General features: G+C 70.2%; 104 protein-coding genes, 2 pseudogenes and 1 riboswitch (2 of these 107 cut by a window edge). Of the genes and pseudogenes, 80 read left to right on the top strand and 26 right to left on the bottom strand.

Features of this window, described 5'->3' with window-relative positions; genetic code table 11:
• The 6 genes from AB0I51_RS10465 to ftsH form a co-directional block, all read left to right on the top strand.
• Positions 1–932, top strand: the 3' portion of a protein-coding gene (locus AB0I51_RS10465) for a hypothetical protein (protein ID WP_362973404.1). It extends 553 nt beyond the left edge of the window; 932 of the gene's 1485 nt are visible here — the last part of the coding sequence; its start codon lies beyond the left edge, outside the window; its stop codon occupies positions 930–932.
• Positions 933–1505: 573 nt separating this feature from the next.
• Positions 1506–2837: an ammonium transporter gene (locus tag AB0I51_RS10460; protein WP_362973402.1), complete on the top strand. Its 1332-nt coding sequence runs from the start codon at positions 1506–1508 to the stop codon at positions 2835–2837.
• Positions 2834–3172 (top strand): P-II family nitrogen regulator, encoded by a 339-nt coding sequence (locus AB0I51_RS10455; protein ID WP_055725071.1) that lies wholly within the window; start codon positions 2834–2836, stop codon positions 3170–3172. Before AB0I51_RS10460 ends, AB0I51_RS10455 begins: the two co-directional genes overlap by 4 nt.
• A gap of 25 nt (positions 3173–3197) precedes the next feature.
• Positions 3198–5648 carry a [protein-PII] uridylyltransferase gene (locus AB0I51_RS10450; RefSeq protein ID WP_362973400.1) on the top strand — a complete coding sequence of 817 codons (2451 nt, stop codon included), beginning with the start codon at positions 3198–3200 and terminating at the stop codon, positions 5646–5648.
• A gap of 225 nt (positions 5649–5873) precedes the next feature.
• The gene (ffh, locus tag AB0I51_RS10445) at positions 5874–7427 is read left to right on the top strand and encodes a signal recognition particle protein (protein WP_362973398.1); all 1554 of its coding nucleotides are present in this window, start codon (positions 5874–5876) and stop codon (positions 7425–7427) included.
• A gap of 50 nt (positions 7428–7477) precedes the next feature.
• Positions 7478–9415: an ATP-dependent zinc metalloprotease FtsH gene (gene ftsH, locus AB0I51_RS10440; protein WP_362973396.1), complete on the top strand. Its 1938-nt coding sequence runs from the start codon at positions 7478–7480 to the stop codon at positions 9413–9415.
• 6 nt (positions 9416–9421) lie between these two features.
• Here the strand turns inward: ftsH and AB0I51_RS10435 are convergent, their stop codons facing one another.
• On the bottom strand, positions 9422–10279 hold the full coding sequence (locus AB0I51_RS10435; RefSeq protein WP_362973394.1) for an SAM-dependent methyltransferase: 858 nt from the start codon (positions 10277–10279) through the stop codon (positions 9422–9424).
• A 198-nt stretch (positions 10280–10477) separates the two neighbouring features.
• Between AB0I51_RS10435 and proS the strand changes: the two genes are divergently transcribed.
• From proS to AB0I51_RS10345, 18 genes are all read left to right on the top strand, one after another.
• The gene (gene proS / locus AB0I51_RS10430; protein WP_362973392.1) at positions 10478–11893 is read left to right on the top strand and encodes a proline--tRNA ligase; all 1416 of its coding nucleotides are present in this window, start codon (positions 10478–10480) and stop codon (positions 11891–11893) included.
• A gap of 260 nt (positions 11894–12153) precedes the next feature.
• A complete protein-coding gene (locus AB0I51_RS10425; RefSeq protein ID WP_019068763.1) occupies positions 12154–12750 on the top strand; it encodes a hypothetical protein in 597 nt (198 codons plus the stop codon).
• A gap of 286 nt (positions 12751–13036) precedes the next feature.
• The gene (gene rpsP, locus AB0I51_RS10420) at positions 13037–13456 is read left to right on the top strand and encodes a 30S ribosomal protein S16 (protein WP_362973389.1); all 420 of its coding nucleotides are present in this window, start codon (positions 13037–13039) and stop codon (positions 13454–13456) included.
• Positions 13457–13458: 2 nt separating this feature from the next.
• Positions 13459–13698 (top strand): RNA-binding protein, encoded by a 240-nt coding sequence (locus AB0I51_RS10415; RefSeq protein WP_005479813.1) that lies wholly within the window; start codon positions 13459–13461, stop codon positions 13696–13698.
• A gap of 115 nt (positions 13699–13813) precedes the next feature.
• The gene (rimM, locus tag AB0I51_RS10410; RefSeq protein ID WP_362973387.1) at positions 13814–14359 is read left to right on the top strand and encodes a ribosome maturation factor RimM; all 546 of its coding nucleotides are present in this window, start codon (positions 13814–13816) and stop codon (positions 14357–14359) included.
• Positions 14359–15192 carry a tRNA (guanosine(37)-N1)-methyltransferase TrmD gene (gene trmD, locus AB0I51_RS10405; protein ID WP_362973385.1) on the top strand — a complete coding sequence of 278 codons (834 nt, stop codon included), beginning with the start codon at positions 14359–14361 and terminating at the stop codon, positions 15190–15192. The genes rimM and trmD overlap by 1 nt, the downstream gene beginning before the upstream one ends.
• 133 nt (positions 15193–15325) lie before the next feature.
• Positions 15326–15676 (top strand): 50S ribosomal protein L19, encoded by a 351-nt coding sequence (gene rplS / locus AB0I51_RS10400; protein WP_362973383.1) that lies wholly within the window; start codon positions 15326–15328, stop codon positions 15674–15676.
• A gap of 46 nt (positions 15677–15722) precedes the next feature.
• Positions 15723–16439, top strand: coding sequence for a signal peptidase I (gene lepB, locus AB0I51_RS10395; protein WP_362973381.1), 717 nt, complete (start codon positions 15723–15725; stop codon positions 16437–16439).
• Positions 16432–17544 (top strand): signal peptidase I, encoded by a 1113-nt coding sequence (gene lepB, locus AB0I51_RS10390; protein WP_362973379.1) that lies wholly within the window; start codon positions 16432–16434, stop codon positions 17542–17544. The genes lepB (AB0I51_RS10395) and lepB (AB0I51_RS10390) overlap by 8 nt, the downstream gene beginning before the upstream one ends.
• On the top strand, positions 17432–18406 hold the full coding sequence (gene lepB / locus AB0I51_RS10385) for a signal peptidase I (protein WP_362973377.1): 975 nt from the start codon (positions 17432–17434) through the stop codon (positions 18404–18406). The genes lepB (AB0I51_RS10390) and lepB (AB0I51_RS10385) overlap by 113 nt, the downstream gene beginning before the upstream one ends.
• Positions 18407–18484: 78 nt before the next feature.
• On the top strand, positions 18485–19264 hold the full coding sequence (gene lepB, locus AB0I51_RS10380) for a signal peptidase I (RefSeq protein ID WP_362973375.1): 780 nt from the start codon (positions 18485–18487) through the stop codon (positions 19262–19264).
• Positions 19254–19793: an NUDIX hydrolase gene (locus tag AB0I51_RS10375; RefSeq protein WP_362973373.1), complete on the top strand. Its 540-nt coding sequence runs from the start codon at positions 19254–19256 to the stop codon at positions 19791–19793. Before lepB (AB0I51_RS10380) ends, AB0I51_RS10375 begins: the two co-directional genes overlap by 11 nt.
• Before the next feature lie 56 nt (positions 19794–19849).
• Complete coding sequence (locus AB0I51_RS10370) at positions 19850–20158, top strand: DUF2469 domain-containing protein (protein WP_003965949.1); 309 nt, start codon at positions 19850–19852, stop codon at positions 20156–20158.
• 128 nt (positions 20159–20286) lie between these two features.
• The gene (locus AB0I51_RS10365) at positions 20287–20649 is read left to right on the top strand and encodes a YraN family protein (protein WP_362973370.1); all 363 of its coding nucleotides are present in this window, start codon (positions 20287–20289) and stop codon (positions 20647–20649) included.
• A 1-nt stretch (position 20650) separates the two neighbouring features.
• Positions 20651–22279, top strand: a complete 1629-nt coding sequence (locus AB0I51_RS10360; protein ID WP_362973368.1) for a YifB family Mg chelatase-like AAA ATPase — start codon at positions 20651–20653, stop codon at positions 22277–22279.
• Positions 22276–23436, top strand: coding sequence for a DNA-processing protein DprA (dprA, locus tag AB0I51_RS10355; protein WP_362973366.1), 1161 nt, complete (start codon positions 22276–22278; stop codon positions 23434–23436). The genes AB0I51_RS10360 and dprA overlap by 4 nt, the downstream gene beginning before the upstream one ends.
• A 283-nt stretch (positions 23437–23719) precedes the next feature.
• Complete coding sequence (gene whiG / locus AB0I51_RS10350) at positions 23720–24562, top strand: RNA polymerase sigma factor WhiG (protein WP_043680536.1); 843 nt, start codon at positions 23720–23722, stop codon at positions 24560–24562.
• Positions 24563–24680: 118 nt separating this feature from the next.
• The gene (locus AB0I51_RS10345; protein WP_362973659.1) at positions 24681–25238 is read left to right on the top strand and encodes a helix-turn-helix domain-containing protein; all 558 of its coding nucleotides are present in this window, start codon (positions 24681–24683) and stop codon (positions 25236–25238) included.
• Between the two features lie 59 nt (positions 25239–25297).
• Here the strand turns inward: AB0I51_RS10345 and AB0I51_RS10340 are convergent.
• Positions 25298–25864, bottom strand: a pseudogene (locus AB0I51_RS10340) (M23 family metallopeptidase); the annotation flags it as partial.
• A 281-nt stretch (positions 25865–26145) separates the two neighbouring features.
• On the opposite strand from AB0I51_RS10340, the gene rpsB reads away from it, so the two are divergent.
• The 10 genes from rpsB (at position 26146) to AB0I51_RS10290 (ending at position 36732) form a co-directional block, all read left to right on the top strand.
• Entirely contained in the window at positions 26146–27090 is a 945-nt protein-coding gene (gene rpsB, locus AB0I51_RS10335; protein ID WP_362973364.1) for a 30S ribosomal protein S2, read from the top strand.
• A 215-nt stretch (positions 27091–27305) separates the two neighbouring features.
• Positions 27306–28142, top strand: a complete 837-nt coding sequence (gene tsf, locus AB0I51_RS10330) for a translation elongation factor Ts (RefSeq protein WP_362973362.1) — start codon at positions 27306–27308, stop codon at positions 28140–28142.
• A gap of 204 nt (positions 28143–28346) precedes the next feature.
• Positions 28347–29105: a UMP kinase gene (gene pyrH / locus AB0I51_RS10325; RefSeq protein WP_362973360.1), complete on the top strand. Its 759-nt coding sequence runs from the start codon at positions 28347–28349 to the stop codon at positions 29103–29105.
• A gap of 130 nt (positions 29106–29235) precedes the next feature.
• The gene (gene frr / locus AB0I51_RS10320) at positions 29236–29793 is read left to right on the top strand and encodes a ribosome recycling factor (RefSeq protein ID WP_019068782.1); all 558 of its coding nucleotides are present in this window, start codon (positions 29236–29238) and stop codon (positions 29791–29793) included.
• Positions 29793–30983, top strand: a complete 1191-nt coding sequence (locus tag AB0I51_RS10315; protein WP_362973358.1) for a phosphatidate cytidylyltransferase — start codon at positions 29793–29795, stop codon at positions 30981–30983. Before frr ends, AB0I51_RS10315 begins: the two co-directional genes overlap by 1 nt.
• Positions 30984–31230: 247 nt before the next feature.
• The gene (locus AB0I51_RS10310; RefSeq protein ID WP_362973356.1) at positions 31231–31677 is read left to right on the top strand and encodes an SRPBCC family protein; all 447 of its coding nucleotides are present in this window, start codon (positions 31231–31233) and stop codon (positions 31675–31677) included.
• Positions 31678–31730: 53 nt separating this feature from the next.
• On the top strand, positions 31731–32837 hold the full coding sequence (gene rlmN, locus AB0I51_RS10305) for a 23S rRNA (adenine(2503)-C(2))-methyltransferase RlmN (protein WP_362973354.1): 1107 nt from the start codon (positions 31731–31733) through the stop codon (positions 32835–32837).
• A 31-nt stretch (positions 32838–32868) separates the two neighbouring features.
• Positions 32869–32975, top strand: a riboswitch (TPP riboswitch).
• Entirely contained in the window at positions 32972–34048 is a 1077-nt protein-coding gene (locus AB0I51_RS10300) for a thiamine ABC transporter substrate-binding protein (protein ID WP_362973352.1), read from the top strand. (Overlaps the previous riboswitch by 4 nt.)
• A 59-nt stretch (positions 34049–34107) precedes the next feature.
• The gene (locus tag AB0I51_RS10295; protein ID WP_362973350.1) at positions 34108–35709 is read left to right on the top strand and encodes an iron ABC transporter permease; all 1602 of its coding nucleotides are present in this window, start codon (positions 34108–34110) and stop codon (positions 35707–35709) included.
• Complete coding sequence (locus AB0I51_RS10290; RefSeq protein ID WP_362973348.1) at positions 35710–36732, top strand: ABC transporter ATP-binding protein; 1023 nt, start codon at positions 35710–35712, stop codon at positions 36730–36732.
• A gap of 63 nt (positions 36733–36795) precedes the next feature.
• Here the strand turns inward: AB0I51_RS10290 and AB0I51_RS10285 are convergent, their stop codons facing one another.
• The 7 genes from AB0I51_RS10285 to AB0I51_RS10255 all read right to left on the bottom strand — a co-directional run bounded on the left by AB0I51_RS10285 (position 36796) and on the right by AB0I51_RS10255 (position 43448).
• Positions 36796–37479: an LAETG motif-containing sortase-dependent surface protein gene (locus tag AB0I51_RS10285; protein WP_362973346.1), complete on the bottom strand. Its 684-nt coding sequence runs from the start codon at positions 37477–37479 to the stop codon at positions 36796–36798.
• A gap of 160 nt (positions 37480–37639) precedes the next feature.
• On the bottom strand, positions 37640–38761 hold the full coding sequence (locus AB0I51_RS10280; RefSeq protein ID WP_362973344.1) for an LOG family protein: 1122 nt from the start codon (positions 38759–38761) through the stop codon (positions 37640–37642).
• Between the two features lie 25 nt (positions 38762–38786).
• On the bottom strand, positions 38787–39194 hold the full coding sequence (locus AB0I51_RS10275) for a VOC family protein (RefSeq protein WP_362973342.1): 408 nt from the start codon (positions 39192–39194) through the stop codon (positions 38787–38789).
• Between the two features lie 63 nt (positions 39195–39257).
• Positions 39258–40622 carry a hypothetical protein gene (locus AB0I51_RS10270; RefSeq protein ID WP_362973340.1) on the bottom strand — a complete coding sequence of 455 codons (1365 nt, stop codon included), beginning with the start codon at positions 40620–40622 and terminating at the stop codon, positions 39258–39260.
• On the bottom strand, positions 40604–41344 hold the full coding sequence (locus AB0I51_RS10265) for an ATP-binding cassette domain-containing protein (RefSeq protein WP_362973338.1): 741 nt from the start codon (positions 41342–41344) through the stop codon (positions 40604–40606). Before AB0I51_RS10265 ends, AB0I51_RS10270 begins: the two co-directional genes overlap by 19 nt.
• A 224-nt stretch (positions 41345–41568) precedes the next feature.
• Positions 41569–42948, bottom strand: coding sequence for an aspartate aminotransferase family protein (locus AB0I51_RS10260; protein ID WP_362973336.1), 1380 nt, complete (start codon positions 42946–42948; stop codon positions 41569–41571).
• Entirely contained in the window at positions 42933–43448 is a 516-nt protein-coding gene (locus AB0I51_RS10255) for an Lrp/AsnC family transcriptional regulator (protein WP_026178557.1), read from the bottom strand. Before AB0I51_RS10255 ends, AB0I51_RS10260 begins: the two co-directional genes overlap by 16 nt.
• 165 nt (positions 43449–43613) lie before the next feature.
• On the opposite strand from AB0I51_RS10255, the gene AB0I51_RS10250 reads away from it, so the two are divergent.
• From AB0I51_RS10250 to AB0I51_RS10235, 4 genes are all read left to right on the top strand, one after another.
• A complete protein-coding gene (locus AB0I51_RS10250) occupies positions 43614–45053 on the top strand; it encodes a gamma-aminobutyraldehyde dehydrogenase (RefSeq protein ID WP_362973334.1) in 1440 nt (479 codons plus the stop codon).
• Between the two features lie 323 nt (positions 45054–45376).
• Positions 45377–45706 (top strand): HAMP domain-containing protein, encoded by a 330-nt coding sequence (locus AB0I51_RS10245; RefSeq protein ID WP_362973332.1) that lies wholly within the window; start codon positions 45377–45379, stop codon positions 45704–45706.
• 11 nt (positions 45707–45717) lie between these two features.
• The gene (locus tag AB0I51_RS10240; RefSeq protein WP_362973330.1) at positions 45718–46203 is read left to right on the top strand and encodes a hypothetical protein; all 486 of its coding nucleotides are present in this window, start codon (positions 45718–45720) and stop codon (positions 46201–46203) included.
• A gap of 104 nt (positions 46204–46307) precedes the next feature.
• Positions 46308–47498 (top strand): spermidine/putrescine ABC transporter substrate-binding protein, encoded by a 1191-nt coding sequence (locus AB0I51_RS10235; RefSeq protein ID WP_362973328.1) that lies wholly within the window; start codon positions 46308–46310, stop codon positions 47496–47498.
• Here the strand turns inward: AB0I51_RS10235 and AB0I51_RS10230 are convergent.
• Positions 47440–47958: a MarR family winged helix-turn-helix transcriptional regulator gene (locus AB0I51_RS10230; protein ID WP_362973326.1), complete on the bottom strand. Its 519-nt coding sequence runs from the start codon at positions 47956–47958 to the stop codon at positions 47440–47442. The genes AB0I51_RS10235 and AB0I51_RS10230 overlap by 59 nt on opposite strands.
• Before the next feature lie 78 nt (positions 47959–48036).
• Between AB0I51_RS10230 and AB0I51_RS10225 the strand changes: the two genes are divergently transcribed.
• From AB0I51_RS10225 to AB0I51_RS10195, 7 genes are all read left to right on the top strand, one after another.
• Positions 48037–49080 (top strand): ABC transporter permease, encoded by a 1044-nt coding sequence (locus tag AB0I51_RS10225; RefSeq protein ID WP_362973324.1) that lies wholly within the window; start codon positions 48037–48039, stop codon positions 49078–49080.
• A gap of 102 nt (positions 49081–49182) precedes the next feature.
• The gene (locus AB0I51_RS10220) at positions 49183–49443 is read left to right on the top strand and encodes a hypothetical protein (protein WP_362973322.1); all 261 of its coding nucleotides are present in this window, start codon (positions 49183–49185) and stop codon (positions 49441–49443) included.
• 278 nt (positions 49444–49721) lie between these two features.
• Positions 49722–50096, top strand: a complete 375-nt coding sequence (locus AB0I51_RS10215) for a sortase-dependent protein (RefSeq protein ID WP_362973320.1) — start codon at positions 49722–49724, stop codon at positions 50094–50096.
• Positions 50093–50755: a class F sortase gene (locus AB0I51_RS10210; RefSeq protein ID WP_362973318.1), complete on the top strand. Its 663-nt coding sequence runs from the start codon at positions 50093–50095 to the stop codon at positions 50753–50755. The genes AB0I51_RS10215 and AB0I51_RS10210 overlap by 4 nt, the downstream gene beginning before the upstream one ends.
• A gap of 85 nt (positions 50756–50840) precedes the next feature.
• Positions 50841–51332, top strand: a complete 492-nt coding sequence (locus AB0I51_RS10205) for an RNA polymerase sigma factor (RefSeq protein ID WP_362973657.1) — start codon at positions 50841–50843, stop codon at positions 51330–51332.
• Complete coding sequence (locus AB0I51_RS10200; RefSeq protein WP_362973316.1) at positions 51316–51786, top strand: hypothetical protein; 471 nt, start codon at positions 51316–51318, stop codon at positions 51784–51786. The genes AB0I51_RS10205 and AB0I51_RS10200 overlap by 17 nt, the downstream gene beginning before the upstream one ends.
• Before the next feature lie 155 nt (positions 51787–51941).
• On the top strand, positions 51942–52466 hold the full coding sequence (locus AB0I51_RS10195; RefSeq protein WP_362973314.1) for a hypothetical protein: 525 nt from the start codon (positions 51942–51944) through the stop codon (positions 52464–52466).
• Here the strand turns inward: AB0I51_RS10195 and AB0I51_RS10190 are convergent.
• Entirely contained in the window at positions 52459–53616 is a 1158-nt protein-coding gene (locus AB0I51_RS10190) for a serine hydrolase domain-containing protein (protein ID WP_362973312.1), read from the bottom strand. The genes AB0I51_RS10195 and AB0I51_RS10190 overlap by 8 nt on opposite strands.
• A 246-nt stretch (positions 53617–53862) precedes the next feature.
• Here AB0I51_RS10190 and AB0I51_RS10185 point away from each other — a divergent pair, with 246 nt between their 5' ends.
• Positions 53863–55164, top strand: a complete 1302-nt coding sequence (locus AB0I51_RS10185) for an alginate lyase family protein (RefSeq protein ID WP_362973310.1) — start codon at positions 53863–53865, stop codon at positions 55162–55164.
• Between the two features lie 43 nt (positions 55165–55207).
• Complete coding sequence (locus tag AB0I51_RS10180; RefSeq protein WP_362973308.1) at positions 55208–57439, top strand: sigma-70 family RNA polymerase sigma factor; 2232 nt, start codon at positions 55208–55210, stop codon at positions 57437–57439.
• On the opposite strand, the gene AB0I51_RS10175 is transcribed toward AB0I51_RS10180, so the two are convergent.
• Positions 57406–57780: a helix-turn-helix domain-containing protein gene (locus tag AB0I51_RS10175; protein WP_362973306.1), complete on the bottom strand. Its 375-nt coding sequence runs from the start codon at positions 57778–57780 to the stop codon at positions 57406–57408. The genes AB0I51_RS10180 and AB0I51_RS10175 overlap by 34 nt on opposite strands.
• Before the next feature lie 39 nt (positions 57781–57819).
• Here AB0I51_RS10175 and AB0I51_RS10170 point away from each other — a divergent pair.
• Positions 57820–58490, top strand: a pseudogene (locus AB0I51_RS10170) (NAD(P)-binding domain-containing protein).
• Here AB0I51_RS10170 and AB0I51_RS10165 read toward each other — a convergent pair.
• Both AB0I51_RS10165 and AB0I51_RS10160 read right to left on the bottom strand, forming a co-directional pair.
• A complete protein-coding gene (locus AB0I51_RS10165) occupies positions 58474–59160 on the bottom strand; it encodes a glycerophosphodiester phosphodiesterase (protein ID WP_362973304.1) in 687 nt (228 codons plus the stop codon). The pseudogene AB0I51_RS10170 and the gene AB0I51_RS10165 sit on opposite strands and share 17 nt — an antisense overlap.
• Positions 59161–59197: 37 nt before the next feature.
• Positions 59198–60388: an adenosine deaminase gene (locus AB0I51_RS10160; RefSeq protein WP_362973655.1), complete on the bottom strand. Its 1191-nt coding sequence runs from the start codon at positions 60386–60388 to the stop codon at positions 59198–59200.
• 104 nt (positions 60389–60492) lie between these two features.
• Here AB0I51_RS10160 and AB0I51_RS10155 point away from each other — a divergent pair, with 104 nt between their 5' ends.
• The gene (locus AB0I51_RS10155) at positions 60493–61350 is read left to right on the top strand and encodes a DUF4190 domain-containing protein (RefSeq protein ID WP_362973302.1); all 858 of its coding nucleotides are present in this window, start codon (positions 60493–60495) and stop codon (positions 61348–61350) included.
• 37 nt (positions 61351–61387) lie between these two features.
• Here the strand turns inward: AB0I51_RS10155 and AB0I51_RS10150 are convergent, their stop codons facing one another.
• Positions 61388–61975 carry an NADAR family protein gene (locus tag AB0I51_RS10150; RefSeq protein WP_362973300.1) on the bottom strand — a complete coding sequence of 196 codons (588 nt, stop codon included), beginning with the start codon at positions 61973–61975 and terminating at the stop codon, positions 61388–61390.
• Positions 61976–62186: 211 nt separating this feature from the next.
• On the opposite strand from AB0I51_RS10150, the gene AB0I51_RS10145 reads away from it, so the two are divergent.
• From AB0I51_RS10145 to AB0I51_RS10110, 8 genes are all read left to right on the top strand, one after another.
• Positions 62187–63722, top strand: a complete 1536-nt coding sequence (locus AB0I51_RS10145; RefSeq protein ID WP_362973298.1) for a gamma-aminobutyraldehyde dehydrogenase — start codon at positions 62187–62189, stop codon at positions 63720–63722.
• Positions 63723–63778: 56 nt separating this feature from the next.
• Positions 63779–65026, top strand: a complete 1248-nt coding sequence (locus AB0I51_RS10140; protein ID WP_362973296.1) for a spermidine/putrescine ABC transporter substrate-binding protein — start codon at positions 63779–63781, stop codon at positions 65024–65026.
• Between the two features lie 5 nt (positions 65027–65031).
• Positions 65032–66186, top strand: coding sequence for an ABC transporter ATP-binding protein (locus AB0I51_RS10135; RefSeq protein WP_362973653.1), 1155 nt, complete (start codon positions 65032–65034; stop codon positions 66184–66186).
• Positions 66186–67109, top strand: coding sequence for an ABC transporter permease (locus AB0I51_RS10130; protein ID WP_362973294.1), 924 nt, complete (start codon positions 66186–66188; stop codon positions 67107–67109). Before AB0I51_RS10135 ends, AB0I51_RS10130 begins: the two co-directional genes overlap by 1 nt.
• Positions 67110–67910, top strand: a complete 801-nt coding sequence (locus tag AB0I51_RS10125) for an ABC transporter permease (RefSeq protein ID WP_362973292.1) — start codon at positions 67110–67112, stop codon at positions 67908–67910.
• Between the two features lie 29 nt (positions 67911–67939).
• Positions 67940–69367 (top strand): FAD-dependent oxidoreductase, encoded by a 1428-nt coding sequence (locus AB0I51_RS10120; protein ID WP_362973290.1) that lies wholly within the window; start codon positions 67940–67942, stop codon positions 69365–69367.
• A 125-nt stretch (positions 69368–69492) separates the two neighbouring features.
• Entirely contained in the window at positions 69493–69948 is a 456-nt protein-coding gene (locus AB0I51_RS10115) for a hypothetical protein (RefSeq protein WP_362973288.1), read from the top strand.
• Positions 69949–70088: 140 nt separating this feature from the next.
• Positions 70089–71924, top strand: a complete 1836-nt coding sequence (locus AB0I51_RS10110) for a glycoside hydrolase family 18 protein (protein WP_362973286.1) — start codon at positions 70089–70091, stop codon at positions 71922–71924.
• On the opposite strand, the gene AB0I51_RS10105 is transcribed toward AB0I51_RS10110, so the two are convergent.
• Positions 71863–72465 carry a phosphatase PAP2 family protein gene (locus AB0I51_RS10105; protein ID WP_362973284.1) on the bottom strand — a complete coding sequence of 201 codons (603 nt, stop codon included), beginning with the start codon at positions 72463–72465 and terminating at the stop codon, positions 71863–71865. The two genes, AB0I51_RS10110 and AB0I51_RS10105, sit on opposite strands and share 62 nt — an antisense overlap.
• A 479-nt stretch (positions 72466–72944) precedes the next feature.
• Positions 72945–74279 carry a 4-aminobutyrate--2-oxoglutarate transaminase gene (gene gabT, locus AB0I51_RS10100; RefSeq protein WP_362973282.1) on the bottom strand — a complete coding sequence of 445 codons (1335 nt, stop codon included), beginning with the start codon at positions 74277–74279 and terminating at the stop codon, positions 72945–72947.
• 259 nt (positions 74280–74538) lie between these two features.
• On the opposite strand from gabT, the gene AB0I51_RS10095 reads away from it, so the two are divergent.
• The 3 genes from AB0I51_RS10095 (at position 74539) to AB0I51_RS10085 (ending at position 80275) form a co-directional block, all read left to right on the top strand.
• Positions 74539–76935, top strand: a complete 2397-nt coding sequence (locus tag AB0I51_RS10095) for an ATP/GTP-binding protein (protein ID WP_362973280.1) — start codon at positions 74539–74541, stop codon at positions 76933–76935.
• A 151-nt stretch (positions 76936–77086) separates the two neighbouring features.
• Entirely contained in the window at positions 77087–78697 is a 1611-nt protein-coding gene (locus AB0I51_RS10090) for a PucR family transcriptional regulator (RefSeq protein ID WP_362973278.1), read from the top strand.
• Positions 78698–78829: 132 nt separating this feature from the next.
• Positions 78830–80275, top strand: coding sequence for an aldehyde dehydrogenase family protein (locus tag AB0I51_RS10085; protein WP_362973276.1), 1446 nt, complete (start codon positions 78830–78832; stop codon positions 80273–80275).
• Between the two features lie 122 nt (positions 80276–80397).
• Here AB0I51_RS10085 and AB0I51_RS10080 read toward each other — a convergent pair whose 3' ends face one another.
• Positions 80398–83235, bottom strand: coding sequence for a glycoside hydrolase family 3 C-terminal domain-containing protein (locus AB0I51_RS10080; RefSeq protein WP_362973274.1), 2838 nt, complete (start codon positions 83233–83235; stop codon positions 80398–80400).
• 291 nt (positions 83236–83526) lie between these two features.
• Between AB0I51_RS10080 and AB0I51_RS10075 the strand changes: the two genes are divergently transcribed.
• The 7 genes from AB0I51_RS10075 to AB0I51_RS10045 all read left to right on the top strand — a co-directional run bounded on the left by AB0I51_RS10075 (position 83527) and on the right by AB0I51_RS10045 (position 94471).
• On the top strand, positions 83527–85218 hold the full coding sequence (locus tag AB0I51_RS10075) for an extracellular solute-binding protein (protein WP_362973272.1): 1692 nt from the start codon (positions 83527–83529) through the stop codon (positions 85216–85218).
• Between the two features lie 27 nt (positions 85219–85245).
• Entirely contained in the window at positions 85246–86280 is a 1035-nt protein-coding gene (locus AB0I51_RS10070) for an ABC transporter permease subunit (RefSeq protein ID WP_362973270.1), read from the top strand.
• Entirely contained in the window at positions 86277–87230 is a 954-nt protein-coding gene (locus AB0I51_RS10065) for a carbohydrate ABC transporter permease (RefSeq protein ID WP_362973268.1), read from the top strand. Before AB0I51_RS10070 ends, AB0I51_RS10065 begins: the two co-directional genes overlap by 4 nt.
• Positions 87231–87333: 103 nt before the next feature.
• On the top strand, positions 87334–89529 hold the full coding sequence (locus AB0I51_RS10060; protein WP_362973266.1) for a 1,4-beta-glucanase: 2196 nt from the start codon (positions 87334–87336) through the stop codon (positions 89527–89529).
• Positions 89529–91499 (top strand): beta-galactosidase, encoded by a 1971-nt coding sequence (locus AB0I51_RS10055; protein ID WP_362973264.1) that lies wholly within the window; start codon positions 89529–89531, stop codon positions 91497–91499. Before AB0I51_RS10060 ends, AB0I51_RS10055 begins: the two co-directional genes overlap by 1 nt.
• Entirely contained in the window at positions 91496–93721 is a 2226-nt protein-coding gene (locus AB0I51_RS10050; RefSeq protein ID WP_362973262.1) for a glycoside hydrolase N-terminal domain-containing protein, read from the top strand. The genes AB0I51_RS10055 and AB0I51_RS10050 overlap by 4 nt, the downstream gene beginning before the upstream one ends.
• 36 nt (positions 93722–93757) lie before the next feature.
• Positions 93758–94471, top strand: a complete 714-nt coding sequence (locus AB0I51_RS10045) for a hypothetical protein (RefSeq protein WP_362973260.1) — start codon at positions 93758–93760, stop codon at positions 94469–94471.
• Between the two features lie 49 nt (positions 94472–94520).
• Here the strand turns inward: AB0I51_RS10045 and AB0I51_RS10040 are convergent, their stop codons facing one another.
• From AB0I51_RS10040 to AB0I51_RS10025, 4 genes are all read right to left on the bottom strand, one after another.
• Positions 94521–95708, bottom strand: a complete 1188-nt coding sequence (locus AB0I51_RS10040) for a sulfotransferase (RefSeq protein WP_362973258.1) — start codon at positions 95706–95708, stop codon at positions 94521–94523.
• Positions 95709–95812: 104 nt separating this feature from the next.
• On the bottom strand, positions 95813–96175 hold the full coding sequence (locus tag AB0I51_RS10035) for a hypothetical protein (RefSeq protein ID WP_362973256.1): 363 nt from the start codon (positions 96173–96175) through the stop codon (positions 95813–95815).
• Between the two features lie 105 nt (positions 96176–96280).
• Positions 96281–98329: a TIM-barrel domain-containing protein gene (locus AB0I51_RS10030; RefSeq protein ID WP_362973254.1), complete on the bottom strand. Its 2049-nt coding sequence runs from the start codon at positions 98327–98329 to the stop codon at positions 96281–96283.
• Positions 98330–98424: 95 nt separating this feature from the next.
• Complete coding sequence (locus tag AB0I51_RS10025) at positions 98425–99438, bottom strand: LacI family DNA-binding transcriptional regulator (RefSeq protein WP_362973252.1); 1014 nt, start codon at positions 99436–99438, stop codon at positions 98425–98427.
• A gap of 254 nt (positions 99439–99692) precedes the next feature.
• Here AB0I51_RS10025 and AB0I51_RS10020 point away from each other — a divergent pair, with 254 nt between their 5' ends.
• Complete coding sequence (locus tag AB0I51_RS10020; protein ID WP_362973250.1) at positions 99693–100502, top strand: endo-1,4-beta-glucanase; 810 nt, start codon at positions 99693–99695, stop codon at positions 100500–100502.
• 111 nt (positions 100503–100613) lie between these two features.
• Positions 100614–102545 carry an acyl-CoA dehydrogenase family protein gene (locus AB0I51_RS10015; protein WP_362973248.1) on the top strand — a complete coding sequence of 644 codons (1932 nt, stop codon included), beginning with the start codon at positions 100614–100616 and terminating at the stop codon, positions 102543–102545.
• A gap of 7 nt (positions 102546–102552) precedes the next feature.
• Here AB0I51_RS10015 and AB0I51_RS10010 read toward each other — a convergent pair whose 3' ends face one another.
• Positions 102553–103002 carry a lamin tail domain-containing protein gene (locus AB0I51_RS10010; RefSeq protein WP_362973246.1) on the bottom strand — a complete coding sequence of 150 codons (450 nt, stop codon included), beginning with the start codon at positions 103000–103002 and terminating at the stop codon, positions 102553–102555.
• A gap of 188 nt (positions 103003–103190) precedes the next feature.
• On the opposite strand from AB0I51_RS10010, the gene dxr reads away from it, so the two are divergent.
• The 6 genes from dxr to AB0I51_RS09980 all read left to right on the top strand — a co-directional run bounded on the left by dxr (position 103191) and on the right by AB0I51_RS09980 (position 110603).
• A complete protein-coding gene (gene dxr / locus AB0I51_RS10005) occupies positions 103191–104459 on the top strand; it encodes a 1-deoxy-D-xylulose-5-phosphate reductoisomerase (protein ID WP_362973244.1) in 1269 nt (422 codons plus the stop codon).
• Between the two features lie 8 nt (positions 104460–104467).
• Positions 104468–105760, top strand: a complete 1293-nt coding sequence (locus tag AB0I51_RS10000) for a site-2 protease family protein (protein ID WP_362973651.1) — start codon at positions 104468–104470, stop codon at positions 105758–105760.
• A gap of 168 nt (positions 105761–105928) precedes the next feature.
• Positions 105929–107086, top strand: a complete 1158-nt coding sequence (gene ispG / locus AB0I51_RS09995; RefSeq protein WP_362973242.1) for a flavodoxin-dependent (E)-4-hydroxy-3-methylbut-2-enyl-diphosphate synthase — start codon at positions 105929–105931, stop codon at positions 107084–107086.
• Positions 107087–107301: 215 nt separating this feature from the next.
• On the top strand, positions 107302–108150 hold the full coding sequence (locus AB0I51_RS09990) for a GNAT family N-acetyltransferase (RefSeq protein WP_362973240.1): 849 nt from the start codon (positions 107302–107304) through the stop codon (positions 108148–108150).
• A gap of 112 nt (positions 108151–108262) precedes the next feature.
• Entirely contained in the window at positions 108263–108826 is a 564-nt protein-coding gene (locus tag AB0I51_RS09985) for a GNAT family N-acetyltransferase (RefSeq protein WP_362973238.1), read from the top strand.
• 73 nt (positions 108827–108899) lie between these two features.
• Positions 108900–110603, top strand: coding sequence for a proline--tRNA ligase (locus tag AB0I51_RS09980; protein ID WP_362973236.1), 1704 nt, complete (start codon positions 108900–108902; stop codon positions 110601–110603).
• Between the two features lie 121 nt (positions 110604–110724).
• Here the strand turns inward: AB0I51_RS09980 and AB0I51_RS09975 are convergent, their stop codons facing one another.
• Positions 110725–111117, bottom strand: coding sequence for a hypothetical protein (locus AB0I51_RS09975; RefSeq protein ID WP_362973234.1), 393 nt, complete (start codon positions 111115–111117; stop codon positions 110725–110727).
• 15 nt (positions 111118–111132) lie between these two features.
• Between AB0I51_RS09975 and AB0I51_RS09970 the strand changes: the two genes are divergently transcribed.
• The 4 genes from AB0I51_RS09970 to AB0I51_RS09955 are packed head-to-tail and all read left to right on the top strand — an operon-like array spanning position 111133 to position 114095.
• Positions 111133–112092: an FAD:protein FMN transferase gene (locus AB0I51_RS09970; protein WP_362973232.1), complete on the top strand. Its 960-nt coding sequence runs from the start codon at positions 111133–111135 to the stop codon at positions 112090–112092.
• Positions 112089–112670, top strand: a complete 582-nt coding sequence (locus AB0I51_RS09965; RefSeq protein ID WP_362973230.1) for a ferric reductase-like transmembrane domain-containing protein — start codon at positions 112089–112091, stop codon at positions 112668–112670. The genes AB0I51_RS09970 and AB0I51_RS09965 overlap by 4 nt, the downstream gene beginning before the upstream one ends.
• Positions 112667–113884 carry an NADH-ubiquinone oxidoreductase-F iron-sulfur binding region domain-containing protein gene (locus AB0I51_RS09960; protein ID WP_362973228.1) on the top strand — a complete coding sequence of 406 codons (1218 nt, stop codon included), beginning with the start codon at positions 112667–112669 and terminating at the stop codon, positions 113882–113884. Before AB0I51_RS09965 ends, AB0I51_RS09960 begins: the two co-directional genes overlap by 4 nt.
• 1 nt (position 113885) lies before the next feature.
• Positions 113886–114095 carry a ferredoxin gene (locus AB0I51_RS09955; RefSeq protein ID WP_362973226.1) on the top strand — a complete coding sequence of 70 codons (210 nt, stop codon included), beginning with the start codon at positions 113886–113888 and terminating at the stop codon, positions 114093–114095.
• A gap of 139 nt (positions 114096–114234) precedes the next feature.
• Here the strand turns inward: AB0I51_RS09955 and AB0I51_RS09950 are convergent, their stop codons facing one another.
• Positions 114235–114387, bottom strand: a complete 153-nt coding sequence (locus AB0I51_RS09950) for a hypothetical protein (RefSeq protein ID WP_362973224.1) — start codon at positions 114385–114387, stop codon at positions 114235–114237.
• A gap of 190 nt (positions 114388–114577) precedes the next feature.
• On the bottom strand, positions 114578–115000 hold the full coding sequence (locus tag AB0I51_RS09945; protein ID WP_362973222.1) for a helix-turn-helix domain-containing protein: 423 nt from the start codon (positions 114998–115000) through the stop codon (positions 114578–114580).
• Between the two features lie 207 nt (positions 115001–115207).
• Here AB0I51_RS09945 and AB0I51_RS09940 point away from each other — a divergent pair, with 207 nt between their 5' ends.
• Positions 115208–115343, top strand: partial view of a BN159_2729 family protein gene (locus AB0I51_RS09940; protein WP_362973649.1) — the beginning only. The gene runs 140 nt beyond the window's last position; only the first 136 of its 276 coding nucleotides appear in the window; the start codon lies at positions 115208–115210; the stop codon falls past the right edge of the window.

Below are 115343 nucleotides of genomic sequence, written 5' to 3'. Positions count from 1 at the left end.
AGCTGCTGGAGTCCACCACGGCGATGTTCCGCAAGTGGGACGCCCAGTGCGGCGGCGGCCTGCGCCGCAAGGCGGTCGTGGGGCAGCTGCACGAGGTGACCGACCTCCTCCAGGAGCCCCAACCCGAGGCCACCAACCGCAAGTTGTTCAAGGTCGCCGCCGAACTCGCCGAGCTGGCCGGGTGGATGTCGTACGACGTGGGCCTGCAGCCCACCGCGCAGAAGTACTTCGTCCTCGCCCTGCACGCGGCGAAGGAGGCGGGCGACAAGCCGCTCGGGTCGTACGTGCTGTCCAGCATGAGCCGCCAGATGATCCACCTCGGCCGGCCCGACGACGCGCTGGAGCTGATCCACCTCGCGCAGTACGGCAGCCGGGACTGCGCGAGCCCGCGGACCCAGTCGATGCTGTATGCGATGGAGGCCCGCGCCTACGCCAACATGGGGCAGCCCGGAAAGTGCAAGCGGGCCGTCCGGATGGCCGAGGACACCTTCGCCGACGTACACGACTGGGACGACCCGGACCCGGACTGGATCCGCTTCTTCTCCGAGGCCGAGCTGTACGGAGAGAACTCGCACTCCTATCGCGACCTCGCCTACGTCGCCGGCCGCAGCCCCGCCTACGCCTCGCTGGCCGAGCCCGTCATGCAGCGGGCGGTGGACCTCTTCGCCAAGGACGACGACCACAAGCGCTCGTACGCGCTCAATCTCATCGGCATGGCCACCGTGCACCTTCTGCAGCGGGAACCGGAGCAGGGCACGGTGCTCGCGGCCGAGGCGATGACCGTCGCGAAGAAGGTGCGCTCCGAGCGCGTCAACACTCGTATCCGAAAGACCGTCGACACGGCGGTCCGCGATTTCGGGGAACTGGCCGAAGTCATCGACCTCACCGACCGTCTCGCCATCGAGCTCCCGGAGACCGCCGAGGCGGTCTGAGCACCCAGGACCCCGGCCGCGGCCGGCCTTCCCGAACCGCCCGACTCGGCTCCCCCATGCCAGGTCATCGGAAGGCCGACCGCGGCCGGTTTCATGCACGGCCGCCTACCGGGAGGCGTCGGTGCGGCAGGTGAGGGCCGGGTGGTCAAAGGACCGTCCGGCCCCTTGGGACTCGTATTCGAAAGACCGTCCGCGCGGTGGTGCGCGGTGCGGGTGGTCCGCCCGGAATCGCCGACCTCGCCGGCAGCCTTCCGACCGGGCCGCGGGAGAGCGCCGAAAGGGCCCGGACCCCATGCCCCGGCGCCCGCGCGCCGGGCCGCCGGAACTCCGGCCGCGGCCGGTTTCACGCCGTCGGGGAAGGTTGCGCGACGATAACGATCGCCCGGCCGGAGATCCGGCAGTTCATCGACGCGTAACACACACGGCGCCTTCGTCACTCCGGCGAAACAACGTGGGGCTTCGACCGAAACCGCGCTGCGCCAATCTCATGGCGCATAACCGGACCCCCCGCCTTGACCGGACCGCATCCAGGCTTCGCCCGCACGGGGCCGTACAACCGACGAGGAGACGCCGATGGCATCAGCCGCCATCACGCTTGCCGCGGAGGCACCCAAACTGTCCTCCGCGAACACAGGCTTCATGCTCATCAGTTCCGCACTGGTGTTGCTCATGACACCGGGACTCGCCTTCTTCTACGGAGGCATGGTCCGCGTCAAGAGCACCCTGAACATGCTGATGATGAGCTTCATCAGCATCGGGATCGTCACCATCCTGTGGGTTCTCTACGGCTTCTCGCTCGCCTTCGGTTCGAGTAACGGCTTCATCGGCTACGACTCCGACTGGCTGGGCATGAGCAAGGTCGGCCTGACGGACCTCTGGCCCGGCTACACCATCCCGATCTTCGTCTTCATGGTCTTCCAGATGATGTTCGCGGTCATCACGCCGGCCCTGATAAGCGGTGCCATCGCCGACCGCGTGAAGTTCTCGGCCTGGTCGCTCTTCGTCGCCCTGTGGCTGACCGTCGTCTACGTCCCCGTCGCCCACTGGGTGTGGGGCGCCGACGGCTGGGCCTACAAGCTCGGTGTGATCGACTTCGCCGGTGGTACCGCGGTCCACATCAACGCCGGTGCCGGCGCTCTCGGTGTCATCCTCGTCATCGGCAAGCGCGTCGGCTTCAAGCGTGACCCCATGCGTCCGCACAGCCTCCCGCTGGTCATGCTCGGCGCCGGTCTCCTGTGGTTCGGCTGGTTCGGCTTCAACGCCGGTTCGTGGCTCGGCAACGACGACGGCGTCGGCGCGCTGATGTTCGTCAACACCCAGGTCGCCACTGCCGCCGCCATGCTCGCCTGGCTCGCCTACGAGAAGATCCGCCACGGCGCGTTCACCACGCTCGGCGCCGCCTCCGGTGCCGTCGCCGGTCTGGTCGCCATCACCCCGTCCGGTGGTGCGGTCTCCCCGATGGGCGCGATCGCCGTCGGCGCCATCGCCGGTGTCGGCTGTGCCGCCGCCGTCGGCCTCAAGTACAAGTTCGGCTTCGACGACTCCCTCGACGTCGTCGGCGTCCACATGGTCGGCGGTATCCTCGGCTCCCTGCTGATCGGCCTCTTCGCCAGCGGCAAGGGCCAGTCCGCGGTCAAGGGCCTCTTCTACGGCGGAGGCATGCACCAGTTCTGGATCCAGTGCGCCGGTGTCTTCGCGGTCCTCTTCTACTCCCTGACCGTCTCCGCGGTCCTCGCCTTCCTCCTCGACAAGACCATCGGTATGCGGGTCACCGAGGACGAAGAGGTCTCCGGCATCGACCAGGCCGAGCACGCCGAGACCGCATACGACTTCAGCGGCGCCGGCGGCGGCCTCAGCGGCGGCACCCTCACCGCTGCCACGGAGACGAAGAAGGTGGACGCATGAAGCTCATCACCGCCGTCGTGAAGCCCCACCGGCTCGACGAGATCAAGGAAGCCCTCCAGGCCTTCGGGGTCCACGGTCTGACGGTCACCGAGGCGAGCGGCTACGGTCGTCAGCGGGGACACACCGAGGTCTACCGGGGTGCCGAGTACACGGTCGACCTGGTCCCCAAGATCCGCATCGAGGTGCTGGCCGAGGACGACGACGCCGAGCAGCTGATCGACGTCATCGTCAAGGCCGCCCGCACCGGCAAGATCGGTGACGGCAAGGTCTGGTCCCTCCCGGTCGACACGGCCGTCCGGGTCAGGACCGGCGAGCGCGGACCGGACGCGCTCTAAAAAGAAACAGAACAGGAGTCGCTGGGTGACGAGTACGGACGTGCGCAAGGATGCAGAGGACTCCGGACCCAGCGGCTACGCGGCGGCCCGGCTGCGCCTCCTCACTGAGGGGGCGCGGTCCGGGCCGCCGCGCCGTGCCGCCCTCGCCGAACTGACCGACGACTGGCTGACCGGCCTCTTCACCGCCGGCAACGAAGCACTCAAGGGCGTCTCCCTGGTCGCCGTCGGCGGCTACGGCCGCGGTGAACTCTCCCCGCGCAGCGACCTCGACCTGCTCCTCCTGCACGACGGCGGCGACTCCGGAGCCGTCGCCGCGCTCGCGGACCGCATCTGGTACCCGGTCTGGGACCTGGGCCTCGCCCTCGACCACTCCGTGCGCACCCCCGCCGAGGCCCGCAAGACAGCCGGCGAGGACCTCAAGGTCCAGCTCGGCCTCCTCGATGCCCGCCACATCGCCGGCGACCTCGGCCTGACCGCCTCACTGCGCACGGCCGTCCTCGCCGACTGGCGCAACCAGGCACCCAGACGCCTCCCCGAACTCCAGGAACTCTGCGCCGAACGCGCCGAACGCCAGGGCGAGTTGCAGTACCTCCTCGAACCCGACCTCAAGGAGGCCCGCGGCGGCCTCCGCGACGCCACCGCGCTGCGCGCCGTAGCGGCCTCCTGGCTCGCCGACGCCCCGCGCGAGGGCCTGGCCGACGCCCGCCGCCGCCTCCTCGACGTGCGCGACGCCCTGCACCTCACCACGGGCCGCGCCACCGACCGGCTCGCACTCCAGGAACAGGACCAGGTCGCCGCCGAGCTCGGCCTCCTCGACGCGGACACCCTGCTGCGCCAGGTCTACGAAGCGGCACGCGTCGTGTCGTACGCCAGTGATGTCACCTGGCGCGAAGTGGGGCGCGTGCTGCGGTCGCGGGCCGTGCGACCGAGGCTGCGCGCCATGCTCGGCGGGGGCGCCAAACCCGCCGCCGAACGCTCACCCCTCGCCGAGGGCGTCGTGGAGCAGGAAGGCGAGGTGGTGCTCGCCCGCGCCGCGCGCCCCGAACGCGACCCCGTCCTCCCGCTCCGCGCCGCCGCTGCCGCCGCGCAGGCCGGACTTCCGCTCTCCCTGCACGCCGTACGGCGCATGGCGACCACCGCGCGCCCGCTGCCCACGCCCTGGCCCGCCGAGGCGCGCGAACAGCTCGTGACGCTGCTCGGCTCCGGCCAGCCCACCGTCGACGTATGGGAGGCGCTGGAGGCCGAAGGCCTGATCACCCGCCTCCTCCCGGACTGGGAGCGGGTCCGCTGCCGTCCGCAGCGCAACGCCGTGCACATCTGGACCGTCGACCGGCACCTCATCGAAACCGCCGTCCGCGCCTCCGAGTTCGCCCGCCGCGTCAGCCGCCCCGACCTCCTGCTGGTCTCCGCGCTGCTGCACGACATCGGCAAGGGCTGGCCCGGCGACCACTCCGTGGCCGGCGAGATCATCGCCAAGGACGTGGCCGCCCGCATCGGCTTCGACCGGGCGGACGTCGCCGTACTCGCCACGCTCGTACGCCATCACCTGCTGCTCATCGACACGGCCACCCGGCGCGACCTGGAGGATCCGGCGACGGTCCGCGCGGTCGCGGAGGCGGTCGGTACGACGAGCACCCTGGAGCTGCTGCACGCCCTGACCGAGGCGGACGCGCTGGCCACCGGACCGGCCGCCTGGTCGTCCTGGCGGGCCTCACTCGTCACCGAGCTGGTGAAGCGGGTCGCCGCCGTCCTCTCCGGCGACGCCCCCCAGGAGCCCGAGGCGGGCGCGGCCACGGCGGAACAGGAACGCCTCGCGATCGAGGCGGTGGCAACGGGCGGCCCGGTCCTCGCGCTGCGCGCCCAGACCGAACCCCCGTCCGAGGACGAGCCCGCCGGCGACCCCGAACCCCTCGGCGTGGAACTCCTGATCGCCGTACCGGACCAGCCGGGCGTGCTCCCCGCGGTGGCGGGCGTGCTCGCGATGCACCGCCTGACGGTCCGTACGGCGGAGTTGCGCGCGCTCGACCTGCCGGACGGTGTCGAGGGCTCGGTGCTGCTGCTGAACTGGCGGGTCGCCGCCGAGTACGGCTCCCTGCCGCAGGCGGCCCGGCTGCGCGCCGATCTCGTACGGGCCCTGGACGGGTCGCTGGACATCGCGGGGCGCTTGGCGGAGCGGGACGCGGCGTACCCGCGCCGCCGGGGTGTAGTGGCACCGGCGGCCCGCGTGACGGTCGCCCCGGCCGCCTCCCGGCACGCCACGGTCATCGAGGTGCGCGCACATGACGCGCCTGGGCTGCTGCACCGGATCGGGCGGGCGCTGGACGACGCGGCGATGCGGGTGCGGAGCATGCACGTCAGCACGCTGGGTTCCAACGCCGTGGACGCGTTCTATGTGACACAGGCAACGGGTGCGCCCCTGGCCGGGGACGAGGCACTGGCCGTGGCCCGGAAGCTGGAGGAGAGGCTGAGGGAGTGACCTCCCGGTCGCTCTTGCCTCGGGCAGCGTGTGCTCCCCGCTGCCGCGGGGGTGATCCGGCGGTGGACGCGTGCTGCGTCACCCGGCGCGGAATTGTTCCCCGCCGGCGCGGGGTTTCTGTCAGTCCTCGCCCGCTGAACCCAGCAGGCGGGGACGATTGTCTTGCGCGGCCGGATACCCTGGAAGACGCCCACACTGCCCCCGACTCCGAGGACCGACTCCGCCGTGTTCGATACTCTCTCCGATCGCCTTTCAGCGACCTTCAAGAACTTGCGCGGCAAGGGGCGCTTGAGCGAAGCGGACATCGACGCCACGGCGCGCGAAATCCGCATCGCCCTCCTCGAAGCCGACGTTGCCCTGCCCGTCGTCCGTACGTTCATCAAGAACGTCAAGGAGCGTGCCCTCGGCGCCGACGTCAACAAGGCGCTGAACCCGGCCCAGCAGGTGCTGAAGATCGTCAACGAGGAACTCGTGACGATCCTCGGCGGCGAGACCCGGCGGCTGCGGTTCGCCAAGAACCCGCCGACCGTGATCATGCTCGCGGGTCTCCAGGGTGCCGGTAAGACGACCCTCGCGGGCAAGCTCGGCAAGTGGCTGGGGGACCAGGGACACTCGCCGCTGCTCGTCGCCGCCGACCTCCAGCGCCCCAACGCGGTGAACCAGCTGAGCGTCGTCGCCGAGCGCGCCGGCGTCGCGGTCTACGCGCCCGAGCCGGGCAACGGAGTCGGGGACCCGGTCAAGGTCGCCAAGGACTCCATCGAGTTCGCCAAGTCCAAGGTCCACGACATCGTGATCGTGGACACCGCCGGCCGCCTCGGCATCGACCAGGAACTGATGCAGCAGGCCGCAGACATCCGCGACGCGGTCAGCCCGGACGAGATCCTGTTCGTCGTCGACGCCATGATCGGTCAGGACGCGGTCAACACCGCCGAGTCCTTCCGCGACGGCGTCGGCTTCGACGGCGTGGTGCTCTCCAAGCTCGACGGCGACGCCCGCGGTGGTGCGGCCCTGTCGATCGCCTCGGTCACCGGCAAGCCGATCATGTTCGCGTCGAACGGCGAGAAGCTCGACGACTTCGACGCCTTCCACCCGGACCGGATGGCCTCCCGCATCCTCGACATGGGCGACCTGCTCACCCTGATCGAGCAGGCGGAGAAGACGTTCAGCCAAGAAGAGGCCGAGAAGATGGCCTCGAAGCTGGCGTCCAAGAAGGGCCAGGACTTCACCCTCGACGACTTCCTGTCCCAGATGGAACAGGTCAGGAAGATGGGCAGCATCAGCAAGCTGCTCGGCATGCTCCCCGGCATGGGCCAGATCAAGGACCAGATCAACAACCTGGACGAGCGCGACGTCGACCGTACGGCCGCGATCATCAAGTCGATGACCCCGGCCGAGCGCGCCGAGCCGACCATCATCAACGGCTCGCGTCGCGCCCGTATCGCCAAGGGCTCCGGCGTCGAGGTCAGCGCCGTGAAGGGTCTGGTCGAGCGGTTCTTCGAGGCCCGCAAGATGATGTCCCGCATGGCGCAGGGCGGTGGAATGCCCGGCATGCCGGGGATGCCGGGCATGGGCGGCGGCCCCGGCCGCACCAAGAAGCAGCCCAAGCAGGCCAAGGGCAAGCAGCGTTCCGGCAACCCGATGAAGCGCAAGCAGCAGGAGCTGGAAGAGGCCAGGCGCCGCGAGGCCGGCGCGGCCCAGGGCGGCAACGCGTTCGGACTGCCCGAGCAGGGCGGCAAGGACTTCGAGCTGCCGGACGAGTTCAAGAAGTTCATGGGCTGAGTTCACCCTCTGCACATGCCAAGGGTTGGTCCGTGTCGTAACGTCCCGATATGACCAACCCTGCGCCGCCGCGCAAGTCCCCCGATCAGCCCTGGCGTACCGAGGGCACCCCCGACGAGCCCCCGAAGCCGTCGCCGGGCGGGAAGAAGATGCGCGGCGGCTGGTGGAGTCTGATCCTCACCGCGCTGGTCGTGTACCTGGTCGCCAACCTGATCCTGTCGTTCTTCAACGAGGGCGACGAGCCGACGATCTCCTACACGGAGTTCAGCAAGCAGGTCGACGCGGGCAACGTCACCAAGATCTACGCCAAGGGCAACGCGATCCAGGGCCAGCTCAAGAAGGAGCAGGAGAACCCGGACGGCGACGGCAAGTACACCAAGTTCGACACCGAGCGGCCGACCTTCGCGGACGACCGGCTCTGGGAGGACCTGACCAAGCACAACGTCACGGTCACGGCGGAACCGGTCGTACAACACCGTAGTTTTCTGGCCAATCTGCTGATCTCGCTGGCCCCGATGCTGCTCCTGGTCGTCCTGTGGCTCTTCATCGCGCGGCGGATGAGCTCGGGGCTCGGCGGCGCGGGCGGCATGCTCGGCCGCAAGGCCCCGCCGAAACCGGTCGAGCTGGAGCCGGGCAAGCCGCGCACGACCTTCGAGGACGTGGCCGGCATCGACGAGGTCGAGGGCGAGCTCAACGACGTCGTCGACTTCCTCAAGAACCCCGACGCCTACCGCAAGATGGGCGCCAGGATGCCCCGGGGCGTGCTCCTCGCGGGGCCGCCCGGCACCGGCAAGACGCTGCTCGCGCGGGCGGTCGCAGGAGAGGCGGGGGTGCCGTTCTACTCGGCCTCGGCCTCCGAGTTCATCGAGATGATCGTCGGTGTCGGTGCCTCACGCGTGCGTGAACTCTTCGCGGAGGCCCGCAAGGTGGCCCCCTCGATCATCTTCATCGACGAGATCGACACCATCGGCCGGGCCCGCGGCGGCGGCAGCGGCATGGGCGGTCACGACGAGCGCGAGCAGACCCTGAACCAGATCCTCACCGAGATGGACGGCTTCTCCGGCTCCGAGGGCGTCATCGTCATCGCGGCGACCAACCGCGCCGACGTACTGGACCCGGCGCTGACCCGCCCCGGCCGCTTCGACCGGGTGGTCGTGGTCTCGCCGCCCGACCGCGGGGGCCGCGAGGCGATCCTGGAGATCCACACCCGTGAGATCCCGCTCGCGAAGGACGTCAACCTCGCCCAGGTCGCCCGGACGACCCCGGGAATGACCGGCGCCGAACTCGCCAACCTCGCCAACGAGGCCGCCCTCCTCGCCGTCAAGCGCAAGCAGAGCGAGGTCACCCAGTCCGACCTCTCGGAAGCCCTGGAGAAGGTCCAACTGGGCGCCGAACGCCCGCTGGTGATGCCCGAGGAGGAGCGCCGGCGCACCGCCTACCACGAGAGCGGCCACGCCCTCCTCGGCATGCTCCAGCCCGGTGCCGACCCGGTCCGCAAGATCACCATCGTCCCGCGCGGGAGGGCCCTCGGCGTGACGCTCTCCACGCCGGACTCCGACAAGTACGCGTACACCGAGGAGTACCTGCGCGGACGGATCATCGGCGCCCTCGGCGGCATGGCCGCGGAACAGGTCGTCTACGGCGTGATCACCACCGGTGCCGAGAACGACCTCGAACAGGTCACCAACATCGCGCGCGGGATGGTCGCCCGCTGGGGCATGAGCGAGCGCGTCGGCCGCCTCTCCGCCCTCCCCAGCGACGTCCAGCAGGCCTACGGCCTCTCGGCGGCACCGCAGACCCTGGACGTGATCGACCACGAGATGCGCCGCATCGTCGACGAGTGCTACGACGAGGCCGTCCGCAAACTCCGCGACCACCGCGGCCAGTTGGACTCGCTCGCCGAAGCCCTCCTGGAGAACGAGACGCTGGAGGAGACGGACGCGTACCGCATCGCGGGTGTCACACGCCTCTTCAAGGAAGAGCCGTAGTCATCCTCAGGTCGTACGCGCGATCACGTACCGGAAGACGTTCGGCATCCACACCGTGCCGTCCTGGCGTCGATACGGATGCAGCGCTTCCGCCAACTCCTTGTCCACCTGCACCTGGTCCGTGGCGGTGATCGCCGCGTCGAAGAGCCCCGTGGACAGCAGCCCTCGTACGGCACTGTCGACATCGGCGTACCCGAAGGGGCACGCCACCCGCCCGGAGCCGTCAGGCCGCAGACCGGCGCGCTGGGCGACCTCCTCCAGGTCGTCGCGCAGAGCCGGCCGCCAACTGCCCGCGCTGCGCAGCGGATCCGCCATCCTGGCGGCCACCCGCAGTACGGACGACGTGGCGCAGCGCTCCGGCGGACCCCAGCCGGCCAGCACCACGGGCGACCCGTGCTCGGTCAAGGGCGTGGCTGACGCGAGCAGTTCGCCGAGTCCCTCCGCGTCGCCCGCGAGACACCCGATGGGCTCGAAGGCGGTCACCAGGGTGTACGCGGGCGTCTCCGCGTCGGCCGCGCCCCTGGAGGAGCCGTAGACGAGCCGGGTGTGCGCACGCGCGCGTGGGGACCAGGGGTCCGGCAGCAGCCGCTCCCGGGCGAGGACCAGTCGTTCGGGGGAGGAGCGCTCGACACCGGTCACCGACGCGCCTCTGGAGGCCGCCATCAGCAGGGCGAGCCCGGAGCCGCAGCCGAGGCCGAGCAGCCGGGTGCCGGGCCCCACTTCGAGTCGCTCGTAGACGGCTTCGTAGAGCGGTACCAGCATCCGCTCCTGGATCTCGGACCAGTCACGCGCGCGTGCACCCAGGTCCACACGGGGCGCGGGCCCCGCATGAGGCAGGTAGTGCCGCACGAGCGTAGGTGTCATCGAAAGCGCCCCAATCCGCCGAGAGTTGTGGCCGTGCCCGTTTCCGAGGCCCCCGTGATGTGCGCTTGCACTTCCCCCGTATGCCAGCAAACTCCGCACTCGCTACGGCGTCCAGGGTTTGTGGGGCCCGGCTTGTGGCTTCTCTGTGGGAGTGGCGAGAATTCACATGACGGCAACGTGGGCCCGTACCATCGCGCCATGGCGAAGGCACCCGTACTCACTCCCCGGGCGGACGATTTCCCCCGCTGGTACCAGGATCTGATCAGCAAGGCCGAGCTGGCCGACAACGGCCCGGTGCGCGGCTCCATGGTCATCCGACCGTACGGGTACGGCATCTGGGAGCGGATGCAGGCCGAGATGGACGCCCGGATCAAGGAGACGGGCACCGAGAACGCGTACTTCCCGCTGCTGATCCCGCAGTCCTATCTCGCCCGCGAGGCCGACCACGTCGAGGGCTTCGCGCCCGAGCTGGCCGTGGTCACCCACGGCGGCGGCAAGGAACTGGAGGAGCCCGCGGTCGTCCGGCCCACCTCCGAGATGATCATCAACGAGTACTTCTCGAAGTGGGTGCAGAGCTACCGCGACCTGCCCCTGCTGATCAACCAGTGGGCGAACGTGGTCCGTTGGGAACTGCGCCCCCGGCTCTTCCTCCGTACGAGCGAGTTCCTGTGGCAGGAGGGCCACACGGCGCACGCGACCTACGAGGAGGCGCGCGACTTCGCCGCGCACATCCACCGCGAGGTCTACGAGGACTTCATGGTCAACGTCCTCGCGATGGACGTCGTACCGGGACGCAAGACGGTCAAGGAACGGTTCGCGGGCGCGATCAACACCCTCACCCTCGAAGGGATGATGGGCGACGGCAAGGCGCTGCAGATGGCGACCAGCCATGAGCTTGGCCAGAACTTCGCCAAGGCCTTCAACACCCAGTACCTGTCCAAGGAGGGCAGGCAGGAACTGGTCTGGCAGACCTCCTGGGGCTCCACCACGCGCATGATCGGCGCCCTGGTGATGATGCACGGCGACGACGACGGACTCCGGGTGCCGCCGCGGCTGGCGCACATCCAGGTCGTCGTTCTCGCGATCAAGGGTGACGAGGCGGTTCTGGCCAAGGTCCGCGAGCTCGGGGCCCGGCTCAAGGCGGCGGGCGTCCGGGTCCGTGTCGACGACCGTACGGACGTGCCCTTCGGGCGCCGGGCCGTCGACTGGGAGCTCAAGGGCGTACCCGTACGGATCGAGATCGGGCCCCGTGACCTGGAGAACGGCACCGCGATGCTGGCCCGCCGGATCCCGGGAGGCAAGGCGCCGGTGGCGATCGACTCCCTCGTGGAGCTGCTTCCCGTCATCCTTGAGGAGGACCAGGCGCTGCTGCTGAAGCAGTCCCGCGAGCGGCGCGAGTCCCGCACCTCCGAGGTGTCCACGATCGGGGAGGCCGTCGAGGCCGCCACCGCCGGCGGCTGGGCGCGCATCCCGTGGGGGACACTGGGTGAGGAGGGCGAGGCCGAGCTGGCCGAGCACGCGGTCACCGTACGGTGTCTGGTCGCCGAGGACGGGTCGGTACCGGACGCCGACAGGGCACCCGGTAACGTCGCGGTCGTCGCGCGCGCCTACTGAGGCGGCGGCCTCCGGCGGCAGAGCGGCCGAAAGGCCTCTTGCGCAACGGCGGACAACAGCTCCCCCGGCGCGCGGACACCGTCTACGCGCCGGGTCGTACGTAGGACTACGCACCAGCTTGGTATGAGCTGTGTGGCTTCTCCGCAGATCAGCGCACCCGCCCTCGTCAGGACGCATCAGCGGCAACTGACGGGTACGTGCAAATTATTTGGGATGCCCCGGAATCGGAACACAGGGGCACTCCGGCTCGTTGTCATTACGTGAGCACGACACAGACACCACCTGTTCTCGCCGCAGAGCTGGCAGAGGCGTGGGCCGACATTCAGCGGTACCACCCCGAACTGCCCGATCTGGCCGCGCCCGAGTCCCTGATCGGAGAGTCGTCGTCCGCTTGCGGACACGAGCTCTCCTTCGAGCGACTGCTCCATGAGGCAGTCCATGGCATCGCCGCCGCGCGCGGCGTGCGCGACACGTCCCGTGCCGGCCGCTACCACAACCGCAGATTCCTTGCGATCGCCGAGGAACTGGGCCTGGACCACCCCGACGAACCGCACCCCAGCAGCGGTTTCTCGCTGGTCCAGCTCAACCCCGAGGCCAAGCGGCGCTACCGGCCGACGATGGAGCGTCTCCAGCGCGCGCTGAAGGCGCACACCGTCGCCACCTCCGCCGACACCTCCCGCACCTTCCGCGGCCCGGCCGCCCGGCACGGCTCGTCCGGCGGGGGCGTCCGAGTCAAGGCGGTGTGCGACTGCGGTCGCAACGTACGGGTCGTCCCGTCGGTGCTGGCCCAGGCGCCGATCGTGTGCGGGGGCTGCGGCAAGCCCTTCCGCATTCCGGAGGTCGTGGGCGCGGCCTGAGGGTGCGGCCGCTCGTGGCAGCCGCACCCCGCAGGGCCGGGTTGCGTACACCCGCGCCGGTCACCTCCCGGCGCCGGGTGTCGCTTCCGTATGGGCGGGAGCATGCGGGGGCATGCTCCCCGGTCGGGCGAACCGCCAGGGTGTGGCACAATGGCTAGCTGTACTCGACAGCCGCACAGGAACCCTCTCGCCTCCGGCTGACGCGTCCATCGGGCACTCGGGTACCGCAACCCCACGCGGCCATCTGCCGTGCCCAACCACGTCAAAACCAGGAGAACCCACTCCCGTGGCAGTCAAGATCAAGCTGAAGCGTCTGGGCAAGATCCGTTCGCCTCACTACCGCATCGTCGTCGCCGACTCCCGTACCCGCCGTGATGGCCGGGCCATCGAGGAGATCGGCCTGTACCACCCGGTGCAGAACCCCTCGCGCATCGAGGTCGACACGGACCGCGCGCAGTACTGGCTGGGTGTCGGCGCGCAGCCGACCGAGCCCGTCCTCGCCATCCTGAAGCTCACCGGCGACTGGCAGAAGTTCAAGGGCCTGCCGGCCCCGGCTCCGCTGCTCGTGGCCGAGCCGAAGGCCGCCCGTCCCGTGTTCGACGCCCTCGGTGGCGACGACGCGAGCAAGGGTGAGGCCATCACCCAGAAGAAGAAGGCCGACAAGAAGGACGAGGCTGCGGCCGAGTCCGAGTCGACCGAGGCCTGAGCATGCTCGAGGAGGCTCTCGAGCACCTCGTGAAGGGCATCGTCGACAACCCTGACGATGTGCAGGTCGCCTCGCGCGACCTGCGTCGCGGACGCGTGCTGGAGGTCCGGGTGCACCCCGACGACCTCGGCAAGGTGATCGGTCGCAACGGCCGCACCGCTCGCGCTCTGCGCACCGTCGTGGGCGCAATCGGCGGCCGAGGCGTCCGCGTCGACCTCGTCGACGTGGACCACGTCCGCTGACGTTTATCGCAAACCGGCTCGGGCCGGGGAGGGCCTGCGGGCCGTCCCCGGCCCGTCGTCGTACTGGTCCCCGTACCAGTCGTCGTACTCGTCGTACTACAGGAGAGCAAGCACAGTGCAGCTGGTAGTCGCTCGCATCGGCCGCGCCCACGGCATCAAGGGCGAGGTCACCGTCGAGGTACGCACCGACGAGCCGGAACTCAGGCTCGCCCCCGGAGCCGTCCTGGCCACCGAACCCGCCGCCACCGGCCCCCTGACCATCGAGACCGGCCGGGTCCACAGCGGTCGGCTCCTCCTGCGCTTCGAGGGCGTGAGCGACCGCACCGGCGCCGAGGCCCTGCGCAACACCCTCCTGATCGCCGAGATCGACCCGGAGGAGCTGCCGGAGGAAGAGGACGAGTACTACGACCACCAGCTGATGGACCTGGACGTCGTCACCAAGGACGGCACCGAGGTCGGCCGGATCACCGAGATCTCCCACCTGCCCTCCCAGGACCTCTTCATCGTCGAGCGCCCCGACGGCAGCGAGGTGATGATCCCGTTCGTCGAGTCGATCGTCCTGGAGATCGACCTGGAGGAGCAGCGCGCGGTCATCGACCCGCCGCCCGGGCTGATCGACGACCAGGCGGAAATCGTGTCCTCCAGGGAGGAGGAGGCGTAATGCGGCTCGACGTCGTCACGATCTTCCCCGAGTACCTCGAACCGCTGAACGTCTCCCTCGTCGGCAAGGCACGCGCGCGTGGACAGCTGAATGTGCACGTGCATGATCTCCGTTCCTGGACGTACGACCGCCACAACACGGTCGACGACACCCCCTACGGCGGCGGCCCCGGCATGGTCATGAAGACCGAGCCCTGGGGCGACGCCCTGGACTCCGTCCTGGCCGACGGCTACGAGACGGGCTGCGGCGCGCCCGCGCTCATCGTGCCCACGCCCAGCGGCAGGCCCTTCACCCAGGAACTCGCCGTGGAGCTCTCCGAGCGCCCCTGGCTGATCTTCACCCCCGCCCGCTACGAAGGCATCGACCGGCGGGTCATCGACGAGTACGCGACCCGTATGCCCGTCTACGAGGTGTCCATCGGTGACTACGTGCTCGCCGGCGGCGAGGCTGCCGTCCTGGTCGTCACGGAGGCCGTGGCGCGCCTGCTGCCGGGTGTCCTGGGCAACGCCGAGTCCCACCGCGACGACTCCTTCGCGCCCGGGGCCATGGCCAACCTCCTGGAGGGGCCGATCTACACCAAGCCGCCCGCCTGGCGCGGCCGGGAGATCCCGGACGTGCTGCTCAGCGGCCACCACGGCAAGATCGCCCGCTGGCGGCGCGACGAGGCGCTGAAGCGCACCGCCGCCCACCGGCCCGACCTGATCGAGCGCTGCGAGCCCAAGGCCTTCGACAAGAAGGACCGCGAGATGCTCTCGATCCTGGGCTGGGCCCCGGATCCGGCGGGGGAGCCGTACGGCCGATTTTGGCGCAGGCCGGACGGCGTGGAAGAATAGGTCGCTGTTGTGCGTCGTCCGGCGTGCGCCCCTGCCACAGGGGGACACGACGCCCGCCCCGGCACGGACAGCATCCTTCCGAAAACCCAGCTCCCGCTGATGACCTGTGGCATCGGCGAAGAAAGCAGACGAAATGTCTCACCTGCTCGACATCGTCGACGGCGCCTCGCTGCGCACCGACATCCCGGCCTTCCGCCCGGGTGACACCGTCAACGTCCACGTGCGCGTCATCGAGGGCAACCGCTCCCGTGTGCAGCAGTTCAAGGGCGTAGTCATCCGTCGCCAGGGCTCCGGTGTCCGCGAGACCTTCACGGTCCGCAAGGTCTCGTTCTCCGTCGGCGTGGAGCGCACCTTCCCGGTGCACACCCCGATCGTCGAGAAGATCGAGCTCGTGACCCGTGGTGACGTCCGTCGCGCGAAGCTGTACTACCTCCGTGACCTGCGCGGCAAGGCCGCGAAGATCAAGGAGAAGCGCGACAAGTAGTCGCTCTGCCGGGGTTCTTGTCGGAGCCGGATAACATCTGGCTCCGATGGACACCGAAGCACAGCCGACGGAGCGCGACCGCTCCTCCCGCCCTTCCGACTCCGAGGACATCTCGGACACCGGAGGAACGGAGGGACGGTCGCGTTTCGCGTTGGTGTCCCGTGTCGCCGAGTGGCTGCCCGGCGGTCGGATCACCCTGACCGCCCTGGTCTGCCTGGTGTTCCTGCTGCTGCTCAACACCTTCATGCTCCAGCCTTTCCAGATTCCCAGCGGATCCATGGAATCCGGATTGAGGATCGGCGACCGCGTTCTCGTAAATAAGTTGGCGTACCGTTTCGGTGCCCATCCGCGGCGCGGCGACATCGTTGTGTTCGACGGCACCGGCTATTTCGGGGACGCCGACTACATCAAGCGCGTTGTGGGTGTGGGGGGTGACCACGTGGTCTGCTGCGACAAGGAGGGGAGACTCCAGGTGAACGGGCGGTCGGTCGACGAGACGGCGTTCCTGTACCCCGGTGACACTCCGTCCAGCGTGCCGTTCGACGTCGTGGTGCCCTCCGGCACCCTCTTCGTCCTCGGTGACCACCGCAGCGACTCAAGCGACTCCCGGGATCACCTGGGCGACCCGGGCGGAGGCATGATTCCCGTTGGTGACGTCATCGGACGAGCCGATTGGGTCGTCTGGCCCGCCGGGCACTGGACCCACCTCGTCCGACCCGGCGCCTACGCGCGCGTACCGGCCGCGGACGACGCCCATGGGTAACCGCGGCAAACCGCGCGGCGCGGCGCCGGGCGGCAACTTCGGGAACGAGAACCTGCTGCCCACCGGTTTCCGACGCGCGGGCGCGCTCGCCCCGGCGGGGGGCGCCGGCCGCAGCCGGGCCGAGCGGCGCAAGCTCCAGCGCAAGGTCAAGCGGCGGCGCAGGCGCGGCGCGGTCCGGGAGATACCTCTCCTGGTGGGCGTCGCGGTCCTCATAGCCCTCGTTCTGAAGACCTTCCTCGTCCAGGCGTTCGTGATCCCGTCGGGCTCCATGGAGCAGACGATCCGCATCGGTGACCGGGTCCTGGTCGACAAGTTCACCCCCTGGTTCGGCTCCGAGCCCAAGCGCGGCGACGTCGTCGTCTTCCACGACCCGGGCGGCTGGCTCGCGGACGAGCAGACCACCAAGAAGAACGACCCCGTCGTGGTCAAGCAGGTCAAGGAAGGCCTCCAGTTCATCGGCCTGCTGCCGTCCGACAACGAGAAGGACCTGATCAAGCGGGTCATCGGCGTCGGCGGAGACCACGTCAAGTGCTGCGATTCGGAAGGGCGGGTGACCGTCAACGGGGTTCCCCTGACCGAGGCCGACTACCTGTATCCCGGGAACGCGCCGTCCGAGACGCCCTTCGACATCACCGTCCCCAAGGGCCGGCTGTGGGTGATGGGCGACCACCGCGGCAACTCGGCCGACTCCAGGGCACACCAGAACACCAGTTACGGCGGCACGGTCGCGCTCTCCTCGGTGGTGGGGCGGGCCAAGGTGATCGCCTGGCCGATGGGCCACTGGACCAGCCTGAACGAACCTAAAACCTTCGCATCGGTTTCCAACTCCGTGTCGGGGACGACCGCCGGTCCCGAACTGTCGCATAGGGTTGCCCCGGTCGATCCGAACGGATCGGTCCAACTCCCGAGCCCTGCGGAACTCCCGCTCGTTATGGGAGTGGTGGGCCTGCGCCGAGGATGGGGCAGGCGGCGGCAGAGAGTGAGGAGTTGGCGTGGGGGATGTGGCTGTTGGCGCACGGTCCGGACACGACGGCGAGGAGCACCAGGGACATCCCGTGGAAGCACCCGTCCCGGCCGCGGACAGCGCCGTGACCTCCGGGAGTGACGCCGGAGCGGACGAGGACGGCACGGCGCCGGGCGACGCGGCCCGGACCGAGGAAGTGGGGTCGGGCGGCCCGACCTCCCAGGTGAAGAAGCAGCGTTCCTTCTGGAAGGAGCTGCCGATCCTGATCGTCATCGCGCTCGTCCTGGCGCTGCTGATCAAGACGTTCCTGGTGCAGGCGTTCTCGATCCCCTCCGACTCGATGCAGAACACCCTCCAGCAGGGTGACCGGGTCCTGGTCGACAAGCTCACGCCGTGGTTCGGGTCCAAGCCCGAGCGCGGTGAGGTCGTCGTCTTCCACGACCCCGGCCACTGGCTGGACGGCGAGCCCACGGCCGACCCCAACGCCCTGCAGACGGTGCTCAGCTGGATCGGTCTGATGCCGTCCGCCCAGGAGAAGGACCTGATCAAGCGGGTCATCGGCGTCGGCGGCGACACGGTCTCCTGCAGCGGCACCGGCCCGCTGACGGTCAACGGCAAGGCGCTGAACGAGCCGTACGTCTACCCGGGCAACACCCCGTGCACCAACGACGACCAGGGCGGCCAGTTCACCGTCAAGGTTCCCAAGGGCTACATCTGGGTGATGGGCGACCACCGGCAGAACTCGCGGGACTCGCGCTACAACCAGTCCGACAAGTACCACGGCATGGTCCCGGTGAAGGAAGTCGTCGGCCGCGCCATCGTCAAGGCCTGGCCCATCAACCGCTGGGGCACGCTGCCGATCCCGGACACCTTCGACCAGACGGGCATCAACACCAGGGCCTCGGCCTCCCGTCTCCTGACGGCCGCACCCGAGGGCCTCGCCCTCGTCGGCGTGCTGCCGCTGGCCCTGTGGCGCCGCAGGCGGTCGGCCAAGGTCGGGTAAAGGCCTTGTAGAGCTTGTGACCTTGGTCCCGGAGGAAGGGCTGACCACCCTCGGTACCGCCGGGTAGGGTGCGGACCCATGGGTGGCGAGAGCGCAACACGTACGGCCCCGCGTACCGGCGGTGGCACTGGCAAGGGCCCGGTGGGCAGCCGGACCGGACAGCGGTTGTCCGGGCTGGCCGTCGCACTGGGCCTTGTGCTGTTCCTCGGCGGATTCGGCTGGGGAGCGGTGGTCTACCGGCCGTACACGGTGCCGACCAGCTCCATGACCCCGACCATCGACATGGGCGACCGGGTGCTGGCGCAGCGCATCGGCGGCAGCGAGGTGCGCCGGGGCGACGTCGTCGTCTTCACCGACAAGACCTGGGTGACGAACGCGCCCGTGGTCAAGCGCGTCGTCGCGGTCGGCGGGGACACCGTCTCCTGCTGCACGAACGGCAAGCTGGTCGTCAACGGCAAGCAGATCGACGAGGGCTACCTCAAGGGCGGCGCGGTCGAGGACAAGACGATCCCGACGGTCAAGGTCCCCAAGGGCCGCCTGTTCCTGCTCGGCGACGAGCGCCAGGGCTCCCTGGACTCCAGCGCCCACCTCACGGACGTCGCCAGCGGCACCGTCGCGAGCAGCGCCGTGAACGCCCGCGTGGACGCCGTCGTATGGCCCATGAAGGGCATGCTGGAGCGCCCCACCGGCTTCGAGGAACTCGGCGTCCTCTCCCAGCCCGGCCCGCTGCGCACGGTCGTCGCCCTCGTCGTCGCGGGCGCGGTGCTCGTCCTCGGAGGCGGCGCCTACGGCCCCGTGGCCAAGCGGCTGGCCGGCCGCCGCTCCCGGACCCGTACGGAGCCCGCCGGTGCCCGCTGAGGCCACCGAGGAGGGCGCCTGCGGCGACTCGTACGAGGGCGGGCTGCGCAAGGTCGCCCGGGTGGTCCTCCTCGACCCGCGGGACCGCATCCTGCTGCTCCACGGCCACGAGCCGGACGATCCGGCCGACGACTGGTGGTTCACGCCCGGCGGCGGCCTGGAGGGCGACGAGACCCACGAGGAGGCCGCGCTGCGGGAACTCGCGGAGGAGACCGGGATCACCCGGGTGGAGCTCGGCCCGGTCCTGTGGACCCGGACGTGCTCCTTCCCGTTCGCGGGCCGCCGCTGGGACCAGGACGAGCGGTACTACCTGGCAAGGACGTCCGCCACGGCCGACGGGGTGCCCGGTGCCACAGCCCTCACCGAGCTGGAGCGGCGCAGCGTCTCCGGAGCACGTTGGTGGACGTGCCGGGAACTGGAGCGGGCGCATGAGACGGTGTATCCGACCAGACTCGCCGAGCTGCTCCGCAGGCTGATCGACGAAGGGCCCCCGGCCGGGCCGGTGACCCTTGACACGGAAATCGTCTAGGGGCGCACGGGACTGGCGCACAATGGTGGGATCGCACGGCTGAAGGGGAACATGCCATGAGCGCCGAGGACCTCGAAAAGTACGAGACCGAGATGGAGCTGAAGCTCTACCGGGAGTACCGCGATGTCGTCGGTCTGTTCAAATACGTGATCGAGACCGAACGGCGCTTCTACCTCACCAACGACTACGAGATGCAGGTGCACTCGGTCCAGGGCGAGGTGTTCTTCGAGGTGTCCATGGCGGATGCCTGGGTGTGGGACATGTATCGACCGGCTCGCTTCGTCAAGCAGGTCCGGGTCCTCACATTCAAGGACGTGAACATCGAGGAGCTGAACAAGAGCGATCTGGAGCTGCCGGGCGGCTGACGGCGGCTCTTCGCGGAGTGCCTGTCGCTCGTGCGGGTGACGGAGTTCTCCACAAGCACCGAACGGTCCACCAAGATCCACTCGGTGGACCGTTCTGCGTGACGGTTGGCGCCGGAGGTGGTGCCGACATGAACGCACGCAGTGCACTCGGCAAGTACGGCGAGACGCTGGCCGCACGACGGCTGGTCCAGGCCGGGATGACGGTCCTGGAGCGCAACTGGCGCTGTGGCAGGACCGGCGAGATCGACATCGTGGCGCGGGACGGTGACGTCCTGGTCGTCTGCGAGGTCAAGACACGGCGGGCCGGTGCCTTCGAGCACCCGATGGCCGCGGTGACCCCCGAGAAGGCGGAACGCCTGCGCGGCCTCGCCGAATGCTGGATCCACGCCCACGGAGGGGCGCCGCCGGGCGGTGTCCGCATCGACCTGGTGGGCGTGCTCCTGCCAGGCCGCGGCGCACCCGTCGTCGAGCACGCGCGGGGGGTGGTCTGAGATGGGGTTCGCTCGTACGTGCTCGGTGGCGCTGGTAGGTGTCGAGGGCGTGGTCGTCGAGGTGCAGGCCGACCTCGAACCCGGCGTCGCCGCGTTCACACTGGTGGGACTGCCCGACAAGAGCCTGACGGAGAGCAAGGACCGGGTGCGGGCCGCGGTCGTCAACTCGGGCGGCGCCTGGCCGCAGAAGAAACTGACGGTGGGCCTGAGCCCGGCCTCCGTACCCAAGAGCGGCAGCGGCTTCGACCTGGCCGTCGCCGCCGCGGTACTCGGCGCGGCCGAACGGATCGATCCCCGGGTGCTCGCCGACATCGTGATGATCGGAGAACTGGGCCTCGACGGCAGGGTCCGCCCGGTCCGGGGGATCCTCCCGGCGGTGCTGGCGGCGGCGGACGCGGGGTACGAGCAGGTGGTGGTGCCGGAGTGTGCCGCCGCCGAGGCGTCCCTCGTGCCGGGGGTGTCCGTGCTGGGCGTCCGCAGCCTGCGCCAACTGATCGCCGTACTCGCGGACGAGCCCGTTCCCGACGAGGAACCGGACGACCTGGTGGGCCGACCCGATCCGCTCCTCGCCGGCCTGCGCGTGCCGGGCACCGGGGCGGCCACGGGGATGCACAGCGTGGGAGCGGCGCATCACGACCCCGGTCGTGACCTCGCCGATGTCGTCGGACAGGATGCGGCGCGCACGGCGGTGGAGATCTCCGCGGCCGGAGGACACCACCTCTTCCTCGAAGGTCCGCCGGGTGCGGGCAAGACCATGCTGGCGGAGCGGATGCCCGCGATCCTGCCCCGCCTCAGCCGGCAGGACTCGCTGGAGGTGACGGCGGTCCACTCGGTGGCGGGTCTGCTGCCTCCGGGGAAGCCTCTGATCGATGTCGCCCCCTACTGCGCCCCGCACCACTCGGCCACGATGCAGGCCCTCGTCGGAGGCGGATCCCATATGGCGAGGCCAGGAGCCGCCTCCCTTTCGCACCGGGGAATTCTCTTTCTCGACGAGACTCCGGAGTTCAGTGGTCAGGCCCTCGACGCGCTGCGGCAGCCGCTGGAGTCGGGGTACGTGGTCGTCGCCCGCAGCGCGGGTGTGGTGCGGTTCCCGGCGAGGTTCCAGATGGTCCTCGCGGCCAATCCGTGTCCCTGCGGCCGCTATTCCCAGAAGGACGACCTCTGCGACTGCCCGTCCATGTCGATCCGCCGCTATCAGGCCCGGATCTCCGGCCCGCTGCTCGACCGGGTGGACCTGCGGGTCACGGTGGACCGCGTCACACGGGAGCAGCTCACCGAGTGCGGCACGCGAGGAGACACCACCGCGACGGTCGCGGACCGGGTGCGGGCGGCCAGGGAGCGGACGGCGGCACGCCTCGCGGACACTCCGTGGCGCACCAACAGCGAGGTGCCCGGCCGTGAACTGCGCAGCCGCTGGCAGCCCGTGCGCGGGGCGATGGACGCGGCCGAACGCAGTCTGGAACGGGGTGCGCTGACCGCGCGCGGGATCGACCGGGTCCTGCGCGTGGCCTGGACGGTCGCGGATCTCAAGGGTCACGACCGGCCCGACGACGCCGACGTGCTCCTCGCCCTGCAACTGCGCACAGGTGTTGCGCGAGGCGCGGCGATGTCCCTCGGGGCCCTGGCATGACCGCGCACGAGGACCCGGGCGGCGAGTTCCACGCCCGCGTCTACCTCGCCCGGGTGGTCGAACCCGGTGACGAAGTGGCCGGGCGGTGGATTCGGGAGCTCGGAGCCGAGGAGGTGGCCCGGCGGCTGCGGGACGGGGGGCCGCAGCTCGTCGGGGTCACCGACAAGCGGTGGGCCGGGCTGTGCACGCGGGCCGAGTCGGTCGAGCCGGGGCGGGACATGGAGGTCGCGAGGGAGGCCGGGGTGCGATTCGTGTGCCCCGGTGACACCGAGTGGCCCGCCCAGCTCGACGACCTCGGGGACGCGCGGCCCGTCGGACTCTGGGTGCGCGGGCGGCCCAGCCTGCGGGTGTGGGCGCTCAAGTCCGTCGCCGTCGTCGGCGCCCGCGCCTGCACCGAGTACGGCGCCCACATGGCGGCCGTCCTCGCCGCCGGCCTCGCCGAGGAGGGCTGGGTGGTCGTGTCCGGCGGCGCCTACGGAGTCGACGGTGCCGCACATCGCGGCGCCCTCGGCGCGGGCGGTGCCACCGTCGCCGTGCTCGCCTGCGGGGTCGACCAGCCCTATCCGCGCGGTCACGCCCAGTTGCTCGGCAGGATCGCCGAACAGGGGCTCGTGGTGGGCGAGTTGCCGCCCGGCGAACATCCGACTCCGAGCAGGTTCATCCTCCGGAACAGAGTGATCGCCGCGCTCACCAGGGGAACCGTGGTGGTCGAGGCCGCGTATCGCAGCGGATCGCTCGTCACGGCCCGGGCGGCGCAGCGGCTGGGGCGCCACACCATAGGCGTGCCCGGCCCGGCCACCAGCGGGCTGTCCGCCGGTGTGCACGAACTCCTGCGCGGGGACGCGGTGCTGGTCACCGACGCCGCCGAAGTCGTCGAACTCGTCGGCGACATGGGCGAACTGGCCCCGGACCGACGCGGACCGGTGCTCCCGCGCGACCTGTTGGAGCCGGCCGCCCGCCGCATCCTCGCCGCCCTCCCCGGCAACAGGGCGGCAGCGGTGCGGGAGATCGCCCGGGGCGCGCAGACCACGGAGGACGACGCGGTCGCGAGACTGTACGAACTCCGAGCACTTGGTTACGTCGAACGACACGGCGACGGCTGGAAGTTGACACGCCAGGCGATGATCTCGGTCCGGCCGGATCGGGGGCGCCGCTGACCGAGTGTGTTCGGCCGTCCGGGGGAACCCCGACACCCTTGGGAATTCCCGCAGTTGGCGCATTCCGATGATCACGCAGAGCGATCGGGGCGACCCGCTCCGGCACCCCGTCGAACGCGTCCGTGGCCGGTCCGAGCCCTGCCCTTCGCACACCGCGACACTCCAGTCACGCTACGCTCACGGGGATTCCGGCACAGACCGGCAAACAGACTGGTAACTCCACACCACTCCGACAGCTCACCCAGGCACCCCCACTTCACGGCAGAACGGCACAAGGCGACGAATGCCCCAGCACACCTCCGGGTCCGACCGGGCGGCGATCCCCCCAGCCGCCCGTGACGGTGGCAGCGTCCGGCCGCCCGCTCCCTCGACGCTTGAGGAACTGTGGCGGTCGTACAAGACGACGGGCGACGAGCGGCTGCGCGAGCAGCTGATCCTGCACTACTCGCCGCTCGTGAAATACGTCGCGGGACGGGTGAGCGTCGGGCTGCCGCCCAATGTGGAGCAGGCGGACTTCGTGTCGTCGGGGGTGTTCGGACTGATCGACGCCATCGAGAAGTTCGACATCGAGCGGGAGATCAAGTTCGAGACGTACGCGATCACCCGCATCCGGGGCGCGATGATCGACGAGTTGCGCGCTCTCGACTGGATCCCGCGCTCGGTGCGGCAGAAGGCGCGGAACGTGGAGCGGGCGTACGCCACGCTGGAGGCGCGGCTCAGGCGCACCCCCAGTGAGGGCGAGGTGGCCGCCGAGATGGGCATCGCGGTGGAGGAACTCCACGCCGTCTTCAGCCAGTTGTCGCTCGCGAACGTGGTCGCCCTGGAGGAGCTGCTGCACGCCGGCGGCGAGGGGGGCGACCGGCTCAGCCTGATGGACACGCTGGAGGACACCGCCGCCGACAATCCGGTGGAGGTGGCGGAGGGGCGGGAGCTGCGGCGGTTCCTGGCGCGGGCGATCAACACGTTGCCCGAGCGGGAGAAGACCGTCGTCACGCTGTACTACTACGAGGGGCTGACCCTCGCCGAGATCGGCAATGTGCTCGGGGTGACCGAGAGCCGGGTCAGCCAGATCCACACCAAGTCGGTGCTGCAGTTGCGCGCCAAGCTGGCCAGTTTCGGCCGTTGAGCGGGAGTCGCACCGCCTTCTCGACCTCGCAGAATCGTGCCTGCATGACCTGAGTCACTCCCGCCGGGGGTGGACCGTCCGTAGAGTGGTTGACGTGCCAAGGATTCGAGCGGCCTCCGTGGCCGAGCACCGGTCGATGCAGCGAGCCGCCCTGCTGGACGCGGCTCGTTCCCTGCTGTCCGAGGGCGGGACGGAGGCGCTGACCTTCCCGGCCCTGGCCGAGCGGACGGGTCTCGCGCGGTCCTCCGTGTACGAGTACTTCCGCTCCCGGGCCGCCGTCGTCGAGGAACTCTGCGAGGTCGACTTCCCCGTCTGGGCGGCGGACGTGTCGGCGGCGATGGAGCGGGCCGGCTCCGCCGAGGGCAAGGTGGAAGCGTACGTGCGGCAGCAGCTGGCCCTGGTCGGGGACCGGCGGCACCGGGCCGTGGTCGCCATCTCGGCGAGTGAACTGGACGCCGGGGCGCGGGAGAAGATCCGGGCCGCGCACGGGGGGCTGGTCGCGATGATCGTCGAGGCGCTGGCGGAGATGGGGCACGGGGAGCCCCGGTTGGCCGCGATGTTGCTGCAAGGGGTTGTCGATGCGGCTGTGCGGAGGATCGAGCTGGGGGCTGCGGAGGATCCTTCGGTGATTACCGAGGCTGCGGTGAGTATGGCTTTGCGGGGCGTAGAAGGCTGAGTGTTGTCTGCGGGCCGGTGGGTGCTGGTCGCGCAGTTCCCCGCGCCCCAAGGGAACGCCCCCAGCACGGGCAGCAAGCGTGACGGCCCCCTGTTCAGCAGCCACGGCGGCAGTAGTCCCAGCGGGTCCAAGTACGCCTCCCCTCTCAGCAAACCCCAGTGCACGCACGTCGCGGCGCAGTGCGAGCCCGTGACCTCGACCGTCCCCACAACCCCGCCCGCCTCCACCTCGTCCCCCTTCTTCACCGTCGCGGTCACCGGTTCGTAGGTCGTGCGGAGATCCGTCCCCGTCAGTTCCACCGAGACCACCCCTCTCCCCGCCACCCGCCCCGCGAACGACACCCGGCCCGCCGCCACCGCTCGTACCGGAGCGCCGGCCGGGGTCGCCAGGTCCACGCCCCGGTGGCCCCGGGCGTAGAGCGTCACCGGGGGCTCCCAGCCTCGTAGGACCAAGGGGTGGGAACCGACGGGCCAGGTGCGGGCCACGGCCGGTACGGGTGCGGGTGGGACTCCCGGTGGCGGTGGGGCATCGGCCGCCCGGGCCGCGCAGGTCAGCAGGGTCAGGAAGAGGGCGAGGGGCAAGGCCAGTGCCGTGTGCGGATGTCGCGGATGTCGTCGTGGTCGCATGGCACAAACCGTGCCGTACCCGTGTCGATCATGGCTGGGACCTGTGGACCGCCGGGTGCTTGTGGACAACGGCGTCACCCGGTACCTCGCCGGTCCCGTACACTTCCTTTGGCGATCCGGGTCACCGGGTCGACTTCGCACGCCCCGACATCTGGTCCTCCGTCGAGAGACGAAATCCGGTGTCAGCGCTCCTCGGTCCTCTGGGCACGCGCACGTGGGCGTCAGGCGCGAGTGCCGTCCCGGTGCTCGCGGCACAACCGAGAAAATCAAGGAGAACGGCCATGGCCGTCGTCACGATGCGGGAGCTGCTGGAAAGCGGCGTCCACTTCGGTCACCAGACCCGTCGTTGGAACCCGAAGATGAAGCGCTTCATCTTCACGGAGCGCAACGGCATCTACATCATCGACCTGCTCCAGTCGCTGTCGTACATCGACCGCGCCTACGAGTTCGTCAAGGAGACCGTCGCCCACGGCGGCACGGTCATGTTCGTCGGCACGAAGAAGCAGGCGCAGGAGGCCATCGCCGAGCAGGCCACCCGCGTCGGCATGCCCTACGTCAACCAGCGCTGGCTGGGCGGCATGCTCACCAACTTCTCCACCGTCTACAAGCGTCTGCAGCGCCTCAAGGAGCTGGAGCAGATCGACTTCGAGGACGTCGCCGCGTCCGGTCTCACCAAGAAGGAGCTTCTCGTGCTCTCGCGCGAGAAGGCCAAGCTGGAGAAGACCCTCGGTGGTATCCGCGAGATGTCCAAGGTCCCCAGCGCCGTCTGGATCGTGGACACCAAGAAGGAGCACATCGCGGTCGGTGAGGCCCGGAAGCTCAACATTCCGGTCGTCGCCATCCTCGACACGAACTGCGACCCCGACGAGGTCGACTACAAGATCCCGGGCAACGACGACGCGATCCGCTCCGTCACCCTGCTCACCCGCGTGATCGCCGACGCCGTCGCCGAGGGCCTCATCAGCCGCTCCGGTGTCGCCGCCGAGGCCAAGGGTGACAAGGCCGCCGGCGAGCCGCTCGCCGCGTGGGAGCGCGACCTGCTCGAGGGCGAGAAGAAGGCTGACGAGGCTCCGGCCGCCGACGCCGAGGTCCAGACCTCCGCCGAGACGGAGAAGGTCGCCGACGCCGAGCAGGCCGACGCTCCGGTCGCCGTCGAGGAGGCCGCTGCCGAGGTCGAGGCCCCCGCCGCCGAGGCCGCTCCGGCCGCCGAGGCCGAGCAGGCCTGACCTTCCGGTCAACGGCCTGACCTTCCGGTCAACGGCCTGACCTTCCGGGCCAAAGGGCTGAGCCGAAGTGACGGCGGGTGGTGCCGACCGCGCCACCCGCCGTTCACTCACAGCCCCTAGATCTTCGTAGCCCGTAGATCTTTGGCGGAAGCCCGCTCACCACGCGGCCGCCGCCGACTTCGAGACTTCGAACTCCGAGAAGAGATTTTCAGATCATGGCGAACTACACCGCCGCCGACGTCAAGAAGCTCCGTGAGCTCACCGGCGCCGGCATGATGGACTGCAAGAAGGCGCTGGACGGGGCCGACGGCAACGTCGAGAAGGCCGTCGAGGCGCTCCGTATCAAGGGCCAGAAGGGCGTCGCCAAGCGCGAGGGCCGCTCCGCCGAGAACGGCGCCGTGATTTCCGTCATCGCCGACGACAACACCTCCGGTGTCCTGGTCGAGCTGAAGTGCGAGACGGACTTCGTCGCCAAGGGCGAGAAGTTCCAGGCCGTCGCCAACCAGATCGCCCAGCACGTCGCCGCCACCGCCCCGGCCGACATCGAGGCGCTGCTCGCGTCCGAGATCGAGTCCGGCAAGACGGTTCAGGCGTTCGTCGACGAGGCCAACGCGAACCTGGGCGAGAAGATCGTCCTGGACCGCTTCGCCCAGTACGCCGACGGCTACGTGGCCGCTTACATGCACCGCACGATGCCCGACCTGCCGCCGCAGATCGGTGTCCTCGTCGAGCTGGACAAGCCGAACGCCGAGGTCGCCCGCGGTGTCGCCCAGCACATCGCCGCCTTCGCGCCGAAGTACCTGGCCAAGGACGACGTGCCGGCCGAGGTCGTCGAGTCCGAGCGCCGTATCGCCGAGGAGACCACCCGCGCCGAGGGCAAGCCCGAGGCCGCGATCGCCAAGATCGTCGAGGGTCGCGTGGGCGGCTTCTTCAAGGACGCGACGCTGCTCGGTCAGCCGTACGCGCTCGACCCCAAGAAGTCCGTCCAGAAGGTTCTGGACGAGGCGGGTGTCACCCTGAAGCGCTTCACGCGCATCAAGGTCGGCATCTGAGTCCGTACCGCGATCGACGCGCGACGGCCCGCGGAATCCCGCTAGGGTCGTCAGCAGTCGGCCGGGTACGCCGTCGCGCACGCGCGCGTGGCGGACGACAGCAGATCTGACGAGGAGGCCATTGCCGAGCATGGGATGCGACAGACACCCCACCGGCAGTGGCCTTCTTCGTATGTGCGACCACGTAAAAGAGGCGAGAACGTCATGACCACCAAGCCCCAGAAGAGCGACGACGGCAAAGTACGCGGCCGGTTTCTGCTGAAGCTGTCCGGAGAGGCCTTCTCCGGAGGCGGTGGCCTGGGCGTCGACCCCGACGTGGTGCACAAGATCGCCCGCGAGGTCGCTGCCGTCGTACGGGACGGCGCGGAGGTCGCCGTCGTCATCGGCGGCGGCAACTTCTTCCGTGGCGCCGAACTCCAGCAGCGCGGCATGGACCGGGCCCGCTCCGACTACATGGGCATGCTCGGCACCGTGATGAACTGCCTCGCCCTTCAGGACTTCCTGGAGAAGGAGGGCATCGACAGCCGCGTCCAGACCGCCATCACCATGGGCCAGGTCGCCGAGCCGTACATCCCGCTGCGTGCCGTGCGCCACCTGGAGAAGGGCCGTGTGGTCATCTTCGGCGCCGGTATGGGCATGCCCTACTTCTCCACCGACACCACCGCCGCGCAGCGCGCCCTGGAGATCAACGCCGAGGCGCTGCTGATGGGCAAGAACGGCGTGGACGGGGTCTACGACTCCGACCCGAAGACCAACCCCGCGGCCGTCAAGTTCGACTCGCTGAGCTACGGCGAGGTCATCACCCAGGACCTCAAGGTCGCCGACATGACCGCCATCACCCTGTGCCGCGACAACAAGCTTCCGATCCTGGTCTTCGAGCTGATCGCCGAGGGCAATATCGCCCGCGCCGTCAAGGGTGAGAAGATCGGCACGCTTGTGGGTGACCAAGGCAGCCAGGGCTGATGACCCTGACCGGGGGATGGACAATGTCCTGCCGGTCGGGAACCGTGCAGGAAGAAGACGCGACGCAGCCGGCCGCCGACGCCGACACAGCACAGCAGCCGGGCCTACTCAAGACACGCAGGAGCAAGTGGTGATCGAAGAGACCCTCCTCGAGGCCGAGGAGAAGATGGAGAAGGCCGTCGTGGTCGCCAAGGAGGACTTCGCCGCGATTCGCACCGGCCGTGCGCACCCGGCGATGTTCAACAAGATCGTGGCGGACTATTACGGGGCACTGACGCCGATCAACCAGCTGGCCTCGTTCTCCGTGCCGGAGCCGCGCATGGCCGTGGTGACCCCGTTCGACAAGAGCGCGCTGCGCAACATCGAACAGGCGATCCGCGACTCGGACCTCGGCGTCAACCCGAGCAACGACGGCAACATCATCCGCGTGACGTTCCCCGAGCTGACCGGGGAGCGCCGCAAGGAGTACATCAAGGTCGCCAAGACCAAGGCCGAGGACTCCAAGATCTCGATCCGTTCCATCCGCCGCAAGGCCAAGGAGACGATCGACAAGTTCGTCAAGGACGGCGAGGTCGGCGAGGACGAGGGCCGTCGCGCGGAGAAGGAGCTCGACGACACCACGGCGAAGTACGTCGCCCAGGTGGACGAACTCCTCAAGCACAAGGAAGCGGAGCTGCTCGAGGTCTGATGAACGACTCTTCCTGGGGGGCACCGCCACAAGCCGGGTACTGGGGGCCGTCCGACCAGGGGCCTGTCCAGGGGGCTGCCCCGGCGGGTCCCACGTACGATGCGCCTGAGGCGCAGCAGACTCGCCCCATGCCCATCGTGCCCGACGAGCCCGCATACGGCGGACACCAGGATGACGACCGGGGGGCCGCTCGGCTGAGCGGCCCCTTGTTCCGCGACGAGACGCAGCAGCCGCCGTACGACGTACGGCAGTCGCCGTCGTACGAGCCGCGGACGCAGCCCTCTGACACGTCGCAGGCGCAGCCCTACGGGGCGGTGCCGCAGAATCCGGAGCCCATGCCCGACGCCCCGCCACCGGCGCCCGCCCCGCAGAAGAAGAGCGCGGGCCGGGACCTGAGTGCGGCCATAGGGGTCGGCGTCGGACTCGGTGCGGTGATCATCGCGTCCCTGTTCGTCGTCAAGGCCGTGTTCGTCGGCGTGATAGCGGTGGCCGTGGTCGTGGGCCTGTGGGAGCTGACCTCGCGGCTGCAGGAGCGCAAGGGCATCAAGGCGCCCCTCGTGCCCCTCGCGGTCGGCGGGGCCGCGATGGTCGTCGCCGGTTACGTCCGGGGCCCCGAGGGCGCCTGGGTCGCCATGGCGCTCACGGCGCTCGCCGTCCTCGTATGGCGGATGACGGAACCGCCGGAGGGCTACCTCAGGGACGTCACGGCGGGTGTCTTCGCGGCGTTCTACGTGCCGTTCCTGGCCACGTTCGTCGCCCTGATGCTCACCGCGGACGACGGCGCCTGGCGGGTCCTGACGTTCCTGCTGCTGACGGTCGTCAGCGACACCGGGGCGTACGCCATCGGCTGGCGCTTCGGCAAGCACAAGCTCGCGCCGCGCATCAGCCCCGGAAAGACCCGCGAGGGCCTGTTCGGGGCGGTCTCCTTCGCGATGGTGGCGGGCGCGCTGTGCATGCAGTTCCTGATCGACGACGGCAGCTGGTGGCAGGGGCTCGTCCTGGGCCTCGCGGTCGCGGCCAGCGCCACGCTGGGCGACCTCGGCGAGTCCATGATCAAGCGGGACCTCGGCATCAAGGACATGGGCACGCTGCTGCCGGGCCACGGCGGCATCATGGACCGGTTGGACTCCTTGCTGCCGACTGCGCCGGTCGTGTGGTTGATGTTCGTGCTGTTCGTTGGGGCAGGGTGAGGGCCGCGGTGCCGCGCCGCGGTAGCGGCAAATAGATACGGCATGGACCGGTCGGACTCCTTGCTGCCGACGGCTCCGGTGGTGTGGCTGCTGACGGTGTTGTTCGTCGGGTCCGCCTGACGATCGGCGTACGACATTACGGGCGCCCCCGTTCCGTGGAGGACTCCTCTGTGGCACGGGGACGCCCGGTCGTACGATTTCGGTACAAGCCCTGAAAAAGGGACCGCCCTCAAAGAAGGAGGGCATCATGTCCGCCTTCCATGAAGAGTTCGACGTGGACTGCCGTCCCGAGGACGCCTGGGCGTACGTCATCGACCCGTCCCACCTCCCCGAGTGGCAGGAGAGCGCGGTGTCCGCGGAACAGCTCGACGACCGGCCCTTCGGCCTCGGCTCCCGGGTCCGCGTCACCCGGCACGTGGGTCGCCGTGACATGGCGATGACCATGGAGTGCACCGAGTTCCTGCCGCCGCGTGCCTGGACCGTGCGCGGGATCGACGGCCCCATCAGGGGCAACTTCCGCGGCGAGATCTCACCCGTCGACGACGGACGCCGTACCCGGGTGACGATGGGCCTCGACTTCGAGGGACACGGCATGGGCAAGGTCCTGCTGCCCCTCGTCGTCCGCCCCCAGGTCCGACGCGAGATGCCCCACAACGAGAAGCTCCTGAGGGAGCACCTGGAGCACATCGGCTGAAGCTGATCACCGTAAACGGATCACGGTAAACGATCTGCGACACTGGTACAGCCATGCCTAAGCCCGGAGAACTCACATTCGTCGCCCCCCGCGGAGCCCAGAAGCCGCCGCGGCACCTTGCCGATCTCACGCCCGCCGAGCGCAAGGAAGCCGTCGCCGCGGTCGGGGAGAAGCCCTTTCGCGCCAAGCAGCTCTCGCAGCACTACTTCGCGCGCCTCGCGCACGACCCGGCGGAGTGGACCGACATCCCCGCCGGTTCGCGCGCAAAGCTGCAGGAGGCGCTGCTCCCCGAGCTGATGACGGTCGTACGGCACCTGTCGACCGACCAGGACACCACCCGCAAGACGCTGTGGCGGCTGTTCGACGGGACGCTCGTCGAGTCCGTGCTGATGCGGTACCCGGACCGGGTCACCATGTGCATCAGTTCGCAGGCGGGCTGCGGGATGAACTGCCCGTTCTGCGCGACCGGTCAGGCCGGTCTGGACCGCAATCTGTCCACCGGTGAGATCGTGCACCAGATCGTGGACGGCATGCGCGCGCTGCGGGACGGCGAGATTCCCGGCGGGCCCGCGCGGCTCTCGAACATCGTCTTCATGGGCATGGGCGAGCCCCTCGCCAACTACAAGAGGGTCGTCCAGTCCATCCGCGCCCTCACCGACCCCGAGCCGGACGGTCTCGGTCTCTCGCAGCGAGGGATCACCGTCTCGACGGTCGGACTGGTCCCGGCGATCCACCGCTTCTCCGACGAGGGCTTCAAGTGCCGGCTCGCGATCTCGCTGCACGCGCCCGACGACGACCTGCGCGACACCCTGGTCCCCGTGAACACGCGCTGGAAGGTGCGTGAGGTGCTCGACGCGGGCTGGGAGTACGCGGCGAAGTCGGGGCGCCGGCTGTCCATCGAGTACGCGCTGATCCGGGACATCAACGACCAGGCGTGGCGCGGCGACCGCCTCGGCCGGCTCCTCAAGGGCAAGCCCGTGCACGTCAATCTGATCCCGCTGAACCCGACGCCGGGCTCCAAGTGGACGGCCTCCCGCCCCGAGGACGAGAAGGCGTTCGTCGAGGCCATCGCGGCCCATGGGGTGCCGGTCACCGTCCGGGACACCCGTGGCCAGGAGATCGACGGAGCGTGCGGCCAGCTCGCGGCCACCGAGAGGTAATCTTCACCCGTACCACCTGTACGTACACCTTCATATCCGACAGGGGAGCGCGCAGCGCTGAGAGTGCGGCAATCGGGCCGCAGACCCTCTGAACCTCGCCCAGGTCATTCTGGGTAGGAAGTTCGGTCATCACCGTGAACACCAAGAAGTACTGTGCTGTCCTCGTCGGCCTCGGCCTGGTCACGCTCTCCGCGTGCGGGTCGGGGTCGGACCAGGGCAGTGGCTCCGGCTCCAAGACCGTCACCCTCGTCAGCCACGACTCGTGGGCCGTCTCGAAGAGCGTCCTCAAGGACTTCGAGAAGCAGTCCGGCTACACCGTCAAGGTTCTCAAGGACGGCGATGCGGGCCAGGCCGTCAACAAGGCGATCCTGACCAAGGACAACCCCCAGGGCGACGTCTTCTTCGGCGTCGACAACACCCTGCTCTCCCGGGCACTCGACAACGGCCTCTTCCAGTCCTACGACGCGAAGGGCTCCGCCACCGTCAAGCCCGCGTACCGCGTCGACGAGACCAAGCACCGCGTCACACCCATCGACACCGGCGACATCTGCGTCAACTACGACAAGGCCTACTTCGGCAAGCACAAGCTGACCCCGCCGACCTCCTTCGCCGACCTCGTGAAGCCCGAGTACAAGAACCTCCTCGTCACCGAGAACGCGGCCACCTCCTCACCCGGCCTCGGCTTCCTGCTCGGCAGCGCGGCCCAGTTCGGCGACGACGGGTGGCAGGCCTACTGGAAGAAGCTCAAGGCGAACGGCGTGAAGGTCGTCGACGGCTGGGAGCAGGCCTACGACCAGGAGTTCTCCGGTTCGGCCGGCGGGAGGAAGGCGGGTGGCGACCGGCCTCTCGTCGTCTCGTACGCTTCCTCGCCGCCCGCCGAGGTCATCTACGGCGATCCGAAGCCGACCACCGCGCCCACCGGGGTGTCGTACGGCACCTGCTTCCGCCAGACCGAGTACGCGGGACTGCTCAGCAATGCCAGGAACACCAAGGGCGGCAAGGCCTTCATCGACTTCCTCCTCACCAAGAAGTTCCAGGAGGACATGCCGCTCAACATGTTCGTCTACCCGGTGATCGAGGGTGCGACCGTGCCGGCCGAGTTCACGAAGTACGGTCCGCAGGCCAAGGACCCCGAGACCATGGCCCCCGCGAAGATCGCCGCCGACCGCGACCAGTGGGTCAAGTCGTGGACCTCGCTCGTACTGAAGTAGCGGAAGCGGCACCGCGCAAGCCCCTCAGGAACAGGGGCGACGCGACGCGGCTCGGACTCATGGCCGTGCCCGTCGCGTTCTTCGCGGTGTTCTTCGCCTACCCCGTCGCCGCGATCGTCGGGCGCGGTCTCAAGGTGGACGGCGCCTGGCAGTGGGGCCGGATCGGGGACGTGCTGGCGCAGTCCGACATCCGGCACGTCCTGTGGTTCACCACCTGGCAGGCGCTCGCCTCGACCGCGCTCACGCTGCTGATCGCGCTCCCCGGCGCGTATGTCTTCGCGCGCTTCGACTTCCCGGGCCGGCAGGTGCTGCGGGCCGTCGTGACCGTCCCCTTCGTGCTGCCCACGGTCGTCGTCGGTACGGCCTTCCTCGCGCTCGTCGGCCGGGGCGGACTCCTCGACGACCTGTGGGGCGTACGGCTGGACACCACCGTGTGGGCCATCCTGCTCGCGCACGTCTTCTTCAACTACGCGGTGGTCGTACGGACGGTGGGCGGCCTGTGGGCACAGCTCGACCCGCGGCAGGAGGAGGCCGCGCGGATGCTCGGCGCCTCCCGGCTGCGGGCCTGGCGCAAGGTGACGCTGCCCGCGCTCGCGCCCGCCGTGGCCGCCGCCGCGCTGATGGTCTTCCTCTTCACCTTCACCTCCTTCGGCGTGGTGCAGATCCTCGGCGGCCCGACCTTCTCGACCCTCGAAGTGGAGATCTACCGCCAGACCTCCGAGGTCTTCGACCTGTCGACGGCGGCCGTGCTGACGATCGTCCAGTTCGTCGCGGTGGGCGCGATCCTCGCCGTCCACGCCTGGACGGTACGGCGCCGGGAGACGGCCCTGCGGCTCGTGGACCCGGCGGTGACCGCACGGCGCCCGCGCGGGGCCGGCCAGTGGTCCCTGCTCGCCGGAGTGCTGGTCTCCGTCCTCCTGCTGCTGGTGCTGCCGCTCGCCGTGCTGGTGCAACGGTCGCTCGACTCACCGGACTTCGGCTACTACCGGGCGCTGACCCACGACGACGGCGGCACCTTCCTGGTCCCGCCGATCGCCGCGATCGGCAACTCGCTGGAGTACGCCGTCGCCGCCACCGCGATCGCCGTGGTGATCGGGGGGTTCGCCGCCGCGGCGCTGACCCGGCGCGACGCGGGGAAGCTGGTGCGGGGGTTCGACGCGCTGCTGATGCTGCCGCTCGGGGTGTCGGCGGTGACCGTCGGCTTCGGGTTTCTGATCTCGCTCGACAAACCCCCGCTGGATCTGCGGAGTTCATGGATCCTGGTGCCGCTCGCGCAGGCGCTGGTGGGCGTCCCCTTCGTCGTACGGACGATGCTGCCCGTGCTGCGGGCGGTGGACGGGCGGCTGAGGGAAGCGGCGGCCGTGCTCGGGGCCTCGCCCTGGCGGGTGTGGCGTGAGGTCGATCTGCCGCTGGTGCGGCGGGCGTTGCTGATCGCCGCCGGATTCGCGTTCGCGGTGTCGCTGGGGGAGTTCGGGGCGACCGTGTTCATCGCGCGGCCCGACAACCCGACGCTGCCGGTCGCGGTGGCCCGGCTGCTGTCCCGGCCCGGTGACCTCAACTACGGCCAGGCGATGGCCCTTTCGACGATTCTGATGGCGGTGTGCGCGGTGGCCCTGCTGGTCCTTGAGCGGCTGCGCACCGACCGGACGGGGGAGTTCTAGATGCTGCTCGGTCTTGAGAGCGGGACCGTACGGTTCGGTGGACGGCCGGTGCTGGACGCCGTAGATCTCGGGGTCGCCGAGCACGAGATCGTGTGTGTCCTCGGGCCCAGCGGCAGCGGCAAGTCGACGCTGCTGCGCGCGGTGGCCGGGCTGCAACCCCTGCACTCCGGGCGGGTGTTGCTCGACGGACGCGACCAGGCCGGGGTGCCCGCGCACAAGCGGGGGGTGGGCCTGATGTTCCAGGACCATCAGCTGTTCCCCCAGCGGGACGTGGCCGGCAACGTGGCCTTCGGGCTGCGGATGCACGGGGCGTCGAAGGGACAACAGGACGCCCGGGTCGGCGAGTTGCTCGATCTCGTCGGACTGCCGGGTGCCGCCCGCCGTGCCGTCGCGGGGCTGTCCGGCGGTGAGCAGCAGCGGGTGGCGCTGGCCCGAGCCCTCGCGCCCCGCCCCCGGCTCCTCATGCTCGACGAACCGCTCGGCCAGCTCGACCGGTCACTGCGGGAGCGGCTGGTCGTCGAACTCCGCGAACTGTTCGGGGCGTTGGGCACGACCGTGCTCGCGGTCACGCACGACCAGGGCGAGGCGTTCGCACTGGCCGACCGGGTCGTGGTGATGCGGGACGGGCGGATCGCCCAGTCCGGTACGCCACTTGAGGTCTGGCAGCGCCCCGCAGACGAGTTCGTGGCCCGTTTCCTCGGCTTCGACAACGTGGTCGGGGCCACGGTCGCCGGAGAGGCCGCCGACACGCCCTGGGGCAAGGTGCCGGTTCCCGAGGACGCCCCTCAGGGCGCCCACATGCTCCTCGTGCGCCCCGCTGGCGTCCGCCTGGTCCCCGCCGACGAGGGCCTGCGCTGCACGGTCGCCGCCCGCACGTTCAGGGGCACCCACGTCGCCGTGCAACTGCAGCCGGAGGGCGCGCCGCGGCTTGAGGCGGCGTGTGCGCTGCGGGAGGCGCCGGAGGTCGGGGACACGGTCGGGGTGGAGTTCGACGCGGCCGAGATCGTCGTACTCGACGGCTAGCGGGCATGCGTGTGGCCCGCCCCCACGAACCGGGCGGGCCACAACAGAGCAACAGCGGGTGGATCAGCGGCCGTTGGTCGCACCGCGGCGGCGCATGCCGTAGTAGACGGCTCCGCCGCCCGCGACGACGAACGCGCCCGCGATACCGGCGATCATGCCGGTGTTGGAGTTGGCACCGGTCTCGGCGAGGTTCGAGCTACCGGCCGCGGGAGACGGCGCGTTGTCCGTCGTCGTGGCGGGGGCGGTGCTGCTGCTCTCCGAGGCCGACGGGGTCGGGGTGTCGGTCTCGGCCGGGGTCGAGGCGGTCTCCGACGGGGTCGGCGAGGCCTCGGTCGGAGTCGGGGTGGGCGACTCCGTGGCGCAGGCCTTGGACGGGGTCGTCAGGTTCGGCGAGATGTCCTCGTCGACCTTGTTGCTGGCCTTGACGTGGACGCGGTACGTCGCGTTCGGCTGCCAGTCCTCGGAGAAGGTGACGGTTTCGCCCTTGGCCGAGCCCTTGACGGTCTGCGCCTCGCCGACCTGCTTGGCGTCGGAACCGTTGTTCTCCAGGAACACCGTGATGGTCGCCTCGGTGGCCGAGGCGTCCTTGTCGGTCACGGTGATGACACCCTTGGCGCCGTCACAGCTGGCTGAGGCGGAGAACTCGCGGATGTTGCAGGCGAGCGCGTTGCCCGCGAATCCGAGCGCGAGCGCGGCCGAGGCGGACGCGACACCGAGGATGCGTACGGAACGTCGAGATATGGACACGTTTGCCCTTCACAGGATGTGCAACTGCGGGGGGTTTAGGGGGAGATGAGGCAGCGTTGAGGTGAGGCACCACCACCCCCAGGAGTCTCACTGGTCTATAAGTGCTGCGTAAGCAGTGTCAATGCATATGCGGTGTGCGGCAGTTGGCTTTACCTGCACTTTAATGAGTGAGACGTTTCAGCGCCTCCGGAGCCTCCTCGATCCGGTCAACGAGGGCGATACGGCTCTCCATCGACCGTTCCCGGGCAAGTGCACGCAGCAGCGGCCAGGTCGGCAGCCGCTCCGTCCAGTGCTCCCGGTCCACCAGAACCATCGGCGTGGGCTCGCCGTGCGACTCGTAGTAGTTCGGCGTCGCGTTGTCGAAGATCTCCTGTACGGTCCCGGCCGCGCCCGGCAGGAACACCACCCCCGCGTTCGAGCGGGCCAACAGGCCGTCCTCGCGGGTCGCGTTGGCGAAGTACTTGGCGATGTGCGAGGCGAAGGCGTTCGGCGGCTCGTGGCCGTAGAACCAGGTCGGGATGCCGATCGAGTGGTTGCCCTTGGGCCAGCGGTCGCGGACCTCGAAGGCGCGTTGCGCCCAGTCGGTGATGGAGGGGCTGAACGAGGGTGATCCGGCGAGGAGTTCGCACGCCTTCTCCAGCATCGCGTCCTCGTACGGCGCCGCGTACGCGCCCAGGTTGGCCGCCTCCATCGCGCCGGGTCCACCGCCGGTCGCCACGGTGAACCCGGAGCGGCTCAGCTCCCGGCCCAGGCGCGCGGCACCGTCGTAGGCCGCTGTCCCGCGTGCCATCGCGTGACCACCCATCACGCCCACCACCCGTGCGCCGCGCAGGAGTTCGTCGAGAGCATCGGAGATCGAGTCGTCGTGCACGGCGCGCAGCATCGACGCGTATACGTCGCCGTCCGCCTTGGTCTGCTGGAACCAGGCGTACGCGAGCGCGTCCGGAGTCCGCTCGTACCCCTTGTCGAGCGAGGCGAACAACTCGGCGGGCGTGTAGAGATGACCGCGGTAGGGGTCGAAGGGGAGGTGCGGGACCGGCGGGAAGACCAGCGCGCCGTCGGCGCGGAGCTTCGCCTCGGCCTCCTTCCGCATCGGACACCCGAGGAAGACGGCGCCCGAGGCGTCGGTGGTGAGCAACTCCTTTGTACGGTCCGTCAGATCGACGGCCTGGACGCGGTATCCGGCGAGGGTGCCGCGGGCCGAGACGGTCGCGTCGAAGTCCTCGACCGTCTCGATCTCGCGTTCGTCGTGGGCGGCCGCATGGGCCGGGCTCGTCTGCACGGACCCATGCTAGGCACCGGCACGGTCAGCCCTGGACCGCCGCCGGGTCCATCCACACGACCTCCCAGGAGTGGCCGTCGGGGTCGTCGAAGGAGCGGCCGTACATGAAGCCCTGGTCGATGGCGTCAGTGCTGCCGGTGGCGCCGGCGGCGAACGCCTTGTCGACGAGTTCGTCGACCTTCTCGCGGCTCTCGGCGCTCAGACACAGCAGCACCTCGCTGGTCCTCGTCGAGTCGGCGATCTCCTTCTTGGTGAAGTCGCTGTACCGCTGCTTGCTGAGGAGCATCGCGATGATCGTGTCGCTGATCACGACACATGCGCACTCGTCGGTGCTGAACTGGGGGTTGATCGAGTAGCCGAGCTCCGTGAAGAACTTCCTCGACGCGTCGACGTCGTTCACGGCCAGGTTCACGAAGATCATCTGCTGGTACATGCGGGGTCTCTCCCATCAGGCGTGCGTGCTGTTCGGTGGGTAGACCGGCCGTCCGTGCGAAACTCATCGGCCGGCCAGCGGCAGCGCCGCCAGCTCGGCCACGAACAGGGTCAGCGGGAGGAACAGGGCCAGCAGCGCGCCCGCGCGCAGGGCCGCCGCGCTGCGCAGCATCGCCGCGGGGGCACCGAGGCGGAGCAGCGCGGCCGTGGTCTCGGCGCGGGCGTGCTTGGCCTCCAGCGCGGCGGTGAGCAGGGTCGCCACCGTGCAGCCGGTGACCAGGAGCAGGCCGAGGGTGGTCAGGGGGCCGAAGGCCGGGGCGTCCGCGGCGTAGAGCGCCGTCATCGCGAAGCCGCCGGACGTCACCGCGCACACCACACCCAGCGGGCGCCCGATCCGGGTCGCCTCCTCCATCAGCACCCGCCCGGCCAGCAGTCGCAGCGCGCCGGGGCCGGCGGACTGGAGCAGCCGCCCGCACAGGTGCGTGAGCCCGGGACCGGCCAGCGCCAGCCCGATCGCGGTCAGTACCCAGCCGGCCAGGACGCTCGCGGGCCCGTCGGCGAGCCCACCGGGCAGCGCCAGCCCGCCACCGTCCCGCGTCCGGTTCGCGTACGCCTCCACCGCGAGCCCTGCGGCCAGCACGGCGATGCCCCAGGGGAGCCCGCGAGGAGCCTCTCGGGGAGCCGCGGGGCGCGAGGGGTCGGGGTGGTCGCCGGGTGCGGTGCCGCTCGCGGCCTCCAACCGCTCGGCTGGCGCGGGCTGTTCGGCCGGATCGGCCTCCAGTCCGCCGCCACGCGCACCCGCACGCAGGTGCGCGCCGAAACGGCCGTACGCCCCGAAGGTCTCGCGGCGGTCCGGGCGGCCCTGCACGCCGAAGCGGCCGTACGACCTTGCCGGGCCCTTCACCGAGGCCGGGCGGAGGTCGCGGGGGCGCAGGGTGAGGGCCACCGCCACGGAGGCGGTCAGCGGTACCAGGGCGAGGAGGGTCAGCGCCGCCGGAAGCGGCAGGGGCTGGTCCGAGGCCAGGAACTCCGCCGCCGCTCCGTCGAAGGGCATGCCGGTGAGGTCGCCGCGGAGGTGGAGGAAGAAGAGGAGGGCCAGCATGGAGCCGAGGGTGCAGGCGAGGGCGGTCGTGGTCGCCGAGATGGCCATCAGGCGGCCGGGGCCGAGGCCGATCGCGGAGAGACCGGGGCGGGGTTTCGTCGCCGGGTCGGTGCGGGCGACGGCCACCGCGAAGTGGACGGTGGCGGCCAGTGGGGTCGCGCACCAGCCGAGGCGCAGGGCCGCGGCGGCGGGGGAGTCGGGGTGGCCCATCGCGTAGCCGAGGGTGCACAGGAGGAGGAAGCCCGTGCCCGCCGAGGCCACCGCGACCAGCAGGCGGCGGAGTTGGACGGCGGGGTGCGAGCCGCGGGTCAGACGGAGAGCGAGCACTCGGCCCGGCCTTCCGCCTCGGTGACCGGGGGAAGGTGGACCGTGTTCACCCGGCGTCCGTCCAGGAGCGACACCGTGCGGTCCGCGAGGGCCGCGGTCTCCGCCTCGTGGGTCGCGAGGACGACGGTGATGCCGTGCGAGCGGGCGGCTGTGGTGAGCGTGCGCAGGACGTGGGCGCGGTCCGCGCGGTGCAGCGGGGCCGTCGGCTCGTCGGCGAACAGGACCGTCGGCGCCGGGGCCAGCGCGCGGGCGATGGAGACGCGCTGGCGCTCCGCCTGGCGCAGCTCGTGCGGGCGCTTGCGGGCGTGCTCGCCGATGTCGAGGCGGTCCAGCCACTCCAGCGCGGCGGTCTTGGCCCGGCGGCGGCTGGTGCCGCGCAGCATCAGGGGGAGGGCCGCGTTCTCCCAGACGTTCAGCTCCGGGACGAGCACGGGTGCCGGGTCGATCCAGCCGAAGCGGTCGCGGCGCAGCCGTTCGCGGGTCATCGGGCCCATGGTGTGCACGGGCACGCTGTTGAACCAGACCTCGCCGCGGCCGGGGCGCTCCAGACCGGAGAGGCAGCGCAGCAGGGTCGTCTTGCCGCTGCCGCGCGGGCCGCAGACGGCGAGGATCTCGCCCTCCCGGACACCGAGCGAGACGCCGCCGAGGGCGGGTGTTCCGTCGTGGTGCTGGAAGTGCAGGGCACGTGCCCAGAGCACGTCGTTGTCCGGCGGGGCCACCATGCGCGTACACCTCGTTCAGATCCGTTTTCCCGTATCGCATCCCCCGTCCGGGGGAACGAAGAGGGGGCCGATCGGTCACTGGCACGCTAAGGAGCGGTCGGCGGGAGCCCGGACAGCACACGGCCCCGGGCCGCCGTTTCTCACTCGAACGGCGGCGCCGGGGCCGGTGTTGATCATCCAGAAGGAAGATCGGAGCTTCGGGAGGATCGGAACCCTCTGAACGATCAGAGCTTCGTCCAGGCCTCCGTCAGCACCTGGCGGACGATGCCCTCGATCTCGTCGAAGGTCGACTGGTCGGAGATCAGCGGCGGCGACAGCTGGATGACCGGGTCACCGCGGTCGTCGGCGCGGCAGTAGAGGCCGTACTCGAAGAGCTTCTTGGAGACGAAGCCGTAGAGCACGCGCTCCGACTCCTCGTCCGTGAAGGTCTCCTTGGTGGCCTTGTCCTTGACGAGTTCGATGCCGTAGAAGAAGCCGTTGCCGCGGACGTCGCCGACGATCGGGAGGTCGTGCAGCTTCTGCAGGGTCTGCAGGAAGTTGGTCTCGTTGTCGAGGACGTGCTGGTTGAGGCCCTCGCGCTCGAAGATGTCGAGGTTGGCGAGGCCGACCGCGGCGGAGACCGGGTGGCCGCCGAAGGTGTAGCCGTGCAGGAAGGTGTTGTCGCCCTTGTAGAACGGCTCGGCCAGGCGGTCGGAGATGATGCAGGCGCCGATCGGGGAGTAGCCCGAGGTCATGCCCTTGGCGCAGGTGATCATGTCCGGTACGTAGTCGAACTTGTCGCAGGCGAACATCGTGCCGAGGCGGCCGAAGGCGCAGATGACCTCGTCCGACACGAGCAGCACGTCGTACTGGTCGCAGATCTCGCGGACCCGCTGGAAGTAGCCGGGCGGCGGCGGGAAGCAGCCGCCGGCGTTCTGCACCGGCTCCAGGAAGACCGCGGCTACCGTCTCCGGGCCCTCGAACAGGATCTGCTGCTCGATCTGGTCGGCGGCCCAGCGGCCGAAGGCCTCCGGGTCGTCGCCGAAGAGCGGGGCGCGGTAGATGTTGGTGTTCGGGACCTTGTGCGCGCCGGGGACGAGGGGCTCGAACGGGGCCTTGAGGGCCGGGAGTCCGGTGATGGACAGGGCGCCCTGCGGGGTGCCGTGGTAGGCGACCGCGCGCGAGATGACCTTGTACTTGGTGTGCTTGCCCTGGAGCTTGAAGTACTGCTTGGCGAGCTTCCAGGCGGTCTCGACCGCCTCGCCGCCGCCGGTGGTGAAGAAGACCTTGTTCAGGTCGCCGGGCGCGTAGTGCGCGAGACGCTCCGCGAGTTCCACGGCCTTGGGGTGGGCATACGACCAGATGGGGAAGAACGCCAGCTCCTGCGCCTGCTTGGCCGCGGTCTCGGCCAGCTCGGCGCGGCCGTGACCGGCCTGGACCACGAACAGACCCGCGAGACCGTCGAGGTAGCGCTTGCCCTTGTCGTCGTAGATGTAGGTGCCCTCACCACGGACGATCGTGGGAACGGGCGCGTTCTCGTACGAGGACATGCGGGTGAAGTGCATCCACAGGTGGTCGTACGCGGTGCGGCTGAGGTCCTTGCTCACGGTTATCGGGTTCCCCACATGTAGGTCTGCTTCTTGAGCTTCAGATAGACGAAGCTCTCGGTGGAGCGCACTCCGGGCAGTGCCCGGATGCGTTTGTTGATGACGTCCAGCAGGTGGTCGTCGTCCTCGCAGACGATCTCGGCGAGGAGGTCGTACGAGCCCGCGGTCATCACCACGTACTCCACTTCCGGCATGGCCGTCAGCGCGTCCGCCACGTTCTCGACATCGCCCTCGACGTTGACACCGACCATCGCCTGTCTGCGGAAGCCCACGGTGAGCGGGTCCGTGACGGCGACGATCTGCATGACGCCCTGGTCGAGCAGCTTCTGGACGCGCTGGCGCACGGCCGCCTCGGAGAGGCCGACGGCCTTGCCGATCGCGGCGTACGGCCGGCGGCCGTCCTCCTGGAGCTGTTCGATGATGGCGAGGGAGACGGAATCCAGATGCGGAGTCCCGTTCCTGGACTCGCGGGAGTCCCTGTGTTCTGCGCTACGACTGGCCACGGCTTCACTGTGCACGACGTCTCGACCGTTCCGCAAGGCCGCTTCGATGAAATTCGTTGTTTACAAGGTCGAGACTTGCGGATTTCGTAGTCCTGATGCGATCGGGGGTGTTGAAAACGTGGGCCGGGCGATTAGGGTGGGTGTCTCAGTGATTGGACACCTGAACTTGGAGGGCCGGCAGTGAGCACCGAGCTGCGTCGTCTGCGCAATTACATCGACGGTGAGTTCCGGGACGCCGCCGACGGACGGACCACCGAGGTGGTCAATCCCGCGACGGGGGAGGCGTACGCGACCGCGCCGCTGTCCGGGGCGGCGGACGTGGACGCCGCGATGGCGGCCGCCGCCGCCGCGTTCCCGGCCTGGCGGGACGAGACTCCCGCGGCACGGCAGCGGGCCCTGCTGAAGATCGCGGACGCGTTCGAGGAGCGGGCCGAGGAACTGATCGCGGCCGAGGTGGAGAACACGGGCAAGCCGATCGGGCTGACCCGCTCCGAGGAAATCCCGCCGATGGTCGACCAGATCCGCTTCTTCGCGGGCGCGGCGCGGATGCTCGAAGGCCGCTCGGCCGGGGAGTACATGGAGGGCATGACCTCCATCATCCGGCGCGAGCCGATCGGCGTCTGCGCGCAGGTCGCGCCCTGGAACTACCCGATGATGATGGCGGTGTGGAAGTTCGCCCCGGCGCTGGCCGCGGGCAACACGGTCGTCCTCAAGCCCTCGGACACCACCCCCGCCTCCACCGTCCTGATCGCCGAGATCATCGGCTCGATCCTCCCCAAGGGCGTCCTCAACGTCGTCACCGGCGACCGCGACACCGGCCGCCTGATGGTCGAGCACCACACCCCGGCGATGGCCTCCATCACCGGCTCCGTGCGCGCCGGCATGTCGGTCGCCGAGTCCGCGTCCAAGGACCTCAAGCGGGTCCACCTGGAGCTGGGGGGCAAGGCCCCCGTCGTCGTCTTCGAGGACACCGACATCGCCAAGGCCGTCGAGGACATCTCGGTCGCGGGCTTCTTCAATGCGGGCCAGGACTGTACGGCGGCCACCCGCGTCCTCGTCCAGGAGGGCATCCACGACGAGTTCGTGGCCGCGCTCGCGAAGGCGGCCTCCGAGACGAAGACCGGGCAACCGGACGACGAGGACGTGCTCTACGGCCCCCTGAACAACCCCAACCAGCTCAAGCAGGTCTCCGGCTTCATCGAGCGGCTGCCCGCGCACGCCAAGGTGGAGTCGGGCGGCCACCAGGTCGGCGAGAAGGGCTACTTCTACGCCCCGACCGTCGTCTCCGGCCTCAAGCAGGACGACGAGATCATCCAGAACGAGGTGTTCGGGCCGGTCATCACCGTCCAGTCGTTCACGGACGAGGCCCAGGCGATCGAGTGGGCGAACGGCGTCGACTACGCGCTCGCGTCGTCCGTGTGGACGAAGGACCACGCCCGTGCCATGCGCCTGTCCAAGGCGCTCGACTTCGGCTGCGTGTGGATCAACACCCACATCCCGCTCGTCGCGGAGATGCCGCACGGCGGCTTCAAGAAGTCCGGCTACGGCAAGGACCTTTCGGCCTACGGCTTCGAGGACTACACGCGGATCAAGCACGTGATGACGTCGCTGGGCGAGTAGCGCTCACCAGCACAAGTGCGCGGCCCCGGACGCGAGTTGATCCGTCCGGGGCTGTGCTGTTCCCCCTCTGTTTCCCCCTCCGGACGGTCAGGCGTTCTCGGAAGCGCGGGTGAGGGAGGGCAGCACAACGGGTCCGGGCAGGCCAACGGCACCGTCGAGAGGCCGAAGTTGACGACCGGAGGGCCCGGTCCCGGCGTGGCGCACAGCGTCACCGCCATCGTCACCGCCGCGCGCGGACCAGCGGCACCAGATGTTTGTCGAGGCCTGTGTCGCGCTCGCGGTGATGGCGCTCGCCTCGCTCGCGCCGGCTGGTGGCCGGCCGGGTGCTGTCGCCGCTGTGCACGATGACGGCCTCGGCGAGCCGGATCTCCGCCGGCAACCTGCACGAACGGCTCGCGGTACCCGGTCCCGACGACGAGTTGAAGGCGGTGGCGGACACCTTCGACGCCGTACTGGCGCGGCTGGAGGGCGCGTTCGAGGCGCACAAGCAGTTCGTCGCCAACGCCTCGCACGAACTGCGCACCCCGCCCACGCTCCAGCAGGCGATCGTGGACGTCACCCTCGCCGACCCTGACACCTCGGTGCCGGCCCTGCGGGCGGCGCCGGCCCGGGTGCGTGGGCGGCCGGGCAGGAGCAGGAGCAGGAGCGGCTGATCGACGCGCTGTTGACTCTCGCACGCAGCCAACGCGGGCTGGAGGCAGGGGAGTTCGTGGATCTCGCGACGGTCGCGGAGGAACGGCTGCGGGGCGTGGAGCTGTCCGTGCGGGCCCGGCTCGAATCCGCTCCCGACCTCGGCGATCCGCAGCTCGTCGAGCGGCTGGTCGTCAACCTCACCGACGACGCCGTACGGCACAACCTCCCAGCGGGGGAGGGAAGTTGGGTGAGCGTGTGGACGGGGGTCGATGCGCGGGGGCGGCCCGGGCTGCGGATCGAGAACAGCGGGCCGGTGATTCCGGCCGACCAGGCCGCCGGGGCTGTTCCAGCCGGCGGTCGTTGTCGCCGCGCACGGCGGACGGGTGCGGGCGCGGACCCGTCCGCAGGGCGGGCTGGTGGTGGAGGTGAGCCTGCCGCCGTACGCCCCGACGGAGCACCGGCGCCCGGCCCCCGGGGCGGTCGGAGTCCCGCACTCCGCACCGGTCGTGTGAACTGACGGTTACTTGACAGACAACCGATCGACAAGGTGTCGGGTCCGCGAGTACCCGCTGGACGCGGCGTCCATTGATCGGCCCCGGGTCGGCACGTCATGCTGCGCGGGTGCCCAAGACTCCGAAGCCGTACTCGCCCTCCCGCCGCTCCACGCTGCGCGCGGTCGGCTCCGCCGCCGCGCTCGGCGCCCTCGCCGGGTGCGGTGTGCCCGCCGCCTATGTGAAGGCGGGCGACCGTGCAGGTGCCGATCTGTCCGCCCAGGACAAGCGGCTGACCTGGGCGAACTGGCCGCTGTACATCGACACCGATGACAATGACGCGACCAGGCGGCCCACGCTCGAGGCCTTCGAGAAGCGCACCGGGATCTCCGTCGACTACATCGAGGAGATCAACGACAACGACGAGTTCTTCGGCAAGATCAGCCCGGCCCTGATGAACCACCAGCAGACCGGCCGCGACCTGATCGTCATGAGCGACTGGATGTGCGCGCGGTTCGTCCGCCTCGGCTGGGTCCAGCGGATGGACCGGGCTGCGCAGCCCAACGTGGCGAAGTACCTCGACCCGCAGCTCAGCTCGCCGGCCTTCGACCCGGGCCGCCGGTACACCGTGCCGTGGCAGTCGGGCATCACCGGCATCGCGTACAACCACCGCAAGCTCGGCCGCGAGATACGGCACGTCTCCGACCTGTGGGCGAGCGACCTCAAGGGCCGGGTCACGCTGCTCTCCGGGCTCGACGAGGCGTTCGCGCTGCTGATGCAGGGCAACGGCGTCGACATCACCAAGTGGAAGGCCGCCGACTTCCACAAGGTGTGCGACCAGGTGCAGACGCAGATCAGCAGGAAGCAGATCCGCCGCTTCACCGGCAACGACTACACCAAGGACCTGGTCAGCGGCGACGTCCTGGCCTGTCAGGCGTACTCCGGCGACGTGATCCAGCTCCAGGCCGACAACCCGGACATCCGCTTCGTCGTCCCCGAGGAGGGCGCCGAGCTCTGGGCGGACTCCCTGATGATCCCGGACCTGGCCGGCCACAAGACCAACGCCGAGAAACTGATCGACTACTACTGCGACCCCGAGGTCGCCGCCGAACTCGCCGCCTGGGTCAACTACGTCTGCCCCGTCCCCGCCGCCCAGGACGTCCTGGCATCCTCCAAGGACAAGGACACCGCGGCCCTCGCCGAAAACCCCCTGATCTTCCCGGACGCCACGATGCGCAGGCACCTCGCCATCGCGCGGGACATCACGTCTGCGGAACGGGTGGAGTTCGCGAAGGAGTGGAACAAGATCGTGGGGTTGTAGGGGGCACTTCATCCGTGCCGCCGCCCTCCAGGGCCGACGGGTTCAGTGACGCCAGCAGCTTGAGCAGCAGCGCGTGCGCCTGCTCCTGCTCGGCCGGTGTCAGGGCCTGGAGCGCCTCCGCGTGGGCCGCGTCCACCGTCTCGGCGGCCTGGGCCGCGAGGCGCACACCGGCCTCGGTGGCGTGCAGGCGCTGGGTGCGCCGGTCGCCCGGCGTGGTCCGGCGCTCCAGCATCCCCCGCTCCACGAGTCCGTTGACCGCGGTCCCCATGGACTGCGGGGTGATCGCCGCCCGCCGTGCCGCGGTCGCGCTGGAGACCCCCGGATCGAGCACGGCCTGCATCAGGGCCCGGTGCTGGGCGAGGGTCAGCCGGAGCGGGCGCAGGGCGCGCTCCATCCGGGCCGCCATGATCTGGCCGATCTGCCAGGTGACGTAGCCGGTGCGGCGGTCGGGGTGGTTCACAGGGTGGACCTCTTTTGTAAGGCAGCTGATTGTGATGTACAAATATTATCAGTTGCCTTCTAATCTAGGACGCCCCCGATGTCCCAGCAAGTCGCCACCCGACCGCCGCACAAGCACGCCCTCGACGTGGCCCACCCGCCCCCCGGCCCCGGAAACACGCGCGCCGTGCTGCTCCCCGTCGCGGTCGTGCTGCTGATCGGCACCGTGTTCGTCAGCGTCTACCTCGCCGCCTTCCACGCCCCGCGCCCGCACCAACTCCGCGTCGGCACAACGGAGATAGGCACGTCCCAGGCCCAGCTGAGCCGCGACCTGGAGCGGGTCGCCCCGGGCGGCTTCACCGTCGAGACCTACCCCGACGAGACCGCCGCCCTGAACGCCGTACAGGACCGGAAGGTCTACGCCGCCTACCTCGGCGACGGGAAACTCCTCTACGGCAGCGCGAACGGCGCCGCCGTCACCGCGACCGTGACCACCGCCTTCGGCTCCGTCGCCCACGCCGAGCACCACGAACTCGCCGTGGAGGACGTGGCCCCGGCGGCGGCGGGCGACACCCGCGGTCTCTCCGTCTTCTACGCGGCCTTCGGCCTGGTCCTCGCGGGCTACCTCTTCGGCATGACCACCTACCAGCTCGCGCCCCGCCTCCAGTACCGCCGGCGGATGGCCAGCCTGGCCCTGTTCGGCATCGTCGGCGGACTGCTGATCGCGACCATCGCCGGCAGTACCGGCTTCGGCGCGCTGCCCGGCTCCTTCCTGCCGCTCGTCACGGTCATCGCGCTGATGGGCGCGGCGGTCGGCGGCACGACCATGGTGCTGCTGCGGCTGTTCGGCTCGGCCGGCGTCAGCCTCGCCTCGATCCTCATGCTGATCCTCGGCAACAGCAGCAGCGGCGGCATCATGCCGGCGGCCTACCTCCCCGGCTGGCTGCGCCCGCTCTCCGAGATCCTGCCGGTCGGAGTCGGCGTCCGCGCGATGCAGGGCCTGTCCCGCTTCCAGAACGACGGCCTCACCCGCGCCCTGGTGATCCTCCCGGTGTGGGTACTCGGCGCCGCCCTCGTGCTCTACCTCAAGGACGTGTACCGCCGCGACACCCCGGCCCCGGAACAGGCCGCCGTGCCCGCGTGAAGCGGTCAACTCCCCTGCTCGGGCGCGCACTGGGCTCGACGCCGTACGAGGGGACCGGGCCGCCGGTGCCGTCACCGGAGTCTCGACCCGGGGGAGCCCGCCATGCCCACGGAATTCGCCGCCAGGGTCTTCGCCCTGGTCGACGGGACCGACGCCGTCGGCTTCCGCCGCTCATTCGCGTTACAGGGCCGGATGCGCCTCGGGAACGCCGCACCGATGACCGGACCCGAGGAGGCAGCGGCCGGCGTCGGCGCCTCCTTCAGCACCATCAAGGGGCTGCGCCACAAGGTGGTCCGTGAGTGGTGCACCGGCGCCGACGCCATCGTCGAGGAGACCGTCGACCACTTCCGGCTGACCGGCTGACCGGCGACACCGTCACCGTCCCCCGCCGTCACCATGTGGCACATCGACGAGACCGGCCTCGTCGACGACTTCTGCGTCTACGTCGACCTCGCCCAGCTCTCCGCCCGAGCCCCGCGGAACAGCGGGCGCGGTGAGTGAAGTCCCGTACGCCTCCAGGACTTTGCCCGCTCTTTACAACCCGCCCTTCCCCCGCCTCGTCTCTCCGCTCGATCCGCGACCCGCCCCGCCGGTGCACCACCGGCGGACCCGGCGGGCCGGCCGACGAGAGAGAGCGATTCATGCGCCGAACTGTCCTCAGCGCCATGGCACTCGCGTGCGGCGCCGTACTGGCGAGCACCGTGCCCGCGTTCGCCCACGGGGCATCCGCGTCGCCCACCCGCGCCGCGACCGCCGCGCCGACCAGGGCGCCGTCCCCGGTCCCCAGCGGCACCGCCGCCCCCACCCGGAGCCCGAGCACCGAGCCCTCCGCCGAACCGACCGTGGCGCCGAGCCAGGTCGCCACCGTCCCGCGCGGCGCCCCGGACACCGGTGTCGCGCCGGTGTCGAAGTCGTCCGACCTGTCGACCGCGCTGATCGGCGGAGGAGCCGCCGCGGCCGTCGTCGGTGGCGGCGCCTTCGTCGTCGTACGGCGCCGGAGGGCGACCGGGGCATGACCTCGCTCTCCAGGCGCGCCTTCGTCACGGCGTCGGCGGCGGCCCTGCTCACCGGCTGCGCCGGCGGACACGGGACCGACCCGGCCGCGAACTCCTCCGCGAACTCCACTGCGAATCAAGGGAGTTCGGGGCAGGGGAGTTCGCAACAGGGCGGTCCCACGCCTTCGGCGGGGTCCGGCACCAAGGTGGTGCACGCCCTCGCGCGGTCCGCCCCGGTCACCCTGCGCGTCCCGGCCATCGGGGTCGACACCCCGGTCGTGCGGCTGGGGCTGGCCTCGGACGGCACCGTGCAGGTGCCGCCGATCACGGCGCACGACCGGGCGGGCTGGTACCGGTACTCACCGACCCCCGGCGCGTCCGGGCCGTCGGTGATCCTCGGGCATGTGACGGTCGGCACGTACGGGGACGGGGTCTTTCGCCACCTCGCGCGGCTGCGCGCGGGAAACCGGATCGACGTGGTCCTGGAGAACGGCACGACGGCCGTGTTCGCCGTCACCGAGGTGCGGACGGTCGCCAAGGCCGACTTTCCGTCGGACGAGGTGTACGGGAATGTGAACCGCCCCGAACTGCGGCTCATCACCTGTGGCGGGACCCGTACCGGTACGGGCTATCTCGACAACGTGATCGTCTTCGCGGCGCTGACCGCCGCGAGTCCCTGATCCGGTCCGGATCCCGGACCGCCGGAACCCCCGCCGGCGGTCCGGGGTCTTCCTCCGTGAACCTCACCACCCCCTACGGAGCATGTTGAAACGGTCCCGCGAGAGGGCAGCGTCCGAACTGTTCGCCGCCGTCTACCCGCGCCTCGCCGGCTGGTGCCGCCGGCTCGTCGACGACGACGAGACGGCCCACGAGATCGCCTCCGAGGCCTTCACCCGGCTCTGGGCCCGCTGGACGAAGGTCGCGGAACCGCGCGGCTTCCTCTACGTCACCGCGGCCAACCTCGTTCGGGACCACTGGCGCAAACTGGAGCGCGAGCGCCGGGCCGTGCGCCGCGCCACCACCGAGGAAGCGATACGACCGCCCACCGAACAGACCGACCCGTCCGTACGGCTGCTCGTCCAGTCGCTGCCGGAACGACTGCGCGTCCCGATCCTCCTGCACTACTACGCTGACATGCCGATCCGGGAGGTGTCCGTGCTGACCGGGCGCAAGGAAGGAACCATCAAGGCCGACCTCCACGCGGCCCGCGAAATGCTCCGAGCCCATCTGAGGAGAAGCCTTGACCACACACTTTGACGAGGAGGACGAGGGGCGGGAGTCCGACTTCGCCCTCGACGACCCCCTCACGGTCATCCTGCGGCCCTCCTCCGCCGAGTACCTGGGCCCGCCCCCCGGCCGCTACGAGTCGATCCGCCGCGGCGCGCACCGCCGCCGCCTGCTCCGCGCGGCGGCCGGCGCCGGCGCGACCTGCGCGGTCCTCGTCCTCGCCGCCCTCCCGTTCCGCCTGGCCCACCACGACTCACCCGTGACCCCCACGGTCCCGCTCGCCCCGCCCCCCGCGAGCAGCAGTCCTACGACTCCGCCGACCCCGCCCGCCACCAAGGCACCCACCTCCACCCCCGGCGCGGAGTCGAGCCGTGCGAGCATCCCCACCACGGAACCGTCCAGGGCCCCCACGGCATCGCCATCGGCCTCATCCATGTCCCGGACCCTGGCGCCCTCGCCGGCCGGACAGACCCGCTTGCCGTAACTCCCGCGTCCCCCCGTCGAGCGACAGTCCTCCGGCCGCCTGCTCCAAGACCACGCGCGGCTTCGCCCAGGAACACGACCTGGACTTCTGAGGGAAGCCTCGGGATCTCGGGAAGAGGTTTTGAACGCGTTCAAATATCGGCGTAGGCTGCCGCCATGAACGACAGAGCCGCCCTCCTGAAGGGCATCCGTGCCTGGCTTGCCCTGTTCGTCGTCTGTCTTGTGCTCAGCGGCGCCACCGCCTTCCCGCTGGTCCACGAACTCCGCTGGACCGAGGACGTGTTGACGTCCCTGTCCGTACCGCACCACCTGCCCGCCCTCGCGGACTGGATCGAGCGCGTACGCCAGGGACTCGACACCGCCGACACCGACTACCCCTTCCTCCTCTACGGCACGGACTGGCTGGCCTTCGCACACCTCGTCATCACGGTCGCCTTCTACGGCCCCTACCGCGACCCGGTCCGCAACATCTGGGTCGTCGAGTTCGGGATGATCGCCTGCGCCGGGATCGTTCCGCTCGCCCTGATCTGCGGACCGATCCGCGGAATTCCCCTGTGGTGGACGGTGATCGACATGTCCTTCGGGGTCCTCGGAATCGTCCCGCTGTACGTCGTCCGGAAGAAGATCAAGCGGCTGGAGGCGGTACTCGCGCCAACTCCCGCCCCCGCACCGGCTACTTGAGTGCCGCCAGTGCGATCCGCATCGCGACCGCGTTCATCGACTCGCCCTTGGCGTCCGTCGAGCCGACGGAGTACACGAGGGTGCGGGAGAGGTCGCGGGTGGCGAGGACCACGGCGCTGTAGCCGTACCTGGCACCGGACTTGAGCCAGTACACCTTCCCGCCGTACTCGAAACGCTGGAGCCCGGCGCTGTAACTGGCGCCCTCGACACCGGCCGGCACCGTGAACATCTCCTTCAGCTGCGGCCCCGGCACGATCCGCCCCCGGAACAGCGCCGTGATCAGCCGCTCCAGGTCGGCGGTCGTCGAGATCATGTCGCCGGCCGCCCACCGGTCCGCCTGGTTCCAGTCGGTGACGTCGACGAACTCCGTTGTGCCGTCGGCCTGTTGGACCACCTGGTAACCGTGGTTGTGCGGGCCCCGGATGCGCGGGTCGGTGCCGGGGAAGTACGTGTCCCGCATGCCCGCGGGCCGCAGCACGAGCCGCGTGGCCTCCGAGGCGTACGAGTGTCCCGTCACCTTCTCGATCAGCAGGCCGAGGATCGTGTAGTTGATGTTGAGGTAGTCCTGCCGCGTGCCAGGCCGGAACTCGGGCCCCTTCGCCACCGCCGACGCGACCACCTGCCGGGGCGTGAGCGTGTCGAAGCGGTGCGCGTACTGGTCCTCGAAGGCGTCCCCGAAGCCGTCACCGGCCTGGATACCACTGGTGTGGTTCAGCAACTGCCCTACGGATATGGGCTCGAAGGCCTTCGTGAGCAGCCCCGGCAGATAGCGCTGGACCGGTGTGTCCAGGTCGACCTTCCCCTGCGCCGCCAGCCGCAGCACGGTCGCCGCCGTCACCACCTTCGTCGTCGAACCGGCCCGGAAACGGGCGTCGGGATCGGCGGCGGCCCCGCTCTCCAGATCGTGCACCCCGGCACTCCCGCGCCAGCTCCCGTCCGTCCCGCCCACCCGCACGAGAGCCGCCGTGGCATCCGCGTCCGGCAGCCCGGCGAGCGCGGCCCGCAGCGCCACGGTGTCCGGACCGGCCGTCCCCCGTATGGCGGTTGAGGGTGACGGGGACACGGCGAACGCGGGTGCGGCCAGCGGTCCGGCCGCGAGGGCGAGGACGAGCGAGGCGGTGAGGACGGTGGTGCGACGGCGGGTGCGCATCGGCTGCTCCTGAGTTCTCCGGTGGCTGTCGGTGATCAGCCTCATCGCCCGCGGCCGTCCGTGGATCGTCGGCGAGGAGGGCACCCACCCCTGGCGTCACCCGGACCAACTCCCTTGCGAAACAAGGGTTTTACCGGGGTTACCCCCTACGGGATCCAACTCGGCGCCGCAAAAACTGTTATCGCCGGAGCCATCACCCCGTCTCCCTCTGCGTCCCCCGTTTCCTCACGCACCGGAGCCACCCACATGGCAACGAACGCACCCGGGCCGACCGACGCCCGCAAGCCCGCCAACAAGCACCGCCTCACCCGCCGGGGCCTGTTCACGCTCGGCGGCGGAGTCGCGGCGGCGGGCGTCGTCGGCGGCGGGATCGCCGCGTTCTCCGGAGGCGGCGCGGATGCCGCGCAGCCCGGCCCGGCCATCGGCACCGCCACCGCCCGGCCGCAGGCCCTGACCCACCCGGGCATGCTGCACAACGCCGGCGACCTGCACCGCGCCAAGGTCCGGATCGCCGCCCGCAAGGACCCCTGGCTGAAGGGCTGGACCCGGCTCACCGGCAACCCGCACTCCGCGAGCACCTGGCAGCCCCGCCCGCAGGCCGTCGTCGTACGCGGCGGCACCGGCCAGAACTACGGCATCCTCTACAACGACATCCACGCCGCCTACCAGAACGCCCTGCGCCGGCAGATCGGCGGCACCAAGGCCAACGGCGACACGGCCGTCGCCATCCTCAACGCCTGGTCGGCCACCCTCACCTCGGTCAACGGCAACGCCGACCGCTTCCTGGCCTCCGGCATCTACGGCTACCAGTTCGCCAACGCGGCCGAACTCGTCCGCGACCACCCCGACTTCGAGTTCGCCCGCTTCAAGAAGATGCTGCGCACCGTCTTCACGCCGATGAACACCGACTTCCTCACCAACCACAACACCGCCAACATCACCAACTACTGGGCGAATTGGGACCTGTGCAACGTCGCCTCCCTCATGGCGACCGGCATCCTGTGCGACGACCGGGCCACCTTCGAACGCGCGGTGACCTATATGAAGTCCGGTGCGGGCAACGGCTCGTTCAAGCACGCCATCCCCTTCGTCTACAGCGGCCAGAACCTCGCCCAGTGGCAGGAGAGCGGCCGGGACCAGGGCCACACCATGATGGGCATGGGCCTCATGGGCGCGATCTGCGAGATGGCCTGGAACCAGGGCGTCGACCTCTACGGCTACCTCGACAACCGGTTCATGAAGGCCGCCGAGTACGTCGCCAAGTACAACCTCGGCGCGGCCGTGCCCTTCACGACGTACGCCTGGCGCAGCGGCCAGGGCGCCGGACGCTACGCGGAGCAGCCTGTGATCTCCGACATAGCCCGGGGAACCGTTCGCCCGGTTTGGGAGATTCTGCACAACCACTACGCCCGCCGACGCCGTCTGACCACCCCGTTCATCACCCTGATGGCTGAGAAGGTGCGTGTGGAGGGCGGTGGCGGCGACTACGGGCCCAACAGCGGCGGCTACGACCAACTCGGATTCGGGACGCTTCTGTACAGCAAGTGACACCGTCGTACACCGAGTGACACCGGGGAGGGTGAGAGGCGACATGGACGGACGGCAGTGGCACTCCACCATCGAGGCGGCGCAGGCCGGTGACCGGCGGGCGCTGGACGAACTGGTCGCGGGCTGGCTGCCGTTGGTCTACAACGTGGTCGGCCGCGCCCTCAACGGCCATGCCGACGTGGACGACGTGGTCCAGGAGACGATGCTCCGCGCCGTCGACCACCTGGGCTCGCTCCGCGGCCCCGACAGCTTCCGGTCCTGGCTGGTCGCGATCGCCATGCGCCAGATCCGGGACCGGGCCCGCCGCCGCAGGTCCCCCGACCAACTCCCGGACGGACTGCCGGGCGACGCCGCCGACTTCGCCGAACTGACCGTCCTCCGGCTCCAGTTGGAGGGCCAGCGACGCGAGGTCGCCGAAGCCGTCCGCTGGCTCGACGACGAGGACCGCCAACTCCTCTCCCTGTGGTGGCTGGAGGTCGGGGGCGAACTCACCCGCCGCGAACTGGCCTCGGCCGTCGGCATCAGCCGCCAGCACGCGGCGGTCCGCGTCCAGCGCATGAAGGAACGCCTGGAGACCGCCCGGGCCATCGTCCGCGCCCTCGACGGCGCCTGCCCCGAACTGCGCGAGGTCACCGCCCGCTGGGACGGCCGCCAGGACTCGGTCTGGCGCAAACGCCTGGCCCGCCACCTGCGAGGCTGCACCTACTGCGGCGACCCCCGAGAGTCCGTCGTACCCGCGGAACGCCTCCTCGTCGGCATCGCCCTGGTCCCCCTCCCGATCGGCTTCACCCTGGCACTGGCCTTCGGCACGAAGACGGCGGCGGCTGCGACGGGGTTGGCGGGGGCGGCTTTCGCGGCGGGGGCGAGTGGGATGGGCGGGGTGAGCGGGGCAGCTGGTGCAGCCGGGGCTGCTGGTGCGGGCGGCTCTGTGGGGGCGGCTGGCTTCGCGGGATCGGCCGGGGCGGCGAGTACAGCCGGTTTCGCCGGCTCGGCTGGCGCCTCGGGCGTCGCGGGCGCGGCCGGGACGGCTGGAGCGGCGGGCAGCGCGGGTGCGGCCGGTGCCGCGCACGCTGCCGGGGCCGTGGGTTCGGCGGGGGTCGCGGGGGCTTCAGGTGCGGCGCATGCCGCCGGGACCGTAGGCGCCGCGGGAGCTTCGGGCCTCGCCGGCTCCACGGGATTGTCCGGAGCCGCGGGCGCCGCTGGTACGGCCGGGGGTGCGGGAGCTTCGGGTTTCGCAGGGTCCGCCGGGGCAGCCGGCTCGGCGGGCGCTGTGCACGGGGCAGGCTCCGTGGGTTCGGCGGGCGCGGCCGGTGTTTCCGGTGCCGTGGGCTCCGCCGGAACCGCCGCCGGTGCGGCGGGAACCGTCGGCTCGGCCGGTGGGTCCGCCGGCTGGTCGGCCAAGGTGCTCGGGCTGCTGACCAAGCCCGCCGTCGCCGTGACGGCAGGGGCGACGATCGCGGCGGGCGGCGTCTACGCAGCCACCCACACCCCGAACACCCCGCCCCCGAGAACCCTGACCCCCACGGCGACGGCCGGAGCCCTCCACGCCCCGTCCGCCACCGCGACCACCGCACCCCCCTCCCCGTCAGGATCCCCCTCCCCGTCCCCTTCCCCATCGAAGACGACGACCGGACCGTACGGTTCGGTCGTCGACGCCGTGGACCGGGCCCCGAATCCCGACACCCCGCCCGCGGCCCTCCCGCACCGCCCGGCCTCCGGCCTCACCAGCACCGGCGGCGCCCACGCCACCATGAACCACCGCGGGGACAACGTGACGCTCAGCGGCCAGGGCTACGTCCTCGTACGCTGGCAGGTCTCACCGCAGTACCGCTCCGGCGCGCTGGTCATGCCGAGTTGGACCGCCCTGAAGGGCAAGCTCTTCCACGTGGCCTCGGGCGGCGGCCGTCGCATGGACGACCCGGTCAGCACCACCGACCCCACCGCCACCGGCATGGGCAACAAGACCACCGGCTACGACGTCCTGCCCACCGGCACCCAACAGATGTGGCAGAACGAGTACTTCTACGTCGACGGCAGCGTCACCCTCACCGTCAACGAACGCGGCGCCGACTACGGCCTCAACGTCTTCCCCACCACCTGGGACGCCGTGGAGCAGGACATCACCACCGGCCCCACCCAGGGCGCGACCCGCTACGGTCTGACCCGCGACACCGGAAAGGACGACGCCCCGGTACCCCAGTACCTCACCCGCGCCACCCCGGCCGACCCGGCGACGGTAGCTCAGGCCTCCCGGGTCCGACCGCCCCGCGTGTAGTCGTCCTGCGCGGCCATGACCTCGTCCCCGTGCTCGAAGGCCCAGGCCCCGAACGCGTCGATCGGTTCGAGCAACGTCCGCCCCAGCGCGGTGAGTTCGTACTCCACCCGCGGCGGCGAACCACCGTAGGACCGCCGCGCCACCAGCCCGTTGAACTCCAGCCGCCGCAGCGTCTCCGTCAGCACCTTCTGGCTGATCCCGCCGATCCGCCCACGCAGCTCCCCCGGCCGCAGCGGACCGTGCCGCAGCGCCCAAAGCGCCACACGGTTCCAGGTGTTGCCCAACAGGTCGAAGGCGAGCCGGGCCCGGCAGTCGGCGAGAAACACGGGCTCGGAGGTCACGCACCACCTGGTGCCCGAGCCGCTTCCTACTGTCGTGCCATGCGAATCGGAATCCTCGGCACAGGCGGAATGGCGGACGCGCTGGGCGCGCAATGGCGGCGGTCCGGACACGAAGTACTGTTCGGCGGCCGGGACTTGGCGCGGGCGGAAGCTCTCGCGCGCCGCTGGGGCGGCTATCACGGCACCCTCCACCGGGCCGCCGAATTCGGCGCCGACGCCGTACTGATGGCACTCCCGTCGCAGGCGGCCGTCGAGGTCGCCCGCCAACTCCCTCTCGCCGGAAGCGTGTTGATCGACTGCACGAACCCCGTCGGCGAAGGCTTCCGGCTGCTCACCGCGGGCGCCCCCTCCGCCGCCGGACAACTCGCCACCGCAGCAGGCCCCGAGACGCACGTAGTCAAGGCGTTCAACCTCTGCCACGAGGACGTCTGGCGCCTGACGCCGCCGGTGTTCGACGGCCGCCCCCTGGGCGTCCCCCTGAGCAGCGACAACGAGCAAGCCCTCGCGGTCGTACGGCAGTTGGTGCGGGACATGGGCTGCAAACCTTTCGCGGCGGGGGTGTTGGATCAGGGGCCCCGCTACTGGAGGCGACCGCCGCGCTGCTCATCCGGCTGTGGGCGGGGGAGGGAGTGGACGCTCAATCCATCGCCCCGCCGGGGGAGTTCGCGGGACCGCGTGCCCCGGCCACCGCCCTCACCCCCTCTTCCTGAGCCCGCACAGGACGCCGACGCGGTTCGTGGTGATGGAGTCGACGCCCAGGTCGAGCAGTCGGCGCATCGAACGCCGGGTGTCGGGGGTCCAGACCGACAGGAGGTAACCGTCACGGTGGACCCGGGCGACGAGGTCCCGGTCCACCAGCGTGAAGCGGTAGTTGAGCCAGCGCGGCCGTACCGCTTCCAGCACCGCGGGGCGCGGCGGCGCGAGCGAGGTCCAGGTGAGGGCGATCTCGGCGGACGGATCGGCCGCGCGCACGGCGAGCATCGTGTCGGCGCCCGCGCAGTAGTACGCCCGGTCGTCCGCCCCGTACTCGCGGATCACGTCCACGACCCGGCGCACGGCCCGCGGGTCGGCCGCGCCGGGCAGGTCGACCATCACCCGGCTGCCCTCGGTCGCGGCCAGCGCCTCCACCAGCGTCGGCACGCCGCCGTCCGTGAGCCCGCGCACCTCGTCCACCGACAGCGACTTCAGCGGCCGGTCCACTTCCCACAGCCGTTGCAGCGTCTCGTCGTGCAGCAGCACGGGCACGCCGTCGCGGGTCACTCGTACGTCGAACTCGACGGTGTCCGCGCCCTGTTCGAGCGCGGACCGCAGCGAGTCGACGGTGTTCTCACGGGCACGGTAGGGGTCGCCGCGATGGCCCACGGCGGTCACGTTCTCCATGGGTTCATTGTGCTGGTTGTCGCGGGAGCGCCGACCGTCAGGGCGCGAGCCACGCCGAGGTGTAGGTGTCGATCTCCTCGGTGATGCGGGACTTCCCTGCCGTGTCCAGGAAGGAGGCCGCCACGGCGTTCTTCGCGAGGTCGGCGACACCGCGTTCGTCGAGGTCGAGGAGGCGGGCGGCCACCGCGTACTCGTTGTTCAGGTCGGTGCCGAACATCGGCGGGTCGTCGGAGTTGATCGTGACGAGGACCCCCGCCCGGGTGAACTCCTTGATGGGGTGCTCGTCGAGGGTGCGGACCGCGCGGGTGGCGATGTTGGAGGTCGGGCAGACCTCCAGCGCGATGCCGTGCTCGGCGAGATGGGCGAGCAGCTTGGGGTCCTGCGCGGAACTGGTGCCGTGTCCGATGCGCTCGGCGCGCAGCTCGTTGAGCGCGTCCCACACCGTCTCGGGCCCGGTGGTCTCACCGGCGTGCGGCACGGAGCGCAGTCCGGCCGCGATGGCCTGGTCGAAGTAGGGCTTGAACTGCGGCCGGGGCACGCCGATCTCCGGCCCGCCGAGCCCGAACGACACCAGCCCCTCCGGGCGCAGCCGGTCGTCGGTGGCCAGCCGCACCGTCTCCTCGGCGGACTCGATCCCGGCCTCACCGGGAATGTCGAAGCACCACCGCAGCACGGTCCCGAACTCGGCCTCGGCCGCCTTGCGGGCGTCCTCGATCGCGTCCATGAACGCCCGCTCGTCGATCCCGCGCCGCGTCGACGAGAACGGCGTGATGGTCAGCTCGGCGTACCGCACCTGCTGCCGGGCCATGTCCCGGGCGACTTCGTACGTCAGCAGCCGCACGTCTTCAGGCGTGCGAATGAGGTCGACCACAGAGAGGTAGACATCGATGAAGTGCGCGAAGTCCGTGAAGCTGAAGTAGTCGGCCAGAGCCTCGGGGTCGGTGGGCACCGTGGAGTCGGAGTGCCGGGCGGCCAGCTCCGAGACGATCCGCGGGGAGGCGGAGCCGACGTGATGAACATGCAGCTCGGCCTTGGGCAGCCCGGCGATGAAGGCATGCAGCTCGCGGGCCTGACCGGCGGCGGGTACGGCGCTGTGGTCGGACAAGGTTCCTCCCCGGAACGGCGCCCCGGGCAGTGCCGTACGGGACGCGGGTGATCGGCTGATCGATGACTCGGGATCATCGTAGGCGGGGGTGGGAGGGGACGGGGTGGGGGTGGCGGCGGCCATGCCGGCGGGCGGCGGCACCCGTCCCCGCCCGTGTGGCGGAACCGTCACGTGAACGCTCTAGCATGGTCCGCCTGACGGTCGACCGACGGGGACGGGGACGGGACATGGGGGACCAGACACAGCCGGACGGCGGCACGGGAGCGAACGACGACCCGTGGGCACCCCCGGAGAGCAGGCCGTCACTGGACAAGCGCGCACAGCCGCCCGCCCCCGGACCACAGCCCTACCCGCCGGCCCCCGGACGGCGGTCGCCCCCGCAGGACCAGCCACCCGCCGCTGCCCAGCCCCAGCAGTCGCCGCAGTCGCCGTCCCTGCACTACCAGCCCACCATGACCGCCTTCCCGTCCAACGGCTTCGCCCCACCGGCCTCCGGTGCGCCCGGAACCCCGCCCGCCTCCGGCGCGCCAGGGGTCCCGCACCCTTCCGGCGCACCCGGCTACGGCCACCCCGGCACGCCCCCCGGTCTTCCGGGCTACGGCACCCATGGTTACGGCATCCCCGGTTACGGCCCGCCCAACGCCCCCGGCGGACCCGGTATGCCCGGCGTCCCGGGAATGCCCGGCGGTTACGGCCATCCCGGCTACCCGCAGGGCTACGGCTGGCCCGGTATGCCGATGGCCCCGCAGAACAACCTGGGCACCGTGGCCCTGGTGCTGGGCATCCTGTCCTGCTGCCTGTTCTGCATCTACGGCATCGTCTCCCTGGTCCTCGGCATCATCGCCGTCGTCCTCGGCGTCAAGGGCAAGAAGCGGGCCGACCGTGGCCAGGCCACGAACCGGGGTCAGGCCCAGGCGGGTCTGATCACGGGCATCGTCGGCATCATCCTCGGCCTCGCGGTGATCGCAGCGCTGGGCATCAGCATCGCGGTCTACGAGCGAGAGAAGGACCGCAAGGACTCCGACTCGACCTCGTCCTACAACTCCGCCCCCAGCCTGCGGGCCCCGATCCCGACCCGGCACTGACCACAGCAGCCGCTCCCCCCGGGAGGCTGCTCACCCCCTACCCCAACCGCTCCCGCGCCTCCATCAACGCGAACCCCAGCAGATTCGGCCCCCGCCACCGCTCGGGATCCTCCGCCGCCGCGTCGTCCGCGGCCAGGCCGATGCCCCACACCCGGTCCACCGGACTCGCCTCCACCAGCACCCGCTTACCCGTGCCCAGCAGAAACGCCCGCAGTTCCTCGTCCGCGGCGAACTTGTGGACGCTCCCCTCGACGACGATCCCGAACCGCTCCCGCGTCCACGTCTCCTCGTCGAAGCCCCGCACCAGGCGCCCCGCCTTCTTCGCCACGGACGGATGCCCCGCCGCCAGCACCCGCGCGAGAGCGTCCCCGTCGCCGAACAGCCGTGCCTTGCCGGCCATCATCCAGTGCTCGGCGGTCGCATAGGTTACCCCGTCCACCGTGAACGGCGACGGCCACCACTGGCTCAGACAGCTCGCGCCCACGCGTCCGTCCGGGCGTGGCCGGTGCCCCCAGAAGTGCAGGTACTTGACCCTGGCCCCGGCGCGCACTTCCCTGATCAGGGCTTCCTGCGAATCGATCTTTTGTGCGGCCCCGGCCGCGAGCTTCCCCGTGATCCCGTCCATACACGCGAGTCTTGCAGGCACCACTGACACTCCGTCCCCCCTTTTCCGTGCGGACTCGACACCTGGTCGAAGGATTCCGTCGCGTAACCAAAAGGCAACAACGGAATCACTTGTTGGAGTCCCTTTGCTCTGTCAGGATCGGCATTCAAATCGAGCTGGAGCTACGCCACCCGCCAGCGGACGAAGCGGGGCGAAGGCTGAGGAGAGCGACATGCACAACCCGGGCAGCGTCACCCCGGAACGATTCCCCGCACAGGAGTACTTCGCGGACGGCGCGCAGTTCATCGCGGGCCGCCTGACCAAGGGCACCTCGGGCCGTACGCACGCGGTCGTCGACCCGGCCACCGGTGAGGACGTCTGCACGTACGAGCTGGCCGGCACGGCCGACGTGGACGCGGCCGTGGCCGCCGCCCGCGCCGCCTTCCCGGGCTGGTCGGGTGCCACGCCCGGCGAGCGCTCCGACGCCATGCACCGCTTCGCCGCCGTGCTCGCCGAGCGCGCGGACGACTTCGCCCGCGCCGAGTCCCTCCAGTGCGGCAAGCCCCTCAAGCTGACCCGTGAGTTCGACGTCCCCGGGACGATCGACAACACGGCCTTCTTCGCCGGTGCCGCACGGCATCTGCAGGGGCAGTCCGCCGGTGAGTACTCGGGCGACCACACCTCGTACGTACGCCGTGAACCCATCGGTGTCGTCGGTTCCATCGCGCCCTGGAACTATCCCCTCCAGATGGCCGCCTGGAAGATCCTCCCGGCGATCGCCGCGGGCAACACGATTGTGCTGAAGCCCGCCGAGCTGACCCCGCTGACCTCGCTGATGTTCGCGCAGGCCGCCACCGACGCGGGCATCCCGGACGGTGTCATCAACATCGTCACGGGGACCGGCAAGGAGGCCGGTGAGCATCTCGTCGGACATCCCGACGTGGCCATGACGTCCTTCACCGGTTCCACCGCCGTGGGCAAGCGCGTCGCCGAGATCGCGACCGCCACCGTCAAGCGCATCCACCTGGAGCTCGGCGGCAAGGCGCCCTTCGTGGTCTTCGACGACGCCGACCTCGAAGCCGCCGTCAACGGAGCCGTCGCCGGTTCGCTCATCAACACCGGGCAGGACTGCACGGCCGCCACGCGCGCGTACGTGCAGAGGCCCCTCTACGAAGCGTTCGTCCAGAAGACGGCCGCCCTCATGGCGAGCGTCCGGGTCGGCGATCCCTTCGCCCCGGGCACCGACCTCGGGCCGCTGATCTCGCACGTCCAGCGCGACCGCGTGGCCGGCTTCGTCGACCGGGCGCGTGGCTACGCGCGCGTGGTGACCGGCGGCGAGGCTCCTCAGGGAGATCTCAAGAACGGCGCCTACTATCGCCCCACCCTGGTCGCGGATGCCGCCCAGGACAGCGAGATCGTGCAGTCGGAGCTCTTCGGCCCGGTGCTCGTCGTGCTCCCCTTCGACACCGACGACGAAGGCATCGCGCTCGCCAACGACACCCCGTACGGACTGGCGGCCTCCGCGTGGAGCCGGGACGTCTACCGGGCAAATCGCGCGACCCGCGAGATCAAGGCCGGCTGCGTGTGGATCAACGACCACATCCCGATCATCAGCGAGATGCCCCACGGCGGCTACAAGGCGTCCGGCTTCGGCAAGGACATGTCCGCGTACTCGTTCGAGGAGTACACCCAGATCAAGCACGTCATGTTCGACAACACTGCGGTCGCCGGAAAGGACTGGCACCGCACGATCTTCGGGGACCGATAGCAGAACTGACGGCCGCCCAAGGCGCCGCCGTCTCCTCCCGAAAGGGCAGCACGCGCATGAAGCAGTACGAGCCCGACCGCCTGACCCCGGCCGAAATGGCCGCCGTCCGGCGCAGCTTCCGCAAGAGCAGGTCCGCGATGACCCGCCGTTCGGTGCTGCGCGCCTCCGCCGGCGGCGCGCTCGCGGTCGGCGGACTCGGGGCCCTGAGCGGCTGCGGGATCCCCGCGGCAGGCAAGACGCAGGGCGGTGTGTCCGCCGACGACCACTCGGCCACGGAGAAGGAGATCGACTTCTCGAACTGGCCCGAGTACATCGACACGGACGACAGCGGCAAGCATCGTCCCACTCTGGACGCGTTCACCAAGCGGACCGGCATCAAGGTCAAGTACACCGAGGACATCAACGACAACGACGAGTTCTTCGGCAAGATCCAGCCGCAGCTCGCCGCCGGCCAGCCCACCGGCCGTGACCTGATCGTCCTCACCGACTGGCTGGCCGCCCGCATGATCCGGCTGGGCTACGTCCAGAAACTGGACGCGTCCAACCTGCCGCACGCCTACGCCAACCTCTCGGACCAGTTCCGCAGCCCCGACTGGGACCCGGGCCGGGCGTACTCGTACGTGTGGCAGGGCATCTCGACCGTCATCGCCTACAACAAGAAGGCGCTCGACGGCGTCGAGGTGAAGTCGATCTCCGACCTCCTCGACAACCCCAAGCTCAAGGGCCGCGTCGGCTTCCTCACCGAGATGCGCGACAGCGTCGGCATGACCATGCTCGACATGGGCAAGGACCCGTCGAAGTTCACCACCGACGACTACGACGCGGTCATCGCCCGCCTCCAGAAGGCCGTCGACAAGGGCCAGATCCGCCGCTTCACGGGCAACGACTACACGTCCGACCTCACCAAGGGCGACTTCGCGGCCTGTGTCGCCTGGGGCGGCGACATCGTCCAGCTCCAGTCGGACAACCCGGACGTCGGCTATGTGATCCCCGACAGCGGCTACATGACGTCGACCGACAACCTGCTGATCCCCAACAAGGCACGGCACAAGACGAACGCCGAGCGGCTGATCGACTACTACTACGAGCCCGAGCCGGCCGCCGAACTCGCCGCCTACATCAACTACGTGAGTCCGGTCGCGGATGTGAAGCCGTACCTCGCCAAGATCGACAAGTCGGCCGCGGACAACCCGCTGATCCTTCCCGACAAGGCCATGCAGGCCAAGTCCCACGCCTTCCGCTCCCTGAGCCCGAAGGAAGAGACGGCCTACCAGCAGAAGTTCGCAAAGCTCACAGGGGCGTGACGACGATGAACACCAAGGACAACAGCGGCGACGTCCGCCTCTCCGGTATCAGCAAGACCTACGACAACGGCTTCACCGCCGTCAAGCCGCTCGACCTGACCGTGCCCCAGGGCTCGTTCTTCGCCCTGCTCGGTGCCTCCGGCTGCGGCAAGACCACCACCCTGCGCATGATCGCCGGCCTGGAGGAACCTTCCTCCGGCACCGTCCACCTCGGCGACCAGGAAGTCACCAGCCTCCCGCCCTACAAGCGGCCGGTGAACACCGTCTTCCAGTCCTACGCCCTCTTCCCGCACCTGGACATCTTCGAGAACGTCGCCTTCGGTCTGCGCCGGCGCGGCATCAAGTCGGTGAAGCAGCAGGTCGTCGACATGCTCGACCTCGTCCAGCTCGGCGAGCAGGCGCGCAAGAAGCCGCACCAGCTCTCCGGCGGCCAGCAGCAGCGTGTCGCCGTGGCCCGCGCACTGATCAACCACCCCAAGGTGCTGCTCCTCGACGAGCCCCTCGGCGCCCTCGACCTCAAGCTGCGCCGCCAGATGCAGCTGGAGCTCAAGCGCATCCAGACCGAGGTCGGCATCACGTTCGTCCACGTCACGCACGACCAGGAGGAGGCCATGACCATGGCCGACACGGTCGCCGTGATGAACGCGGGCCGTGTCGAGCAGCTCGGCTCGCCCAGCGACCTCTACGAGAACCCGAACACCACCTTCGTCGCCAACTTCCTGGGCACCTCCAACCTCATCGAGGCCGAGGTCGACTCCAAGTCCGGCGACGACATCGTCCTCAAGGCGGGCGGCGGCAAGCTCGTCCTGCCCGAGGCGCGATGTTCCGCGCCCACGACGACCGGCGGCAAGGTCCTGGTCGGCGTACGCCCGGAGAAGATCACCCTCACGCACGCCGACGACGCGGGCGAGATCCCGGCCGGCCGCAACCGCATCACCGGCAAGATCGCCGACTCCAGCTTCATCGGCGTCTCCACCCAGTACGTCATCGACAGCCCGGTCTGCCCCGAGTTCGAGGTCTACGCCCAGAACATCGACCGCGACTCCCGGCTGCGGCCCGGCGCCGACGTCGTCCTGCACTGGAACCCGGCCCACACCTTCGGCCTCGACGCGGCCCAGGACATCGACGCGGGTGTCGACACCGAGGAGGAGGCCGCCTGATGGCCGCTGTCACCGAGGCGCCGCCCCTGGCGCCCGCGCCGGAGAAGAGGCCTCCGCGCAAGAGGGGCCGCTGGACGCCCTACTGGCTGCTGCTGCCCGGCATCCTCTGGCTGATCATCTTCTTCGCGCTGCCGATGATCTACCAGGGTTCCACGTCGATCCAGACGGGCTCCCTGGAGGACGGCTACAAGGTCACCTGGCACTTCTCGACCTACTGGGACGCGGTGTCCGAGTACTGGCCGCAGTTCGTGCGCTCGGGCCTCTACGCCGCCGCCGCGACCATCCTGTGTCTGCTGCTCGGCTACCCGCTGGCGTACCTCATCGCCTTCCGCGCGGGACGCTGGCGGAACCTGATCATGATCCTGGTGATCGCACCGTTCTTCACCAGCTTCCTGATCCGTACCCTCGCCTGGAAGACGATCCTCGCGGACAGCGGTCCGGTCGTGAGCGTCCTCAACACGCTGCACGTCCTGGACGTCACCAACTGGCTCGGCTGGACCTCCGGCGACCGCGTGCTGGCCACTCCACTCGCGGTGGTCTGCGGACTGACGTACAACTTCCTGCCGTTCATGGTCCTGCCGCTCTACACCTCGCTGGAGCGCATCGACGGACGGCTGCACGAGGCGGCAGGCGACCTGTACGCCAAGCCCTTCACCACCTTCCGCAAGGTCACCTTCCCGCTGTCGATGCCCGGCGTCGTCTCCGGCACCCTGCTGACCTTCATCCCGGCGGCCGGTGACTACGTCAACGCCGAACTCCTCGGCTCCACCGACACCCGCATGATCGGAAACGTCATCCAGACGCAGTTCCTGCGCATTCTGGACTATCCGACAGCGGCGGCGCTCTCCTTCGTCCTCATGGCCGCCATTCTCGCCATGGTGACCATCTACATTCGCAAGTCCGGGACGGAGGATCTGGTCTAAATGGCAGTCGTACGCTGGTTCAAGCGCCATTTCGTCGTCATCGCCGGCCTGTTGACGCTCGGATATCTCCTCCTTCCGAACGTCATCGTCACGGTGTTCTCCTTCAACAAGCCGAAGGGGCGCTTCAATTACGAGTGGCAGCAGTTCTCGCTGGACGCCTGGAAGCAGCCGTGCGGTGTCGCCGACATGTGCGGCTCGCTCTCCATCAGCCTCCAGATCGCCGTCTGGGCGACCATCGGCGCCACCGTGCTCGGCACGATGATCGCCTTCGCGCTGGTCCGCTACCGCTTCCGCGCCCGCGGTGCCGTCAACTCGCTGATCTTCCTGCCGATGGCGATGCCCGAGGTCGTCATGGCGGCCTCGCTGCTCACCCTGTTCCTGAACATGGGCGCCCAACTGGGCTTCTACACCATCCTGATCGCCCACATCATGTTCTGCCTCAGCTTCGTCGTCACCGCAGTCAAGGCCCGTGTGATGTCGATGGACCCGCGCCTGGAGGAGGCGGCCCGCGACCTCTACGCCAGTCCGGTGCAGACGTTCGTCCGAGTCACCCTCCCCATCGCGGCCCCCGGAATCGCGGCGGGCGCGCTGCTTTCCTTCGCGCTCTCCTTCGACGATTTCATCATCACCAACTTCAACGCGGGTTCGACCGTCACCTTCCCCATGTTCGTCTGGGGTTCGGCACAGCGCGGCACACCCGTTCAGATCAATGTCATCGGTACGGCCATGTTCCTCGTCGCCGTATTGCTGGTGCTCACCTCGATGGTGATCACCAACCGCCGCAACAAGGTAAAGGCATAACCGCTAACGCCCTGTAGGGAGTTGAAATCATGGCCCCGAGCGCCATGAGCCGCAGCAACAACTGGACCAAGTCTCTCTCCGAAGCCCGGCCGGTCCCGTACTGGCTGGACGACCCCGGCAAGCCCCACCCCGAACCCGCGCTCACCGGCGCCGAGACCTGCGACCTGCTGGTCGTCGGCGGCGGCTACAGCGGACTGTGGACCGCGCTCCTCGCGAAGGAGCGCGACCCGCAGCGGGATGTCGTCCTGCTGGAAGGCCGCGAGGCGGGCTGGGCCGCCTCGGGCCGCAACGGCGGCTTCTGCGCCGCCTCCCTCACCCACGGCCTGTCCAACGGCCTCGCCCGCTGGCCCGGCGAGATCCACAAGCTGGAGGAGCTGGGCGCCCGCAACCTCGACGAGATCGAGAGCGCGATCGCCCGCTACTCCCTGGACTGCGAGTTCGAGCGCACCGGCGAGATCGACGTCGCCACCGAGCCGCACCAGGCAGAGGAACTCCACGACTGGCACGCCGAGTTGGCGAGCAAGGGCCTCGCCGACGGCGTCGAGTTCCTGGACGCGGAAGCGGTCCGCGAACAGGTCGCCTCCCCGACCTTCCTCGCCGGTCTGCACGACAGCCGGGGCGTCGCGATGCTCAACCCGGCAAAGCTGGCCTGGGGGTTGAAGCGCGCCTGCCTCCAACTCGGCGTCCGCGTCTACGAACACACCCCCGCCCTCGCCCTCAAGCCGTACGGCGCGGGCATGGCCGTCCGCACCCCCTACGGCTCGGTCCGCGCCCGACGGGTCGCGCTCGGCACCAACATCTTCCCGAACCTGATCAAGCGCGTCCGCTCGTACACCGTCCCGGTCTACGACTACGCCCTGATGACCGAGCCGCTCTCCGCCGACCAGTTGGCTTCGATCGGCTGGAAGAACCGCCAGGGCCTGGGGGATTCGGCGAACCAGTTCCACTACTTCCGGCTCTCCGCCGACAACCGCATCCTGTGGGGCGGCTACGACGCGATCTACCCGTACGGTGGCCGGGTGCGCGCCGAGTACGACGACCGGCCGGAGACGTACGCCAAGCTCGCCCAGCACTTCTTCACCTGCTTCCCGCAGTTGGAGGGCCTGGGCTTCAGCCACGCGTGGGGCGGCGCGATCGACACCTGCTCGCGTTTCTCGGCGTTCTTCGGCACCGCCCACCAGGGCAAGGTGGCCTACGCGGCGGGCTTCACCGGACTTGGTGTCGGCGCCACCCGCTTCGGCGCGGACGTGATGCTGGACCTGCTCGCGGGGGAGCGCACCGAGCGCACGGAGCTGGAGATGGTCCGCAAGAAGCCGCTGCCCTTCCCGCCCGAGCCCTTCGCCTGGACCGGCATCGCACTCACCAAGTGGTCGCTGGCCCGCGCGGACGACCACGGCGGCCGGCGCAACCTGTGGCTGAGGACGATGGACAAGCTGGGCCTCGGCTTCGACAGTTGAGCCCCGTCTGCGGAGTGTGACCCGGTTCACTCCTTCGAGGTGCGAGAACCCGCGTAATGGCGCGGGCCGACCTCCCTCTCTCCTGTGACGCGACCAGCGTCGACACGAGAAAGGGAGGTCTCCTCATGACTGGGGCGAAGACGGCCGTCGAGTGGCTGGCATCCGTAGCTCCGGATCCGGAGGCCTGCCGCTGGGAATGGGAGCGCAACCCCATGGGGATCGCGCTGCTGCCCGCCGGCAAGGCCTGGGACGTACTGATCCTGCCGGGTGAGCTCGGTTATCCCACGCTCGATGTGCTCACCCGGGTCATCGACCAACCGGGCCCGGTACTGGTCGACTTCGGTGACGCGCGGATGGGGTTCCTGGTGCCGCCCGGCACCGCCGCCCGCTGGCTCGGCACCGGGATCCGCACGGCGGGACCCGGCACCTGGATCGTCGTGCCGTACCCCGGCCGGTCCACCGGTGGAGTCCGCTGGCTGGTACCGCCGGACGGCTCCGGCACCCTCACCGATCCCGCACTCCTCGAACTGGCCATGCACGAGGCGGCGGCGGGGCTGGCCAGGGAAGGGGAGGACGGATAGCCGACCGAAGCCCGGCATACGAGGTTCCCGGAGTCCCGACCTACGAGGTCCCCGGCACCGGGAGGCCTTGACAAGCGAATTGGTCTGGACCAAATTGGGCGCGCTCCACCCCTCCAATTCCCCCATGCCCGGAGGTACTTGTGGATCGCTCCAGACCTCTCCTCGCCATGCTCACGGCCGCTCTGCTGGCCGTACCCGGAATCACCGCACTCTCGTCGGCCGCCCGTGCGGCCGACGCGGACCTGGCGAAGAACGGAGGCTTCGAGTCCGGCCTCGACGGCTGGTCCTGTTCCGCGAGCAGCGGTACGACGGTCAAGTCGCCCGTGCACGGCGGCAGTTCGGCGTTGCAGGCGACCCCGGCCGACAACGACTTCGCCCAGTGTGCGCAGACGGTGACCGTGAAACCGAACTCCTCCTACTCGCTCGCCGGCTATGTCCGCGGCAGCTACGTCTACCTCGGCGCGAGCGGAACCGGCACCACGGACGTCTCCACCTGGACCCAATCGGCCCCCGACTGGCAGCGGTTGACGACCAGTTTCACCACCGGCCCGTCCACCACCAAGGTCACGATCCACACCCACGGCTGGTACGCCACCGGCGCCTACTACGCCGACGACATCTCCCTCACCGGCCCGGCGGTCGACGTGGGCCAGCCGCCAGCCACCCCCACAGGCCTGGCCGTCGGCACCGTCACCTCCTCCTCCGTCGCCCTCTCCTGGTCCGCCGTCACCGGCGCGACAAGCTACGCGATCTACCGCGACGGCGTGAAAGTCCAGACGGCGAGCGGCACTTCGGCCACTGTGAGCGGACTTACGGCCGCGACGGCGTACAGCTTCCAGGTCACGGCGGTCAACGACGCGGGCGAGTCCGCGAAGTCGACGGCGGTCACCGCGACCACGTCCACCGGCTCGGGCCCCACCACCGGACTGCCCACCCACGCCCTCGTCGGCTACCTCCACGCGAGCTTCGCCAACGGCTCCGGCTACACGCGCCTGGCCGACGTCCCCGACAGCTGGGACGTCATCGACCTGGCCTTCGGTGAACCCACCTCCGCCACCTCGGGCGACATCCGCTTCAACCGCTGCCCGGATGGGGGCCCCTCCCGCTCGAGCGACGCCGAGAGTGGGGGAGAGTGCCCCAACGTGGAGAGCGACGCCGACTTCAAGGCGGCCGTCAAGGCCAAACAGGCGGCGGGGAAGAAGGTGTTGATCTCCATCGGCGGCGCCAACGGCCAGGTCCAACTGACCACAACGGCAGCCAGGGACACCTTCGTGTCGTCGGTCTCGAACATCATCGACACCTACGGACTCGACGGCCTGGACATCGACTTCGAGGGCCACTCGCTCTCCCTCGACGCGAGCGACACCAACTTCAAGAGCCCCACGACTCCCGTGGTGGTCAACCTGATCGCGGCCCTGAAGACCCTGAAGGCCAAGTACGGCTCGAAGTTCGTGCTGAGCATGGCGCCCGAGACGTTCTTCGTGCAGATGGGCTACCAGTTCTACGGCACCGGCAGGTTCGGCGGCCAGGATCCGAGGTGCGGCGCGTACCTGCCCGTCATCTACGCCCTGCGCGACGACCTGACCCTGCTGCACGTCCAGGACTACAACTCGGGCCCGATCATGGGCCTCGACGGGCAGTACCACACCATGGGCGGCGCCGACTTCCACATCGCGATGACCGACATGCTGCTCACCGGCTTCCCGGTCGCGGGCGACACGGGCAACGTGTTCCCGGCCCTGCGCCCCGACCAGATCGCCATCGGCATGCCGGCATCGGTCAACGCGGGCAACGGCTACGTGGCTCCCGCCGAGGTCACGAAGACCCTGGACTGCCTGACGAAGAAGGTGAGTTGCGGCTCGTACACGACCCACGGCACCTGGCCGGCCCTGCGCGGCCTGATGACCTGGTCGATCAACTGGGACCGCTACTCGAACGGGGAGTTCCAGAAGACGTTCGACGGCTACTTCGGCTGAGGAAGAGCCGCAGCGACGCGAGCAGCACGGTCCCGAGGCACCAGCTGGCCACGACGTCCAGTGGCCAGTGGTAGCCCCGCCGGACCAGCCCGAAGCTGACGGCGGCGACGAGGAGGACGCAGATCGCGACGGCTCCGCGGCGGGCGTACGACGTCCGGAGCCAAGGAAGGAGAACCAGGGCCGAGGCGCCGTACGCGATCATCGCGGTGGCTGTGTGGCCGGAGGGGTAGTAGCCGGTGCCGGGCGGGACGGCCGGGGTGCCGCCGCGGGCGATCAGTTCCTTGACGGGGACGATCAGGGCCGGGACCAGGGCCATCAGCACGGCCGCCGAGAGCGGTGGCAGCCACCAGCGGTCCGCACCACTGGCACGGCCGCGCCCGGCGACGTAGACGAGGACTACGACGAGAACGGGTACCGCGACCTGGACGTTGCCGAGGTCGGCGAGGAGTTCGGAGAAGCGGTCCGGGCGGACCAGTGCGCGGCTCAGGCGCTCGTCCGGGCCCAGGAGCGGGCCGTCGGCCGCCACCTGCCAGGTGATCACCGCGAAGAGCAGCGCGGGAAAGGCGAGAAGGAGCCAGAAAAAGGAGGTCGGCCGGCCCGGAACAGGGGGGGTAGTTCCGAGCCGGCCGTCCGGATCGGAACGTCGGCCGCCCCGGGGGGTTTGGGGCGGGCGACTGTCCGATCGGTGAGGAGATTCGGAGCCGGAGGCTCCTGTTGTGTGCGCGAGGGCACGACCAGGGCGAAGCTGGGGAGGCCTCGTCCTGAAGTCGCCCACAGTCCCCTGTGGGCGGGGTGTATCTCTCATCTGGGTAGAACCTACGGCAGTGACGGGAGGGAAGACAGGCGGATTCGCGTCCCGTCATGCACCCCGCACACCTTCTTCACACGGCCTGACGGCCGCCGCCCCAGCCTGTGAATCGCTGGGGATGAAAGAGCTGGGGCGGGCGGGGCGCATGAGGCTCGACCCCTGTGCGGGAGCTGCGGGTTCCCCTGTGGCAGGGAAGTGCGGGAGAGGGGGGCTCAGATACGTGCGAACGCCTGCTCGATGATGTCGAGGCCCTCGGTCAGCAGGTCCTCCCCGATGACCAGCGGGGGCAGGAAACGGAGGACGTTGCCGTAGGTGCCACAGGTCAGGACCAGCAGCCCCTCCTGGTGACACGCCTTGGCGAGCGCGGCGGTCGCCTCCGGGTTCGGCTCCTTGGTCGTACGGTCCTTGACCAGCTCGATGGCGATCATCGCGCCGCGCCCCCGCACATCGCCGATGATGTCGAACTTCTCCGCCATGGCACCGAGCCGGACCTTCATCACGGCCTCGATGTTCTTGGCCTTTGCGTTGAGATCGAGTTCCTTCATGGTCTCGATCGCGCCGAGCGCACCGGCGCAGGCGACGGGGTTGCCGCCGTACGTACCACCCAGACCGCCGGCGTGCGCGGCGTCCATGATCTCGGCGCGACCGGTGACGGCGGCGAGCGGCAGCCCGCCCGCGATGCCCTTCGCGGTGGTGATCAGATCAGGGACGACACCCTCGTCCTCGCACGCGAACCACTGACCCGTACGGCAGAACCCCGACTGGATCTCGTCCGCGACGAACACGATCCCGTTGGCCTTGGCGAACGCGCTGAGCGCCGGCAGGAAGCCCTTCGCCGGCTCGATGAAGCCGCCCTCGCCGAGGACCGGCTCGATGATGATCGCGGCGACGTTGTCGGCGCCGATCTGCTTGTTGATCATGTCGATGGCCTGTGCGGACGCCTCGGCACCGGCGTTCTCCGCACCGGTCGGCCAGCGGTAGCCGTAGGCCACGGGCACGCGGTACACCTCGGGCGCGAACGGCCCGAAGCCGTTCTTGTACGGCATGTTCTTCGCCGTCAGCGCCATGGTCAGGTTGGTGCGCCCGTGGTACCCGTGGTCGAACACGACGACGGCCTGCCGCTTGGTGTACGCCCGCGCGATCTTCACGGCGTTCTCGACGGCCTCGGCGCCGGAGTTGAACAGCGCCGACTTCTTGGCGTGGTCACCCGGGGTCAGCTCGGCCAGCGCCTCCGCGACCTCCACGTAGCCCTCGTACGGCGTGACCATGAAACAGGTGTGGGTGAAGTCGGCGAGCTGCGCGGCGGCACGGCGGACGACGGCCTCGGCGGAGGCGCCGACACTCGTCACCGCGATACCGGAACCGAAGTCGATGAACCGGTTCCCGTCGACGTCCTCGATGATCCCGCCGCCCGCGCGCGCGGTGAACACGGGCAGCACGGAACCCACACCGGCCGCGACCGCCGCGGTACGGCGGGCCTGCAGCTCCTGGGACTTCGGGCCGGGGATCGCGGTGACGACGCGGCGCTCCTGCGGAAGTGCGGTCATGAGGGGCTCCTGGGGTGGTGCGGACGCTTGCGCGCTTTCCTGTTTTCTTTTTCTTCCTTTCTCGCAGGCTAGGACCGGGGGCGAGGGCTGGGCATGCTCCATGTGGGCGGTGTCGGCGCCGCGGGTTGTCCGCCGTGGACAGTGCCGGGCCCGCGGAGCTTGTGGCGGGCCCGGCCGCGTAAACGGTGAACTCCCCTTCCTGGCGCGTTAGATTGACTCGCTGACGATGCACGGAACGGCTGGTCAAGGGGCGAGGGCGATGGACAGCGACGGGACGCGGGACGCACGGGGTACGCATGCGAATCCTGTGCCGCGTCCGGCACGGCCGGCGGAGGCCTCCGGAGTGCCGCCGAGGCCGACGCACGCCCCGGGCGCGGTCGGCGCCGCCGTCGCCGACTGGCTCGACGAGCCCCGGCCTGCCGCCGGCCCCGGGATCTGGCGGTTCGGGTACCGCAAGCCCAGGCCGGAACAGAACTCGGAGCGGCTGTCACCGATCACCATCGTCGGCGTCATCGTCCCGCTCGTCGTGGGCATGGTGCTGTGGTCGCTCTGGAAGCACGGCAGCATCCCTTACCAATGGGCGCTGCTCAAGGTGTTCACACCGGCCGACTGGTGGTGGGTCGGCACCTCGTCGCCGAAAGGCAAGGGCGTGGATGCCGTGACGGTCTCCGACGGCATCTTCTTCGGCCTCCTCGTCTACGGCATGGGGCGGCTGGGCGGTTGGCCCGACATCATCCGGCACCTCGTCGTCCGCCGCAGCCAACCGGCGCGGGCGCTGCTGGCCCTGCTGGGCGCCGTGGTCGCCCTGAACCTGGTCGTGATCCCGAGCGCCTTCCCCTCCGCCGTCGGCTGGAACGCGCTTCCGGTGGCCGGTCCGGCGTACCACCTCATCGCTCTTTTCCCGGGCGGCTACGACCTCATTTCCACGCCGTTGATGGGCAACCTGCTCTACGTGGTCATCGGCCTGCTCCTGGTCTGGCCGTTCGCCCGTCTCGGCGGCTGGCTGCCGCTCGTGCGGCAGCGGTACGGCGCGGGCGGCACCGCCGCTCCGGCGGCCGTCGCCGAGCAGGTACCGGCTGTCGGGTCACGGGCGCACTGGCCCGAGCTACGGGAGGCCGGGCAGTCCCAGGCGGCCGACGTCCTCACCGCCGAGGTGCTGGCGGGGCGGATGAACGACGTGGACTGCGCGCGCGTCGAGCACGCCTGGAAGCGGGCCCGGCGGACGGGCGACCTCTCCTCCTTCACCCGCACTGTGCTGCGGGCCGCCGGCAGTGCCTGGACCCACCCCTCCGGCTCCCGCGACCTGCCCGGCCGTATCGCCCGGCACGACCTGCTCGCCGGTCAGGTGCGGATCGGGACCTGGGTGGCGGGTGAGCGCACCGCGCTCGCCTACCGCGGCGTCGGCACCGCGCTCGGCCCGGACACGCTGGCGACCTCGCTGCTCGTCGTCGGACCCTCGGGATCGGGCAAGACACGGCACGTGGTGCGGCCGGTGGTCGAGAATCTCACCCTTCAGGCCCTCACCGGCCGGTGCGCCGTCGTCGTCGTGTGTGCGGCCGGTACGCCGCTCGGCCCGGACGAGGCGTTCGACGTGATCGTCCGGGTCGGGGATCCGGCGTCCGTCCACGACCTCGACCCGTACGCCGAGTCCGGCGACCCCGACGAGGCCGCAGCCCTGCTCGCGGAGGCCCTGGTCGGCGACCTCGACACGGTGGACACGCAGCGTGCCGCCGGCGCCCTCGCCCAGCTCCTCGGGCCCTACCGGGCCGCGTACGGGAGGTTTCCCGCACTGCCCGTGCTGCGCGAACTCCTTGAGGGTGAGCCACGGGCGCTGGCGGAGCTGAGTGGGGCACTCACCGACGACGGACACGCCATGATGCGGCGCGAACTCGACTCCCGCATGCGCCATGCCGGCGGTGGCAACGACCCCGGCCAGGCTCTCGCCGACCGGCTCGCGCTGCTCGACCGCCCGGTGTTCGCCGAGTTCTTCGGAGCGGGGGGCGGGACCGTACGGCCGTTCTCGCTGCGAGCCGTCGCCCACCATCCGCTGCGTGTCCGTGTCGACCTGCCCGAGCACGGGCACGACGAGGCGGCCAGGCTGCTCACCCGACTGGTCCTCGCGCAGTTCAGCGCGGTGGTGCGCGGCCGCGAGCGCGGGCACTTCGCCTGCCTCGTCCTCGATGACGCCACCGGCACCGTGACCACCGAGTCACTGCGCCGGATCCAGCGGCTGCGCTCCGAGGACGCGGGTGTCGTCCTCGTCCTGCGTACCGTCGGCGACGTGCCCGAGGCCCTGCACGGCCCGCTGTACGGCGCGGTCGGCTGCCGGATGGCGCTGGCCGGCGTCACCACCTGGGACGGCAGCCGCTTCGCGAATGCCTGGGGTACCGAATGGGTGGAGACCACGGATGTCGCCAAGCACACCGTCTTCGCCGACCAGCCCATGACCCGCGCCATCCACGCCCTCCGCAAACTGATCACCGGCAAGGCCGTGACCACGGAGGCCGTCACCGTCCGCCAGGTAGAGCGGGAACGCTGGTCCGCGTCCGAGCTGGCGCACGGTGTGCCGGCCGGTCACGCGGTGCTGTCCCTGACCAGCGTGAAGGGGGAACACGCGCCGCCGCTGCTGGTGGATCTGCGCGGCCAGGGGCACTGAACCGGACATACGGGGGCGTCGCGACCGTACGGTGAGGCAGAATTGGTGCACGCCGTTCATACGCGGCGGCCAAAAGACCGGAGTCATCGCTCGTTCTCCCTTCCAACTCCCTTCCAACCCCCTTCCGACCGCTGCTCTACCTGAAGGCCCCATGCCTCCCACGCTCGCCTCGCTCGTCCACCACTCCGCGCTGAAACTCACCGTGCGCGCCGGCGAGGACCGCCTGGACGTCCCCGTGCGCTGGGCCCATGTCAGCGAGCTGGCCGACCCGGTGCCGTACATGGAGGGCGGGGAACTGCTGCTGATCACCGCGTTGAAGCTGGACGCGGAGGACCCCAAGGCCATGCGGCGGTATGTGAAGCGGCTGGTGGGGGCGGGGGTCGTAGGGCTCGGGTTCGCCGTCGGGGTCAACTACGACGAGATCCCGGAGGCGCTGGTCGACACCGCGGCGGAGGAGGGGCTGCCGCTGCTCGAAGTGCCCCGGCGGACCCCGTTCCTCGCGATCAGCAAGGCTGTCTCCGCCGCCATCGCCGCCGACCAGTACCGGTCCGTGACCGCCGGGTTCGCGGCCCAGCGCGAGCTGACCCGGCAGGCCCTTGCCGACGGTCCGGAGGGGCTGCTCGCCGCGCTCGCCTCGCAGGTCGACGGATGGGCCGCGCTCTACGACACGTCCGGCGCCGTCGTCGCCACCGCACCGGAGTGGGCGGGCCGCCGGGCCGCCCGGCTCACGGCGGACGTGGAACGGCTGCGGGAGCGCCCCGCGCCGGCCTCCTCCGTGGTGGGCGGCCCGGACAACGAGGACCGCGTCGAACTGCACTCCCTCGGCACCGGCCGACGCCCGAAGGCCGCCCTCGCGGTGGGCACGGCCGCCGCGCTCGGGACGGCGGAACGGTACGCCGTCCACTCGGCGATCGCGCTCCTGACCCTCACCACGGAACGTTCACGGTCCTTGCAGGCCGCCGAGCAGCGGATCGGCGCGGCGGTGCTGCGGATGCTGCTCGCCGGGCAGCCGGACCACGCGCGGGCGGTCGCCGGGGACCTGTTCGGGGGGCTCCTCGACGCGCCGTTCCGGGTGATCGTGGGGGAGGGCACGGGTGCGGACCGTGACCCGCTGGGCGGGCTCGCCGAGGTCATGGAGTCGGCGGCGGCCCGCTCCGGGGAGGCCGTCCTCGTCGTACCGGAAGGGCCGCAAGGGCCGCAAGGGTCGCACCCGCCCGAGCGGCTCGTCGTGCTCGCCGTCGACGGCGGCGCGGCCGTCGAGGCCTGCCGTGAGTACGCGGCGGCGCTGGAGGCCGAGCGCGCCTCCGCCGACGTACAGGAGCAGGGCGGGGACGACGAGCCGGTCGTGGGGCTCTCGGCACCGGCCGGGCCCATCGCCGCCGCTGCCGCCTACAAGCAGGCCGAGCAGGCGCTGTCGGTGGCCCGGCGGCGCGGGCGGGTCTTCGTAGAGCACGAGCAGCTGGCCGCAGGGTCGGTGCTGCCGTTGCTCGCCGACGACGCGGTACGGGCCTTCGCGGACGGGCTGCTGCGGCCGCTCTCCGAGCACGACGCGACCGGGCGCGGTGACCTGGTCGCCTCGCTGCGGGCCTGGCTGTCCCGGCACGGACAGTGGGACGCGGCGGCGGCCGATCTCGGGGTGCACCGGCACACCCTGCGGTACCGGATGCGGCGGGTGGAGGAGATCCTCGGCCGGTCGCTGGACGATCCGGACGTACGGATGGAGCTGTGGCTGGCGCTGAAGGCGACGGCCGCCGCGGAGTGACGGGCGGGCCCTGCCGAACTGTAGTGTTCCCGCCGGCTACCACTACGACTCGGCTAAACGCACCGCAGCCTCCCCGCACCTACGGTTGACCGAGAAGCCCCAAGACCACCCCCAACGCGGAAGGGCCGGGACATGACTTCCACCCACGCCTTCTGGCTCGCCGGCCGTCAGGCCACGGGCGAGGACACCTTCGACGTCACCTCCCCGTGGGACGGACGCCTCGTCGGCAAGGTCAGCGTGCCGACCGACGCCCAGGTCGAGGAGGCGGTGGCCGCCGCGTACGCCGTACGGGACGAGTTCGCCGCGACCCCCGCCCACGTCCGCGCCGCCGCCCTCGACCACGTCAGCCGGCGTCTCGTCGAGCGCACCGAGGAGATCGCGCAGCTGATCTCCGCCGAGAACGGCAAGCCGATCAAGTGGGCGCGCGGCGAGGTCGGCCGGGCCGTGTCCGTGTTCCGGTTCGCCGCCGAGGAGGCCAGGCGCTTCAACGGCGGCGAGGCCCAGCGCCTCGACACCGACGCCGGCGGCCAGGGCCGGCTCGCCCTCACCCGGCGCTTCCCGAAGGGCGTCGTCCTCGGCATCGCGCCCTTCAACTTCCCGCTGAACCTCTGCGCGCACAAGATCGCCCCCGCGATCGCGGCCGGCGTGCCGATCATCCTCAAGCCGGCCCCGGCCACCCCGCTCTCCGGCCTGATCATCGGCGACCTGCTCGCCGAGTCCGAACTGCCCGCCGGCGCGTGGAGCATCCTGCCGGTCGCCAACGACCACATGCCCGCCCTCGTCCAGGACGAGCGGCTGCCGGTGATCTCCTTCACCGGTTCGGAGAAGGTCGGCTACGCGATCATGGACTCGGTGCCGCGCAAGCACTGCACCCTGGAACTGGGCGGCAACGGCGCGGCCGTGGTCCTCGGGGACTACTCCTCCGACGCCGACCTCGACTGGGCCGCGACCCGCATCGCGACCTTCTCCAACTACCAGGGCGGCCAGTCCTGCATCTCCGTGCAGCGGGTCATCGCGGACTCCTCCGTCTACGACCGGCTGCTCCCGCGCATCGTCGCCGCCGTCGAGGCCCAGGTCACCGGTGACCCGTCCGACGCCAAGACGGACGTCGGCCCGCTGGTCAGCGAGGCCGCCGCGCAGCGCGTCGAGTCGTGGGTCCAGGAGGCCGTCGACGCCGGCGCCACCCTCCTCACCGGCGGCAAGCGCGACGGCGCCTCGTACGCGCCGACCGTCCTCACGGACGTGCCGGCCGATGTGACGATCTCCTGCGAGGAGGTCTTCGGGCCGGTGCTGACCGTGACGAAGGCGGACGGCGAGGCCGCCGCCTTCGCCGCCGCCAACGACTCCAAGTACGGCCTCCAGGCAGGGGTGTTCACCCACGACGTGCAGGTCGCCTTCCGCGCCCACTGCGCCCTGGAGGTCGGCGGTGTCGTGATCGGCGACGTCCCGTCCTACCGCGCCGACCAGATGCCCTACGGCGGCGCCAAGCAGTCCGGCGTCGGCCGCGAGGGCGTGAAGTTCGCGATGGACGACTACACCTACGAGCGGGTGCTCGTGCTCACGGGCCTCGCGCTCTGAAGTGTCGCCCTCGCGAGGCACTAGCTAATGGGAATCATTTTCATATAGTCTTCCTGTAGGGGCCCGGCACCGATGCCTTCCGGTGCCGGGCCCCTACTGTCCGTCGGCCTGCTTCCGGACCCTCAGCCGGAGAAGCCGACGTGCGCGAGCCGCAACGGGCCGCGCAGCCTGATGTGCACGTCGTGCACGCCCTCGGCGACGATCCCGGCGCCTAGAGTGGTGTAGTCGTAGGGCCCCGACGTCGGCGCGGGCAGGGCGAGTCGGGCGAGTGTCGGGCCGCCGTCGAGGGACAGTTCCACGGCCCCCTCGCCCGCCACCTCCACGGTCACCTCCGTGACCCCGGCGCCGAAGTCGCAGTGCCGGTAGACCAGTTCGGCCGTGCCGCCGCCCACCGGCGCCGCCGCGTCGCCCGCCGCCTTGGTCCGGTCGACGATCTCGCCGCCCGACTGCTCGTCGAAGTCGGCCGCGGGCAGGCCCCGTTGGAGGAGATCGCGGGGCGCGGCGGGCTCGCCGGTGAGCGTCACCGTCGTCCGCAGGCGGATGTCCTCGCTGGAGGTGCCGACGAGGAGGTCGTAGCCGCCCGGTTCCAGGTGGTGGCCACCCCGGGCCACGTCCCAGAACTCGAAGGCGGACAGCGGGAGTTCGAAGGAGAGTTCCGCCGTCCCGCCCGGGGCGAGTGTCACGCGCCGGTGTGCGGCCAGTTCGCGGCGCGGGCGTGGGACCGACGGGTCGGTGGCGCGCGTGTACAGCTGCGCGACCTCGTCGGCGGTCACGTCCCCGGTGTTGGTGACCGTGAACGACACGTGCACCGCGCCGAGTCCGGCCCGGGTGCTCAGGTCGCCGTACGCGAAGGACGCGTACGAGAGGCCGTGGCCGAACGGGAACAGCGGAGTGCCCTCGAAGTAGAGGTAGGTCTGCCGGCCGCCGATCACGTCGTAGTCGAGGAGGTCGGGCAGGTCGGTGTCGGCCGCGTACCAGGTCTGGGGGAGCCGGCCGGCGGGGGAGACGTCTCCGGCGAGGACGCGGGCCAGGGCGGTGCCCGTCGCCTGGCCGCCGTGGGCGGTCCACAGGATCGCGGGGAGCTCGGCGGGGTCGACCGCGTACGGGTAGGCGGAGACCAGGGCCAGGACCGTGTTCGGGTTCGCTGCGCGGGCCGCGCGCAGCAGGCGCTGCTGGTGGGCGGGGAGCCGGAGGGTCGTACGGTCCTCGGTCTCGCGGCCGTTGATGTGCGGGTCGTTGCCCGCGACGACGAGCACCACGTCCGCGGCCTCGGCGACCCGGGTCACCGCGTCCTCGCCGCGCTCGGCGATCACCAGCTCGAAGACATCTCCCCCTTCTTCGGCAACCTTCACGCCGTCGGCGGCGACAGAGACGTGGCGACCCGTACCGATGTGCAGCAGGAGGTGACCGTTCTCGTGTGGTTCCAGGCGGAATGTCTCCTGGACGACCCAGCCGCCGGGCTGGTCGGCGGAGGCGCGCACATAGCCGTCCTCGGCGACCGAGAGGTAACGGCCGTCGGGGGCGCGGAGGGTGAGGACGCCCTCGCCCCAGTCGACGAGCGCGAGTTCGGTGCCGGTGGCGTCGGTGGTGAGCGGGGGCAGGTCGGTGCGGCCCGCGAGGAGGGCGGGGTCCAACGCGCCCTCGGCGCCGCGCACTTCGTCGGGCACGTCCGCCAGCGGGACGTGCAGGCAGTCGCCTCGCGAGGTCCTCAGCCTGACCCGGTCCACGCCCTCCGCGAACTCGACGCGCTCGGCGCCGAACCGCTCGTACAGGCCCTCCAGCGGGGTGGAGCGGTGGATCAACGTGCCGCTGTACCAGTCGAGTTTGCACTCGTCGGCGAGCAGTCCGACCACGGCGAGGCGGGTGTCGTGGGCGAGGGGCAGCAGATCGTCGGCGTTCTTGAGCAGGACCACCGCCTGTTCGGCGGCCTCCTGGGCGAGGGCTTGGTGCGCCGGGGTGTCGAAGTCCTCGGTGCCGGTGTGCGGGTCGTGTGCCGGGTCGAACTCGCCGAGCCGGAACCGGACCGAGAGCTGACGGCGCACCGCCGCGTCGATGTCGGCCTCCGTCAACAGGCCCTGCTCCAGGGCGCCTTGGATCCGACCGACGATCGTCGAGCTGTCCGTGCCATGGTCGGTGAAGCTGTCCACGCCGGCGAGGAGCGAGGCCGCCGTCGCCTCCTCGTGGGTGTCGAAGTAGTGCTCGGAGTCCACCAGGTTGGAGGGCGCGCCCGCGTCCGAGCAGACCAGCAGGTCCTCTTCGGTCCAGGTGCGCAACTGCTCGCGCAGATACGGTGAGACGTGGTTGGGGCGGCCGTTGACCAGGTTGTACGCGGGCATCACCCCGGCCACCGCGCCCGCCTCGACCGTCTCGCGGAACGCGCGCAGGTCGTACTCGTGCAGCACGCGCGGGCGGACGGAGGACGAGGTGACGTCGCGGCCCGTCTCGTTGTTGTGCGCCAGCCAGTGCTTGAGGACGGGCGCCGTGCGCCAGTACGTCGGATGGTCGCCGCGCAGGCCGCGCGTGTACGCGGTGGCGATCGCCGAGGTCAGCTTCGGATCCTCCGAGTAGCCCTCCTCGTTACGGCCCCACAGCGGGTGGCGCAGCAGGTTCACCGTGGGGGCCCACACGTTGAGGCCCACGCGGTCGTCGCGGGCGCGCATCGCGCGGACCTCCTTGGACACCGCGTCGCCGACCCGGCGTACGAGCTCCTCGTTCCAGGTCGCGCCCAGGCCCACCGCCTGCGGGAAGACCGTCGCCGGGCCCATCCACGCCACCCCGTGCAGGGCCTCCTGGCCGGTGCGGAACGCGGCGACGCCCAGGCGCTCGACGGCGGGCGCGTACTGGTGCAGAAATCCGATCTTCTCGTCGAGGGTGAGCCGTGCCAGCAGATCGTCGATGCGCTTCGCGAACGGCAGCTGCGGGTCGCGGAAAGGCGGCGTAGGCGGCGTTTGTGCGGTCACGTGGGGTTCCCCTTGCGATGGAGCGGCGCGGCTCTTTCGAAGCGCTTCGATGCTGATTCGATGCGGAGCGAGTGTCAAGAGACCTTCACCGTTATTTCAAGCAGCACATACGGACAGGTCACCCCCCACACCTCGGAGGAATCTTGGAAGCGACCCTTGTGCACCCTCGGGCGTTCACTTAACCTCGCAGCAACATCGAAGCGCTTCGACTAAGTGCTCTGTTCCACTCAAGACACCGCAGCCGACGGCTCCACCGCCGGGTGTCCTGGTGCGCCATGAAGGGTTGACGCAATGACGCCGAACGCCTCCGCCGCCTCCGCTCCCAGCCGGAGAAGCTTCCTCGCCTCCACGGCGGTCGTCGCCGCAGCGGTGGCGGGAGGGGTACCGCTGCTCTCCGCCTGTGGCGCCTCGGACAGCGGCTCGGGCGGGGGCAGTTCGGAGGGCAAGGGCGTCAAGAAGCTGCTGCCCGCGTTCGTGGCCAGCAACGTGGTGACCCCGGACCTCCCCTCCAAGAACGGCTCGGCGATCGGCTTCACCAGCAAGCTCGACCTCGCCACGCTGAAGACCTCGGTGCCGAAGAAGCTCGGCAAGGGCGGCAAGGTCTCCATCATGTCGCCGTTCTGGGGCTCCCCGCCGAAGAGCGACAACGCCTACTACAAGGCGATGAACGCGCTGATCGGCGTCGACGTGGCCTGGCAGAACCAGGACGGCAACACCTACGACCAGAAGCTCGGCGCGGTACTCGCCTCCAGCGACATCCCGGACGTCGTGGTCGTCCCCGGCTGGAACATGGGCGGCAAGATACCCAGCGCCATCATCGGCAAGTTCGCCGACCTCGGCCCCTACCTCTCCGGCGACAAGGTCAAGGACTACCCGAACCTCGCGGCGATCCCGACGGACGCCTGGCAACGCTCCGTATTCGGCGGCAAGCTGCGCGGTCTGCCGCAGCCGTCCCCGTACGTCACCGGCATCGTGCCCCTGTACCGCAAGGACATCTTCGACAAGGAGGGGTACCAAGTCCCCACCTCCGCGGACGAGTTCATGGCGCTGTGCAAGGAGATCACCAACGCCAAGGCCAAGCGGTGGGCCTGCCTCGACATGAAGTGGACGGCCTTCCAGGTCTTCGGCGTGCTCTCGGGCAGCGAGAAGCCGCTCGGCTGGAACCTCGTCGACGGCAAACTGATCAACCGCATCGAGACCCCCGAGTACCTCGAAGCGCTGGAGTGGACCCGCAAGCTCTTCGCCGCCGGATACGTCCACCCGGACGCCAGGCTGGGCAAGAGCGCGGCCACCGACCCGGGCCCCAAGTTCGCGGCAGGTGAGTTCCTCATCTACGCCAACAACATCTCGCAGTGGTGGAGCCGCACCGCCGAACAGGCCACCCAGAACCCGGCCTACAAGATCTGGGGCATGGACATCTTCGGCCACGACGGCGGCAACCCGAACCTCTGGGCCGAACAGCCCGCCGGCATCTTCGCCTTCATCAGCAAGAAGGCCTCCGAGTCCGTGATCCGCGACGCGCTGGCTGTCGCCAACGTCACCGCCGCGCCGTACGGCACCAAGGAGTACATGCTCACCAACTACGGCGTGGAGGGCACTCATTACACCGTCAAGAACGGCGTGCCCACCAAGACCGACCAGGGCAACAACGAGGTCATCAACGCCTACGTCATGGTCGCCAGCCCAGCCGCTACGATCGCCCACCCCGACTTCCCCGACGTCGCCAAGGCGCAGGTCGAGTGGCAGCAGCGGATGGGCGCCTTCACGAAGAAGTCCAGCTTCTACGGCCAGCAGATCACCGAGCCGAGCCGCTACACCAACCTCTCCAACGACTTCGAGCAGTTGGAGGACGACATCACCCGGGGCCGCAAGAAGATCAGCGACATGCAGCAGGCCGTGTCCGACTGGAAGAGCAAGGGTGGCGACCAACTCCGCGCCTGGTACCAGAAGTTGCTCGACGACAACGGCACCGCGACGAGCTGACCCGGTACCGAGGCAAGGAGAACGGCCGTGTCCCACAGCACGGTGCCTCGGAGCAGGACCGAGGCCGACACGACGGGCCCGACCCCGGTGGCGTCCGGCGGCGCCACCGGCACCCGGCACAACCGCCCCAAGGGAAAGCTGAGTTGGCGCCTCAGGTTCAGACGCGACCGCGTCCTGCTCCTGATGACCCTGCCGGCCGTCCTGCTCATCCTGGTCTTCAACTACCTGCCGATCCTCGGCAACATCGTCGCCTTCGAGGACTACGACCCCTACGCCAGCGACAACGGCATCGTCTCGATGCTGCACAGCCCCTGGGTCGGGCTGGAGAACTTCCAGCAGATCTTCGCGGACTCCGCGTTCTGGAACGCCGTACAGAACACGCTCGTCCTGTTCTTCCTCCAGCTGATCCTCTTCTTCCCGATCCCGATCCTGCTGGCGCTGCTCATCAACAGCGTGGTCAGGCCCCGGGTCCGGGCGCTCTCCCAGGCCATCCTCTACCTCCCGCACTTCTTCTCCTGGGTGCTGGTCATCGCCGTCTTCCAGCAACTCCTGGGCGGGGCCGGGCTGTTCTCGCAACTCCTGCGGCAACACGGCTTCGACGGCCTCGACGTGATGACCGACCCCAACACGTTCAAGTTCCTCGTCACCGCGCAGAGCGTGTGGAAGGACGCGGGCTGGGGGATCATCGTCTTCCTCGCCGCGCTGTCCTCCGTCAGCCCCGACCTGTACGAGGCCGCCGCGATGGACGGCGCCGGCCGCTGGCGCCGGATGTGGCACGTCACGCTGCCCGCGCTCCGGCCGGTGATCGCGCTCCTGCTGGTGCTGCGCGTGGGCGACGCGCTGACCGTCGGCTTCGAACAGATCCTGCTCCAACGCGACGCCGTCGGGCCGGGAGCGGCGGAGGTCCTCGACACCTTCGTCTGGTGGAACGGCGTCCGCAACCAGGACTTCGGCTACGCCGCCGCGGCCGGACTCGTCAAGGGCGTGATCAGCCTCGGCCTGGTCCTCGCCGCGAACAAAGTGGCCCACCTCATGGGCGAGCAGGGGGTGTACAAGAAATGACCGCCGTCATCGACAAACCCGTCAGGCCCGCCAAGTCCGTACGGCAGCGCGGCCGTTGGGCCGCGCCGCCCCGGCCGACCTGGGAGGAGGAACCCAGCAGGGCCGGCCTCGCGGGCAAGGGGCTCGTCCTCACCCTCGCCTGTCTCGGCATCCTCTTCCCGCTCTGGATCGTCCTCGTCACCAGCCTCTCCTCCCGCAAGACCATCGACCAGGCGGGCGGCCTCGTCATGGTGCCCAAGGGCATCACCTTCATCGCCTACAAGGAACTCCTCAGCGGCGGCCAGGTCACCCGCGCGGCGGTCATCAGCGTCCTCATCACCCTCGTCGGCACGGCGTTCTCCATGACGGTGTCCGTCCTGTGCGCCTACGGCCTCTCCCGCATCGGCTCGCTCGGGCACCGGTGGATCCTGATGCTGCTGCTCGCCACGATGTTCTTCAGCGCCGGGCTCATTCCGACCTACCTGCTGGTGCAGTCGCTCGGTCTCACCGACAGCTATCTCGCGCTGATCCTGCCGAGTGCGCTCAGCGTCTTCAACATCCTTGTGCTGCGAGGGTTCTTCATGGGCATCTCGCAGGAACTCGTCGACAGCGCGCGGATCGACGGCGCGGGTGACTTCCGGATTCTCTGGCAGATCGTGATGCCGCTGTCCCGTGCGGTGCTTGCGGTCATCACGCTGTTCTACGCCGTGGGTTACTGGAGCGCCTGGTTCAACGCGTCCCTGTATCTCAACGACCAGGACATGATGCCGCTGCAGAACGTCATGATCCAGCTGGTGCAGAAACAGGAGGCTCCGGTGGGGCTCGGCCAGGCGATCAAGACGGGGGAGTTGTCGGGGCTGGCCGTGCAGATGGCGGTCATGGTGATGGCTTTGCTGCCGGTGGCCGTCCTTTCGCCGTTCGTGCAGCGGCATTTCAAGAAGGGGATGTTGACGGGGGCCGTCAAGGGCTGAATCGGTTGTTCGTTGTCTGCGGTGCGTGGGGGCTGGTCGCGCAGTTCCCCGCGCCCCTAAGAGAAACTCCCCTGACCGTATTCTTTGTAGAGCGAGGTATGTCATGCGAGCGTCGGAAATAAGCAGGCGGGCCGTTCTGGCGGGCAGCGCCGCCATTGCTGCGCTTGCCACCGTGCCGGGCGTCACCACCACGGCGCACGCAGCGGCAGCCACCCCTTCCTACCGCTGGCGCAACGCCACCATCGGCGGCACCGGATTCGTCACCGGCGTCCTCTTCCACCCCTCCGTACGCGGCCTCGCCTACGCCCGTACCGACATCGGCGGCGCCTACCGCTGGGACGACCGGACCGCCCGCTGGACCCCCCTCACCGATCAACTCGGCTGGGACGACTCGAATCTCCTCGGGGTGGAGGCCCTGGCCGTCGACCCGGCGCATCCGGACCGGCTTTACCTCGCGGTCGGCACCTATGCCCAGTCCTGGGCGAGCAACGGAGCCGTCCTGCGCTCAGAGGACCGGGGCGCCTCCTGGACCCGCACCGACCTCGCCGTGAAGCTCGGTGGCAACGAGGACGGGCGCGGTGCCGGGGAGCGGCTGCTCGTGGATCCGCGTGACAGTGACACCCTGTGGCTCGGCACCCGGCACGACGGACTGCTCAAGTCGGCCGACCGGGGCGCCACTTGGACGGCCGTCGGCGACTTCCCGGCCGCCCCGAGCGCGAGCGGCCAGGGCGTCACCTTCCTCGTCGCCGTCGGTCGTGCCGTCTACGCCGGGTGGGGCGACGGCGACGGCACCTCGTCCGCCGTCAACCTCTACCGCACCACGGACGGCAGCGCGTGGGAGGCCGTCCCCGGGCAGCCCACCGGTACCTCCGCCAAGGTCCCGATCCGTGCCGCGTACGACGCCCGCGCCCGCGAGCTGTATGTGACGTACGCCGACGCACCCGGGCCCAACGGGCAGTCCGCCGGCAGTGTTCACAGGCTCGCGCCCGCCACCGGGCGCTGGACGGACGTCACCCCCGCCCAGCCCGGCGGCAGCGACACCTTCGGCTACGGCGGGGTCGCCGTCGACGCCCGCCGCGCGGGCACCGTCGTCGTCTCCACCAACAACCGCTGGGCGGCCGTGGACACCCTGTACCGGACCACCGACGGCGGCCTCACCTGGACGTCCCTCAAGGACTCCGCCGTCTTCGACGTGTCCGAGACTCCTTTCCTCAAGTGGGGTGCGGACCAGCCGAAGTTCGGCTGGTGGATCCAGGCCGTCGCCGTCGACCCGTACGACTCCAAGCACGTCGTGTACGGCACCGGTGCCACCCTCTACGGCACCCGTGACCTCACCCACTGGGCACCGCGGATCCGCGGCCTGGAGGAGACGTCCGTGGTCCAGCTGATCTCGCCCCCGGTCGGGGAGGCGCACTTGATCAGCGCCTCGCGGGACATCGGCGTGATGTACCACGAGCGGCTCACGGCGTCTCCGTCGCGCGGCATGGCGACGAACCCCGTGTTCGGGTCGGCGACGGGGATCGCGCAGGCCGCGGGCAGGCCGGCGTATGTCGTCCGCACGGGCTGGGGCGACAACGGCAACGGCGCACACTCGGGCGACGGCGGCCGGACCTGGGCGCCCTTCGCTGCCCAGCCCTCCATCGCCCACGACGCACCGGGGCCCATCGCGACCAGCGCCGACGGCGGTACGCTGCTGTGGTCCTTCGTGCACTGGGACGGCACGAAGTACGCGGCTCACCGCTCGGCGGACAACGGCGCGACCTGGTCCGAGGTCTCCTCCTTCCCGAAGGGCGCCACGCCGGTCGCCGACCCGGCCGACCCGACGCTCTTCTACGCATACGACACCGACACAGGAACGCTGTACGCCAGCACTGACAGTGGCCTCTCGTTCACTGCGCGTGCGGGCGGACTGCCCGCCGGGGACAGTCAGTTCCAGCTGGTCGCGGCGCCGGGCAGGTCCGGTGACCTGTGGCTGAGCGTGAAGTGGAACGGTCTCTACCGGTCCGTCGACGGCGGCGCGAGCTTCAGCAAGGTCGCCAGCTGCTGGGCCTCCTACACCCTCGGCTTCGGCAGACCCGCCCCCGGCGCCGACTACCCGGCGATCTATCAGGTCGGTTCGACCGAGACCATCACGGCCGTCTACCGCTCCGACGACGAGGCGAAGACCTGGGTACGGATCAACGACGACCGGCACCAGTGGGGCTGGACCGGGCAGTGCGTCACCGGTGACCCGCGCGTGTACGGCCGGGTCTACCTCGCCACCAACGGGCGCGGCATCCAGTACGGGGAGCGGATCTGATGCCTCAGCTCGGTGACGCCACCCGTGGCCGCGTCCTCTTCGGCGGCGACTACAACCCCGAACAGTGGCCCGAGGAGACCTGGTACGAGGACGTCCGGCTGATGAAGGACGCCGGCGTCAACTCCGTCACCCTCGGCGTCTTCTCCTGGGCCAGGCTCGAACCCGAGCCGGGGGCAAGGGAGTTCGGCTGGCTCGACCGGCTGATGGATCTGATGCACGACAGCGGGATCGGCGTCGTCCTCGCCACCCCCACCTCCTCCCCGCCCCCGTGGCTCGGCCGCCTCCACCCCGAGACGCTGCCCCGCGACGCCGACGGCCGTATCGAGTGGTGGGGCGGACGTCAGCACTTCTCGCACTCCAGCGCTGTCTACCGCCGGCACGCCGCCGCCATCACCGAGGCCCTGGCCGCCCGTTACGCCGGCCACCCCGCCCTCACCATGTGGCACATCAACAACGAGTACTGCACCTTCGACTACGGCGACGAGGCCGCCGTCGCCTTCCGCCGCTGGCTGCGCGCGAAGCACGGCACGCTCGACGCCCTCAACTCCGCCTGGGGCACGGCGTTCTGGAGCCAGGGCTACGACACCTGGGACGGCATCCTGCCCCCGCGCCACGCCCACTACCTCAACAACCCCACCCACGTGCTCGACTTCCGGCGCTTCACCTCCGACATGCTCCTGGAGTGCTGCACCGCCGAGCGCGACATCGTCCGCCGGTACACCCCGCACCTTCCGGTCACCACCAACTTCATGCCGCTGTGGGTCGGCCAGGACGGCTGGCGCTGGTCCGAGGAGGAGGACGTCGTCTCGGTCGACCTCTATCCCGATCCGCGCGACCCGCTCGGCGCCCAAAGCGCCGCCCTCGTCCAGGACTTGACCCGCTCGCAGGCGCGCGGCCCGTGGATGCTCATGGAGCAGGCGGCCGGGCCGGTCAACTGGCGCGGGGTGAACCACCCGAAGCCGCGCGGCCTCAACCGCCTCTGGTCCCTCCAGGCCGTGGCCCGGGGCGCCGACGCCGTCTGCTACTTCCAGTGGCGCCAGTCCCGGCAGGGCGCCGAGAAGTTCCACTCCGGGATGCTCAGCCACGCGGGGGAGCGGGGCCGAACCTTCCAGGAGGTCAAACAGCTCGGCGCCGAACTCGCCCGCATCGGCGGCGAGGTGACAGGTACTCATATCCGCGCAGACATCGCGATCCTGCACGACTGGCACGCCTGGTGGGCCGGCGCGCAGGACGGCCGTCTCTCCACCGAGGTCGACCACCCCGAGGTCGTCCGTGCCTGGCACCGCGCCCTCTGGGAGTCCCACCTCACCACCGACTTCGCCCACCCCGAACACGACCTGTCCGCCTACGAGTTGGTGGTCGTACCGCAGCTCTATCTCCTCACCGACACCGCCGTCGACAACCTCCTCGCCTACGTCCGCGGCGGCGGCACCCTCGTCTGCGGCTTCCTCACGGGGATCGCCGACGAGGACGACCGGGTACGGCCCGGCGGCATGGACGCCCGGCTCCGCGAGCTGTTCGGCATCCGCACCCTGCACGAGTGGTGGCCGCTGGACCCGGAGGAGACAGTCGAGTGCGAGGGCTTCCGCGGGACGCTCTGGTCGGAGGAGATCGAGCCCGAGGACGGGGCCGCCGACGAGGCGATCCCATACAAGGGCGGGGAGTTGGAAGGGCTGCCGGCCGTGCTGCGCAAGGGCCGGGCCTGGTACGTCTCCACGCTCCCCGAGCCGTACGCGCTCCGTACCCTGCTCGCCCGGGTCGCCGCCGATGCGGGGATCCGCCCGGTGCTCGAAGGGCTTCCGGTGGGCGTCGAGGCCGTACGACGCGGCGAGCTGCTGTTCCTCCTGAACCACGGGCGCGAACCGATGACCGTCGAAGTCCCGGGCCGCAACGAGGACTTGCTCACCGGCGCGACCGTCGAGGGAGAACTCACGCTCGGCCGCTACGGGGTGGCGGTGCTACGGCCATGACGGGTGGGTCCGCAGCTGAGAGCGCCGTCCACGGCACCTGGGAACCCCTCCCCGCCGCTCGCTGGGAGGACGCCTTCCTGAGCGGCAACGGCCGCCACGGCGCGCTCGTGTTCGGTGATCCGGACGACGACCGTGTCATCGTCACCCATCACACCCTCGTTCGCCCGAACGGCGCCGAGCACGCCAGGCCCCCTCACCTCGCCGCCCGACTCCCCGCGCTCCAGGACCGGTTGCTCGCCGGTGACCTCACGGCCGCCGAGGACTTCACGGACGGCCGCCCGCTCCAGTGGGTCCAGCCTTTCCACCCGGCCTTCCGGACACGACTGCGCAGCCGGTCGACCGCCGGCGCGGAACGCGACTACCGCCGCTCCGTCGACTTCACCACCGGCGAGACCACCGCCCACCGCGGCGACCGGCGCAGCCGCGTCTTCGTCTCCCGCGCCGACGACGTGATCGTCCAGCACGTCACGGCCGCCGACCTCACCCTCGACCTCGCCCAGGAGCACCAACTTCCGGGTGCGCCCGCGGGGTTGTCCGTCGGCCATGGCACGCTCCTCACCCCCGACGGCGCCCTGCTCAACCTCCGAGTCCGCTACCCCGACAGCGACCACGCCTACACCGGGGTGACCCTGGCCGTGGTCACCGGCGGAACAACCCGACTCGCCCCGACCGGAGTTCGCGTCACCGGCGCCACCGAGGTCCTGCTCCTCACCCGGGTACGACGCCACACCGGAGAACTGGACGTCGCGGCGGAGACCCGAGCCCTGCAGGCCCTGCTGCCCGACGAGCGGCAGCCCTACGACACCCTCCTCGACCGGCATCTCGCCCTCCACCGCACGGCCTACAGCCGCGTCACCCTCGATCTGCGGGCCGACGCCACCGAACGTGCCCTACCCGGCTCCGAGTTGCTCAAGCACCCCGGTAGCCCCGCACTCCTGGAACGCCTCTTCGCCGCAGGCCGCCACCACCTCCTCTCCGCCAGCGGCCTGCTGCCGCCCCGCCTCACCGGACTGTGGACCGGCGACTGGAACACGGCCTGGTCCGGCGCGTTCACCAACGACGCGAACCTCAACCTCCAGACCGCCTCCGCCGCGAGCGCCGCCCTCCCCGAAGTCACGGACGCCCTGGCTTCCCTGATCCATCGTCAGCTCGACGACTGGCGGGAGAACGCTCGTGCCGTCTTCGGCGCCCGGGGCGTCGTCGCGCCCGCCCACAGCGACGGCGAGTCCGGGCTGTCGTACCACTTCAGCCGCGAGTACCCGCTGCAGCTGTGGACCGCCGGCGCCGACTGGCTGCTCAAGCCGCTCGTCGACCACGACGAGACGCGCGGCGCACGCGACCCCCGCACCGCCGCCGCACTCGCCGAAGTCGCCCTGTTCTACGAGGACTTCCTGACCCGCACCGACCAGGACGGGCAACTGGTCGTCGTCCCCTCCTACTCGCCCGAGAACCGTCCCGCGAACGGCAGTTGGGGCGCGGTCAACGCTGCGATGGACCTCTCCGCCGCCCGGCACGCGCTGCGGACCGCGGCCGACTACCACCCGGGCACCCCGGAGGCCGACCGATGGCGCGCTCTCGCCGACCGGCTCCCGCCGCACCGCGTCAACGCGGACGGCGCCCTGGCCGAATGGGCGTGGCCGGGCCTGGAGGACACCTACGACCACCGCCACCTCAGCCATCTCTACGGCGTCTGGCCCCTCGACGAGATCAACCCCTACGACACCCCGCGCCTCGCGTCCGCCGCGCACCGGGCGCTCCAACTCCGGGGCGCCGAGAACGATTCGGCGCACGGTCACCTCCACCACGCGCTCGTCGCCGCCCGCCTCCGCGACGGCGAACGGGTCGCGCACGCCCTCGGCCAGGTCCTCGACGGCGATTTCTTCCACGCCTCGCTGATGAGCGCGCACTACCCGAACCGCGACGTCTACAACGCGGACGCCGCGCACACCCTGCCCGGCGTGATCGTCGAGGCGCTGGTGCAGTCGACGCCGGACCGGCTGGTCCTGCTGCCTGCGCTGCCGGCGGCGTATCCACAGGGTCGACTCACCGGCATACGCACGAGGTTCGGGGCGGAACTCGATCTGACCTGGACGCCGGACACGACCGTGGCCGTCCTCCGGCCCTCCCGCACCCACCACGTCGAACTGCGGACTTCCTCCGGCACGCAGCCGCTCGAACTCGTCGCCGGAGAAGACCGCGTCCTCACCCTGGGGGCGCGGTAGCCACACGCAACTCCCCCCACCCATGGAAGGGACACCATGGCAACACGCACCCGCAGCAGGCTGATCACGGCTCTGCTGGCCCCCGCCCTGGCGCTCGGCGCCACCGTCGGGCTCGCCTCGGCCCCCGCCTCCGCCGCCGTCTGGAGCTCCTGCGACCAGTGGGGCAGCACGACCCTGAACGGCTACACGCTCTACAACGACATCTGGGGCTCCGGCGCCGGCACCCAGTGCATCTGGGCCAACTCCGGTACCAACTGGGGCGTCACCGCCAACCACCCCAACACCGGCGGTATCAAGGCCTACCCCAACGCCAAGAAGGTGATCGGCAAGTCGATCACCTCGCTCGGCTCGCTCAAGAGCAGCTACAACGTCACGGTGCCGTCGTCCGGCGCGTACAACACGTCGTACGACATCTGGGACACCAACTACGCCTACGAGATCATGCTCTGGGTCAACAAGACCGGCGCGGTCGGCCCGCTCGGCACCTCGCAGGGCAGCCTGACGCTGGGCGGTTCCACCTGGACCGTCTACAAGGGCAACAACGGCAGCAACGACGTGTTCTCGTTCGTGCGCAGCTCCAACTCCTCGTCCGGGACGATCGACATCCTGCCGATCCTCAAGTGGATCAAGGACACCAAGGGCTGGTTCGGCAACGTGACCATCGGGGACCTGCAGTTCGGCTTCGAGATCACGTCCTCGTCCGGCGGCCTGAACTTCACGACCAACAGTGAGAGCGTCACGAGTAGTTGATCGGTCCGACGGGCCGGTTCCTCGCCTTCCGCGGGGCCGGCCCGTTCGGTCATGCCGGATCGACCTCGGCGCGCAGGGCGTTGTAGTCCGCGAAGGCCGACTCGACGTCGGCGCGCGTGAGGCCGTAGCGGGCCAGGTCGTACTGGTGGGGGCGGGTGCCCTTGGGGCGGGCGGCGACCCGGGGGAGACGGGCCGCGTCGGCGTCGGTCCAGCGGGCGCCGACGGCCGAGTACAGCTTGGGGGCGCCCGCGGCCGGGTCGGTGCCGAGCCAGGAGTAGGGCACGTCCACCAGGGCGTCACGGGGGACCGCGGCACGGGCCGCGAGGCCGCGGGACGCGGAGCGGCTCAGCAGTTCCAGCCAGGTGGCGCCGATCGCGTGGAGGTCGAGTGGACTGGTGCTGACGGTCATGCCGTGCTCGACCAGACTGCAGAACGAGGCCACGACGGTGGCCGGATCGCGATGCGTCCACACGATCGTGGCGTCGGGGAAGACGGCGTGCAGAGCCTCCAGATTCTCCAGGTGCAGAGGGGACTTCAGCACCCAGCGGCGGCGCGGGCGGCCGTACTGGAGGACCTGGTAGACCTGTTTGAGGTGACGGTAGTCGGGGACGAAGTCCCGGGCGTCGTGCCAGGCCAGGTACTCCGGGATACGGGCCTGGGACAGGGGCATCACGGTGTGCGGGAGCGCGAACGTGCATTCCTCCGGGCCCTCGGGGCGCAGGCCGTGGATGTCGCGGAAACGCGGGGTGAACAGATCGATGCCGCCGACCAGCCGGCGCGCGGACGTGATCGCCTTCTCCCGCTGCTCGGCGCCGAGTTCGAGCCCGGGGGTGAGCAACTCCCAGAGCAGTGGACATCGGTGCTCGTCCGACAGGGACAGCACACCGTGGGTGAGCGTGGTGGCGGTGCGCGGCAGGCCCACCACGAACACCGGTCTGTCGACGGGTTCTTCGGCGATCTCCGGGTGCTCGGCGAGCAGGCGCCGGATGCGCGCCCGATTGGTGAGATGCCGGCCGACGTGCCCGCGTGCCGACAGCCAGCCGACCGGGGTGAGGTTCTCGGCACCCGCCCAACATCGCAGCAGGAACCGGAATTCGTCGGCGAATTGCTGATCACCGTCCGCCTGCCCGGCGTCGGCGAGCAGCCGGTCGAAGACGACGTCGGGCGTACGGCGGGAGCGGAAGCCCGGCCGGAGCAGCAGATTGGCCACGGTGCGGGCCGGAGGACCGGAGAACACGGCAGCGTGTTCCTTTCGCAGGGGGTGGGGAGAGGGACGATCTACCCTGTCCAACCACCATGCGATACCTGTGAGTTGAGAGATTTACCGGCAGGTAACTCCCATCAGGTCAGACGCCCGTCGGGCCGCTCCCGCTGGAAGAGCGCGGCCCCCCGGCAACCGACGGCGACCAGCGCGAGGACCTCGACTCCGGGGTTGACGTAACCGGGGACGACATCGGCGACGAAGTTGCCGCCGCCCTTCGTCTCGCATACGAAGCGGAGGGGGACGAAGTCCACGGAGTAGTCGGTGACGCTGAGGGCTCTCTCGTCGTACCACCAGTTCGCCGGGCGGCACGGCACCAGGGGTGACGAGTCGGTGCCGCCGTCCTCGGCGCTCAGGATCGCGCCCATGAGGTGGAGCAGGCCCCAGAGGTAGAGGGCGAGCGCGGCGAGGCCCGCCGCGGTGGCGAGCTGGCGGAAGGGCATCGGGTGAGTCCATCAGTACCGGAGGAGCCAGGCTGTGGCGGAGCCCACACTTCCGCACAACGGAAGCGTCACGGCCCAACCGCCTTATCCCATAGGGGAGTTCGGCTACTCCGCCACCGGCAGCGTCGCCCCGTCCCGCAGGAACAGCGGAATCCGGTCCAGCGGGGCGTCGACCGTGACGGCCGTGCCGCCCTCGTACGCCTCGCCCGTCCACGCGTCCGTCCACCAGGCGCCCGCCGGGAGATAGGCCGTACGGGCCGTGGCGCCCGCCGTCAGCACCGGCGCCACCAGCAGGTCGGGGCCGAAGAGATACGCGTCGTCGACCGACCAGGCCGCCGGGTCCCCGGGGAACTCCAGGAACAACGGCCGCATCACCGGCAGCCCCTCCTCGTGCGCTGCCCGCATCACGTCGAGGACGTAGGGCCTCAGGCGCTCGCGCAGCCGCAGGTACTTCTCCAGGATGGGGAGGGCCCGATCGCCGTACGACCAGACCTCGTTGGGGCCGCCCGTCATGTCGGGGCCGAGCGGCATGCCCGGGTCGCGGAAGCCGTGCAGGCGCATCAGCGGGGACAGCGCGCCGAACTGGAACCAGCGGACCATGACCTCCTGGTACTCCAGGTCGTCCGGGTCGCCGCCGTGGAAGCCGCCGATGTCCGTGTTCCACCAAGGAATGCCGGACAGCGCGGTGTTGAGACCGGCGGCTATCTGGCGGCGCAGGGTCGGGAAGTCGGTGCCGATGTCACCCGACCACAGCGCGGCGCCGTAGCGCTGACTGCCCGCCCACGCCGAGCGGTTGAGGGTGATGATCTCGTCGTCGGCCGAGCCGGAGGCCTGCAACCCCTCATGGAACGTACGGGAGTTCTCGGCCGGATAGAGGTTGCCGACCTCCAGGCCCGGGCCCGCCCAGTAGCGCAGGTTCTCCTGGAAGCCCGGCTTCAGTTCGGGCTCGCAGGCGTCCAGCCAGAAGGCCGTGATGCCGTACGGCACAAGGTAGTTGTCGCGGATCTTCGACCACAGGAACTCGCGGGCCCCGGGGTTGGTCGCGTCGTAGAAGGCGACCTGGACGGTCGACGCGACCCCCTTGTCCGGCCAGTCGGCGTGGGCCATCGGCCCGTACTGGGTGCCGATCAGAAACCCGCGCTGCTCCAGCACCGAGTGGTTCTCGCTGAGCGGGGAGACGGAGGGCCAGACGCTCACCACCAACTTGACGCCCATGTCGGCCAGTTCACGCACCATCGCCGCCGGGTCGGGCCACTCCGCCGGGTCGAACTTCCAGTCGCCCAGGTGCGTCCAGTGGAAGAAGTCGCAGACGATCGCCGAGAGGGGCAGTTCGCGTCGCTTGTACTCCCGTGCCACGGCGAGGAGTTCGGCCTGGGTGCGGTAGCGCAGCTTGCACTGCCAGAAGCCCGCCGCCCACTTCGGCAGCATCGGCGTACGGCCCGTCACCGCGCTGTAGCGGCGCTGGCCGTCGGCCGGGTCGCCCGCCGTGATCCAGTAGTCGATCTGCCGGGCCGAATCGGCCACCCAGCGCGTGCCGTTGCCGGCCAGCTCCACCCGGCCGATCGCCGGGTTGTTCCACAGCAGGGTGTAGCCGCGGCTGGAGACGAGCACCGGGATGCCGACCTCGGCGTTGCGCTGGACCAGGTCGAGGACCAGCCCCTTCTGGTCCAGCTTCCCGTGCTGGTGCTGCCCGAGGCCGTACAGCTTCTCGTTCTCGTAGGCGGCGAAGCGTTGTTCCAGGCGGTGATGGCCGTTGCCGACCGCCGTGTAGAGCCGCGAGCCGGGCCACCAGAAGTGGGCGCGGGCCTCCGCGAGGAGCTCGGCGGAGTCCTCGGTGCGCAGGAAGCGGATCAGGCCCTCGGCATCCACCTGGACGGTCAACGCGCCCACGGTCAGGGTCCCTTGGCCCTCCTCGATCTTGACGCTCGCCTCGGTGGGCGGCGCCTCGTCCAGGAGCGCGCCCGGCAGTCCGTCGAGCAGCGGACCGCCGAGCCGGGCCCGCACCCGGACCGCGTCGGGACCCCAGGGCTCGATCCGTACGGTCTCCTGGCGCCCACTCCACTCCAGCGCGCCGTCCCGCTCACGGAAGGTGCCGAGGGTGGGGGAGGACTGAGCGAGGCTGACCTTGGGCTGGTTTCCGGCAGGCTGATTCACGAGAGGGCTCCTGTGAGGAGTGCAGACATGGGAGTGCCCTGGCGGCGGCACAGGGGTGGAGCTCTGGGGTCGGAGGATCAGCGGATCGGAAAGGCTCAGGACCCGGCGGGCGCCGGCCCCGTACTCGCCCGCACCGTCAACTCCGGTGCGATCAGCACGACTTCGTCACTGCCTCGGCCGTCCAGCTTGGCCACCAGGTGCTCCACGGCGTAACGCCCCATCTCCTGCGCGGGGATGGCGACGGACGTCAGCCGCACCGAGGCCTGGGTGGCGACCTGGTCGGGGCAGACCGCGACCACCGACACGTCCTCCGGCACGGCCCGGCCCTGCTGGCGCAGCAGCGCGAGCAGCGGCTCGACCGCCGACTCGTTCTGTACGACGAAGCCCGTGGTGCCGGGGCGCTCGTCGAAGATCCGGGCCAGCGTGACCGCCATCGCGTCGTACCCGCCCTCGCACGGCCGGTGCAGTACCCGGAGGTCCAACTCCCGTGCGCGGGACCGGAGTCCGTCGAGGGTGCGCTCGGCGAAACCGGTGTGCCGCTCGTAGACCGCGGGCGCCTCGCCGATGACAGCGATGTCGTGGTGGCCGAGCTTCGCGAGGTGCTCGACGCACAGTGCGCCCGTCGCGCCGAAGTCGAGGTCGACGCAGGTCAGTCCGGTGGTGTCGGCGGGGAGGCCGATGAGCACGGACGGCTGGTCGGTGCCGCGCAGCAACGGCAGCCGCTCGTCGGCGAGTTCGACGTCCATCAGGATCATCGCGTCGGCGAGCCCGCTGCCGGTGACCCGGCGTACCGCGTCGGGACCCTCCTCGCCGGTGAGCAGCAGCACGTCGTAGCCGTGCAGTCGGGCGGTGGTCGCCACGGCGATGGCGATCTCCATCATCACCGGTACGTACATGTCGGTGCGCAACGGCACCATGAGCGCGATGATGTTCGACCGGCTGCTGGCCAGGGCGCGGGCGCCCGCGTTCGGGTGGTAGCCCAGCTCGCGGATGCTCTGCTCGACCCGCTGCCGGGTGGCTCCGGAGATGGACCGCTTGCCGCTGAGGACATAGCTCACCGTGCTCGCCGAGACTCCGGCGTGCTGGGCGACCTCGGCGAGGGTGACCATCCAGCTCTCCAAGCTTTGTGAAGCGCTTCGACAGTGCGCGTTGCTGACAAGGGCGGGTGAGGGTGGTTCGACATTAGCTTCAGGCGGTGTGGGTGTCCATAGGTTGTCGAAGCGCTTCGACGCTTTCTCGATACGGTCGGTCCGGTGAGATTCCCCGCGCGGGAAGGGCAACCTCCGGGCGGGTCGGTGGCCACTGAGAGGTCGCAACGGCCGCTGATGGGCCGTAGACGAACCGTCCCCCGGAAGGACCCCCGATGCAACACCGCAGACCCCGCTTCTCGAAGAAGGCGAAGGTGCTGGCCGCCGCCTCGGTGGCGCTCACGGCGCTCGCCGGCGTCACCGTCGCCCGGGCGGGCGAGTCGAGCAGGAAGTGCGGGGCCTTCGACACCGTCACGCTCGGCAAGTACTACGTGAACAACAACCTCTGGGGCCAGGACAAGGCCACCGGCAGCCAGTGCGTCTGGGACAACTCCCAGTCGGGGTCGACCATTTCGTGGGGTACGTCCTTCAGTTGGGCCAACAACAGCAAGGGCACCGACGCGGACGTGAAGTCCTACGCCAGTACCGTCCTCGGCTGGCACTGGGGCTGGAAGGTCGACAGGGCGACGACCGGACTGCCGATCCGGGTCGGCGACCGCAAGCCGGTGAAGACGACCTGGGACTTCGCGCTCAGCTCCAACCCCGGCACGCTCGATGTCGCCTACGACCTGTGGCTGCACTCCAAGAACACCGCCGACTGGGCCGACCGGCCCACCGACGAGATCATGATCTGGCTCAACCGGCAGGGCGGCGCGGGCCCGCTCGGCACCAAATACGGCAGCGTCAGCCTCGACGGCGCGATGTGGGACATCTACCAGGGCAACATCGGCTGGAACGTGTACTCCTTCGTCCGGCAGGCCAACACCACCAAGGCCACCCTCAACATCGACGACTTCACCCAGGCCCTGGTCCGCCGCAAGCTGCTGAGCAACGACAAGTACCTCTCCGGCATCGAGTCCGGAACCGAGGTCTTCAAGGGCTCGGGGCGCCTTGACACAAAGGCGTACTCCGTCGACATCGGCTGAACGGACGCACGAAGGGTGGCTGCTTCGCGGCGGATCGGGTAGATACGAACGGGTAGCACCCATCGGTAACCACAGAGCGCCGAGGGTCCGATTCGCGGCGAGGTGAGCCTCATGTCCGCTCCACCCAGCAAACCCACCGTCACCGAGCGAGAAGCCCGGCAGGTGGCGGAGGCCGCCCGGGAACAGGACTGGCGCAAGCCCAGCTTCGCCAAGGAACTGTTCCTCGGCCGCTTCCGGCTCGACCTCATCCACCCCCACCCGCTCCCGCCCGACGAGGACGTACGGCGCGGCGAGGAGTTCCTCGCCGAGCTGCGCGTCTTCTGCGAGACGCGGATCGACGCCGCCCGCATCGAGCGCGAAGCCCGTATCCCCGACGAGGTCATTGCCGGCCTCAAGGAGCTCGGTGCCCTCGGCATGAAGATCGACCCCAAGTACGGCGGCCTCGGCCTCACCCAGGTGTACTACAACAAGGCGCTGGCGCTGGTGGGCTCGGTCTGCCCGGCGGTCGGCGTGCTGCTCTCCGCGCATCAGTCGATCGGCGTACCGCAGCCGCTGAAACTCTTCGGCACCGACGAGCAGAAGGCCGAGTTCCTGCCCCGCTGCGCCCGCACCGACATCAGCGCCTTCCTGCTCACCGAACCGGACGTCGGCTCCGACCCGGCGCGCCTGGCGACCAGCGCTGTGCGGGACGGGGACGCGTACGTCCTCGACGGGGTGAAGCTGTGGACCACCAACGGCGTGGTCGCCGATCTGCTGGTCGTGATGGCCCGGGTGCCGAAGACCGAGGGCGGCAAGGGCGGGATCACGGCGTTCGTCGTGGAGGCCGACTCGCCCGGCATCACCGTCGAGAACCGCAACGCCTTCATGGGGCTGCGCGGCATCGAGAACGGCGTCACCCGCTTCCACCAGGTCCGGGTTCCGGCCGCGAACCGTATCGGCCCCGAGGGTGCGGGCCTGAAGATCGCCCTCACCACCCTCAACACCGGCCGCCTCTCCCTGCCCGCTTCCTGCGTCGCGGCCGGCAAGTGGTGCCTGAAGATCGCCCGCGAGTGGTCGGCGGCCCGTGAGCAGTGGGGCAGGCCGATCGCCGAGCACGAGGCCGTCGGCAAGAAGATCTCCTTCATCGCGGCGACGACCTTCGCCCTGGAGGCCGTACTCGACCTGTCCAGCCAGATGGCCGACGAGGACCGCAACGACATCCGCATCGAGGGCGCGCTCGCCAAGCTCTTCGCCTCCGAGATGGGCTGGCTGATGGCCGACGAGCTGGTCCAGATCCGCGGTGGCCGCGGCTTCGAGACGGCGGAGTCCCTCGCGGCCCGCGGCGAGAAGGCGGTCCCCGCCGAACAGGTCCTGCGCGACCTGCGCATCAACCGCATCTTCGAGGGCTCGACCGAGATCATGCACCTCCTCATCGCCCGCGAGGCCGTCGACGCCCACCTCACGGTCGCCGGCGACCTCATCGACCCGGACAAGTCCCTTTCGGACAAGGCGAAAGCGGGCGCCAACGCGGGCGTCTTCTACGCCAAGTGGCTCCCGAAGCTGGTCGCGGGCAGCGGCCAACTCCCGGGCACCTATGGCGAGTTCCGCCACGGCATCGACCTCTCCCGGCATCTGCGCTACGTCGAGCGAGGCGCCCGCAAACTGGCCCGCTCCACCTTCTACGCCATGTCCCGCTGGCAGGGCCGGATGGAGACCAAGCAGGGCTTCCTGGGCCGGATCGTCGACATCGGCGCGGAACTCTTCGCGATGAGCGCGGTCTGCGTACGGGCCGAACTCCTGCGCACCCAGGGCGATCACGGCCGCGAGGCCTACCAACTCGCCGACGCCTTCTGCCAGCAGTCCCGCATCCGGGTCGAGGAACTCTTCGGCCGGCTGTGGACCAACACCGACGACGTCGACCGCAAGGTGGTCAAGGGAGTCATGGGCGGCGCCTACACGTGGCTGGAGGAGGGCATCGTCGACCCGTCGGGCGACGGGCCCTGGATCGCCGACACGACCCCGGGCCCGTCCAAGGCGGAGAACGTGCACCGCCCCATCGACTGACCCCGGATCAGCAGTACTTGTCGCTCGGATCCCGCGTCGTCCAGGAGCAGGTGTCCACCTTGCTGCCGGTCGCCCTGGTCAGCGTCGCCGTGTCGCTGGTGTTGTTCCAGACATAGGCACCGCGGTTCTGGTACGTGTTCGACGCGGTGTCCGAGCCCTTGCCGGTGTGCACTTTGATGTACTTGCCGGCGCCGATCTTGATGTTCTTGAAGACGTATCTGTGGTTCGAGGCGTCCTTGAGGACCCACCCCTTGAGCGAGATCGCCGACCGGCTGGTGTTCTTGATCTGCACCCACTCGCCGTTCAGGCTCGTGTTGGACCGGTTGTCCGAGCCCGGGCTGTCGAACCAGACGTGGTAGATCGTGACCCCGCCGGCGGCCTCGGCCGGGGTGCTCAGCAGGGTGCCGGTGAGTATCGCGGCGCCCGCGAGCGCGGGCAGGGCAGCGCGTATCCGCATGGAGAATCCCCCCAGGATGTCGTCCATTCGCCGGTCGTCCACCGGCGCAGGACTGAAGTGTTATCACATGACCTTCACGCCGTATTCACAAAGGGGGATTCCCCTTCAATGACCGACGAGAGCCGATAAGCCACCCGCCCGAGGGAACCGCTGTCCCCCCGGCCACCCGTTGCGGCAACAATGGAGGGATGAGCGACAGTCCAGCACCCCTCGCCGACCCACATCTCGTCTACGACCCCGTCGTGGGCGACGGTCCCAAGGCCCTGGTGATCCTGGGGTCCACGGGATCCATCGGCACCCAGGCCATCGACCTCGTGCTGCGCAACCCGGACCGCTTCCGGGTCACCGCACTCTCCGCCAACGGCGGCCGGGTCGGGCTTCTCGCCGAGCAGGCGTACCAGCTCAGGGTGCGGACCGTCGCGGTCGCCCGCGAGGACGTCGTACCGGCACTGCGCGAGGCCCTCGCGGCCCAGTACGGCGCGGGGGAGCCGCTCCCCGAGATCCTGGCCGGTCCCGACGCGGCCACCCAGGTCGCCGCCTCCGACTGCCACACCGTGCTGAACGGCATCACCGGGTCCATCGGACTCGCGCCCACCCTCGCCGCCCTGGAGGCGGGCCGCGCCCTCGCGCTCGCCAACAAGGAGTCGCTCATCGTCGGCGGCCCGCTGGTCAAGGCGCTCGCCAAGCCGGGCCAGATCATCCCGGTGGACTCCGAGCACGCGGCCCTCTTCCAGGCCCTCGCGGCCGGCACCCGCGCCGACGTCCGCAAGCTCGTCGTCACCGCCTCCGGCGGCCCCTTCCGCGGCCGTACGAAGGCGGAACTTGCGAACGTGACCGTCGAGGACGCACTCGCGCATCCCACCTGGGCGATGGGCCCGGTGATCACGATCAACTCCGCGACCCTGGTGAACAAGGGACTCGAAGTGATCGAGGCGCACCTGTTGTACGACATTCCCTTCGATCGCATTGAGGTGGTCGTGCACCCGCAGTCGTATGTCCACTCGATGGTGGAATTCACGGACGGATCGACGATCGCCCAGGCGACGCCCCCCGACATGCGCGGGCCGATCGCCATCGGGCTCGGCTGGCCCGAGCGGGTCCCGGACGCGGCACCCGCGTTCGACTGGAGCAAGGCCTCGACGTGGGAGTTCTTCCCGCTCGACACCGAGGCCTTCCCCTCCGTCGGCCTCGCCAGGCACGTGGGACAGCTCGCGGGCACGGCCCCGGCGGTGTTCAATGCGGCGAACGAGGAGTGCGTGGAGGCGTTCCGCGCGGGCGCGCTGCCGTTCAGCGGCATCATGGAGACGGTGACACGGGTGGTCGAGGAACACGGGACACCGGCCACGGGAACCTCGCTCACCGTGCCGGACGTCCTCGAAGCGGAGACCTGGGCACGCGCCCGGGCCCGCGAACTGACAGCGCAGACGACCACGGCGAACGCGGAGGCGCGTGCATGACAGCCCTGATGATGATCCTCGGCATAGTCGTCTTCGCGATCGGCCTGCTGGTCTCGATCGCCTGGCACGAGCTGGGACATCTCTCCACCGCGAAGCTCTTCGGCATCCGGGTGCCCCAGTACATGGTCGGCTTCGGCCCGACCATCTGGTCCCGGAAGAAGGGCGACACCGAGTACGGGTTCAAGGCCATCCCGTTCGGCGGCTACATCCGCATGATCGGCATGTTCCCGCCCGGCGACGACGGCCGGATCACCGCCCGCTCCACCTCGCCCTGGCGCAGCATGATCGAGGACGCCCGCTCGGCGGCCTTCGAGGAACTCCAGCCCGGCGACGAGACCCGCCTGTTCTACACGCGCAAACCCTGGAAACGGGTCATCGTGATGTTCGCGGGCCCGTTCATGAACCTGATCCTGGCGGTGGCGCTCTTCCTCACCGTCCTGATGGGCTTCGGCATCTCGCAGCAGACCAACACGGTCAGCTCGGTCTCCCAGTGCGTCATCGCACAGAGCCAGAACCGCGACACCTGCAAGAAGACCGACCCGGCCTCCCCGGCCGCCGCCGCGGGCCTCAAGGCCGGCGACAAGATCCTCAGCTTCGACGGCGTGAAGACGACGGACTGGAACAAACTCTCCGACCTGATCCGCGCCGCCCCCGGCAGGACGGTCCCGATCGTCGTCGAGCGCAAGGGCCAGGACGTCACCCTGCACGCGAAGATCGCGAGCAACCAGGTCGCCAAGAAGGACTCCAGCGGCCAGATCGTCCAGGGCCAGTACGTCACCGCCGGCTTCCTCGGCTTCAGTGCGGCCACCGGCATCGTCCGCCAGGACTTCGGTGACTCGGTCACCTGGATGACGGACCGACTCGGCGAGGCCGTCGACTCCATCGCCGCCCTCCCCGGCAAGATCCCGGCCCTGTGGAACGCGGCCTTCGACGGCGCTCCCCGCCAGGCCGACTCCCCGATGGGCGTGGTCGGCGCGGCCCGCGTCGGCGGCGAGATCTTCACCCTCGACATCCCGCCCACCCAGCAGCTGGCCATGGCCCTGATGCTGGTCGCCGGCTTCAACCTCTCCCTGTTCCTCTTCAACATGCTCCCGCTGCTCCCGCTCGACGGCGGGCATGTCGCCGGCGCCCTGTGGGAGGCGCTGCGCCGGAACCTGGCGAAGGTGCTCAAGCGCCCGGACCCGGGCCCGTTCGACGTGGCGAAGCTGATGCCGGTCGCCTATGTGGTGGCGGGGATCTTCGTCTGCTTCACCCTGCTCGTCCTCGTGGCGGACGTGGTTAACCCGGTGAAAATCTCCTAGTCATCCGTAGTTTGTGGCGGCCTCACATCCTTGATGTGGGGCCGCCCTCCATTGGGTGGGTTTACGGCCGGGATGTGCTCGGGCCCGCACGCTTGACGTAATCTCGAAGCCTGGAGCCCGTTGTTCCGGGACCGGGGCCTTGATCCACGACTTGGGGTTGCACAGCAGATGACTGCGATTTCTCTCGGCATTCCGTCCGTTCCGACCCGGCTCGCCGAGCGTCGCAAGAGCCGGCAGATCCAGGTCGGATCCGTGGCGGTCGGCGGCGACGCGCCGGTGTCCGTGCAGTCCATGACGACCACCCGTACGTCGGACATCGGCGCCACCCTCCAGCAGATCGCCGAACTGACCGCGTCCGGCTGCCAGATCGTCCGCGTGGCCTGCCCCACGCAGGACGACGCCGACGCGCTCTCCATCATCGCCCGCAAGTCGCAGATCCCGGTGATCGCGGACATCCACTTCCAGCCGAAGTACGTGTTCGCCGCGATCGAGGCCGGCTGCGCGGCGGTCCGCGTGAACCCCGGCAACATCAAGCAGTTCGACGACAAGGTCAAGGAGATCGCGCGGGCCGCGAAGGACCACGGCACCCCGATCCGCATCGGCGTGAACGCGGGCTCGCTGGACAGCCGACTGCTGAAGAAGTACGGCAAGGCGACCCCCGAGGCGCTGGCCGAGTCCGCCCTCTGGGAAGCGTCCCTCTTCGAGGAGCACGGCTTCCAGGACATCAAGATCTCGGTGAAGCACAACGACCCGGTCGTCATGGTCGAGGCGTACCGCCAGCTCGCCGCCCAGTGCGACTACCCGCTCCACCTCGGCGTCACCGAGGCCGGTCCCGCCTTCCAGGGCACGATCAAGTCGGCCGTCGCCTTCGGCGCGCTGCTCTCGCAGGGCATCGGCGACACGATCCGCGTCTCGCTCTCCGCCCCGCCGGTGGAGGAGATCAAGGTCGGCCTCCAGATCCTGGAGTCCCTGAACCTCAAGCCCCGCCGCCTGGAGATCGTCTCCTGCCCGTCCTGCGGTCGTGCCCAGGTCGACGTCTACAAGCTGGCCGAGGAGGTCACGGCGGGTCTGGAGGGCATGGAGGTCCCGCTGCGTGTGGCCGTCATGGGCTGCGTGGTGAACGGCCCGGGCGAGGCCCGCGAGGCCGACCTCGGCGTCGCCTCCGGCAACGGCAAGGGCCAGATCTTCGTGAAGGGCGAGGTCATCAAGACCGTCCCCGAGTCGAAGATCGTCGAGACCCTCATCGAGGAGGCCATGAAGATCGCCGAGCAGATGGAGGCGGACGGGGTGGCTTCGGGGGAGCCGACGGTCGCGGTCGCGGGCTGAACAGGTCCGCCTCGTGGCGCGCCTTGGCACTGGCGGCCCGTCCGGCGTTCGAGGGCGAGGCCGTCCAGGCCGAAGCGGGGGCCCGGGGGCGGCAGCCCCCGGACGCCCACTTTCCCCACCCCCGCTGAGAAGCGAGCCCCAACACAGGGCGGCACCGCTCAGCTTCCGCAGGTACAGTGCGGAGATCAGCAGACCCTCAGGGTGAGGTCCCGTACGTGTTGACCCAGACCACCTCTCGGGTGCTCGAACCGAGCGACCTGGAAGCCGCGCTCGCCGTACTCGACCGCGAGCCGGTCACGAACGCATTCGTGACCTCGCGGGTTCAGGTCGCCGGCCTCGATCCGTGGCGGCTCGGCGGCGAGATGTGGGGCTGGTACGAGGACGGCATGCTGACGTCCCTCTGCTACGCGGGCGCCAACCTGGTCCCGATCTGCGCCACTCCCCGGGCGGTCCGCGCGTTCGCCGACCGGGCCCGCAGGGCCGGCCGCCGCTGCTCCTCGATCGTCGGCCCCGCCGAGGCCACGGCTCAACTCTGGCGCCTCCTCGAACCGAGCTGGGGCCCGGCCCGGGAGGTCCGCGCCCACCAGCCCCTGATGGTCGCCGACCGCATGCCCACCGACATCGCTCCCGACCCCTACGTCCGTCGCATCCGCAAGGACGAGATGGAGACGATCATGCCTGCGTGCGTGGCGATGTTCACCGAGGAGGTGGGCGTCTCGCCACTGGCAGGCGACGGCGGTCTCCTCTACCAGGCCCGAGTGGCCGAACTCGTGGGCTCCGGCCGCTCGTTCGCCCGCCTCGACGAGTACGGCAAGGTCGTCTTCAAGGCCGAGATCGGCGCGGCGACCCCGCAGGCCTGCCAGATCCAGGGCGTCTGGGTGGCCCCCGAGTACCGGGGGATGGGCGTGGCGGCCCCCGCGATGGCCGCGGTACTGCGCTACGCGCTCGCGGACGTGGCCCCCGTGGTCAGCCTCTACGTGAACGACTTCAACACCCCGGCGAGAAGGGCGTACCTGAGGGTCGGCTTCCAGGAGATCGGCGCCTTCATGAGCGTCCTGTTCTAGAGGTTTTCAGGGGCGCGGAGCTGCATCGATTTGCGGCTCCGCCGCGTGGGCGCGACCGGCCCCCACGCACCCGCACCCGACCGACAACCGCCACCCCCTGTACTCTCCCCACATGCGATTTCCCGGTCACGGCCACCGCCACCCCGAAGACGTCGTGATCGCCCCCCTGAACCTCTCGGCCCATGTCGACGAAGCCCTCGCCGTACAAGCCGTCGCATTCGGCCTGGGCGCGGACGAGGTAGCCGTACGCAGACAGATCGTCCTGCGCCACATGACCTACCCCGGCGCCAACGCCTTCGGCGCCACCTCCCAGGGCCGACTGGTCGGGTTCGTCTACGGCATGCCCAACAACCGCACCCACTGGTGGTCCACGGTCGTGGAGCCGTACCTCCGTACCGGCGGTCACGACGCCTGGCTCGACGACTCCTTCGTGATCACCGAGCTGCACGTCCACCCGCACTTCCAGAACCGCGGCCTCGGCCGTTCCCTGATCACCACCATCACGGACGCCGCCGCCGAACCCCGCTCGATCCTCTCCGCGATCGACACCGACAGCCCGGCCCGCGGCCTCTACCGCTCCCTGGGCTACGAGGACCTCGCCCGCCAGGTCCTGTTCCCCAGCGCCCCGAAGCCGTACGCGGTGATGGGTGCCCCGCTGCCGCTGCGCCGTCGCTAACCGATTTCCACCGGCGCAGCGAGCCCGGCTAACCTCCTAGCCATCACCCTTTCCCGGCAGGAGTACAGGAACCATGGCGAACGCACCGGTCCAGCGCATGTCCCAGTTGATGGCGAAGACGCTGCGCGACGACCCGGCGGACGCCGAGGTCCTCAGCCACAAGCTGCTCGTGCGGGCCGGTTACGTCCGCCGTACCGCCGCCGGCATCTGGTCCTGGCTGCCCCTCGGCAAGAAGGTCCTCTCGAACGTGGAGCGGATCGTGCGCGAGGAGATGGACGCGATCGGCGCCCAGGAGGTGCTGCTGCCCGCGATCCTGCCCCGGGAGCCGTACGAGGCGACCGGCCGCTGGGACGAGTACGGCCCCGAGCTGTTCCGCCTCAAGGACCGCAAGGGCGGCGACTACCTCCTCGGCCCCACCCACGAGGAGATCTTCACGCTGATCGTGAAGGACCAGGCGTCCTCCTACAAGGACCTGCCGGTCATCCTCTACCAGATCCAGAACAAGTACCGCGACGAGGCCCGCCCCCGGGCCGGCATCCTCCGCGGCCGTGAGTTCCTGATGAAGGACTCGTACTCCTTCGACACGGAGGACGAGGGCCTCGCCAAGTCGTACGCCCTGCACCGCGAGGCCTACCAGAAGGTCTTCGCGCGTCTGGGCCTCGACTACCGCATCTGCGCCGCGACCGCGGGCGCGATGGGCGGCTCCAAGTCGGAGGAGTTCCTCGCCCCGGCCGAGGCCGGCGAGGACACCTTCGCGGACTGCCCGAACTGCGACTTCGCGGCCAACACCGAAGCGATCGCGTACGAGTTGAAGCCCGTGGACGCCACCGGCGTGCCCGCGCTCGAAGAGATCCCCACCCCCGACACCCCCACCATCGAGACCCTCGCCGCCCACCTCGGCGTAGCGGCCTCGGCCACCCTGAAGAACCTCCTCGTGAAGGTCGACGGCGAGATCGTGGCCGTAGGAGTGCCCGGTGACCGCGAGGTCGACATGGACAAGGTCGAGGCCCATTTCGCCCCCGCCGCAGTCGAGTTGGTGACTGCGGAGGACTTCACCGGCCGTCCCGACCTGGTGCGAGGCTACGTCGGCCCGCAGGGCCTGGGCGACAAGGTCACCTACATCGCGGACCCGCGCGTGGCCCCCGGCACCTCGTGGATCACGGGCGCCAACAAGGAGGGCACGCACGCGAAGAACGTCGTCGCGGGCCGTGACTTCGAGGTCGGCGAGTACGTCGACGTCGTGGTCGTGCAGGAGGGCGACCCCTGCCCCAAGTGCGGCACCGGCCTCAAGCTGGACCGTGCCATCGAGATCGGCCACATCTTCCAGCTCGGCCGCAAGTACGCCGACGCCCTCAAGCTCGACGTCCTCGGCCAGCACGGCAAGCCGGTCCGCGTGACGATGGGCTCCTACGGCATCGGTGTCTCCCGCGCGGTGGCCGCCCTCGCCGAGCAGACCGCCGACGACAAGGGCCTGTGCTGGCCCGCCGAGGTCGCCCCGGCCGACGTCCACGTGGTCGCCGCCGGCAAGGCCCTGCAGACCGAACTCGCCCTCGACGTCTCGGAGAAGCTGCGCGCGGCCGGTCTGCGCGTCCTGGTCGACGACCGGGCCGGGGTCTCCCCGGGCGTGAAGTTCACCGACTCCGAGCTGATCGGCGTACCGAAGATCCTGGTCGCCGGCCGCCGTTCCGCCGAAGGCGTCCTGGAGCTCAAGGACCGCAGGACCGGCGAGCGCGAGGAACTGACCGTCGACGAGGCGATCGCGCGTCTCACCGCGTAAGCACCGCCCGGCAGCGTAAGCACCGCCCGGCAGGCTTCAACAAGCCTGCCGGGCGGCCTTGTTGAAGCATCAAGCAATTTAAGATTCCTCTCAGAGAGTTCTCGGGAGGCGTATGGGCGCTTCACAGACTTCTCTCAGGCTGATCCCCGACCGTAGTGAGTGACAGAGAGTCACTGCGGAGGGGAACGGTCATGACAGTCAAGGAGCGTGGGGCCGCTGCGGCGGTCCGCAGAGGCAAGCGGCGCATCGCGGCGGCCACGGCAGCGGTCACGCTGGCGGCAGCCGCCGGGGTGTTCGCCCTGGTCGGCACGTTGCAGTCGGACACGACGGCGAGCACGGACACCGGTTCGTCGTCGTCTTCGTCCTCCTCCTCGTCCTCCACTTCTTCGGACGACTCGACGAGCAGCTCCTCCTCGGACAACTCGTCCTCCTCGTCGTCCTCTTCATCGTCCTCGGACCTCCAGGCGTCCTCCAGCGGAGTGTCGTCCTCGTCCGGCGGCTCCACCGACTCCACGTCGGGAGCGTCGTGATGACCACAACCACCCTGCGCAGGACGGCCGCCGCCGACTGGCGCGCCCTGGGGACCGGCGTCCGGCTGGTCGTCACCGACCCGGCCCTGCTGGACTCCTGCAACCTGCTCCTCGCCCGGCACCTCGCCGAGGTCGACGCGGCCTGCAGCCGGTTCCGTGCCGACTCCGAACTCGCCGCCCTGGACGCCTCGCCGGGCCGCCCGGTCACCGTCAGTCCGCTGCTCGCCGAAGCCCTGGCCGTCGCCCTGCGCGCGGCCGAGGCGACGGACGGCGCGGTGGACCCGACAGTCGGCTCGGCGATGAACGCCATCGGCTACGACCGCGACTTCACCCTCGTCCGCGAGGACGACCGCCCGGTCCGGCTCACCGTGAAGCGCGCCCCGGGCTGGCGCCTGATCGACCTCGACCGTACGACGGGCACGGTCACCGTCCCGGCCGGCGTCCGCCTCGACCTCGGCGCCACGGCGAAGGCCTGGGCCGCCGACAAGGCCGCCGCGATGCTCGCCGACGTGGCCGGCTGCGGAGTCCTGGTGAGTCTCGGCGGCGACACGGCGGTGGCGGGGGAGCCCCCGGCCGGCGGCTGGAACATCCGCGTCCAGGACATCACCGGTTCCGTCGACGAGACGCCCACGGACGGCACGTACGCCACGATCGGCCTGCGCTCCGGCGGCCTCGCCACCTCGGGCACCGCCGCCCGCAACTGGCGCCGCGGCGGCCACGAGCTGCACCACATCGTCGACCCGGGCACCGGCCTCCCCGTCCGCAGCCCCTGGCGCACGGTCTCGGTCGCCGCGGCGACGAGCGCCGACGCCAACGCGGCGAGCACGGCGGCCATGGTGAAGGGGGCGGGCGCGGAACTCTGGCTGACGCGCCTCGGCCTGCCGGCCCGCCTGGTCGCACAGGACGGGACGGTCGTCACGACCCCCGGCTGGCCCACATCCCTGGTGGCCGCCGCATGACCTCCGAAACCCTCTGGTACGCCAACCGCGCCACCGGAGCCGTCTGCCTCGTCCTGTTCACGGTCGTCGTCCTGCTCGGCATCGCAGTTCGCCTGCGCACCCGGCTCCCCGGCCTGCCCCGCTTCGGCACGGTGAACCTGCACCGCTCGCTCTCCCTCTCCGCGACCGCCTTCCTGGCCCTGCACATCGCGGTGGCGGTGATCGACGGCTACGTGAACATCAGCGTCCTCGACGCGGTGATCCCCTTCGTCTCCGACTACCAGCCGCTCTGGCTCGGCCTCGGCACGGTCGCCCTCGACCTGATGCTCGCGGTCCTGGTCACCAGCCTCCTCAGAGAACGCATCGGACACCGCACCTGGCGGGCGGTCCACTGGCTCGCGTACGCCTCCTGGCCCGTCGCCCTGTTCCACGGCATCGGCATCGGCACGGACACCGGCGCCGACTGGATGACCTGGCTGACCGTGTCCTGCGTGGCCGCGGTGGTCGCCGCCTTCGGCATCCGCCTGGCCCACTCCGCCCGCGCCGCCCGCCGCACCCCCGCAGCCCTGCTCCGCACAGCCGAAGGAGCCCGACCGTGACCACGACCTTCACCGACGTCTACATGTCCCCCCGCCTCCTCGCCCCCGGCGGCACCGCGGCCGACCTCGCCACTCACGAACAGCGCTACGGCCCACTGTCGTACGGCGATCCGGACGCCCTTCTGAGAACAGTCGCCGAATCCGGTCTCACCGGACGCGGAGGCGCCGCGTTCCCGACGTACCGCAAGCTGGTCGCGGTGGCCGACGCGAGCCGCCGCACGGGCCGCGCCCCCGTGGTCGTGGCGAACGGAGCGGAGGGCGAGCCGGCCAGCCGCAAGGACAAGACCCTGCTCCGCCTGTCACCCCATCTGGTCCTGGACGGGCTGCAGTTGGCGGCCCGCGCGGTGGGCGCGGGGGAGGTCCACCTGGCCGTCGAGGACGGCGCGTCCTACCTGGAGTCGGCCCTGGCCCAGCGGAACGACCCGCTGAACGTGAAGGTCGTCCGCCTGCCCAAACGCTTCCTCTCCGGCCAGGCCTCGGCACTCGCCCAGTACGTCTCCGGGAACGCTCCGCTGCCACGCCACCAGCGCCCACCGGTCCGCGAACGCGGGGTGCGCAAGGCGCCGACGCTCGTCCAGAACGTGGAGACCCTGGCCCACCTCGCCCTGGTCGCCCGCTACGGCGCCGACTGGTTCCGCAGCGCGGGCAGCCCCACCCAGCCCGGCAGCACGCTCTGCACCCTGCAGGTGCCGGGCCGCGAAGTCCGGGTCGTGGAAGCCCCGTTCGGGCTCCCGCTGAACCGGCTCCTGCCCCTGGACGGAATGTCCGCGGTACTTGTCGGCGGCTACCACGGCACCTGGATCCCGGCCGCCGAAGCAGCCCAACTCACACTGGACGCAACGTACTTGGGGGCAGGTGTCCTGGCCGCCCTCCCCGCCGGTCGCTGCGGAGTGGCCGAAACCGCCCGAGTCCTGCGCTACCTGGCCCTCCAGTCGGCCGGCCAGTGCGGCCCCTGCCTGAACGGTCTGCCGCGCATCGCCTCCGCGTTCGGCACCCTGGCCACTCCCGGTCCCCAGTCCACCACCCGTCAGGACGTGGCCCGTTGGTCCGGCCTGGTGGAGGGCCGAGGTGCCTGTCACCACCCCGACGGCACGGTCCGCCTCGTGCGCAGCGCACTGACCACCTTCGCGACCGAACTGGACGCCCACGCAAGGGGTTTGTGCACGGCGACCGACCGCACCCCCTTCCTCCCGATCCCGAACGAGGCCCGCTGACATGGACCAACAGCTCGACATCGACTGGACGGCGTGCCAGGGCCACGGCCTGTGCGCGGAGCTGCTGCCGGACCACATCACCATGGACGAGTGGGGCTATCCCCTGGCCGGGGACACCCGCATCCCCGCCCGCACGGTCAGGCGCGCCCGCAGAGCCGCCGCCGACTGTCCCGTCCTCGCCCTCAAGCTCACGCCGACCCCGGCGGGCTGACGTCCACCGGAGCCGGCGGCCGGGGCAGCCTGGGCCGCGGAGGCGGCGTGATTCGCCCTTGACAGTGCGTACTTGGGCGCGAGGTGTCCGCCCGGCCCCTCGCCGGCGCCGGTTCAGGCGCCGACGGGCTGACGGGAAATCAGCAGACCTCGGCGGTGACCAGCTCGCGCGGGAGTTCCACCCGCATGCCGCAGAAGCAGCGCAGCAGGCTGGCGACACGGATGACGACCTCGTCCGGGTCCCATGTCGCGATTTCAGGCAGATTGTCCGCTAATGAAATGTGGATGCACACAACTGTCTCCCCAGGGATGCACGACGACGCGAGTGATCCGCTCCGGGAGGTCAGCGGTTGACCGTTGCTATCCATGGCCGTCGGAGGCTGGGAGAGTTTCGGTCATATTCACTCGTCCGGGGTGTATCGCCTTTCCCTGCCCGTCGGGCGCCGGCGTCGCCGCGAGGGGCCGGGGCGGAGGTCGCTGACCTCACGTGATGCGGCTGACCTGGAGCATCGCCTCGGCATCCTTGATGAGTGCGCGCTGACGTGCCTCCGGCAATTGGCGGTACAGCTTGAGGAGTCGCGCCTCCCGCTCGTCCGCGCTGGGCCCGGGCGCGGCGCGGCCCACGGCTTCGAAGAACTCGCGAGGGGTCGTCCGCACGCCCCAGCCGCGGAACACCTCCACCATGGCCCGCAGCTTCTCCGGGTCGATGCGAGAGGTGCCGCGGGTCCGGTTCATCCACGCGTTGAGTGTCGGGTACGAGATGCCCGTTGCCGACGCCAGGTCCTTCTGGGTCTTTCCCGGGGCTTGTGCCAGGAGGCGTTCGAGCAGAGCCGTCAGGTCTACGTCCTGACGGGCCGGATCGTTGCCGGGTTCTGCGTCTCCTCGGCGGCTTTGCTGGTTCGTCACGCAACAGAGGATCCGGCATCACTATCTACAAGCGCAAGTAGATCGCAGACCGGCAATTCGGGCTTCTGGTGCATGCCGGAGCGCTATCGCGTTTGTTCCACCGCAAATGCGCGGGTGTGGGCCCGCGCACTCCCGCCGTGGGGGCTTGCCCTCTCCTCGCGGTCCGTGCACAACTTGACACTGTATGCATCTACGTGAAGACTGTAGATAGCTCCGGAGCCGGCGACGGGCGCGCAGCAGCGTCCGTTCCGGATCGGCGAGATCCTGTACGACCTGGCCCTGCCGCAGCGCGACGGACACGGGGACGTCTGGTACTTCCAGGGGCACCGGGCCAGCGACGGCA

Origin of the sequence: Streptomyces sp. NPDC050549 (genome assembly GCF_040655035.1) — a bacterium.
GTDB lineage: Bacteria > Actinomycetota > Actinomycetes > Streptomycetales > Streptomycetaceae > Streptomyces.
The sequence above is the reverse complement of the archived record's forward strand: the minus strand, read 5'-3'. Positions and strand labels throughout refer to the sequence as shown.

Excerpts from the sequence above, each read along its gene's own strand:
- AB0I51_RS10460 (WP_362973402.1), top strand. The coding sequence starts at position 1,506 with ATGGCATCAGCCGCCATCACGCTTGCCGCGGAGGCACCCAAACTGTCC.
- AB0I51_RS10455 (WP_055725071.1), top strand. The coding sequence starts at position 2,834 with ATGAAGCTCATCACCGCCGTCGTGAAGCCCCACCGGCTCGACGAGATC.
- ftsH (WP_362973396.1), top strand. The coding sequence starts at position 7,478 with ATGACCAACCCTGCGCCGCCGCGCAAGTCCCCCGATCAGCCCTGGCGT.
- AB0I51_RS10435 (WP_362973394.1), bottom strand. The coding sequence starts at position 10,279 with ATGACACCTACGCTCGTGCGGCACTACCTGCCTCATGCGGGGCCCGCG.
- proS (WP_362973392.1), top strand. The coding sequence starts at position 10,478 with ATGGCGAAGGCACCCGTACTCACTCCCCGGGCGGACGATTTCCCCCGC.
- AB0I51_RS10415 (WP_005479813.1), top strand. The coding sequence starts at position 13,459 with ATGCTCGAGGAGGCTCTCGAGCACCTCGTGAAGGGCATCGTCGACAAC.
- trmD (WP_362973385.1), top strand. The coding sequence starts at position 14,359 with ATGCGGCTCGACGTCGTCACGATCTTCCCCGAGTACCTCGAACCGCTG.
- rplS (WP_362973383.1), top strand. The coding sequence starts at position 15,326 with ATGTCTCACCTGCTCGACATCGTCGACGGCGCCTCGCTGCGCACCGAC.
- lepB (WP_362973381.1), top strand. The coding sequence starts at position 15,723 with ATGGACACCGAAGCACAGCCGACGGAGCGCGACCGCTCCTCCCGCCCT.
- lepB (WP_362973379.1), top strand. The coding sequence starts at position 16,432 with ATGGGTAACCGCGGCAAACCGCGCGGCGCGGCGCCGGGCGGCAACTTC.
- lepB (WP_362973375.1), top strand. The coding sequence starts at position 18,485 with ATGGGTGGCGAGAGCGCAACACGTACGGCCCCGCGTACCGGCGGTGGC.
- AB0I51_RS10370 (WP_003965949.1), top strand. The coding sequence starts at position 19,850 with ATGAGCGCCGAGGACCTCGAAAAGTACGAGACCGAGATGGAGCTGAAG.
- AB0I51_RS10365 (WP_362973370.1), top strand. The coding sequence starts at position 20,287 with ATGAACGCACGCAGTGCACTCGGCAAGTACGGCGAGACGCTGGCCGCA.
- AB0I51_RS10360 (WP_362973368.1), top strand. The coding sequence starts at position 20,651 with ATGGGGTTCGCTCGTACGTGCTCGGTGGCGCTGGTAGGTGTCGAGGGC.
- dprA (WP_362973366.1), top strand. The coding sequence starts at position 22,276 with ATGACCGCGCACGAGGACCCGGGCGGCGAGTTCCACGCCCGCGTCTAC.
- whiG (WP_043680536.1), top strand. The coding sequence starts at position 23,720 with ATGCCCCAGCACACCTCCGGGTCCGACCGGGCGGCGATCCCCCCAGCC.
- rpsB (WP_362973364.1), top strand. The coding sequence starts at position 26,146 with ATGGCCGTCGTCACGATGCGGGAGCTGCTGGAAAGCGGCGTCCACTTC.
- tsf (WP_362973362.1), top strand. The coding sequence starts at position 27,306 with ATGGCGAACTACACCGCCGCCGACGTCAAGAAGCTCCGTGAGCTCACC.
- pyrH (WP_362973360.1), top strand. The coding sequence starts at position 28,347 with ATGACCACCAAGCCCCAGAAGAGCGACGACGGCAAAGTACGCGGCCGG.
- AB0I51_RS10315 (WP_362973358.1), top strand. The coding sequence starts at position 29,793 with ATGAACGACTCTTCCTGGGGGGCACCGCCACAAGCCGGGTACTGGGGG.
- AB0I51_RS10310 (WP_362973356.1), top strand. The coding sequence starts at position 31,231 with ATGTCCGCCTTCCATGAAGAGTTCGACGTGGACTGCCGTCCCGAGGAC.
- rlmN (WP_362973354.1), top strand. The coding sequence starts at position 31,731 with ATGCCTAAGCCCGGAGAACTCACATTCGTCGCCCCCCGCGGAGCCCAG.
- AB0I51_RS10295 (WP_362973350.1), top strand. The coding sequence starts at position 34,108 with ATGGCCGTGCCCGTCGCGTTCTTCGCGGTGTTCTTCGCCTACCCCGTC.
- AB0I51_RS10290 (WP_362973348.1), top strand. The coding sequence starts at position 35,710 with ATGCTGCTCGGTCTTGAGAGCGGGACCGTACGGTTCGGTGGACGGCCG.
- AB0I51_RS10275 (WP_362973342.1), bottom strand. The coding sequence starts at position 39,194 with ATGTACCAGCAGATGATCTTCGTGAACCTGGCCGTGAACGACGTCGAC.
- AB0I51_RS10265 (WP_362973338.1), bottom strand. The coding sequence starts at position 41,344 with ATGGTGGCCCCGCCGGACAACGACGTGCTCTGGGCACGTGCCCTGCAC.
- AB0I51_RS10225 (WP_362973324.1), top strand. The coding sequence starts at position 48,037 with ATGTCCCAGCAAGTCGCCACCCGACCGCCGCACAAGCACGCCCTCGAC.
- AB0I51_RS10220 (WP_362973322.1), top strand. The coding sequence starts at position 49,183 with ATGCCCACGGAATTCGCCGCCAGGGTCTTCGCCCTGGTCGACGGGACC.
- AB0I51_RS10215 (WP_362973320.1), top strand. The coding sequence starts at position 49,722 with ATGCGCCGAACTGTCCTCAGCGCCATGGCACTCGCGTGCGGCGCCGTA.
- AB0I51_RS10210 (WP_362973318.1), top strand. The coding sequence starts at position 50,093 with ATGACCTCGCTCTCCAGGCGCGCCTTCGTCACGGCGTCGGCGGCGGCC.
- AB0I51_RS10195 (WP_362973314.1), top strand. The coding sequence starts at position 51,942 with ATGAACGACAGAGCCGCCCTCCTGAAGGGCATCCGTGCCTGGCTTGCC.
- AB0I51_RS10190 (WP_362973312.1), bottom strand. The coding sequence starts at position 53,616 with ATGCGCACCCGCCGTCGCACCACCGTCCTCACCGCCTCGCTCGTCCTC.
- AB0I51_RS10185 (WP_362973310.1), top strand. The coding sequence starts at position 53,863 with ATGGCAACGAACGCACCCGGGCCGACCGACGCCCGCAAGCCCGCCAAC.
- AB0I51_RS10180 (WP_362973308.1), top strand. The coding sequence starts at position 55,208 with ATGGACGGACGGCAGTGGCACTCCACCATCGAGGCGGCGCAGGCCGGT.
- AB0I51_RS10165 (WP_362973304.1), bottom strand. The coding sequence starts at position 59,160 with ATGGAGAACGTGACCGCCGTGGGCCATCGCGGCGACCCCTACCGTGCC.
- AB0I51_RS10160 (WP_362973655.1), bottom strand. The coding sequence starts at position 60,388 with ATGGCCGCCGCCACCCCCACCCCGTCCCCTCCCACCCCCGCCTACGAT.
- AB0I51_RS10155 (WP_362973302.1), top strand. The coding sequence starts at position 60,493 with ATGGGGGACCAGACACAGCCGGACGGCGGCACGGGAGCGAACGACGAC.
- AB0I51_RS10150 (WP_362973300.1), bottom strand. The coding sequence starts at position 61,975 with ATGGACGGGATCACGGGGAAGCTCGCGGCCGGGGCCGCACAAAAGATC.
- AB0I51_RS10145 (WP_362973298.1), top strand. The coding sequence starts at position 62,187 with ATGCACAACCCGGGCAGCGTCACCCCGGAACGATTCCCCGCACAGGAG.
- AB0I51_RS10140 (WP_362973296.1), top strand. The coding sequence starts at position 63,779 with ATGAAGCAGTACGAGCCCGACCGCCTGACCCCGGCCGAAATGGCCGCC.
- AB0I51_RS10135 (WP_362973653.1), top strand. The coding sequence starts at position 65,032 with ATGAACACCAAGGACAACAGCGGCGACGTCCGCCTCTCCGGTATCAGC.
- AB0I51_RS10130 (WP_362973294.1), top strand. The coding sequence starts at position 66,186 with ATGGCCGCTGTCACCGAGGCGCCGCCCCTGGCGCCCGCGCCGGAGAAG.
- AB0I51_RS10125 (WP_362973292.1), top strand. The coding sequence starts at position 67,110 with ATGGCAGTCGTACGCTGGTTCAAGCGCCATTTCGTCGTCATCGCCGGC.
- AB0I51_RS10120 (WP_362973290.1), top strand. The coding sequence starts at position 67,940 with ATGGCCCCGAGCGCCATGAGCCGCAGCAACAACTGGACCAAGTCTCTC.
- AB0I51_RS10115 (WP_362973288.1), top strand. The coding sequence starts at position 69,493 with ATGACTGGGGCGAAGACGGCCGTCGAGTGGCTGGCATCCGTAGCTCCG.
- gabT (WP_362973282.1), bottom strand. The coding sequence starts at position 74,279 with ATGACCGCACTTCCGCAGGAGCGCCGCGTCGTCACCGCGATCCCCGGC.
- AB0I51_RS10095 (WP_362973280.1), top strand. The coding sequence starts at position 74,539 with ATGGACAGCGACGGGACGCGGGACGCACGGGGTACGCATGCGAATCCT.
- AB0I51_RS10090 (WP_362973278.1), top strand. The coding sequence starts at position 77,087 with ATGCCTCCCACGCTCGCCTCGCTCGTCCACCACTCCGCGCTGAAACTC.
- AB0I51_RS10085 (WP_362973276.1), top strand. The coding sequence starts at position 78,830 with ATGACTTCCACCCACGCCTTCTGGCTCGCCGGCCGTCAGGCCACGGGC.
- AB0I51_RS10075 (WP_362973272.1), top strand. The coding sequence starts at position 83,527 with ATGACGCCGAACGCCTCCGCCGCCTCCGCTCCCAGCCGGAGAAGCTTC.
- AB0I51_RS10065 (WP_362973268.1), top strand. The coding sequence starts at position 86,277 with ATGACCGCCGTCATCGACAAACCCGTCAGGCCCGCCAAGTCCGTACGG.
- AB0I51_RS10060 (WP_362973266.1), top strand. The coding sequence starts at position 87,334 with ATGCGAGCGTCGGAAATAAGCAGGCGGGCCGTTCTGGCGGGCAGCGCC.
- AB0I51_RS10055 (WP_362973264.1), top strand. The coding sequence starts at position 89,529 with ATGCCTCAGCTCGGTGACGCCACCCGTGGCCGCGTCCTCTTCGGCGGC.
- AB0I51_RS10050 (WP_362973262.1), top strand. The coding sequence starts at position 91,496 with ATGACGGGTGGGTCCGCAGCTGAGAGCGCCGTCCACGGCACCTGGGAA.
- AB0I51_RS10045 (WP_362973260.1), top strand. The coding sequence starts at position 93,758 with ATGGCAACACGCACCCGCAGCAGGCTGATCACGGCTCTGCTGGCCCCC.
- AB0I51_RS10035 (WP_362973256.1), bottom strand. The coding sequence starts at position 96,175 with ATGCCCTTCCGCCAGCTCGCCACCGCGGCGGGCCTCGCCGCGCTCGCC.
- AB0I51_RS10025 (WP_362973252.1), bottom strand. The coding sequence starts at position 99,438 with ATGGTCACCCTCGCCGAGGTCGCCCAGCACGCCGGAGTCTCGGCGAGC.
- AB0I51_RS10020 (WP_362973250.1), top strand. The coding sequence starts at position 99,693 with ATGCAACACCGCAGACCCCGCTTCTCGAAGAAGGCGAAGGTGCTGGCC.
- AB0I51_RS10015 (WP_362973248.1), top strand. The coding sequence starts at position 100,614 with ATGTCCGCTCCACCCAGCAAACCCACCGTCACCGAGCGAGAAGCCCGG.
- AB0I51_RS10010 (WP_362973246.1), bottom strand. The coding sequence starts at position 103,002 with ATGCGGATACGCGCTGCCCTGCCCGCGCTCGCGGGCGCCGCGATACTC.
- dxr (WP_362973244.1), top strand. The coding sequence starts at position 103,191 with ATGAGCGACAGTCCAGCACCCCTCGCCGACCCACATCTCGTCTACGAC.
- AB0I51_RS10000 (WP_362973651.1), top strand. The coding sequence starts at position 104,468 with ATGATGATCCTCGGCATAGTCGTCTTCGCGATCGGCCTGCTGGTCTCG.
- ispG (WP_362973242.1), top strand. The coding sequence starts at position 105,929 with ATGACTGCGATTTCTCTCGGCATTCCGTCCGTTCCGACCCGGCTCGCC.
- AB0I51_RS09985 (WP_362973238.1), top strand. The coding sequence starts at position 108,263 with ATGCGATTTCCCGGTCACGGCCACCGCCACCCCGAAGACGTCGTGATC.
- AB0I51_RS09980 (WP_362973236.1), top strand. The coding sequence starts at position 108,900 with ATGGCGAACGCACCGGTCCAGCGCATGTCCCAGTTGATGGCGAAGACG.
- AB0I51_RS09970 (WP_362973232.1), top strand. The coding sequence starts at position 111,133 with ATGACCACAACCACCCTGCGCAGGACGGCCGCCGCCGACTGGCGCGCC.
- AB0I51_RS09965 (WP_362973230.1), top strand. The coding sequence starts at position 112,089 with ATGACCTCCGAAACCCTCTGGTACGCCAACCGCGCCACCGGAGCCGTC.
- AB0I51_RS09955 (WP_362973226.1), top strand. The coding sequence starts at position 113,886 with ATGGACCAACAGCTCGACATCGACTGGACGGCGTGCCAGGGCCACGGC.